Source organism: Micromonospora echinofusca (assembly GCF_900091445.1).
Lineage (GTDB): Bacteria > Actinomycetota > Actinomycetes > Mycobacteriales > Micromonosporaceae > Micromonospora > Micromonospora echinofusca.
On the sequence record NZ_LT607733.1, the window covers coordinates 2,100,933 to 2,216,275 of the forward strand.

A 115,343-nucleotide genomic window follows, 5' to 3' on the forward strand; every position below is an offset into this window, starting at 1 on the left:
CCGGGACGCCTGGCTGCCGAGCACCGCGACGGCGGCGGCCACCTGCGCGTACGGATGAAAGCCGCACGGCAACGCGGACAGCGGCCATCGCAGGGCCTGGCCGGCTTCCTTCCACAGCGGCCGGTAGTTGCGGCGGTTCACCAGGAGCCGCCGGCCGGTGCGTCGGTGCACCTCGTGGGCCTGGGCCTGTAGGTCCGCGTGGGCCTCGTCGGCGACCTGGCTCACGATCCGGGCCGCCACCACCAGGCCGTCGTCGTCGCCCAGCATCGCGGTGACCGCCTGGGCCTGCTCGCGGAACGGAATTCGCGTGTGGGCGCCGTACCGGTGCTGGACGTCCCGCAGCAGCGCCTGCTGCCGGCCCGCGTCGAGTTGGACCCGCCCGCCACCGCCCAGTAACCCCCGGAGCCACCGCATTTCGCCTCGTTTCAGCAGAGCCGTCCCGGACCGCGGCAATGCTAGTGCGTCAGACCTTTCCCGTACGGATCGGGTGGCTTGATCGCCACGGCGCCCATGCAGCAGCACACGTGCGGGAATGCCGCCGTCGCAGTGGTGTTTCGGGTGCCGTGGCGCGTCACCGGCTGGCGGCCTGGCGACGTTACGGCTTGACGAACGGCATGTTATCGCTCACAGTCGATGGCTAGGGGCGGCGGCGGTGTGGTTCACCGGGCGGCCACGCTCGTCCGCCTCGGGCCAGGCTTCCACCAGGGTGTGCACGGAACGTGTTAGCGCTAACTCCTGTGCGCCCGGCGCGCCGCCACGCGTCGCGGTGCGCCCGTCCTCGTACGCCATTTCCCTGTGTTTGAGGAGGATCATGTCTGCCTTTCGTCAGACTCCATCGATCGCGCCGCCGTCGCGGCGGCGCGGGTGGCTGCTGCGGTTCGTCGCCGCTGGCGTGGCCCTGTTGGTCGGCGGTGCCGCCGCGGCGGTGGTGTCGTCGACGCCCGCCGCCGCGGCGACGGTCGACACGAGCGCGTGGTACGTGTTGATCAACCGCAACAGCGGCAAGGCCCTGGACGTCTACAACCTGTCCACGAATGACGGCGCGCGCATCGTGCAGTGGGCGCGCAACGACGGCAACCAGCAGCAGTGGCAGTTCGTGGACTCCGGCGGTGGCTACTACCGGTTGCGGTCGCGGTTGTCCGGCAAGGTGCTGGACGTCTACAACTTCTCGACCGCCAACGGCGGCAGCATCGTGCAGTGGGCCGACAACAACACGGTCAACCAGCAGTTCCGGTTGGCCGACTCCGCCGGGGGCTACGTCCGCCTGGTCAACCGGAACAGCAACAAGGTGGTAGAGGTGCAGGGCGCCTCGACCGCCGACGGTGGCAGCGTCGTGCAGTACGACGACTGGAACGGCAACAACCAGCAGTGGCAGCTCGTCCGCGTCGACGGCGGAGGAAACCCCACCACGCCGCCGCCTGGTACGTGTGCTCTGCCGTCGTCGTACCGGTGGTCGTCGTCGGGTGCGTTGGCGCAGCCGCGGGCGGGATGGGTGTCGCTGAAGGACTTCACCCACGCCCCCTACAACGGCCGGCACCTCGTCTACGCCACCACTCACGACACCGGCACCAGGTGGGGCTCGATGAACTTCGGCCTCTTCACGAACTGGTCCGACATGGGCTCGGCCAGCCAGAACCCGATGCCGTTCGCCGCCGTCGCGCCGTCACTGTTCTACTTCGCCCCGAGAAACATCTGGGTCCTGGCCTACCAGTGGGGTGGACCCGCCTTCTCCTACCGCACGTCGAGCGACCCCACCAACGTCAACAGCTGGTCGTCGCCGCAGACGCTGTTCTCCGGCAGCATCTCCGACTCCGGCACCGGTCCCATCGACCAGGCGGTCATCGGTGACAGCACGAACATGTACCTGTTCTTCGCCGGCGACAACGGCAGGATCTACCGCGCCAGCATGCCCATCGGCAACTTCCCCGGCAGTTTCGGCTCCACCTCGACGGTGATCATGAGCGACACCACGAACAACCTGTTCGAAGGCGTCCAGGTCTACAAGCTCCAGGGCCAGAACCGGTACCTCATGCTCGTCGAGGCGATCGGCGCGCAGGGCCGCTACTTCCGCTCCTTCACCGCCACCAGCCTGAGCGGTACGTGGACACCGCAGGCGGCCACCGAGAGCAACCCCTTCGCCGGCAAGACCAACAGCGGCGCCACCTGGACCAACGACATCAGCCACGGCGAGTTGATCCGCAGCAACGCCGACCAGACCATGACCATCGACCCCTGCAACCTCCAACTGCTCTACCAAGGCCGATCCCCCAACTCCGGCGGCGACTACGGCCTGCTGCCCTACCGGCCGGGCATCCTGACCCACCAACGCTGACGACGTGACACCGGTTCCGCTCGGCTGTTCCTGACGTTCGCGGGCGCCGGCGAGTGCCGACGGTCAGCGTCAGGGTGCGGGACCAGGATCGGAAAGTCGCCCGGGGCGGGCTCGGCGTGACGCCGAGCCCGCCCCGGGCCACGCGGAGGGTACGTGGTGCAGGAACCGATCGGTTCGTTGTCGGACGCCCGGGAGAGGGCTGTGCGGTGACGATCGAGCGTCACCGCACAGCCCTCTCCCGAGGTCGACTCAGGCGCGGGACCACTGCATGCTCGCGGCGGAGCTGCACGTCCGCTGTTCCAGGACGGCGCCGGGAGCGGTGGATCCGGCGACCACGCCCAGGCACTTGTTGCTGTTGGCGTTGACCAGGTGGTGGTAGCCATCACCGGTGGATCGCCAGCTGAACACCTGGTTGAGGCCGTCGTGGCAGGTGTACTGGACGATCCGGGCCCCGTCGGCCGTGGAGAAGTTCAGCACGTCGACGCACTTGCCGCTGTGGACGCTCTGCAGGCGTACGTTGCCGCTGCCGGCATCGAGGAACCGCCACTGTTGCCAGCTCTGTCCGTTGCTCGTCCACTGACCGATCACGGCCAGGTCGTCGAGGTTCGGCTGCTGGACGTCGACGACCTGGCCACTGTTGCGGTTGGTGACCCGGTACGACGGGGCGGCCGTCCCGCTGCCGAACTGCCACCAGTTGACGTTGAACAGGTTTCCGGTGCCTCCGGCGAATCGCAGATACAGGTCGCGGGTGCCGGTGGCCCCGCTGACCGCGCAGGTGGAGGTGGTCCACGTCTGCCAGCCGCCGGTACCGCCGACGGCACACGTGCCGGCGAGCGGACCGGTGACGCTGTCGAGTCGTACCTCGATCCGACCGCCGGCCGCCGCGGAGGCCACCCGGGCGCTGAAGGAGCTCGTGCCGGTGCCGAAGGCGACGCCCTTGACCTTGATGTAGTCGCCGTTGGCGAGGTAACCCACGTTCATGCCACCCTCGCTGGACGGCTCGGTCTCGATGCCGGAACCCCAGGCGATCGTCTCGGCCTCCTGCCGTGTGTACGGGTTCAGCGTGCCGACCTGTGGGACGCCGGCGGTGGTCATGTTCATCGTGGGGATGGTGCCGTCGGGGTTGTAGGCGAACTTCTCCACCGCCACGGAGCGGGTGAATCCGCCGCCGCCGGGCAGCGCCCCGTTGTGGTAGAAGAAGTACGACCCCCCGTTGAAGTCGACGAAGCCGGGGTGATTGGTGAAGCTGGCACCCTGCCGCGGCATGATCGTGCCCCGGTACGTCCACGGTCCGGTCGGGCCGGGTGCCGTCGAGTAGCCGATGAACTCGGAGCAGCACTCCGCCGCGAACACGTTGTAGTAGAGCCCGTTGCGCTTGAAGACCCACGGGCCTTCCTCGTAGAGCGTCGGGCGGCTCGGGTTGCCGGTCCGGGTGCCGAACCCGGCGGTGGTGAGCGGGATCCGGGTCGGGCTGCCGGAGAACGAGATCATGTCGGGATTGAGCCGCACGAACCACAGGTTCGGGTTACCCCAGTACAGATACGCCTGCCCGTCGTCGTCGACGAAGGCGTGCGGGTCGATCTCACCGTTGCCGACGAGCGGGCGGCCGAGCGCATCCCGGAACGGCCCGGTGGGGCTGTCGGCGACCCCGACCCCGATCACCATTCCTCCACCGCGCTGCCGCACCGGGACGTACCAGTAGAACTTCCCGTTTCGCGGGACGACGTGGCCTGCCCAGGCGTCCGCGTCCGCCCAGGCGAAGGTGCCGAGGTTCATCGGGACGCCGTGGTCGGTCCAGTTGACCATGTCGGCCGACGAGAAGACCCGCCACTCGCGCATGGTGAAGTACGTCGAGCCGTCCTCGTCGTGCCCGGTGTAGACGTAGACGCGTCCGTCGTGCACCATCGGTGCCGGGTCGGCGGTGTAGATGTGCTGGACGATCGGGTTGTCGGCCTGCGCCGTGGCAGGCGGTAGGGCGATGGCGCAGATCAGGCCGGCGAGTACGGCGATGGCGTGCCGAGTTCTCGTCCTGATCCGGCGTGCACGTGTCAGCTTCATGGTTCACTCCCAAGGGTGTCGGGCGGTCCAGCGTCGGCGCAACCGCTGACCGGTACGGCCCGCGTCCGCGGGCGGCGGCCGGGTGGGGGGAGGGCGCGTCCACCCGGCCGCGGACCATGGTCGGCGCCACCGGTCACACCCGGCTCCATCGCTGGTTGGGGTTGCCGTGGCAGGACCAGAGGATGACCGTGGTGCCGTTCGCGGTGCCACCGTTGTTGACGTCCAGGCACAGCGACGGGAAGCGGACGTTGCTCACCGTGCCGTTGCTGTGGAAGGCCCACTGCTGGTTCGTACCGCCGTTGCAGTCCCAGATATGCACCCGGGTGCCGTTGGCGGCGGTCGTCGGGACGTCCAGGCACTTGCCGAGGATCCGCAGCGTCTGGCCGTTCTGGGTGATCTGCTGGTTGGGACCGGCGTGGCAGTCCCAGATCAGCGTCCCGGTGCCGTTGGCGGTGTTCGAGTTGTCGACGTCGAGGCATCGCCCGGCGGAATCGCTGCGTAGCCGGAACGTGGCGGGGGGAGGCGGGTTGGTGGTGCCGCCGCCGCTGACCCGGTACACCACCGTGCCGTGGGCGGGGACGCTCGCGGAGATGGCGCCGGTGGTCGTGGAGGTGGCGTTGGTCCACGCGTCCCGCAGGGTGAACGAGGTGCCGGTCTTGCCGATCGCCGCCGCCGTGGTGGAGATCGTCGTGGCGGAGCCGCCCTGGTTGAACAGGGCGACCGCGACGTCACCGTTGGCCAGCCGCTTGGCCAGGACCCGCCGGGTGCCGTCGTGGGACACCTGGACCGCCTGCAGGCCGAGACCGTCCTGGTTGATGGCGACCAGGTTCTGGTTCTTGAGAATGGTCAGCGTCGCCGCGCTGGCCGAGCGCAGGTCGTTGCCCATCATGAGCGGCGCCGCCATGATCGACCACAGTGCGAAGTGGCTGCGCATCTCGGTGTCGGTCATGCCGCCGTTGCCGATCTCCAGCATGTCCGGGTCGTTGAACCCGCCCGGTGCGGCGTACCCGGCGAGCGGCACGTTGACGTCGACGATGTTCTGGATGCCCATCGGGTAGCCGTTGGTCTGGCCGGTGTTCCACGCGTTGGTGATGTCCTCGGTGGTGCGCCAGAGGTTCGCCACGTCGCTCCAGTTGCGCTGCGGCCCGGTCTTCTCGTGGATGCTGTTCGGGTTGATGCTGTAGACGATCGGTCGGCCGGTGGCGGCCAGGGCGTCCCGCATGATGCCGAACCTGGCGACCTGGTCGTTGATGGTCCCGGTGGGGGAGCACCAGTCGTACTTCAGGTAGTCCACGCCCCAGGCGGCGAACTGTCGGGCGTCCTGGTATTCGTGCCCGAGGCTGCCGGTCGAGCCGGGGAAGGCGTCGAAGTACTGCGCACAGGTCTGGTCCAGTGGTGCCTGGTAGATGCCGAACAGCAGGCCGCGCGAGTGCAGGTAGTCGCCGAGCGCCTTCATGCCGCTCGGGAATCGCTGCGGATGCGCCTGGAGGTTGCCCTGCGCGTCCCGGTCCGGGTTGAACCAGCAGTCGTCGACGACGACGTACCTGTACCCGAGGTCCCGCAGCCCGTTGGCGACGATCGAGTCGGCCATCTGGCGGATGAGTGTCTCGTCGATGTTGCAGCCGAACGTGTTCCAGGTGTTCCAACCCATCGGCGGCGTCCGGGCGACGCCGTTGTTCAGCGCCTGTGCGGGAGGGGGCGCGACGACCCCGTCCGCGACGGTCGTCGCGAGGGCCACCGCCAGGACGCCCAGGGCGGCGGTCAGCCATTGTCTCGGTCTGCGCACGTGTTCCTCCTCGGTCTGAGCGGTAAGTGGCGTCGGTGTCGGGCGCCGACGCCGGGTGACGGCGAACGAGGGCGTCACCGGGCGTGGTCGGGGGATGCTCGCCCGGCCCTGTCGGCGGGCATCGATGGCGCACCTCGGGTCGGTTCGTTCAGCCGCGGCCGACCGCGTGCGGATCACGTCGTCGCCGTCCGTCGTCGCGACCCCGGTCGGCTCCAGCCCCGTGGCTGCCCGGATGTGTCGCGATGATGCGCGAAATGTTATCGCTGACATCCACCGATGTAAATTGCTGTGTCGGTGTCGATCGGTCCGCGCGGAGGCTGGCGCCAGTCCGGATCCGCCGCGATGGACCAGACGTGCTGCTCAATGCATGTGCGAAGGTGGTCGTCCCCGGAGTGGAGGCTGTCTCCCGGCCGCTGTCGCTGCGAGCGGGCGAATGCAAAGGGGGCCGAGAGTTGTCGCTAACAATGCGCTGCCGGCGAGTCGGAGGCGGATGGTGGGCGATCCGCCCTCCGGTGCACCCGCCCGACGGGCGTCGGCACCCTGTCCGGCCGCCGCGCGCAGGCGGACGGTGACTGTGCGTGAAGTTCCTGGTTCCGGGTGCGCGCTCCCGCCCGTCCTTCCGTTACGGAGCTGTTGCCGGATGGTGTCTTGACGATGTTCGATGTGAGCGTTAACACTAGGCCGGTCATTGATCGGAGGTGGGCATGAGCAGTGTGGACGGTAGGGGCGATCGGTACGTGGTCGGAGTCGACTACGGCACGCTCTCCGGGCGGGCCCTCGTGGTGCGGGTCCGCGATGGTGCCGAGGTCGGGACCGCGGTGCACGAGTACCGGCACGGCGTGATCGAAGCCGCGCTCCCCGACGGCGGCCCGGCACTGCCCCCCGACTGGGCCCTTCAGGACCCGCAGGACTACCGCGACGTCCTGCGGCACGCCGTCCCCGCGGCGATGGCCGACGCCGGGGTGGATCCGTCGCAGGTGATCGGCATCGGCACCGACTTCACCGCCTGCACGGTGCTGCCGACGCTCGCCGACGGCACGCCGCTGTGCGAGATACCGGCGCTGCGCCACCGCCCGCACGCCTGGGTGAAGCTGTGGAAGCACCACGCGGCCCAACCGCAGGCCGACCGCATCAACGCGCTGGCCCACGAGCGCGACGAGCCGTGGCTCGGTCGCTACGGCGGCAAGATCTCCGCCGAGTGGCAGTTCGCCAAGGGCCTGCAGATCCTCGCGGAGGACCCGGAGATCTACCACCGCGCCGAGCGCTTCGTCGAGGCCGCCGACTGGATCGTGTGGCAGTTGTGCGACGAGGAGACCCGCAACGTCTGCACCGCCGGATACAAGGGCATCCGACAGGACGGCCGATACCCGTCGACCGACTACCTGAGCGCGCTCGACCCGGACTTCGCCGACTTCGTGACCAAGCTGGACGGCCCGCTGCTGCCGCTCGGCGAGCGCGCCGGCACCCTCAGCGCCCGCGCCGCCGCCTGGACGGGACTGCCGGCGGGCATCGCGGTCGCCGCCGGCAACGTCGACGCGCACGTCACCGTGGCCGCCGCGCGGGCCCTGGCGCCCGGCCGACTGGTGGCCATCATGGGCACCTCCACCTGCCACGTGGTCAACGGCACCCGGCTCGCCGAGGTACCCGGGATGTGCGGTGTCGTCGACGGCGGCATCAGCGCGGGCGCGTGGGGCTACGAGGCCGGGCAGAGCGGGGTCGGGGACATCTTCGGCTGGTTCGTCAGGCACGCCGCGCCGGCCGGAGTCGCGTCGCACGAGCGTCTCACCGAGCTGGCCGCCGGCCAACCGGTCGGGGCCCACGGCCTCGTCGCGCTCGACTGGTGGAACGGCAACCGGTCGCTGCTGGTCAACCACGACCTCAGCGGGATGATCGTCGGGCTGACGCTGGCCACCCGGCCGCAGGACGTCTACCGGGCGCTGCTGGAGTCCACGGCGTTCGGCACCCGGCTGGTCATCGAGGCATTCGTCGAGGCCGGGATACCGGTGCACGACCTGGTCGTCGCCGGCGGTCTCACCTCGAACCGGCTGCTCATGCAGATCTACGCCGACGTCACCAACCGCCCGCTGGGCATCATCGGCTCCGCCCAGGGGCCGGCGCTCGGCTCGGCGATCCACGCGGCGGTCGCCGCCGGGGCGTACCCGGACGTCCACCGCGCCTCCGAGGCGATGGGCCGGGTCGACGAGGGCGTGTACCAGCCGGACCCGGACAACGTGCGGGCGTACGAAGCCCTGTACGCCGAGTACCGGGCCCTGCACGACCACTTCGGTCGCGGCGGCGACGACGTCATGCTCCGCCTGCGGGCGATGCGGAACGCCGCCGCGCACGCGCCGAGGGCGACGGCCCTGGAGGTGGCCGGGTGAACACCGACACGGCACGGCAGGTGCGGGCCCTGCGGGAGACGGTGGCCCGCCTGCACGGCGAGCTGACCCGGTACGCGCTCGTGGCCTGGACCGCCGGCAACGTCTCGGCTCGGGTCCCGGGCCAGGACCTCATGGTGATCAAGCCCAGCGGGGTGGACTACGACGCCCTGACGGCGGACACCATGGTCGTCTGCGACCTGCACGGCACCGTGGTCGACGGGGACGCGGCGCCGTCCAGCGACACGGCCGCGCACGCCTACGTCTACCGGGCCATGCCCGAGGTCGGCGGCGTCGTGCACACCCACAGCAGCTACGCCACCGCCTGGGCGGCCCGGGGTGAGGCCATCCCGTGCTGGTTGACCGCGCAGGCCGACGAGTTCGGCGGGGAGATCCCGGTGGGACCGTTCGCGCTGATCGGTGGGGACGACATCGGCAAGGGGATCGTCAGCACCCTGTCCGGGCACCGCTCGCCCGCGGTGCTCATGCGCAACCACGGGGTCTTCACCATCGGCAGGGACGCCCGCGCGGCGGTCAAGGCCGCGGTGATGTGCGAGGACGTCGCCCGCACCGCGCACCTGGCAAGGGCACTCGGGCAGCCGCTGCCGATGGCGCAGGCCGACATCAGCTCGCTTCACGACCGCTACCAGAACGTCTACGGCCAACGCTCCACCGGCGGGTCACCGGGAGTGCCTCGACGCTCCTGACCGGCCCATCCGTCGGGCACGGCCCCTCCCGCACCAACCCCGTCACGACCCGGGACACGCGCCCCAGGTCACGGGTCCGGATCACCCATCCCGAGGAGAACCGATGAGAACCAGGAGAACGGCACGCACCATCGTCGCCGTCGTCGCCGCCGTGCTGCTCACGGGCAGCGTGGCGGCCTGCGGCAACAGCGACACCGGCGACGGCTCCGCCGCCGACGGCACGATCACGCTGGGCTTCTCGCAGGTCGGCGCGGAGAGCGGCTGGCGGACGGCGAACACCACCTCGATCAAGGAAGCCGCTGCGGCGGCGGGCATCGAGCTCAAGTTCGACGACGCGCAGCAGAAGCAGGAGAACCAGATCAAGGCGATCCGCAACTTCATCCAGCAGAAGGTGGACGTCATCGCCTTCTCGCCGGTGGTGGAGTCCGGCTGGGACACCGTGCTCAAGGAGGCCAAGGACGCCGGCATCCCGGTGATCCTGACCGACCGCTCCGTCGACTCGGCCGACAAGTCCCTCTACAAGAGCTTCCTCGGGTCGGACTTCGTCAAGGAGGGCCGCCTCGCCGGCGAGTGGCTGGTGGAGCAGACCAAGGGCGCCAGTGGCCCGGTGAACATCGTCGAGCTTCAGGGAACGACCGGATCGGCGCCGGCCAACGACCGCAAGGAGGGCTTCGCCAAGGCGATCGCTGCCAACCCGAACCTGAAGATCGTCGCCTCGCAGTCGGGCGACTTCAAGCGGGCCGACGGCAAGCAGGTCATGGAGCAGTTCCTCAAGGCCAACCCGAAGATCGACGTGCTCTTCGCGCACAACGACGACATGGGCCTGGGCGCGCTGGAGGCGATCACCGCAGCCGGCAAGGTGCCCGGCAAGGACATCACCATCATCACCATCGACGCGGTGAAGGACGGCATGCAGGCCCTCGCGGACGGCAAGTTCAACTTCATCGCCGAGTGCAGCCCGCTGCTCGGCCCCCAGCTGATGGACCTGGCGAAGAAGGTCCACGCCGGCGAGGAGGTGCCCGCCCGGATCGAGACCGAGGAGACCACCTTCACCCAGGAGCAGGCCAAGGAGGCGCTGCCCAACCGCAAGTACTGACCGACGCCGGGGCCGCCGCCCGGCGGCGGCGACCCCGGCTCGTCGCTGGCCCTTCTCGTACCGCCACTCTCCAGAAGAGGTCCGATCAGATGACGGGTAGCCGTCCGGTCCTGACCATGACCGGGATCAGTAAGACCTTCCCCGGGGTACGCGCGCTCCACGACGTCGACTTCCGGCTGTTCCCGGGCGAGGTCCACGCCCTGATGGGCGAGAACGGTGCCGGCAAGTCGACCCTGATCAAGGTGTTGACCGGCGTGCACGCCATCGACGAGGGCACCGTCGTGCTCGACGGTGAGCGGGTCAGCTTCAGCGGCCCGATGCAGGCGTCGGCCTGCGGCGTGAGCACCGTCTACCAGGAGGTCAACCTCTGCGCCAACCTGTCCGTGGCGGAGAACATCTTCATCGGCCGCGAGCCTCGCCGGTTCGGCGCGATCCGCTGGGGCGAGATGCGCAGGCGGGCGCGGGAACTGCTGGCCCGGCTGGACCTCGACGTGGACGTCGGCTCGCCGCTCGGCACGTACTCGCTGGCGGTGCAGCAGATGGTCGCCATCGCCCGGGCGATCGACGTAAGGGCCCGGGTGCTGATCCTGGACGAGCCGACGTCCAGCCTGGACGCGGGCGAGGTTGCCCAACTGTTCCGGATCATGCGGCAACTGCGCGACGAGGGCATCGCCATCCTGTTCGTGACGCACTTCCTCGACCAGGTCTACGACATCGCCGACCGCATCACCGTGCTGCGCAACGGCGCTCTGGTGGGGGAGTACCGGACCGGGGAACTGCCCCAGCTGAGCCTCGTCGAGAAGATGATCGGCAAGGAGCTCGACGTCCTGGAACGCCTCGACGAGCAGCAGCAGCGGACCACCGCCGTCCGGCGCGACGCGGCTCCGCTGGTGGACGCGTCGGCGCTGGGTCGCACCGGCGCGGTCGCGCCCTTCAGCCTGCGGATCCACGCCGGTGAGGTGGTCGGGCTCGCCGGCCTGCTCGGCTCCGGCCGTACCGAGGTGGCGCGTCTGCTGTTCGGTGCCGACCGCGCCGACCACGGCACGGTCCTCATCGACGGCGGCGGGACGCAGGTGCGCCACCCCGGCCAGGCCATCGCCCGCGGCGTCGGGTTCTGCTCGGAGAACCGCCGCGCGGAGGGCGTCATCCCCGAGCTGTCGGTGCGGGAGAACATGATCCTCGCGATGCAGGCGGCCCGTGGTTGGCTGCGGCCGATTCCTCGCCGCCGGCAGGACGAGCTGGTCGACAGGTACGTCCGGGCGCTCAGCATCCGGCCGGCGAACCCGGACCTGCCGGTGCGCAACCTCTCCGGCGGCAACCAGCAGAAGGTGCTCCTGGCCCGCTGGCTCATCACCGAGCCACGTCTGCTGATCCTCGACGAGCCCACCCGTGGCATCGACATCGGCGCGAAGACCGAGATCCAGAGACTGGTGGTCCAGCTCTCCGACGACGGCATGGCGGTGCTGTTCATCTCCGCCGAGCTGGAGGAGGTGCTGCGGCTGAGCCACCGGGTGGCCGTGATGCGTGACCGGACGATGGTCGCCCAGCTCGACAACGACGACACCCTCGACGCCGACCGCGTCATGCGGACCATCGCCCGTGCCACCAGCGGCGGGGAGGCGGTCCGGTGAACGCCGTCGCCGACCGCCTCCGTCCGCTGACCGGCCACCGCCTGTTCTGGCCGGTGCTCGTGCTGGTGGTGATGCTCCTGGCCAACGCGGTCAACCGGCCCGGCTTCCTCGCCATCGAGGTCAAGAACGGGCACCTGTACGGCTCCCTCGTCGACATTCTCCGGCTGAGCGCACCGCTGATGCTGGTCGCGCTGGGCATGACCCTCGTCATCGCCACCGGCGGCATCGACCTGTCCGTCGGTTCGCTCTGTGCCATCGCAGGCGCCATCGCCTGCCTTCACATCAGCACGGCGCCCGATCAGAACAGCCCGTCGACCGTCCTCACGGCGGTCGCGCTGGCCTTCGGCGCCGCGCTCGTGCTCGGCGCCTGGAACGGGGTGCTGGTCGCCGTCATCGGCATCCAGCCCATCATCGCCACGCTGATCCTCATGGTGGCCGGGCGAGGCCTGGCACAGCTGATCACCGAGGGCCAGATCATCACGATCAACTCCGGCCCGTACCGGGCGATCGGGCTCGGCCACTTCCTGACCCTGCCGCTGGCCATCTTCACCGCACTCGCGGCGGCCCTGCTCATCGCCGCCCTCACCCGCCGCACCGCGCTCGGCCTGATCATCGAGTCCGTCGGTGGCAACGCCGAGGCGAGCCGGCTGGCCGGCATCCGCTCCGGGCGCGTCACCTTTCTCGTGTACGTGGTCAGCGCCGCCTGCGCCGCGATCGCCGGTTTCATGATGACGGCGAACGTGTCCAGCGCCGACGGCAACGCCGCCGGTCTCTGGGTGGAACTCGACGCGATCCTCGCGGTGGTCATCGGGGGCACCTCACTGGCCGGCGGCCGGTTCTCCCTCGGCGGCACCGTCCTCGGCGCGTTGATCATCCAGACCCTCACCACCTCGGTCTACGCCCTGAACATCTCGCCGCAGACGGCCCTGCTGTTCAAGGCGGTCGTCGTCATCGCCGTCTGCCTCATCCAGTCGCCGGCGTTCCGGGCCAGGTTCCGCCGCCGACGGGGCGCACCCACACCCGGGCCCGCGGCGGCGCGGCGGGAGAAGGAGCAGGTGCCGGCATGAGCAGTACGTCGCTGACCACCGGCCGCACCTGGCGGCCCGGGGTGCCCCGGCGGCACGTACCGGTCCTGGCCACGCTCGCCCTGCTGCTGGTCATGTACGGCGTCGGCGTGTCCCAGTACCGCGCGTTCTCCAACGTCCAGGTCGTCTTCAACGTCTTCATCGACAACGGGTTCCTGCTGGTCGTCGCGGTCGGCATGACCTTCGTGATCCTCACCGGCGGCATCGACCTGTCGGTCGGCTCCGTGGTCGCGATGACCGCGATGGTGTCGGCGTCGCTGCTGCGGGTCGGGCTGCCCGCGGGCCTGGTGCTGGTCATCGCGCTGCTGATCGGCCCGACCCTCGGGTTCCTGATGGGCTGCGCCATCCACTTCTTCGAGATCCAACCGTTCATCGCCACCCTCGCCGGGATGTTCTTCGCCCGGGGCATGTGCACGTTCATCAGCGACGCGTCGATCCCCATCACCGACGGCTTCTGGACGGCCGTGTCACAGGAGCGCATCGGGGATCCCAGGGGGAACTTCGTGTCGATCAGCGTGCTGATCGCGTTCGCGGTGGTGCTCGTGGCCGCCTACGTGCTCACGTACACCCGCTTCGGCCGCAACGTGTACGCGATCGGCGGCAACCCGCAGTCGGCGTTGCTGATGGGCCTGCCGGTGGGGCGTACCCGCATCGCCGTCTACACGGTGAGCGGGTTGTGCTCGGCCGTGGGCGGCATCCTGCTGTCGTTCTACACGCTCTCCGGGGCACCGCTGATCGCCGTCGGTATGGAACTGGACGTGATCGCGGCCGTCGTCATCGGCGGCACCGTCCTCACCGGCGGGTCCGGCTACGTGTTCGGCACGGTGCTCGGCGTGCTGGTGCTCGGCGTGATCCAGACTCTGATCACCTTCGACGGGAGCCTCAACTCCTGGTGGACGAGGATCGTGATCGGTGGCCTGCTCTTCGCCTTCATCCTCCTCCAGCGCCTCATCGGCATCCGCCTCAAGTGACCGCCCCTCTCGGAAGGCAATTGCATGGCATCGCACCCCGAACCCGAGGTCTGGTTCCTCACCGGCAGTCAGGGCCTGTACGGCGAGGACACCCTCCGGCAGGTCGCCGACCAGTCCCGGCAGATTGCCGCGCAGCTCGACGACGCACCGGGGATCCCCGTACGGGTGGTCTGGAAGCCGATCCTGACCTCCAGCACCGACATCCTCGACGCGTGTCGGGACGCCGCCGTGCAGGGCGCGGTCGGGGTGATCGCCTGGATGCACACCTTCTCGCCGGCCAAGATGTGGATCGCCGGTCTGGACGCCCTGCGCACGCCGCTGCTGCACCTGCACACCCAGGCCAACGTCATGCTGCCCTGGGACGAGATCGACATGGACTTCATGAACCTGAACCAGGCCGCGCACGGCGACCGTGAGTTCGGCTTCATCCAGACCCGTCTCGGCGTCGCTCGCAAGACCGTCGCCGGGCACGTCAGCGACCCCCGGGTGACCGCCCGGATCGGGGCCTGGGCGCGGGCCGCGCTCGGGTACTCGGCGATGCGTTCGCTGCGGCTGGCGCGCTTCGGGGACAACATGCGCGACGTGGCGGTTACCGAGGGCGACAAGGTCGAGGCGGAGCTGCGCTTCGGCGTCTCGGTCAACACCTACGGGGTGAACGACCTCGTCGCGGTCGTCGACCAGGTGGCCGACGCGCGCATCGACGACCTGGTCAAGGAGTACGACGACACCTTCCGCGTCGATCCGCAGCTACGGCCGGGCGGGGCGCGACACGACTCCCTGCGCTACGCCGCGCGGCTGGAACTGGGCCTGCGCGCGTTCCTGGACGAGGGCGGTTTCCGGGCGTTCACCACGAACTTCGAGGACCTGGGCGGCCTGCGCCAGCTCCCGGGCATCGCCGTGCAGCGACTCATGGCCGACGGCTACGGCTTCGGCGGGGAGGGCGACTGGAAGACCTCGGTGCTGGTGCACTCGCTCAAGTCGATGGCGGTCGGGGTGCGGGGCGGGACGTCCTTCATGGAGGACTACACCTACGACCTGACGCCCGGCGACGAGCTGGTGCTCGGCGCCCACATGCTCGAGGTGTGCCCGTCGATCGCCGGTGACACCCCGAAGGTCGAGATCCATCCGTTGAGCATCGGCGGACGCGAGGATCCCGTCCGGTTGGTGTTCGACGCCGCGCCCGGTCCGGCGGTGGTGCTCGGCCTCGCGGACATGGGGGAGCGCTTCCGTCTGGTGGCCAACGAGGTCGACGTGGTGGCGCCGCCGCGTCCGCTACGCCGGCTGCCGGTCGCGCGGGCCGTGTGGCGGCCCCGCCCGCACCTGGCCGGCTCGGCGGAGGCCTGGATCACCGCCGGCGCCCCGCACCACACCGTGCTGTCCCAGGCGGTGGGCGTGGAGGAGCTGTACGACCTGGCCGAGATGACACGCACCGAGCTGGTCGTCATCGACGGGCACACCGACCCACGCCGCTTCGCCGACGAGATCCGGTGGAACCAGGCCTACTACCGGCTCGCCCGGGGGTTCTGACCCGCGCGCCCCGACGGATCCGTTCCCTGTCAACGCTCTCGAAGGAGGATCATGGTGGCCATCGATGGACCCCCGCGGGCTGTGCCCCGACGACGTGGTTGGCTGACGCGTGTCTCCGCCGCGGTGGTGGCGGTGCTCGTGGCGGGCGGGCTCGTCGCGGTGTCCCCGGCCCCGGCGTCGGCGGCGACGGTCGACACGAACGCGTGGTACGTGTTGGTGAACCGCAACAGCGGCAAGGCCCTCGACGTGTACGACCGGGCGACGACCGACGGGGCGCGCATCGCGCAGTGGTCGCGTAACGACGGCAACTGGCAGCAGTGGCAGTTCGTGGATTCCGGTGGCGGTTTCTACCGGCTGAGGTCGCGGCATTCGGGCAAGGTGCTCGACGTGTACAACTTCTCCACGGCCAACGGTGCGGCCGTGGTGCAGTGGGCGGACCACAACGGCACGAACCAGCAGTTCCGGCTGGCGGATTCGGCCGGCGGCTTCGTGCGGTTGGTGAACCGCAACTCGAACCGGGCCGTGGAGGTGCAGAACGCCTCCACGGCCGACGGCGGCAACGTCGTGCAGTACGACGACTTCAACGGCACCCACCAGCAGTGGCAGTTGATCCGCGTGGGCGACGCCGGCACCCCCGGCGGCACCTTCACCAACCCGGTCGTCTGGCAGGACTTCGCCGACGTCGACATCATCCGGGTCGGCGACGTCTACTACATGTCCGCGTCCACCATGCACTACTCCCCGGGCGCACCGGTGCTGCGCTCGTGGGACCTGGTGAACTGGGAGTTCGCCGGGCACTCGGTGCCCCGGTTGGACTTCGGCACGAAGTACGACATGGCAGGCGGCACCCACGGCTACGTCGACGGCATCTGGGCCTCCACGCTGAACTACCGGCCGAGCAACCGGACCTTCTACTGGGCCGGCTGCATCGACTTCGCCCAGACGCACATCTACACCGCGTCCGCGGTCGACGCCACGTGGAACCGCCATGCCACCATCCCCCACTGCTACTACGACGCGGGGATGCTGATCGACGACAACGACACCATGTACGTCGCGTACGGCAACGGCACGATCAGCGTCGCCCAGCTGTCCGCCGACGGGCGTACCCAGGTGCGGGCCCAGCAGGTCTACCAGACGCCGTCGAGCATCGGCACGTTGGAGGGGGCACGCTTCTACAAGCGCAACGGCGCCTACTACATCTGGCTCACCCGCCCGGCCAACGGTCAGTACGTGCTCAAGTCGACCAACGGTCCGTTCGGCCCGTACGAGCAGCGACAGGTGCTGCTCGACATGCCCGGTCCGATCGCCGGCGGCGGGGTGCCCCACCAGGGCGGGCTGGTGCAGACCCAGACCGGCGCCTGGTACTACATGGCGTTCACCGACGCGTACCCGGGTGGGCGGATGCCGACGTTGGCGCCCATCACCTGGACCAGCGACGGCTGGCCCCGGGTGCAGGCGGTCAACGGCGCCTGGGGGAGCACCTATCCCCATCCGCTGCCACCGCGCCCGGTCAAGCCGCTCACCGGCACCGACACCTTCCCGGGCACCAGCCTCGGCGTCCAGTACGAGTGGAACCACAACCCGGACGACAACCGGTGGTCGGTGAATGACGGGCTGCGCCTACAGACCGCGTCGGTGACCAACGACCTCTACCGGGCCCGCAACACGCTGACCCACCGGATCCAGGGGCCGACCTCGACCGGAACCATCGAGCTGGACTACTCCACCATGCGCGACGGCGACCGGGCCGGGCTGGCGATGCTGCGCGACACGTCGGCGTGGATCGGGATCAAGCGGGACAATGGCGCCACCCGCGTGGTCATGACCAATGGCCTGACCATGGGCAGCGACAACTGGAACACGACGGGTACCGGCACCGAGATCGCCAGCGCGCCGGTCTCCGGCGGGCGGATCTGGTTGCGCGCCAACGCCGACATCCGACCCGGCTCGGGGCGGCAGGCGAGGTTCTCGTACAGCACCGACGGGGTCACCTTCGTCGCGCTGGGCAACGCGCTGACCCTCAACAACGCCTGGCAGTTCTTCATGGGATACCGGTTCGGCATCTTCAACCACGCCACCCAGTCCCTGGGCGGCGCGGTGACGGTGCGTCGGTTCACCCTCAGCACACCGTGATGCCGGTCGCCTTCCCTGGACGTGCGGCAGCCTGAGGACGGTGCGGCGGACGGGCCGGGGCGGGACGCGGAGCATGGTCGCGAACCGCTCCGGCCCCGGGCCGCGCGCCGCCAGGAATCCCTGCTCCGAGGGGGCCACGCGATCCCTCGGGCAGCGGGCACGGATGTTGTCGCAGGACCCGTAGGGGCGATGGACGCAGACGCACCCCACCGATTCGTCGGGGTCCGGCGACGCCGTGCCGGACCGGACGGCTCAGCCGCACTCTGGGCGACGGGACGGCTGGCGTAGACTGTCGACGTTCCAACCTCGGTCACCCGGCACACGTCGCCGTGGCGGATGGGAGGGCGGATTCAGCACCACGAAGGCCGCTCCCGTCGACGTCGGCGTGCGCGATCGCCGACGGGCGGGCGGGGGAGGTGAGGTGGCCGTGCGGAGTCCCGCGATGACGGATGTGGCTCGCCTCGCCGGCGTCTCCCACCAGACGGTGTCCCGGGTCCTCAACGGGCACCCCAACGTGCGCGAGCAGACCCGGCTTCGCGTCCAGGCGGCCATCGCCGAGCTGGGCTACCGACCCAACCGGGCCGCGCGGGCGCTGGTGACCGGCCGGTCCCAGGTCATCGGCGTGGTCGCGCAGAACACCACCCTCTACGGTCCGGCCTCGCTGCTGGCCGCCCTGGAGCAGGCGGCCGCCGAGGCGGGGTTCGCGGTCAGCGTCGGCAGCGTGAGCGACCTGGACCACCAGTCCATCTCCGCGGCGGTGGAGCGGCACCTCGCGCACCGGGTCGCCGGCATCGTCGTGATCGCGCCGGTGGAATCGGCCGGGGAGGCCCTCGAACGGCTTCCTCAGGACGTGCCCCTGGTCACCGTCGACGGTGACCCGCGCCGACCGATCCCGCTGGTGACCGTCGACCAGGTCGCCGGCGCCCGGGCCGCCACGCAGCACCTCCTCGACGCGGGGCACCGGACGGTCTGGCACGTCTCCGGCCCACCGGACTGGTTCGACAGCGCGGGGCGCATCGAAGGATGGCGGGAGGCCCTGCAACTGGCCGGCGCCGAGGTGCCGCCGCTGGTCCCGGCGGACTGGTCCGCGGCGGCCGGCTACCGGTGCGGTCAGATGCTCGCCCGGATGCCGGAGGTCACGGCGGTCTTCACCGCCAACGACCACCTGGCGCTGGGTGTGCTGCGGGCGTTGCACGAACACGGCCGGCGGGTGCCCGACGACATCAGCGTGGTCGGCTTCGACGACGTGCCGGAGGCGGCGTACTTCATCCCGCCGCTGACCACCGTGCGGCCCGACTTCGCCGCCGTCGCCCGGGCGAGCCTGGACATGTTGCTCGCCCAGATCGCGTCCCCGGACCTCGCCGGCCCGTTGCGGCAGACGGTCGCACCGAGCCTGGTCGCCCGCGCCAGCGTCGCGGCCCCGCCGCGCCGGTAGCCACCCCACCGCGCGCGGGCGTGGTGCGACGGGCCGAGGCGTACGCCTTCGCGGCCCGCGGGCACGCCAACCACCGGTCGCGGCAGGCCGCGTCCTGGCCGCCGGAGCGCCTCTCGGCGGCGTCGACTTTTCGGCGCGCGGCTGTGTCCCGGCATGCGGTCGTGGTGGGCGAGCGGGCTCGTTTGATGGGTCGCCGGCCGGGCCGACTGACCTGCTGATTCTCGGCCGAATACTCCCTAATCGCCGCAGGCGCCACTGGTCGGGCTGTCCGGACCCAAGGTATGAGAAGGGGCCGAGTCCGACCAACCATCACTCTTGCAATGAATATGAGATCTATGAATACTTCGACGCCTCCGGTCGGTGAGCCTCACCAGCCGATCGGGTGCCCGGGGCTACCTGAAAGGCAGCCCGTGCTCAGCTCCATGGAGGTACCACATGCGACTCTCCGGGTCTCCGCTGCGCCGCGCCACCGCACTGTCGGTGGCCGGTGCGCTGGTCGTCGGCGTGTTGACCAGCAGCCCCGCTCAGGCAGCACCCGCCGCGCCCGCCTCGCCCGATCGAGCGACCGCGCTCGCCGCCGCCCTCGGCGACCGTTCCGGCGGGGCGTACGCCGGGGCCGACGGCGCCATGGTCGTCACCGTGACCGACGACGCCGCTGCCCGTAAGGTCCGCGCGGCCGGCGCCACCCCGAAGCTCGTCACCCGCGGAGCCGACGACCTCGCCCGGGCCACCGCCGCGCTGGACAGCGCCGCGCGGGTGCCGGGCACCGCATGGTGGACCGACCCGGCGACCAACCAGGTCGTGGTCTCCGTCGACAGCACGGTGACCGGCGCGAAGCTCGAACGCGTCGAGGCCGTCGCCGAGCGGCTCGACGGCACCGTCCGTATCCAGCGGGAGTCCGGCACGCTCAGCACCCGGGCCGCCGGCGGTGCGGCCATCTACGCCGAGGGCGGGGGCCGGTGCTCGCTGGGCTTCAACGTCCGCAGCGGCGACACCCACTACTTCCTCACCGCCGGGCACTGCACCGACATCACCGCCAACTGGTACGCCGACTCCGGGCAGAGCAGCCTGCTCGGCACCGGCGGCACCGGCAGCTTCCCCGGTGACGACTACGGCATCGTGCGGCACACCGACCCGGCCGCCGCCGACGGCAGCGTCACCCTGTACGACGGCACCACCCGCGACATCACCGGCGCGGCCGACGCCTTCGTCGGGCAGTCGGTGCAGCGCTCCGGCAGCACCACCGGCCTGCACGGCGGCGCCGTCGAGGCGACCGACGCCACGGTGAACTACGCCGAGGGCAGCGTCAGCGGCCTGATCCGCACCACGGTCTGCGCCGAGCCGGGCGACAGCGGCGGCGCGCTCTTCAGCGGAAGTACCGCCCTGGGCCTGACCTCGGGTGGCAGCGGCAACTGTTCCTCCGGCGGGACCACCTACTTCCAGCCGGTCACCGAGGCGCTGAGCGTCTACGGGGTGGAGATCGTCTGAGGGACGGCACACCAGCGGGGCCGCCGGACACCGGCGGCCCCGCCCCTGTGTCCGCGCCCCGAGCCCCCGACCCGGCCCGGGACGCCGGTAAAGGTCATCGATATTGACGTTCGACGACGGCACGGACAGAATCACGGCACCCACCATGATCCCCTCTGGGAGATGCCATGACCCGTCCCCGCCTGCCGTTGCTCCGGGCGGCCAGCCGGCTCGCCGCGTTCGCCGCGGCCACCGTCGGTGTGCTGCTCGCCTTCGCCGTGCCGGCCAACGCCGCCGCACCCACCGGGCGCTACGTCGCGCTCGGTGACTCGTACACCTCCGCCCCGCTGGTCCCCACCCAGGTGGACCTGAACTGCCTGCGCTCCAACCGCAACTACCCGTCGCTGGTCGCAACCTCCGCCGGCTCGTCGTCGTTCGCCGACGTGAGCTGCTCCGGCGCCACCACCGAGGACATCCTCGTCGGCGGCAGCGGCGCGCTGGGCATCTCGCTGCCGCCGCAGCTCAGCGCCGTCACCTCGAACACGAGCCTGGTCACCGTGCAGATCGGCGGCAACGACATCGGCTTCTCCGGCATCATCAGCGACTGCGCGGAGGCGAGCCTCAAGAGCCCGCTCGGGTCCCCGTGCAAGAACCGGTACACCGCCGGAGGCGTCGACCAGTTGCAGGCCAGGATCGCCGCCACCGCGCCGAAGGTGACCGCCGTGCTGCAGGCGGTCCGCCGGGCCGCCCCGAGCGCGCGGGTCGTGGTGCTCGGGTACCCGGCGATCCTGCCCGACAGCGGCTACGGCTGCTGGCCGGTGGTGCCGATCGCCTACCAGGACGTGCCGTACCTGCGCAGCGTCCAGAAGTCGCTGAACACGATGCTCGCCGCCACCGCGGCCGCGAACGACGCCAGCTACGCCGACGTCTACGCCCCGTCGGTCGGCCACGACACGTGCAAGAGCAGCGGCACCCGGTGGGTCGAGGGGCTGGTCCCGCAGAACGCCGCCGCCCCGTTCCACCCCAACGCCAGGGGCGAGCAGGGCATGGCCAACGCGCTGCTGGCCAAGCTGAACAGCTGACCGACCCGTCGGCCCACGGGGCCGCGCCGCGCTCTGCCCGGTCTCCGGACCGGACAGAGCGCGGCCGCCGCCTCACGCGCAGGGCCCCGCGGACCCGACCGGTTCCGGGCCGGGGTCACGCGACGATGTGATGGCCCGCCTTGACGACCTGGTCGTACTCGCTACGCCGGGCGTCGTAGGCGGCCTCCAGGAAGGTCTCCGAGTCCGGTCCCACCGGCAGCCGTAGCGGCGGCGACTCCATCTGACCGAGCCGCCAGACCACGTCCGCGAAGAGCGCGGGGGAGTTCACCTCGACCTTGGTGTTCATGCCGCGCAGCGCGCCGAGCAGGCCGTCGCTGACGGGCGTGTAGTCCGCGATCCGGTGCTCCGGCATGACCAGGTTGGCGCTGTAGCCGGTGGCGAAGCCGCCCGGCTGAAGGATGGTGACCTTCACCCCGAGGTGCCCGGCCTCGGCGGCCAGCGACTCGGCCGCTCCCTCCATCGCGAACTTGCTCGCCGTGTACGCGGCCAGCCCGGGGAAGGGGACCACACCGGCGACCGAGCTGACGAAGACCGCGTGCCCGCGGCGCTGCGCCCGCCACAGCGGCAGTACGGCCCGGGTGAGCCGCCACGGCCCGAAGACGTTGGTGTCGAACTGCGCGGCGAGTTCCGCGTCGGAGACCTCCTCGAAGGTGCCGAACTGCCCGTAGGCGGCGTTGTTCACCAGGACGTCGACGCCACCGAAGGCGCCCACCGCCCGCTCGACCGCCTCCGCGCACTGCGCCGGATCCCGTACGTCCAGGGCGGCGGCCACCAGGTTGCCCGGATGCCGGGCCACCAGTTCGTCGAGGGTCTCCGGCCGCCGGGCCGTCGCCACCACCTGTTCCCCCTCGGCGGCGAGCCGGGCTGCGAGGGCCCGACCGAGTCCGCTCGAACACCCCGTGATCAACCATCGCTTCGCCATCACTGCCGACCTTCCCCAACCCGAAGGGTCACCCATCGGAAGCAGAGTGTCAGGGGCGTCGACGCGGGTGAAGGGGTACCGACTGTCACCAACCGGATTCGTCGGGTACCCGGCGTACCTCCTGATCCCTGTGTTTGGATCGATCAGCTGCGCCCGTCAGGCGGCGAAGTCGCACGGGACGCAGCCGTCGTAGGGTTCAGCGTCCGTTCGCCCGCGACCAAGGCGGAAAGCCAGCGCTCCTCGGCAAGGAGCTCCGCCGGCGGGCCGTGCGCGACGACCCGGCCGTCCCGAACCACCGCCAACGCGTCCGCATCCAGTGCCCCCGACAGGTCGTGGGTCACGACGATCGTGGTGCGTTCCAGGCGCAGCAGGCGGGTGGCCTGCTGCACGGCTCGGTCGGTCTCGACGTCCAGGCTGCTGGTCGCCTCGTCCCAGATCAGCACCGCCGGGTCTGCCATCCACGCCCGTAGGATCGCGACCACCTGACGCTGACTCGCCGACAGCGCCGCTCCGCGCACGCCCACCTGAGTGCCGAGACCACCGGACGTGGCGGACAGGACCGGCCAGACCCCCAGCTTACGGGCGGCCGCCTCGATGTCGGCGTCGGTGGCCGTGGGATCGCCCCACCGGATGTTGTCCCCGATGGAACCGGTGAAGAGGAACCCCTCCTGCGGCACGTATGCGACCGCCCGGCGCAGGTCTGCGTGGGTCAGCCGGCGCAGGTCCACCCCGTCGAGGGTGATCCGGCCTCGCCGCGGGTCGTAGAAGCGCAGCACCAGCTTCGCCAGCGTCGACTTGCCGGCCCCGCTCGGGCCGACGACGGCCAGGGTGCTGCCGGCCGGCACGGTGAGGCTCACCTCGTGCAGCACATCGGGTCCGGTGACGCCGTCGGCGTCGGGGTAGGCGAAGGTGATGCCGGACAGGACGACCCCTCCGCGCGGCTTCACCAGCCGTACCGGAGACGTCGGGTCGGCCACGGTCGCCGGTGTCGCCATGATGCCGTTGACCCGCTCTGCGCCCGCGGCAGCGGCCTGCACCGTGTCGTACACGGTGGACAACTCGTAGATCGGGCTGAAGAAGCCGCGCAGGTAGAGCAGGAAGGCGGTGAGGGTGCCGATCTCCAGGCCGTCGGTGACGACGGAACGGGCGCCCATGGCCAGGACGGCGACGGTGGCGAGCGTCGAGCAGAGGTCGATGGTGGGGAAGTAGACGCCAGCGCTGCGGACCGTCGCGGCCTTGGCCAGCCGCTCCTCGGCATCCACCGCGGCGAGCCGGGCCAGTGTGGCCCGTTCGTGGCGGAACGCCTGGATGACCGGCACGGCGGTGAGCATCTGCTGCACTTGAACGGTCACCGCCGTCGCGGTCTCCCGCACCTGTCGCCAGGCCACCGCGGACCGGCGGCGGAACCATCTGGTGGCCAACGCCAGCACGGGCACCACGACCAGGCAGGCGAGGGCCAGCCCCGGATCAAGCAGTACGAGGACGACGGCCGTGCCGGCGAAGGTGAGCGTACTGACGAAGAGGGTGACGAATCCCTGGGTCAGCAACCCCGTCATCGCCTCGATGTCGGCGGTGAGGCTAGCCACCAGCCGGCCCGGGCGATTGTGTTCGTGGTACTGCATGGGCAGCCGCTGGAGGTGCGAGAATAGCGCCACCCGGGCGGTGCACAGCATGCCGTGTCCCGCCCGCGCGACCGCGCGGACCTGGGTGCGGGCCGCAAGCACCTCGATGCCAGCCAGCGCGATGCCGGCCATTGCCGCCAAGGACAGCACCCCGGCGTTCCCGGTCAGGATCCCGTCGTCGATGGCGACCTTCACCAGGTACGGGATGGCGAGCGCGGCGGCGGTCTGGACGACGGCCGCCGCGACACCGAGCAGTACCGGCCCTCGGTGCGCCCGCGCCAACGGTCGCAGCAACGCGACCGTGCCCCCTCGCCGAGCGGTCACCGATGACCACCGCCCGCCTCGGTGGCGTCGCGCAGAACGCCAGCATCGGTCAGCGTCACCACGCGGCCGGCTCTGTGTCGCGCGGTGCCGGGTCGTGTCAGGTGCAGCACCGTCACCGTGCCGACCAACTCGCCCAGGCGGTCGTGCACGCGTCGTCCGGTCTCCATGTCGACCTGGGTCAGCGCGTCGTCGAGGACGAGGATCCCAGGTTCCATCAGGAGCGCCCGGGCGAGGGCCAGGCGTTGGCGTTGCCCGCCGGAGAGGAGGTGTCCCTGATCGCCGACCACGGTGTCCAGACCCTCGGGCAGCGAGTGGATCACCTCGTCGGCAGCGGCAAGGCGCAGGGCCCGGTCGAGTTGCGCGTCGGTGGCCATGGACCGGCCGATGAGCAGGTTGTCCCGGACGGTGCCGTGCAACAGGGTGACTTCCTGCGGGACGTAGCCCACCGTGCCGCGCAGGGAGGCGAGCGTGACGTCGGAGACGTCGACGCCGTTGACCAGCAGGCGGCCGGAGTCCGGCGGCCAGAGCCGTACCAGGAGCCCGGCCAGGGCCGACTTGCCGCAACCACCGGGGCCCTCGATCGTCACGTGCTCACCGGCCATTACGTGCAACCGGATCCGGCGCAGGCCCGGCCATGTCCCGCCGGGATGCCGGAAGCAGAGGTCGTCGAGGGTGACGGAAGCCCCGCCGGAAGGTCGGGGGAGGTGGACCGCGTCAGGACGGTCGGTCATCGTCGCGCGTCGGTCCAGCACCTCGAAGACGCGTACGGCGCTAGCGGCGGCCCGCCGGGCGGAGCCGAACAACCCGACCATCGAGGCGACCGGCCAGACCAGCAGCGCCATGTAGGTGCTCAGCGCCACGAGGGTGCCCACAGTCAGCGATCCCCGGATCGTCAGGTAGCCGCCGAACCAGACGATGAGCACCAGCCCGATCTCGGGCAGCCCGATCGTCCAGGGCAGGTAACGGGCCTGGAGAGCGGAGGCGGCCACGTTCTGCTCGCGAACCTCGATCGACCTGCGGGTGAACGCCCGGATTTCCTCGTTCTCCCGGCCGAGCCCCTTGACGACCCGGATGCCCGCCGCGTTCTCCTCGGCGTGCGTGGCCAGCGCGGCCACCCTCTCCTGGAGGGTGGCCGAGACGGCGAACGTCCTGCGGCCGTAGCCCACGGTGACTAGACCGAACAGCGGCAGGACGCAGGTGGCGGCGAGTCCCACCGGCCAGGACAGCAACCAGATCTGGGTCAGGGCGGCGGCAGCGGTCAGCGAGTTGAGGATGATGAACAGAGCGGAGTAGGAAACGAAGGCGCGGATGATCCGCACGTCGGATCCGACGAGGGAGAGCACCCGGCCGCTCTCGACGCGGCTGTGCCAGCCAACGTCGAGCGAGAGCAGGTGGCGGAACAGCCGGGCCCGCAGGTCGGCCTCCAGTCGCAGTCCGACGCCACCGCTGGCCTCCCGACGAACGATGTCGCAGAGCCAACGCAGGGCGGCCAGCCCGAGCAGGAGCCACAGGCCGTCGGTGGTGGCGTCGCTGTCGCGGGGCACCAGTCCGTGATCGATGATGTGCCGGATCACCAGGGGCAGTGCGTTGGTGAGGAGGATGACCAGGACGCCCAACCCGACTGCCGCCGCGGCCGCCCGCCACTGGGGCCGCAGCAGTGCCACTACGCGGAGCAGGCCATCCCGCTCGTTGACGGCGTCGGTCGGCATAGGACTCCTGGTCAGCCGCGTAGGGAGAGGGCCGGGCGGCGGGCCTGCTCCGTCATGAAGTCGAGCATGGTGAACCCGTCGGGCAGCACGCCCCGGTATCGGGTGAAGATCTCCCGGTACAGGTTGAACACCAGCAGGTCGGACTTCTGGTCGAAGTAGGCGCCGTACTCGTCGTCGCGCAGGTAGTCCACCGGCAGCACCTGCTCGCAGAGGCGGATGAACCGCTCCCGGTGCCCGAGTACCGAGGTGGGTGCCCCGATCTTGCGGCGCAGCACGCTGCCCACCAGGTTGACCTCGTCACCCCAGGTGGTGAGGACGGCATGCTTCAACAGGCGCTTGGTGATGCCCAACTCCCAGTCGACCCGGTGCGCAAGCGGCTGGCGGAAGGCGAACTCGACCACCCGGTGGTCGAGGAAGGGCACCCGCATCTCCAGGCTCGCCGCCATCGAGGAGGCGTCGAGGAGCTCCAGGTGGTCCCGGGTGAGCTGTTCCCGCATGTTCTCGGCGAACAGCGTCCGCAGGTACTCGGGGAATGGCTGGTCGGCCGTGAGGGAGTCCAGGAACTCCCGGCCCCGAGCGCTGACGCTGCGTCCCGACGTTTCGAGGACGGCGAGTCGGTCGAGCATCCGACGGGTGCGGAACCGCCGGTCGACGTACTCGCCGTAACCACCGAACACCTCGTCCGCGCCCTCGCCGTTGAGACACACCTTCACATCGCGGCCGATGCGTCGGCAGAGGACGTTGAGTGCGATCCCGCCGAGACCGGCGGGCTGTTCAGCGGCCGTGAGGTAGCGGGGGATGGCGGCGACAAAGTCCTGGAAGCTCAGGATCGACACATGGTGGTCCAGTCCGAACTGCCGGGCCAGCCGTCGGGCCTGCACCACGTCGGGATGGTCCGGACGGTCCCCGATCGTGTACGCGCGGATCGGGCCGTCGTGCAGGTCGCGCATGAGCCGTGCCAGGAGCGTCGAGTCGAGCCCGCCGGAGAGCGTGACGCCGACCTCGACCTCGGCCATCAGGTGCGATTGGACGGTGTTCCGCAGCAGGTCCATGAGTTCGGCGGCGGCCTCGGGTAACGGGACCGGCTCGGGGTCGACGTCCGGCAGCGTGTGGTAGCGGGTGAGCGCGGTGACCAGCCGGCCCTCTGCCACGACCGCGCTGAGCACGTGGCCGGGCGGCAGGCTCACCACCCCGCGCAGCAGGGTGCCCGGGCCGGCGGGATGGCCGAGCACGACGGTGTCGACCAGCGCCTCGCCGTCGATCTCGGGCGTCAGCGAGGAGTTCTGTAGCAGGGCCTTGACCTCGGATCCGAACAGCAGGGCGCCGTCGACCTCGGCGTAGTGCAGCGGTTTGATGCCGAATCGGTCGCGGGCCAGCAGCAACCGTCCACCGTCAACGATCGCGAAGGCGAACATGCCCTGGAGATGATCGACGCAGCGGTCGCCGTACTCCTCGTACAGGTGCACGATGACCTCGGCGTCCGAGTCGGTACGGAAGTCGTGTCCCCGCCGCCGCAACTCGTCCCGGAGCTGTCGATAGTTGTAGATCTCGCAGTTGGCCACCACGTACACCTCGCGGCGGTCGCCGCGGATCGGTTGGGCGCCGTTGTCGATTCCGATGATGCTCAGGCGTCGATGACCGACGCCCACGACGCCCGCGTCGTACCGGCCCTCGTCGTCGGGGCCGCGGTGGCGCAGTACGTCCGTCATCGCCGTCAGAGCCGACCGGTCCTGACTGCCGAAGATTCCGGTGATACCGCACATCCTCAGCACGTCCTTCCGGTCGTCAGCGCGATCGCCCCGAACCGGTGCAGGGCGCGGAGCGCCTCGACGACCGGGCGCGGGTCGGGGTAGGCAGAAGCGATCTCGTCCACGGTGCGGACGCCGTCGCACCGCCGCCACACCGACTCCATCGCGACGTTGAGCCGACAGGTCTGCACGAGGGCCTTCAGCGGCCGCTTGACGAACAGGATCCGTACCGGCTCGGCCAACGGCGACACGTGCTCGGGCACATCACCGGACTGCAACCTTGGCAGAAGGGCGGTCAGGTCGTGTCGGAAATGGTCGACGAGCACATGGGGGCCGGTGATCGGCACGTGGTCGCCGAACGACCCTTGCGGGGTGGTCCGGTGCGCGAACTCGGCGGCACTGGCACAGGACGCGACGCCGAACCCCTGCACCAGCAGGTGTTTCTCGTACCGGAGCAGATCCCACGCGTACGCGGGCTGCAACTCGCCCTCGGCGAACAGCTTCTCCGCGAACTCGCACAGCCGGGTGGTGGCCAGGATGACGGCGCTCTCCGCGACCGGGATCGGGGGATACTCCCGACAGAAGCGGACCAGGTGGCGGTCCAGTTGGGTGTGCAGGACCAGCGCCGACAACGGCGTCGACTTGAGCGCCAGGCCCAGCCGGGCGTGCGCGAGGTTGCCGGCGTGCAGCCGCAGTCGCTTCCGGTCCATCCGCCGCAGGCTGTCCAGCTCCCGTTCGGTGAGGTCGTATCCCGGCGGCCGGTCCGCGCCCTCGGCGAAGAACTCCCGCTGGAAGTACGGATCGGTGAGTAGCCGGCTGAACACCCGCTGCATGTCGAGCAGGCTCATGAGCCGGCTTCCACCCGGTCGGGCAGCAGGTCCCGGGCGCGGTCCAGGTGGTCGAGCAGCTCTGCGAACTCCGGCCAGTCAGAGTCCCACTCGAGCAGGATCGCCTTTACCGGGGCGCGTTGCACCACATGGGCCGCCAGCTGCCAGACATGCTCGTTGACGGGGCTGCTGTGGGTGTCGACGATCATCCCGGCCATCTCGACCCCGCCGGCGATGTGCATCTGCACCGCCCGCTCCAGCGGTATGGAGTCGAGGAACTCGTACGGGTCGAAGCCCAGGTTCACCGAGTTGATCCACACGTTGTTCACGTCGATCAGTAGGCCGGTGTCGGTTTCCTCCAGTACCCGGGTGAGAAACGCGCCCTCGCTGAGGTCGTTGCCGGGGACGGGGAAGTAGTAGGTGACGTTTTCCAGCAGGAAGGGCGGATCCGGGATTCGTGTCTTCAATTGCCGGACATTTCGGCACACGGCGTCGAGGCTCTCTTCGGTGAACCATACCGGAGTGAGTTGCTCAACATCGACCTCGGGCACCTTTGTGAAGCTGAGGTGGTCGCTGAACCAGTAGCCCTTCGTGGCCTCCACGAACTGCGCGAGCCTATCCAGGTAATCGTCGTCGAGAGGCGCGGCCGTGCCTACGGAGAGGCCAACGCCGTGGGGAACCAACGGAAAGGTGTCGCTGAGTTCCAGAAGCCGCAGGAGCTTCTCCGGCGGGGCGTGGAGATACTGGTCGGAAATTACCTCGAGAAAGTCGATTCGGTCCGCGTTGGCGACGATGTCGTGGTGCAGCGCCGTGCGGTACCCCAGGCCGGCGCCGAGCCGTGGTAGAGCCTTGCTCATTGCATCCTCCTGTGGAAAATTGTGAGGAGTGCGGGCTGCGGTGCCGGCCTAGGGCATCAGCGGCTTGGGTCAGAAGGCGGTCAGGCCTCCATACCGCAGCCCGTGCACCCACCGCAGCTCGAGCAACTCGCGCAGCCGGGGGCGTCGGTGTCGGGGACGTTGCTGAGCGAGAGTTCCTCCATCTCGAACACGATGTCCTCCTTGGTTTCCATGTGGTTCACCTCCCTTCGTGGACGAGTGGCCGACCGACGGTGCGGACGCACTGCCGGGGTCTCAGGGGGCGCGGTCCGGGACGGCGTTCTCCAGCACCACCGCGCCCTCGCCGCGCAGGCGCACGAGGGCGCCGACGACGTCGATCTCCGGGGCTGGGGCCAGCGCGGCGACGATGTCGCCCACGGTGCGGGTACCGTCGCAGAGGCCGAGTAGGCGACGGGTGCCGTCGTTGAGGCGCAACTCGCGGTGCTCCAGGTTGGGGTACCGGACGAAACAGACGACGCAGCCTTTGCCCGCCTCGCCGACAGCGGCGCGGACCGGGTCGGACGGCTGGCAGAACAACTCGGTCACGTCGTGGTCGAACGACTCCACCAGGGTCGTGCGGGTGCGGCGCGGCACCATCCGCCGCAGGACCGGCGTCGAGAATCGGGTGCCGGCGTGCACGTCCCGGTCGTACGGGCCGTCCTGACTGGCCCAGAGCCGGCCCCGCTGGTAGCGCAGCACGTCGGCGAGGTAAGCCGGGGGAACGGCGGCAGCCGCCGCGGCCTGGTCCAGATGCCGGTTCAGGTGGTCACAGAACGCCTCGGCGATGGCGAACTCGTCGGCCGGCGGTGTGGCGTCCCGCGTCGCCGCGAACCCGGCGACGACGTCGGACCAGGCTGCGCCGAACAACGCGGCCAACTTCGGTGTCAGCTCGGCCAGCAGGTCGGGCAGGTGTGGGGGTGCGGGCATCCCCCGGGCCGACGAAGTGATGTCGACCAGCGACTCCCAGGCGTCGGCGAAGACGTCGAAGGTGTCGAACTCGGTGCCGAGCAGACCTCCCGCCGCGCCGATGCGGGCGGCCTCGTCGGGGTCGCGGACGACCAGTTCGAGTTGCGCAGCCAGCTTCTCGTGCTCCTTGGGGTCAGCGACGGTCAGGACGTTCTCCTGGTCGATCAGGCGGTGGGCGTACGACTGCTTCTCGAGGATCTCCCCGGACAGCACCAGGCAGGTGCCGCAGGAAAGCACCTCCCGCGGTACGACCGGACCATGTATGCCGATCGGAAAGTCCCGCTCCAGGAAGCACACGGCCGTGCAGGTACGGATGAACCGGGCCACCCGCCACGGCGGGACGAACCCGAGGATGGTGCTCCGGTCGGCCAGGCCGGCAACGCGGATCTCCGAGCGCATCCGGTCGAGCTGGGATTCACCACTGAGGAATAGCGCGTTGAAGCGAAGTCCTCGGCCGGCGAGGATGGCCATGGCCGCGATCAGGTCGAACGTGCCCTTCCGGTCGCCGGGCTTGCCGTACATGCCGATGGTCGGTAGCGCCGGGTCGAGCTGGACGCCGGAGCCGTCGATGGACGCGGCGGCGATCTCGGCGGGGCTCATCGGCTCGGCTTCGGGTGAGAACGCCGATCGTGGCAGCGGGTAGGGCGGACCGGCCCGCAGCGCGTTGCGCTCGACACCCATGCCGAGGAACCGGCGTACCAGGGAGGGTTTGGTCGCGACGGCGGCGGCCGAGCGCAGGATCTCCTTGTAGACCGCCGCCAGCTCGGGCAGGCGCATGAGCCGGTCGAGGTCGCTACCGGCATGCTCGACCAGCATCGGCGTGCCGGTGAACGTCGACGCGAGGTGCCCGGCCACCACGTACGGCTCGAAGTAGTAGGCGACGATCAGTTCGCAGTCGTGTTCGCGAATCGTCGCGGTGGCCAGGCCGGTGAGCTTCGAGACGAATGGGTTGCTCAACGGGATGTGTGTCATCCGGCGCGGCGTCATAGGCTCCGGGTTCAGCACCCTGACCGCGCCGCCCGAATCGGGGAATTGCGGTTCGTAGTGCTCCGCGTCCCCGTCCTCGAGACGCTGCCGGAAACGCGCCTCGACCTCGTTCGCGTTCGTTACCACGAATACTTGGTGACCGCGGGACGCCAAAGCTCTCGCGGCCCAGTAGTTCTGGGCACTGACGCCGCCCTCGATCGGAGGATACTTGCCGATAAAACATATCCTCAAGGATCCGCTCCTCTGGGTGAGGGGAGTTGCGAAGCGAGCGTAGGGGGAGCTCGAGTTTTCCGTCAACGGATCCGAGGGTCCGGGGCAGGGCTGAAGGCGCGTCAAATTGCGGGTAGACCCCGGAGGGTTGTCACGCTCGGTCATGTCCGGCCGAATGGATCAACAGTCTGAGTGCCGGGACAGGAAAAGCTCCGGAAACCCCCGGTCAACCGGAATCGCACAACCTGTCGGGCATTCGCGTCCAGGCCGCCGGCCAGGGTTGTCTGTCCGACATGCGTGACATCGGCCAGTGACGTCCGGGCCACGGATCGTTACGGTTGTGGCGGGAGAATGCAAAGCATTGGTAAGCCGCTGGCCAAACAGGTCATCGGGAACAGGAGGAGCCATTCCCTGCTAGCCCGAGCCCACTTCTAGCCTGTTCGGCGCTAGTTGCGCACTGCGGGATACCGGACAAGACGCCCGCCGGATCGTGCGCCCGGAGGGCTTCCCGCGGGTGCACGCCGATCGGACGGACCGCCGGGAGGCCCCGCCAGGACGCCGCCACCACGTCGGTCTCCCGTCGATCCCGCCAGGGCGGCGTGCGTTCGGTGCCGACGAGAGGGTCAGGTGGCGACGGTACGGTGCAGCCGGAGGAAGGACTCCGTGAACCCGAGTGCCGGCCAGGTGCGCGACGCGAGCAGGTTCGTCACCCGCCAGTCGGTCACCACGCTGTCGAATCCACTGTCGACGGCCCAGTCGATGACGGCCTCGCCGAGTGCCCGGCCCGCGCCCCTGCCCCGGGCGTGGGGGAAGACGGCAGCGAAGCCGAGGAACCCGGCGTTGTCCGGGCGGGCCAGACCCAGATGCGTACCCGACTTCTCCAGAGCGCATCCGATGGCCGAACCGACCACGCGGCCTTCCGACTCGGCCACGAACGTGGCGAGTCCGGCGTCGGCGATGCCCTCCTCCCACTCGGCCAGGTTCTCCTCGACGGTGGACAGCACGCCGGGGGAGAACGTCGGGGACGATCCGTGCTGCCGGGGGAGTTCGAGGTCGAGTTCGGCGAGTGCCGGGATGTCCGCACGAACAGCCAGACGCACCGTCAGTCCCGCGACCTCGGCGGTCCGCGTCCTGACCGCAGGCATGACGGCGTGCGCCTGCTGCTGCCCGAAACCGAGTCGGAACCAGGCCCGGACGAGGTCGGCGTCGTGCGCCGGCACCAGCACGTAGTGGGCCGTCCGGCCTTCTGCGACCCATCGGGTCGCCGCCGCGGCGTACAGGTCCCGTATCACCTCTGCGTCGGTCACCGCCTGCCCCGCCGCTTCCACCCAGACGTTCGGCCCCCACACCGGGGACGATTTCGGGGCTCCGAGGACGAAGCCGACCGGAACGGCGTCGCGCAGTGCCACCGCGCCCGACGCGCCGGTCGTCTCGAACGTGGCGGTCAGCTCGCGCAGCGCGGCGTCGACCGCACAGAACCGCGCGGACAGCAGCGGTTCGGCCATCCGGTGCCGGCGGTGCCGTTCGGCCAGCAGCGCGCCGCAGGCGGCCAGATCAGCGGACTCCATCGGCCGTACTCTGACTCGGGACATGTCCCGTGACGGTAGCCACCGGCCCGTCCGTCGGCATCGGATTTTCGGGACGGGCAGCGGCAGGCAGCACGTCACGAGCCACGCCCCGGTGCCCTGTGTCGGATCCCGCCTACGCCGGTACCGCCTGCGGATCCTCGGCGGCGTCGTGCGCGGCCATGGTCTCCTGCCGCAGGGGTTCCTCGCGCAGGATGGCGCAGTGCAGCCACGCGTCCGGGATGCCGAAACCGTCCACGAGGGTCCGCATGTGCGGGCGCAGCTCCTTGAGCAGATCGTTCACCACGCCGGTGATCGCCTTGGAACGGGCCGGCGTGAGACGGCCGTGCTCCAGGAACCATCCCTTGTCGGCCTCGATGACGCTGAGCGCGTACAGGTCGCAGACCCGGGAGAGCAGCGCCCGGACGGACGGGTCGGTGGCGTCCTCGATGCCGGCGACGAACGCCTCCAGGGTGACCCGGTCGACGTGCGCGGCGGCGACGGCGAGGACGTGGTCCTGGACGTCGTTGAAGATGTCGAACGGGCGGTCCTGCTTCGTGGCCGCGCCGTTGCGCAGGCGCCGGACGGCGCCGTCGAGGAGATGCCTCTCGCGGTCCTCGAACATCTTGAGCTGCCAGCCGCGGTCGGTGACGGCGACCTCGTCGTCGCGGCCGGGCACGGCGCTGATCATCCGCTCGATGAGCGAGCGCGCGGCGGTGCGCTCGAGCACCATCTCGCGGACCTGTTCGGCGACGAACGAGGCGCGCCCCCAGCCGTCCAACGAGCCGAACTCGTCCCGGTAGCCGGTGAGCAGCCCCTTGGCCACCAGTTGCAGCAGCACCGTGTTGTCGCCCTCGAAGGTGGTGAAGACGTCGGTGTCGGCCTTGAGGCTGGGTAGCCGGTTCTCGGACAGGTAGCCGGCGCCGCCGCACGCCTCGCGGCACATCTGGATGGTGCGGGTCGCGTGCCAGGTCTGCGCGGCCTTGAGACCGGCGGCCCGGGACTCCAGCTCCCGTTGCCGGTGCTCGTCGACCGGCTCGTCGCCGCCCTGCGCCTCGCTCAGCGCGGCCACCAGCTCGGCCTGGGCGAAGTGCAACGCGTACGTGGTGGCCAGGGCGGGCAGCAGCTTGCGTTGGTGGGCCAGGTAGTCGTTGAGCAGCACCTCCCGCTCCGCGTCGGGCGTGCCGAACTGGCGGCGGATGTCGCCGTAGCGCACCGCGATGGCCAGCGCCGACCTGGTGGCCGCCGACGCGGCCCCGCCCACGCTCACCCGGCCCCGGACCAGCGTGCCGAGCATCGTGAAGAAGCGCCGGGAGTCGTTCTCGATCGGGCTGGAGTACGTCCCGTCCTCCGCGACCTGACCGTAGCGGTCCAGCAGCATGTCCCGGGGCACCCGCACGTGGTCGAAGCTGAGCCGTCCGTTGTCGACGCCGAGCAGGCCGGCCTTGGCGCCGGCGTCACCGATGGTCACGCCGGGCAGCGTCTTGCCCTGCGCGTCGCGGATCGGGACCAGCCACGCGTGTACGCCGTGCCGCCGTCCACCGGTGATCAGTTGCGCGAAGACGACCGCCATCCGCCCGTCCCGGGCCGCGTTGCCGATGTAGTCCTTGCGGGCCGCCTCGTGCGGGGTGTGGAGGTCGAAGGTCTGCGTCTGCGGATCGTACGTGCAGGTGGTGCGCAGTTGCTGGACGTCGGAGCCGTGGCCGGTCTCGGTCATCGCGAAGCAGCCGAAGATCTCGCCCGAGACGATGTCCCGCAGGTAGGCGTCGTGGTGCCGACGGGTGCCGAGGGCCGCGACCGCGCCACCGAACAGGCCCCACTGCACGCCCGCCTTGACCATCAGCGACAGGTCGACCTGCGCCAGCATCTCGCAGGCCACGATCGAGCCGCCGATGTCGCCCCTGCCGCCGTACTCGGTGGGGAAGGCCGACGCGATGCCCAGTTCGACGGGGAGTTCGGAGAGCAGCCGGGTGATCCGCTCACGTGCCTGGTCGCCGGTCTCGCCGTACACCGGGAGGAAGCGCGCGTCGAGGTGGTCCCGGTGCGCGTTGCGGACGTCGGCCCACGGCCCGTCGAGCGTTTCCCGTAGGTGGGCGAGGTCGATGCGGTCGGACGCGTGGTCGGGCATGGTCACCCCTCGAAATGGCGGACATATCGGTAGATCTCTGCCCAATCAACACTACCCGCCACCTGCCGTGGCCCGGCCAGCGAGATCGGTGAGACGGGACACCATCGCCCTGTCGTGCCGCCGGCGCCCCCGCACGGTCGCGCTCGTCGCCGACCGCTCCCGTCGTCCCCGACAAGGCACCTACCCGCACGGTGGCAGGCGCACACGTCCGATCCTTCCCGCCGTGGCTCGTCACCGTCCCGGGCGCGAATCGTCACGAGGCTGTCGTATTGCGGCGGAGTTCGCGGGGTAGGGCTCTCCGGGAGACGCCAAGACGTGAGGAGCGAGTCGTGACGTACCCCTGGTTGTTCCCCGACGGCCTGCCGTCGCAGTTCCGCGCCGAGCCCACCTCGGCGGACGCCCGGTTGGCCTGCCGGCTGCTCGACCGGATGCAGCGCGATCCGCTGCTGCGGCACGAGCGCATCTGCATCGAGGTGCAGAACCGCGTGGCGATCCTGGAAGGAACGGTCGGCGAGCCCGACCTGAAGGCTCGTGCCCACGCCCTCGCGTGGAGCACCCCTGGCGTGCACGACGTGAACAACCGGCTGTGCCCACCCTCCGACGCGTGACCGCTCCGATCTGAGAAGAATCTCCACGGCGATGTCGAGAATCCGGGACCGGCTCCGTCCCTGCCATGAACGCGGCCACAATGGTCGGCGCCAGCACCGAGGAGAGACATCATGGCCAAGTACCTGCTGCTCAAGCACTACCGTGGCGCACCGGCCGCGGTCAACGACGTGCCGATGGACCAGTGGACGCCGGAGGAGATCTCGGCGCACTTGCAGTACATGCAAGACTTCGCCACCCGGCTGGAGGGCACCGGCGAGTTCGTCGACGGGCAGGCCCTCGCCCCCGAGGGGACGTTCGTCCGGTACGACGGTGAGGGGCGCCCGCCGGTCACCGACGGCCCGTTCGCCGAGACCAAGGACCTCATCGCCGGCTGGATGGTGATCGACGTCGACAGCTACGAGCGCGCCGTCGAACTGGCCGGGGAACTGTCGGCGGCCCCGGGGGCGGGCGGGAAGCCGATCCACGAGTGGCTGGAGCTGCGCCCGTTCCTGACCGCGCCGCCCACCATCACCGAGTGACCTGATGGACGAGGCACTGCTCCGGAGCCTCACACCGGCGGTGCTCGGCGTCCTCGTCCGCCGCGGAGCCGACTTCGCGGCGGCCGAGGACGCCGTTCAGGACGCGCTGCTCGACGCGGTCCGGACATGGCCGGCCGACCCGCCGCGCGACGCGAAGGGCTGGCTGGTCGCCGTGGCCTGGCGCCGGTTCCTCGACGCGACCCGCTCCGACGTGGCCCGCCGCCGGCGTGAGGACCTCCTCGACGAGGAGCCGACGCCCGGGCCCGTGCCCGCGGCCGACGACACGCTCCAGCTCTACTTCCTGTGCGCCCACCCGTCGCTGACGCCGTCGTCCGCGGTCGCGCTCACGCTGCGCGCCGTCGGCGGACTGACCACCCGCCAGATCGCCCAGGCGTACCTGGTGCCCGAGGCGACCATGGCGCAGCGCATCAGCCGCGCCAAGCGCACCGTGGCCGGCGTACGGTTCGACCAGCCGGGCGACGTCGCCACCGTGCTGCGCGTGCTCTACCTGGTCTTCAACGAGGGCTACTCCGGCGACGTCGACCTCGCCGCCGAGGCCGTCCGGCTCACCCGGCAACTCGCGGCCGCGATCGACCACCCCGAGGTGGCGGGGCTGCTCGCCCTCATGCTGCTGCACCACGCCCGGCGCCGCGCCCGGACCGCGCCCGACGGCAGCCTGGTGCCGCTCGCCGCGCAGGACCGCGGCCGGTGGGACACCACATCGATCGCCGAGGGCGTCGCCATCCTCCAGGCGGCCCTCGCCCGCGACCGGCTGGGCGAGTTCCAGGCCCAGGCCGCCATCGCCGCGCTGCACGCCGACGCGCCCACCGCCGAGGAGACCGACTGGGTGCAGATCGTCGAGTGGTACGACGAACTCGTGCGCCTGACCGACAGCCCGGTCGTACGGCTCAACCGCGCCGTGGCGGTCGGCGAGGCCGACGGGCCGCGCGCCGGACTGGCGGCGCTCGCGGCGCTGGACGACTCGCTGCCCCGCCACACGGCGGTGGCGGCCTACCTCCACGAGCGCGACGGCGACCTGGCGACGGCGGCCCGGCTGTATGCGGAGGCGGCCCGGAAGGCACCCAACCTCGCCGAACGCGACCACCTGACCCGCCAGGCCGCCCGGCTCAACACCCGCCGGCGCCCCTGACAAGCGGACTGGTGGTGACACCGGGAACGGTCCACCGGTGCCGCGCGGACAGCAGCGCCGGCCCGCCCCCTGGGGGATGGGCCGGCGTACGCGCTGCGCGGTCAGCGAATCCGACGGCGACCGTAGGCGCCCGCGACGACGGCCACACCGATCGCGGCGAAGATGACCTGGATGGCCAGCTCGATCCAGTCGATGCCGGCGGTGTCGTCGACACCGAGGGCGCCGGCGACGAGCGTGCCGAGGATCGCGGCGACAACGCCGATGAGCAGGGTCAGCCAGATCGGGATGTTCTGCTTGCCCGGTACGACCAGCCGACCCAGGGCGCCGATGATCAGACCGATGATGATCGCGGTGAAGAAGCCGGTAACTTCCACGAGAGTCGTCCCTCCAGGGGGTTGTCGTCGGTCCTGATCTTGCCCAGCCCCGTCGGCGTCGAAACCCTCGCCGTGTCGGCCGTCAGGCGCCTCACCAGGGACGGAGGACGCCCCGTACCGGCGGCCGGCAACGCATGATCACGGAGAGTGAGTCCATGCCTGCCTCACCGTAACCCCGAACCGGACCCGGCGGGCGAGAACGCGCGCGACACGCCACACCGCACCGGCCGCCGTCGGCGGGAACCCGGCCGGGTGCCGCGGTGCGTACGGCACCCGGCCGGGTTCCGCGTCAGGCCGCCTTGACCCAGTCGAGGGTGAAGCGGGCGAAGTGGATGCCTCCGGTGTTGCCGACCTCGTACAGGTTGCCGACCTTTCCGTCGGCCAGCACGGCCATGGTCGAGTAGCCCGCCCCGCCCGGCTTGATCAGCGCCCGGGCCGGCCAGCTGGCGCCGTCGTCGGTGGACAGCCGGACGGTGAGGTCGTTGCGCGCGGTGGGGTGGGCGTTGTTGCTGAACAGCGCCGTACGGGTGCGCACCGGCGCCCCGTTCGCGCCCACGTCCGACGGGCGCAGGTAGGACAGCTCGTCGGCGTCGCACAGCGGATCGGTCAGCGCGGCGCTGGCCGTCGCCGGGCCGAACGTCGCGCCGCCGTCGCTGGACGTGGCGTAGAAGCGGCTGCGGGTCGAGTTGTGGCGCATGTTCTGCACGACGGCTCCGGTGCCGCGCTCGATCGCCTTGCTCTCGTTGATGTTCCCGCCGGCCGAGCCGCCCCGCCGCCACGTGACGCCGTGGTCGTCGCTGTAGATGTTGCCGGCGTGGCTGGTGCCGGCCGCGTCCCGGTAGGCGATCGGCTGGATCAGGCGCCCGGTGCTGGTCTGGATGCCGTGGCCGGAGGAGAAGAACACCTGCCGCCACGCCGGGTCCTTGATCGCCGGGTTCAGCTCCACCGGCGCGCTCCAGGTGGCGCCGTCGTCCCGGCTCGTGATGTACCGCAGGTGCATGCTGTTCGGGTCGTCGGCCGTGTTGAGTCCGGAGCTGCCCGACCAGAAGCTGATGCCCGGCCTGGGGGAGTACGTGAAGAAGCAGTAGACGGTGCCGGTGGCGCGGTCGACCAGCAGGCTGGGATCGCCCGCCCCCTCACCGGTGGTGGCGGGGGCGTGGATGACGCGCGGCTGCTCGAAGGTGCGGCCGCCGTCGGTGCTGCGGATCATGGCGATCTGGATGTTGTTGGTGCCGCCGCCGAGGTCGTACGAGCCGTCGACGCGCGCGTCGGCCACGGCGATGACGGTGCCGTTGTTCGTGACGGCCATGCCCGGGATGCGGACCGAGGCGACGGTGCCGTCGTAGCGGCCGCCCGCGCCGTTGAGGTTGCGGATGACGGTCTGCGTGGTCAGCAGCGTCGTCGTGGTCAGCTGCGGGTTCCCGGCGGCCATGTCGCACGCGGTGGTGCCCCGCAGCGTGGTGTCGAAGCCCGGGGCGGTGACCCGCAGGGTGTACGGGGTGCCGCTGCCGACCGTCCAGTAGTGCAGGAAGTTGCCGCCCGCGGCGACCGTGCGGGTCCACGGTGAGCCGGTGCGCCCGGGCCACGTGACGGTGAAGTCGCGGGCGGTGGTGGTGCGGTTCTCCAGGATGAGCTGCAGACGGCCGGCGGTGCAGTCGAAGCCGGTCAGCGCGGACATGCCGGTGCCGCAGTGGAACACGCCGGCGGAGGTGTCGTCCAGACCCGTCGGGGTGGTCGTGCGCAGCGTGTAGGCCGTGCCGGCCGCCAAAGTCCAGTAGAGCTGTGTGCTGCTGCCGGCGGTGACCGTCCGGGTCCACGGGGAGTTGGCGCGCCCGGGCCAGGTGACGGTGAACGTCTGTGTGGTGGTGCTGCGGTTGTCCAGCAGCAGGAGCAGCCGGCTGGTCGTGCAGTCGGCGCTGACCGTCGCGCCCACTCCGGCAGGAGCGGCGTTGGCCGGCGTGGCGGGCAGGAGCGCGGCCAGGCCGAGGAGGGCGGCCACCACGGCTGTCACTCGGCGCGGTATGGCGCGGGCAGGAGGCACGGGGATTCCTTCCGGGGGCGGGTGGGGGAACCGGAGAGCCGAATCAGCCATAAGACGTCGGATGTCCGATGTCCTGACGCTAAGGGGCGCCGCGCCGGCCGTCAAGAGATCGATCGATGGGCAGGCGTCGGCACCGGCGCGGGCCGGGTCCACGTGCCACCGCCCCGGATCTGTCCGGTCGACGGCGGGTCATGGCGGGCCTGGCCGCCGGGCGCAGGCCGGGCGGGTGCGAGAGCCAGCCGGACGGCACGCTCCGCCACGGCGGGCATCCTCGTGCCCGCCGGCGCGCCGGGGTCGTCGGCCGGCGCGGCGACGATGCGGCGTACGCCTCCGGTCGGGTCGCCCGCGAGCGGGTGCCGGCCGCGAACCTGGTGCTGCGGGCGCGGTCGCTCGCATGGGCGTGCGGGGTCAGGCGCTGTCGCGGGCGTGCGGGGTCGGGGGGAAGTGGGCCGCCGTCTGCCGGCTCAGGGCTGGACGGCGCGCGCGATGCTCGCCCGGATGGGCGCGTAGTGCTCGGCGATGGCGGAGCGCAGGCCGGCGGGGTCGCCGGCCGCGACCGCGTCCACGATCGCCCGGTGCCGCTGCGCGGTGATCACCCGGTCCTCCGGCTCGGTGCGCAGCGTGGGGGCCACGATGGCCTGTACCTGCCAGAACGCCTCGGTGAGCTGGAGGATCAGGTCGTTGCCGAGGGGCTCCATCAACTTGAGGTGGAACGCCCGGTCGACCTCGAGGAAGTCCTTGCCCTGGGCGGCCAGGTTCTCCATCTCGTCGGCGAGCGCGGAGAGTTCCGCGCGGTGCTCCTCGTCGAGGACGTCGATGGCCTGGGCCGCCAGCCCCTGCTCGAGGGTCTGTCGGACGTCCACGACCTGCCCCAGCACGTGGTGGTCCTCCTCGCCGCTCAGCAGGCCACGGAAGGCGAGGCTCTCCACGAGGGCGTTGAGGGACATGCGTCCGACGAAGGTGCCGTGGCCGTGCCGTACCTCGACGATGTCGAGGGCGGAGAGGATCTTGACCGCCTCGCGGACGCTGGAACGGCTGGCTCCCACCGCCTCGCACAGCTCGATCTCGGTGGGCAGGAGGTTGCCCGGCTTGAGGCGGTTGCGCAGGATGTACTCCTTGATCCTGGTCGCGACCTCCTGCCGGCGGGGACCCGGGCGCTCCGTGCCGCGTAGCGGAGTCGCGTCAATGGTCGTCATCTGCCCCTTGCCCTTCGTTCATGAATCTGACACGCTCAGCCTATCGGCATCAGACGTCAGACGTCATACCCATAACTTCGAATCCCCCAAGCGCGAGCGGTGACGCGAGCGCATGAAGAGCCTATGGAGGCATCTCCGTGAGCACCACTGGTAAGCCGCCGAGGAGCCGGCGCGTCCCCCCGCGCCGAGTCCGCTCACTGGCCATCGCGACCGTCGCAGCGACCCTGGCGATCGGGCTGGCGGCGTGCAGCGGCGGCCCTGCATCGACCAACGCCGTCGGCGACGGTAAGGGGGGATCGTCGATCGAGACCACGTTGGCGTTCACCCTCTCCAGCGGGTTCGATCCCGCCAACGCCTCCTCGGCGGTGGCGACGGCGGTCAACCAGCACATCTTCGAAGGCCTCGTAGATCTTGACCCGGTTACCCGGGAACCCTACCGGGCGCTGGCCAAGGACGACCCGACGGCCAGCGCCGACGGGCGCACCTACACCGTGTCGCTGCGTGACGGCGTGAAGTTCTCCGACGGCACCCCCGTCACGGCCGAGGACGTGGCCTGGTCCTTCACCCGGGTGCTCAAGCCGGCGGACCCCAAGACGCCGCCGCTGATGCAGGGGTTCGTCTCGTTCATCGACTCGGTCGAGGCCAAGGACGCCACGACGGTCGAGTTCACGCTGAAGTACCCGTTCGCCCTGTTCGCCGAGCGCATCTCGGTCATCAAGATCGTCCCCAAGGCGAAGACGGCGGACGCCGCCGCCGCGAAGGCCTTCGACACGGCACCGATCGGCTCCGGCCCGTTCAAGATGGACAGCGCGTCCAAGGAGTCGGGCATCAAGCTGAGCAGGAACCCGAACTACGCCGGCCCCCGGCCCGCCAAGGTGGACACGATGACGTGGAACACCACCACCGAGGCCTCGGCCCGGGTGTCGGACCTGCAGGGCGGCCGCGTCCAGGCCATCGAGTCGGTGCCCTACCTCAACGTCGACGCGCTCAAGGGCAAGTACACCGTCGACGTGAAGCAGGCCTTCAACCAGGTCTTCCTCATGTTCAACTCGGCGGCGGCGCCGTTCAGCGACAAGCGGGTGCGCCAGGCCCTGCACCACGCGATCGACAAGGACGCGGTCATCAAGACCGCGCTCAACGGCTACGGCAGCCCGGCGACGAGCTACCTCGACGAGGGCAACAAGGACTACCAGAAGGCCGCCACGGTCTACGACTACAACCCCGAGAAGGCCAAGGCCCTGCTCGCCGAGGCCGGCGTCCCGAACCTGTCCTTCCGGCTCGACACGACGGACAACTCCGTGGTGAAGGACGTCGCCCCGCTGGTCATCGAGCAGTGGAAGAAGATCGGCGTCAACGCCAGCCTCAACACGGTGCCCTCGTCGGCCATCTACGGCGACATCGTGCCGAAGGACACCTTCCGGGTGCTGATGGCCACCGGGGACCCCAGCGTCTTCGGCGTCGACACCGACCTGCTGATGCGCTGGTTCTACTACGGCGAGACGTGGCCGGGACAGCGCTACCGCTGGAGCGACGCGAACCGTAAGGCCATGGCCAACCTGCTCGACAAGGCGGCCCAGACCTCCGACGAGGCGGCCCGCAAGGCGCTGTGGAAGCAGGCCCTCGACCTGGCGGCCGAGGAGGCCGCGCTGTACCCCGTCCTGCACACCAAGGTCGTCACCGCGTACGACCCCGCCAAGCTCACCGGCTTCTCGGGCGCCGCGACCACCGGCCTGTACTTCCTGGGCGCCAGCCGGAGCGGCTGAGCCCGCCCCGGGGCCCGGCCCCGGCCCTAAGCGTCCCGCCCGGCCCACGCCACCTGCGGACCGGGCGGGACGCCTCGGCGGCCCTCGACGAGAGAAAGACACCATGCTGAGCGTTCTGAGCCTGGTCGCGCGACGACTCCTGACCCTGATTCCCCTGGTGCTGGGCATCACGCTGTTCGTCTTCGTGATCATGCAGTTCTCCCCGATCGATCCCGCGCTGTCCGTGCTCGGTGACCAGGCGACCCCCGCGCAGGTCGCGGCGTTCAAGACCGCCAACGGCCTCGACGACCCGCTACCCCTGCGCTACCTGCACTTCCTGGGCGACCTGGTCCGGGGTGACCTGGGCATGACCTTCCCGCCGTCGGTGCCGGTCGCCGACAAGATCGCCACCGCGCTGCCGCTGACCATCCAGCTGACCGCCCTGGGCGTCGTCGGCGCGCTGGTCATCGCGTTGGCCCTCGGCATCCCCGCCGCGTTGTACCGGGACCGCTGGCCCGACCAGGTGATCAGGTTCGTCTCCATGGCGGGCATCGCCACGCCGTCGTTCTGGCTGGCGCTGCTGCTCATCCAGGAGTTCTCGGTGCGGCGCCCGGTCTTTCCGACGGGCGGCTACGTCAACCCCGCCGATTCGGTCAGCCTCTGGTTGCAGTCCCTCGCCATGCCCGCGCTGGCCCTCGCCGTGCCGGTCGGCTGCTCGCTCGCCAGGATCGTGCGCACGTCGATGGTGGAGGAACTCGACAAGGACTACGTCCGTACGGCCGTCGGCGCCGGACTGCCGCCCCGGGTGGTGATCGGCCGCAACGTGCTGCGCAACGCGCTGGTCAACCCGCTCACCGTGCTGGGCCTGCGGATCGGCTACCTCATCGGCGGCACCGTCGTCATCGAGGCCATCTTCTCGCTGCCCGGCATGGGCACCCAGATCATGAGCGCGGTGCAGCAGAACGACACCGCCCTCGCGCAGGGAACCGTCCTGACGATCGCCGTCGGGTTCGTCGTCGTGAACCTGGTTGTCGACATCCTCTACCTCTTCGCCAACCCTCGACTGCGCGGAGCCCACTGATGCGTCGCACCCTCACCGCCCGGCTGTCGCGTCCCGGCATCGCCTTCAGAAGGCTCACCGTCACCTCCCGGATCGCGCTCGGCTTCGTCCTGCTCATCGTCCTGGTCGGCATCTTCGCGCCCCTGCTTCTCCGGCACGATCCCGCCCAGGCCGGGCTCGGCCCGGCCCTGACCGGCCCGAACGGCGAGCACTGGTTCGGCCTCGACAAGCTCGGGCGCGACGTCTTCTCGCGGCTGGTGGCCGGCACCCGGCGTTCGCTGATCGTCGGCTTCGGCGCCGCCGGCATCGCCCTGTTCGTCGGCGCGATCCTCGGCGCGCTGGCGGGAACCAGCCGGACCGCGGTCGACGAGGCGGTCATGCGCTGCCTCGACGTCGTCATGGCCTTCCCTGCCATCGTGCTGTCCGCCCTGCTGATCATCTCCTTCGGGAAGAACAGCCTGCTGGTCCTCGTGATCGCGATCGGCTTCGTCTTCACCCCGTCCGTCGCGCGGATCGTGCGCGCCAACGTGCTCTCGCAGTACCGGGAGGACTACGTGGCGGCCGAGCGGATCATCGGCGCGCGCCGACTGCACATCCTCTGGCGACACGTCCTGCGCAACTGTGCCGCGCCGATCCTCGTCTTCGTCACCGTCATGGTGGCCGACGCCATCGTCTTCGAGGCGTCCCTCTCCTTCATCGGTGGCGGGCTGGCCCCCCAGGAGGCGGAGTCCTCGTGGGGATCGGTCATCGCCTTCGGCAAGGAGATGGTGCAGATCGGCGGCTGGTGGGCCACGTTCTTCCCCGGCCTGCTGATCCTGCTCACCGTGCTCGCCCTGAACGTGCTCTCCGAGGGGATGTCCGACGCCTGGGCCGCCCCGGCTGCCCGGCGCGCCACCAGCTCGCCGGCCGCCGATCCGCTGGTACGGGCACAGCCCGGCGCCGGCGAGGTCGTGCAGCTGCCCGGCCTGCCGGAGGCGGCGCGGCGGCTGCGCGAGCGTGCCCGCCCCCTCCCGCAGGGCGAGCCCGTGCTCGAGGTCAGGGACCTGTCGATCGGGTTCGATGGACGCCACCGGGGCGTCGACATCGTCGACGGCCTGAGCTTCGACGTGCGTCCCGGCGAGGTCGTCGGCCTGGTGGGGGAGTCGGGCTCGGGCAAGTCGCTGACGTCCCTCGCGGTCATGGGGCTGCTGCCCCAGGGGGCCAGGGTGCGCGGTGCGGTCCACTTCGCGGGTACGGACCTGCTCACCGTGAGCGCGAAACGGCGGCGCGCCCTGATGGGCCGCGAGATCGCGATGATCTACCAGGACGCCCTCTCGGCGCTGAACCCCTCGCTGCGCATCGGCCCACAGCTGGCGCAGATGATCCGCCGCGGCGGCACCCGGTCGGCCGAGGAGCTGATGGGACTGGTGGGCCTGGACCCCGGGCGCACCCTGGCGGCGTACCCGCACGAGCTCTCCGGCGGGCAGCGGCAGCGCGTGGTGATCGCCATGGCCCTCTCCCGCGACCCGCGCCTGATCATCGCCGACGAGCCGACCACCGCGCTCGACGTGACGGTCCAGGCGCAGGTGATAGAACTGCTGCTGCGGCTACAGGACCGGCTGGGCTTCGCCCTGATCCTGGTCAGCCACGACCTCGCGCTGGTCAGCGACGTCGCCGACCGGGTCGTCGTCATGTACGGCGGTCAGATCGTCGAGAGCGGGGTCACCGCCGACGTGGTCGGGGCCCCGGCGCACCACTACGCCCGGGGGCTGCTCGGCTCGGTGCTCTCGCTGGAGGCCGGCGCGCAGCGGCTCACCCAGATCCGTGGCGTGGTGCCGTCCCCGGCCGATTTCCCACCGGGATGCCGATTCGCGGACCGCTGCCCCATGGCGACCGACGTCTGCCGCGACACGGCGCCCCGACTGACGGGCACCGCCGCCCACGGGTACGCCTGCCACCACCCGGCCGTCACCGTCAGCGAAGAGGAGCCGGCCCGATGAGCGCGACAGCCACGCGACAGCCGATCGTCGAGCTGCGCGACGTGCACGTGGTCCACCGCACCCGTGGCGGCGGCATGTTCAACCGGGAGCGGGTGTACGCCCTCACCGGCGCGGACCTGACCGTCCGCGCCGGCGAGACCATCGGCGTCGTTGGTGAGTCCGGGTGCGGCAAGTCCACCCTGGCCAAGGTGCTGGTGGGGCTCCAGCGGCCGACGAGCGGCACGGTCACCTTCGCCGGCTCCGACGTGTGGTCTATGGCCGCGTCGCAACGGCGCCACCTCATCGGCACGGGCATCGGCATGGTCTTCCAGGACCCGGCCACGTCGCTGAACCGCCGGATGCCGGTACGCGACATCCTGCGCGACCCGCTCGACGTGCACCGCCGGGGCAGCAGGAGCCAGCGGGAGGAGCGCGTCGCCGAGCTGATGGCCCTGGTGGGTCTGCCCAACTCGGTCGCCGACGTCCTGCCGAGCCAGCTCTCCGGCGGGCAACGCCAGCGGGTTTCCATCGCGCGCGCCCTGGCCCTGGAGCCGGGCCTGGTGATCGCCGACGAGCCCACCAGCGCCCTCGACGTCTCGGTACGCGCGCAGATCCTCAACCTGCTCCTGGACCTCAAGGAGCGCCTCGGCCTGGCCATGGTCTTCGTCTCGCACGACATCCAGACCGTCAAGCGGATCAGCGACCGCGTGGTCACCATGTACCTCGGCCGGATCGTGGAGCAGGCGCCCGCCGCCGGGCTCCCCGAGGGCGCCCAGCACCCGTACACGCGCGCGCTCTTCTCCGCCACGCCGGGTCTGCTCTCGCCCATCGACCCCATCCCGCTCGTGGGTCCCGTCCCCCTGGCCACCCGGCCACCCAGCGGATGCCCGTTCCGCACCCGCTGCTGGAAGGCCACCGACGTGTGCGCCTCCGACATGCCACCGGTCGAGCCGGGCGCCGACGGCGGCGGCCACGAGTTCCGCTGCCACCACCCCGTGCCCGCCGGGTCCGGCAACGCCGAGCTGGTGGAACTCGCCAGAGCAGCGACGGGCCGCACCACCCCCCTACACGTCGAGGAGACAGCGTGACCACCCCAGCCCCGCGGATCGCCGGAGTCGTACCGCCGGTCGTCACCCCCCTGACCGAGGAGGGCACGGTCGACGTCCGCTCCCTGGAGCGGCTCGTCGAGCGGCTGCTCGCGGCCGGCGTCGACGGCATCTTCGCGCTCGGCAGCTCGGGCGAGACGGTCTTCCTCACCGACAACCAGCGGGACCAGGTCCTCGAAACCGTCGTGAAGACCGTCGGCGGCGCCGTACCCGTCATCGCCGGCTGCATCGAACCGACCACCCGGCGGGTCCTCGACCGCGCGGAGGCGTCGGCGCGGCTGGGCGCCGACGGTCTGGTGGCGACCGCGCCCTTCTACGCCATCGTCGGCCCCCACGAGATCGAGCGGCACTTCCGGTCGCTCGCCTCGTCGGTCGAGCTGCCCCTGTTCGCGTACGACATTCCCGTCTGCGTGCACACCAAGCTCTCCACGGACCTGCTGACCCGGCTCGCGGCAGACGGGGTCGTGGCCGGGGTCAAGGACTCCAGCGGGGACGACGTCGCGTTCCGCCAACTGGTGCTGCGGATCGCCGAGCAGGCGCCGGACACCGGCTTCAGCCTGCTGACCGGCCACGAGGTGGTCGTCGACGCGATGATGCTCGCCGGCGCCTCCGGCTCCGTTCCCGGGCTGGGCAACGTGGACCCGGCGGGCTACGTGCGACTGCACCGGGCCTGCGTCGGCGGCGACTGGGACACCGCCCGGCGCGAGCAGGACCGCCTGACCCGGCTGTTCCGGATCGTCGACGCGGCCGACCCCGCGACGACGGCGGGGGCGACGAGGGGCGTGGGCGCGTTCAAGACCGCGCTGGCCCTGCTCGGTGTCATCGACGGCAACGCCGTGTCGCTTCCCCTGCGGCCGCTCGACGCCGACGAGACGGCCCGCGTGCGTACGCAGCTGGAACTGGCGGGGCTGCTCTGAGCATGTCCGAGGCACGCGATCGCGCAGCCGGCGCCGACGAGGCGGTCGCCGCGCTCGACATCGGGGGTACGAAGACGGCAGCCGCCCTCGTGACGGGGCAGGGGGTCGTCCTCGACCGGGTCACCGCCGCCACCCCGGGCAGGGCGGGCGCCAGCGCCGTCCTCGCCACCGCCGCCGACCTCGTCCACCGGCTGGGGGCGAGGGCGCCGGGGACACGCGTACGTGCCGTCGGGGTCGGCAGCGCCGGGGTGGTCGACAGCCGGACGGGCCGGGTGCTCTCGGCCACCGACGTGCTGACCGGCTGGGCCGGCACCGACCTGGCCGGGCGGCTGCGGGAGCTGACGGGCCTGCCCGTGGCCGTCATCAACGACGTGCACGCGCACGCCCTCGGCGAGGCGCGTCACGGCCCGGCGGCCGGGCACGAGACGATGCTCTTCGTCGCCGTCGGAACCGGCATCGGTGCCTCGTTCGTCGTCGGCGGCGGCGTGCTCGCCGGCGCCCACAGCGCGGCCGGCCACGCCGGTCACCAGCCCTCCCCGTACGCGGGGTCGCTGCCCTGCACCTGCGGCGGGCGCGGGCACCTCGAAGCGATCGCCGCCGGGCCCGGCCTCGCCGCGGAGTACGCGCGGCGCACCGGCCGGCCGGTCGACGACCTGCGGTCCGTGGCCGCCCGCGCCGAGGGCGGTGACGACACGGCGCGGGAGGTCGTCCGGCTGGGCGGGGCGGCGGTCGGCTCGGCCGTCGGCGGGCTGGTCAACGTGCTCGACCCGCACGCCGTGGTGGTCGGCGGCGGCGTCACCGGGCTCGGCGCGCCCTGGTGGCGGGCACTTCGCGACGCCGTACGGCGGGAGACGCTGCCCGGCCTGGTGGACGTGCCCGTGCTGGCCTCGGCCCTCGGCGCCGACGCACCCCTGCTCGGCGCCGCCTCGCTCGCCTGGGAGGCCGTCGCATGAACGCGCTCGTCGCACAGCTGCGCCACCGCCTGGTGGTCTCCTGCCAGGCCTACCCCGGCGAGCCGATGCGCGACCCGGACACGATGCGCCGGGTCGCCCTCGCCGCCGCCGACGGCGGCGCCGCCGGCATCCGCGCCCAGGGGCTGGCGGACATCGCGGCCATCCGGGACGCCGTCGACCTCCCGCTGATCGGGCTCTGGAAGGACGGCGACGACGACGTCTTCATCACCCCGACGCTCGACCACGCGCTGGCCGTGGCCCGGGCCGGCGCGCACGTCGTCGCGCTCGACGGCACGTCCCGGCCCCGGCCCGACGGCCGTACCCTCGCCGAGACCGTCGCCGCCGTCCACGAGCGGACCGGGGCCCTGGTGATGGCCGACTGCGCCACCCTCGACGAGGGGATCGCCGCCGCCGAGGCGGGCGCCGACGTGGTCGGCACCACCCTGGCCGGCTACACGTCGTACACCCGCAAGGGGCCCGGCCCGGACCTGGACCTGGTGGCCCGGCTCGCCCGCGAGATCGACGTGCCGGTGGTCGCGGAGGGCCGCATCCACACCCCCGCGCAGGCGGCGCAGGCGCTGCGGGCCGGCGCGTGGGCGGTGGTGGTCGGCACGGCGATCACCCACCCCACCACCATCACCGGCTGGTTCGCGTCCGCCATGGCCGACGCCCGGTAGCGACCGGGGCGTACGGCGGCCCGACCCTCGGCCGTCGTCGCCGGTCGCACCCGCACGACGACACCCGACGATCCTGTCTGCACGGAGGTCACACTGTGGCGCTGAGCGATCTCACCCTCGCCGACTGCCGGGCGTACCAGCCCGAACTGGCCGTTCCGGAGGACCTGGACGCCTTCTGGGCGCGGACGCTGGGTGACGACGGGGCGGGACCGGCGGCGTACGAGCCCGTCGACACCGGCCTCACCCAGGTCCGTACCTTCTCGGTCACCGTCCCCGGCTACGGCGGCGAGCCCGTGCACGGTTGGTTGCACCTGCCCACGAACGTCGCGGGGCCGCTGCCGTGCGTGGTCGAGTACCTCGGTTACGGCCGTGGCCGCGGCCTGCCGCACGAGAAGCTGTTCTGGGCGGCGGCCGGCTTCGCGCATCTGATCATGGACACCCGGGGCCAGGGCTGGAGCGCCGCCGCCGGCAGCACCGCCGACCCGCACCCTCATCCGGGCGGCACCGTGCCCGGCTTCCTCACCCGCGGCGTCACCGATCCCGACGACTTCTACTACCGCAGGCTGATCACCGACGCCGTGCGGTTCGCCCGCGCCGCGCGGGACCATCCCGCCGTCGACGCCGACCGTGTCGCCGTCACGGGTGTCAGCCAGGGCGGTGGCCTGGCGCTGGAGGTGGCGGCGCTGTTCCCGGGCGTGGCGGCGGCCATGCCCGACGTGCCGTTCCTGTGCGACTTCCGCCGTGGCGTGCAGGTCGCCCTCCGCGGCCCCTACGGTGAGATCGCCGAATACCTGAAGCTGCACCGCGACCGGGTCGGCCAGGTGTTCCGCACGTTGTCCTACTTCGACGCCGCCGTGCTCGCGCCACGCGCGACCGCGCCCGCGCTGTTCTCCATCGCGCTGCTGGACCAGGTCTGCCCGCCCTCGACCTGTTTCGCCGCCTACCACCGCTACGGCGGCGAGAAGGAGCTGCGCGTGTACGAGTTCAACGACCACGAAGGCGGCGAGGCGGCGCATCAGCTCGAACAGCTCACCTGGCTGCACAAGGTCTTCGGCCGGCGGTGACGGGGGCGGTCCGCCGATCCGGTCGGCGCCGCGAGCACGGCTGCCCGCGCCGCGGCGCCCACCCCCGTCCCGGCCGGTCGTCGCGGCGGTCAGCCGGTGCGGCGGGAGCGGGCCATCGCCAGCCCGCCGAGGACCGTGGCGGCCAGCCCCATCACCAGGGCCAGATAGGCTCCGCCCCGCCCGTTGCCGGTGCCGATGCCGCTGTCGGCGGTGAGCACCACCACGGCGCCGAGGGCCATGCCGGTCAGCGCCGCCGCCAGGGCCAGGGTGGCGCCGAGCCGCCCGGCGCCGGTGCCGATCCGACTGGTGGGGCGGGCCAGGGCCAGCCCACCGACGATCACGCCGGCCAGCGCCAGCACGCCGGCGGCGGCCGCCGTGAGCCGTCCGGCGCTCATGGCGTACGCCTCGGCGGCCGCCGGTCGGGTCGCCACGTGTGCGGCCGCCGGTGCGGCGAGCCCCAGCCCGCCGATCGGGGCGGCCACGGCGGCGGCCAGCATCAGTCGGACCGACTTCAGGGTTCCTGACGAGCTCATGTCGTCTCCTCCTGCGTGCGTCTCGTTGCCGAGGTTCGGATGTCGCCCGATCATGTCGCCGGGCACGCCGCCGGTCGTCGTGCCTACGGATGCGCTTCGCGCTGCCGTGGACGCCGCAGCCGGCTACCGCGGACGCGGTAGGCGACGGCGCGCGTACCACGGGCGCGGCAGGCGGCCGCTCGCCTGCCAGGAGGAGTCGCGGGCGGCGGGATCTGGCTAAGGTGCGCCCATGGGCACAGGACGGTCCGGCGTTCCGGCCGGTGTCAGGGACTGGGTGGTCGCCGTCGGCGTGGCGGCGACGCTGCTGGTCGCCGGGCTGTCCGGGGACCGACCCGACGCCGGCCCGCTCGGCTACGCGCTGTTGGTGGCCGGCGGCCTGGCGCTGGCCGCCGCACGCCGGGCTCCCGTCGCGGTCCTGGCCGTCACCGGGCTGTGCGCGGTGGGCCACCAGGCGGTGGGTCTCGACGTGCCCGCGGTCGCGTTCCTGTTCGCGGTGTACGCCGCCGTACGGGCCGGGCACCGCGTCGTCACGATCGTGGCGGCGGTGGCGATGCTGGCGGCTCTGCCGCTCGCGGCCCTCGCCCGGCCGTCGGACCTGTCCGTGGGCGAGGCGCTCGTCCGGTCCCGGGGCGCCCTGGAGCTGGCCTGGCTGGTTGCCGCCGGGGCGGCGGGCGAGGCGCTGCGGCAGGCCGAGCGGCGCGCGGACGAAGCCGAACGCACCCGGGAGGAGGCGGCGCTGCGCCGCGCCGACGAGGAACGGCTGCACATGGCGCGGGAGCTGCACGACACGCTCACCCACCAGATCTCGGTCATCAAGGTGCAGGCCGAGGTGGCCGTCCACCTGGCCCGCAGGCGCGGCGAACCGGTGCCGGAGGCCCTGCTGGTGATCCAGGAGGCCGGCCGGGAGGCGGCCCGGGAGCTGCGAGCGACCCTGGAGGCGCTGCGCGACGACGGCAGGACCCCGCCGCACGGGCTCGCCCACCTTCCGGAGCTGGTGCGACGGGCCCGGATGTCCGGTCTGGACGCGACGTTGACCGTCGCGGGACGGCGGCAGGACGTGCCCGTCGCGGTCGACCGGACCGCCTACCGGATCGTCCAGGAGTCCCTCACCAACGTCGCCCGTCACGCCGCTGCCGCCACGGCGTCGGTCCGCGTCGACTACCGGCCGGACGCCCTCGCGATCCGCGTCGACGACGACGGCAGGGCCACGCCGGACGCGCCCCCGGTGCCGGGCATCGGACTGCTCGGGATGCGCGAACGCGTCACCGCCCTCGGGGGCCGGCTGCGCGCGGAGCCCCGCAGCGAGGGCGGCTTCACCGTCCACGCCGAACTCCCCGTGGGCGGAACGGCATGATCCGCGTCCTGCTGGTCGACGACCAGCCGCTCCTGCGCAGTGGCTTCCGCGCGTTGCTCGACGCCGAAGACGACATCGAGGTGGTGGCCGAGGCAGCCGACGGCGAGGAGGGCCTGGCGCTCGCCAGGGAACGCCTGCCCGACATCGCGCTCGTCGACATCCAGATGCCGGTGATGGACGGCATCGAGACGACCCGCCGCATCGCCGCCGACCCGGCCCTGGCCCGGGTGCACGTCGTCATCCTGACCAACTACGGCCTCGACGAACACGTCTTCCACGCGCTGCGCGCCGGCGCGGCCGGCTTCCTCGTCAAGGACATCCAACCGGAGGACCTCCTGCACGCCGTACGGGTGGCCGCGCGCGGCGACGCGCTGCTGGCGCCGTCGATCACGCGCAGGCTGATCGACCGGTACGTCAGCGAACCGCTGCACGGCGGTGCCGAGGCGGGGCTGCGGGGGCTGACGAATCGCGAACGCGAGACCGTCGCCCTGGTGGCGAGGGGCCTGTCCAACGAGGAGATCGCCGAGCGTCTGGTGATCAGCCCGTTGACCGCGAAGACCCACGTCAACCGGGCGATGGCCAAGCTCCACGCCCGGGACCGCGCCCAACTCGTCGTCCTCGCCTACGAATCCGGTCTGGTCGCCCCTCGCAACCGCTGACGTCACCGGCCCGGACGCCCTCGGAGCTGCGTCGCGCCTCAGGCTTCCGTTCGACCCCTGGTGTCGCGCCGGTTCAGTCGACGACCGCGGTGGCTTCGATCTCCACGAGGAGATCGGGGCCGGCGAGCGCGCTGATGCCGAGCCCCGTGAACGGCGGGGCCGAGGTGACGCCGAGCCTCGAGGCGGCCCGGGCGATCCCCTCCATCAGCGCGGGCATCTTGTCGGGCGTCCAGTCGACGACGTAGGCGGTCAGCTTCGCCACGTCGGCGAAGGTGGCGCCGGCCGCGGCCAGGGCGGTGGCCACGTTGAGGTAGCACTGTTCCGCCTGGGCGGCGTAGTCGCCCGCGCCGACCGTGTTGCCGTCGGCGTCGACGGCGACCTGGCCGGCGGTGAAGACCAGCTTGGTGCCGGTGGCGACGGACACCTGCCGGTAGAGGTCGACCGTCGGCAGTCCTTCGGGGTTCACCAGGGTGATGGCCACGTTTCTTCCTTGTCCTCGGAACCGGGGTGTCCGTCGAAACATAGCACAGCTATGTTATGTATCGTCATGGCATGGCGAGGACGAAGGATCCGGCGGTACGCACTCTGCTGATCGAGCGCGCCGCCCACATGCTCCGCACCCGCGAGCCCGTCACCCTCCGTTCGCTGGTCGCCGGCACGTGCGTGTCGACGATGGCCGTCTACACCCATTTCGGCGGGATGGACGGCATGTGGAAGGCCGTACGGCAGGAGGGCTTCACCCGCCTCGGGGCCCAACTCGCCACGGTGCCGACGTCCCAGGACCCGGTCCGGGACCTGACCGCCCTGGTCGCCGCCTACGTCCACAACGCGTTGGAGCACCCCGACCTGTACCGGGTCATGTTCGACGCCGACTTCGACCTCGAGGACGCCCAGGCGGCGGACGACACGCTGGAGTACCTGGTCCGGGCCGCCGCCCGGGGCGGGGCGGCCGGTCGGTTCCGCGCCGACGTCGAGCCGCTGGAGTTGGCCACCCAGAGCTGGGTCGTCGGCCACGGCCTGGTCTCCCTGGTCGCCACCGGCCCGCTGCCGCGACAGACCCTCGACCACGGCACCAACCTGCTGGCCGCCCTGTTCGTCAGCTCGGGGGACCGGCCCGAGGCCTGTCGCCGGTCCGTCGAGGACGGCTGGCGGCAGGCGCGCCCCGCCGGCGGCTGACCCGGCCGTCCGACCAGGCGCCGACGACGGTCGGCGCGCAGGATCTCGTCCAGCTCGGGAGGGCTCATGCCCCGTCAGCCGCTCGTCGTCGCCGTCGCCCAGCCGCACATCAGGGCGTACGACGTGATCGCGAACGCGGTCGAGCACGCCGCCGTGGTCCGGGCCGCGCACGCGCGGGTGGTGGCCTTCCCCGAGCTCTCGCTGACCGGGTACGAGCTGGACGCGCCCGCGATCACCGCCGAGGACCCCGGGCTCGCGCCGATCGTCGGGGCGTGTGCCGAGGCGGGTTCCCTCGCGCTGGTGGGCGCCCCCGTTCGTGGCGAGGGGGGCCGCGAGCACATCGCGATGCTGGCCGTCGACGGGGCCGGGGTGCGCGTGGCGTACCGCAAGGTGCACGTGCACCGGTCCGAGGAGCGGTTCAGCCCCGGCGACGGGCCCGCGGTGCTCTACGTGGACGGCTGGCGGCTGGGCCTCGCGATCTGCCGCGACACCCGTTTCGCCGGGCACGACGCGGCCACGGCGGCGCTCGGCATGGACGTCTACGTCGCCGCCGTCCTCGAGCACGCCCGCGACGCCCAGGTGCCCGCCGAGCGGGCCCGGCGCGTCGTCGCCGACCGTCGGGTGTGGGTCGCCGCGGCGAGCTTCGCCGGGTCCACCGGCGGGGGTTTCGACCGGGCGGCGGGCGGCTCGGCGGTGTGGGCGCCCGACGGCGGACTGCTCGCGCAGGCGGGTCCCGACGCGGGGCGGTACGTCTCGGCCACGCTTCGCGACCCGGGCCCCTGACCCATCCGGCGCGGGGCGGTGCCCGCGCTGGCTCGGGGGACGGGGCCGGTCGGCGGGCCGGCAGCCGATCCAGATAGAGGCACGCCGATTGACAAAGTTTGGAATCTAAACTTAATCTGCGATTCGCGATCGGGTGCCGGCGGCACCGCCCGCCGTCCCGTCCCAGCGGTACCACGCGAGGAGCGTCATGGTCGAGAAACGAGGCACGACGAGGGCAACCCGATGGCGCCTGAGCCTGGTCACCGGCGTCCTCACGATGCTGGTGGTGAGCCTCGGCCTGACGTTCGCGGCGAGCGCGCACGCGGCGGCCGGCTGTCGGGTGGCGTACTCGGCCAACCAGTGGCCCGGTGGCTTCACCGCGAACGTGGCCGTGACCAACCTCGGTGACCCGATCGACGGCTGGCGCCTGACCTGGACGTTTCCGGCCGGGCAGCAGGTGACCTCGGCGTGGAACGCCACCGTGAGCTCCGTCGGCGCCGACGTCACCGCGGTCAACCTCGGCTACAACGCCGCCATCGGCACCAACGCCACGGTGTCGTTCGGCTTCAACGGCACGTGGTCGGGCACCAACACCGCCCCCACGACGTTCGCCCTCAACGGCGTCACCTGCACCGGCGGCGTGGGTCCCACCACGGCCCCACCGACCACGGCCCCGCCCACCACCCCGCCGCCGACCGGCGACCCGCTGGCCTACGTGGCCGCGATGCAACCGGGCTGGAACCTCGGCAACACCTTCGACGCGGTCGGCAGCGACGAGACCGCCTGGGGCAACCCGCGCGTCACCCAGGCGCAGTTGGACGCCGTCCGGGCGCAGGGCTTCAACAGCATCCGGATCCCGGTCACCTGGAGCAACCACCACGGCCCCGCGCCGGCGTACACCATCGACCCGGCGTGGCTGAACCGGATCAAGGAGGTCGTCGGCTGGGCCCTGGACGACGGCTTCTACGTGATGATCAACATTCACCACGACTCGTGGCAGTGGATCAACGCGATGCCGTCCGACCGGAGCACCGTCCTCAACCGCTACAACGCGCTCTGGACCCAGCTCGCGGCCGCGTTCCGGGACGCCTCGCCGAAGCTGCACTTCGAGAGCGTCAACGAGCCGCAGTTCGCGAACAGCTCCGGCGACGCCCAGAACGCGCAGCTGCTGCACGAGCTGAACGCGTCCTTCCACCGGATCGTGCGGGCCTCCGGCGGCAACAACGCCACCCGCATGCTCGTCCTGCCTACCCTGCACACCTCGGCGGACCAGGCCCGCGTCGACGAGCTGGCGAACACCTTCACCCAACTGGGCGACCGCAACCTCATCGCCACCGTGCACTTCTACGGCTACTGGCCGTTCAGCGTGAACGTCGCCGGGGGCACCCGGTTCGACGCGACCGCCCAGAAGGACCTGGCCGACGCCTTCGACCGGGTGCACAACGCCTTCGTGGCCAGGGGCATCCCGGTGGTGATCGGCGAGTACGGCCTGCTCGGCTTCGACCGGCACACCGGCACCATCCAGCAGGGCGAGAAGCTGAAGTTCTTCGAGTTCCTCGGCTGGTACGCCAGGACGAAGAAGATCACCACGCAGCTCTGGGACAACGGGCAGCACTTCGACCGCACCGCCCTGCGGTGGAAGGACCCCGAGCTGTTCGCCCAGATCAGGTCGAGCTGGACCACCCGCTCCGGGACGGCCTCGTCCGACCAGGTGTACGTGCCGCGTACCGGCTCCGTCGCCGCCCGGTCGCTGACGCTGAACCCGAACGACACCACCTTCCAGGGGCTGTACCAGGGCGGCACCGCCCTCGTACGGGGCAACGACTACACCGTGTCGGGCAACCAGCTCACGCTGACCGCCAGCGCGCTGACCCGGCTGGTCGGCAACCGGGCGTACGGGGTGAACGCCACCCTCCAGGCGCGGTTCTCCGCCGGGGTGCCGTGGCGGATCGACGTCGTCACGTACGACCCTCCGGTGCTGTCGAACGCGACGGGGAACACGACCTCGTTCGTCGTCCCGACCCAGTTCCGGGGGGACCAGCTCGCCACCATGGAGGCGAGGTACGCCGACGGCCGCAACGCCGGCCCGCACGACTGGACGCCGTTCAAGGAGTTCGACGTCGCCTTCGCCCCCGACTACCCGGGCAACCGGATCACCCTGACCGAGGCGTTCTTCGCGGCGGTCGACGACGGTGCCCGGGTGACGCTCACCTTCCACTTCTGGAGCGGCAGGACCGTCACCTACCACGTCACCAGGTCGGGCGGGAGCGTCACCGGCGTCACCGCCGCCGCCGTCCGGGCGGGCTGACCCGGCACCGGGTGTCTCCCCGTCGGAACGGGCCGTGGCCGCGAGCCGGTCACGGCCCGTCTCCGCGTACCCGACGGATCATCCGCCGTGGTCGTTGCCACCCGGCGCTTCGCCGCGGCGCGCGCGGGCGGGGTCGCTGAAGGTGCTGACGCCGGGGACCAGCAGCGTGACGGCGCTGGCCGCGGCGGTCAGGACGGCCGCCGCGACGAGCGTGGGCCGGATCCCGAACGCCGCGACGGCGGGCCCGGTGAGGGCGTACCCGACCGGCAGCAGGGCGAAGGCGCTGAGCTGATCCAGGGCGAGGGTCTTGCCGAGCACCTCGGCGGGGATCTCGCGTTGCAGGGCGGAGAGCCAGTAGATGAAGTAGATCTCCACGACGAATCCGCCGACGGCGAAGCAGACGGCCGTGACCGGCAGCGGCAGGGCGAAGGCGAGGCTGCCGGGCAGGGCGGCGTACGTGGTGAGGGCGAGCATGCTGACCGTGCCGGGCCGGCGGGGCCGCCACCGGCCGGCCAGGGCGATGGCGGGCAGCGCACCGGCGGCGGCAGCGGCGAGGACGAACCCGTAGGCGAGCTCGCCGCCGAGGCGGTCCGCCGCGATCAGCGGGAGCAGCGTCAGGCTCGGCGCGGTGCCGGCGAAGAGCTGGACCGCCACGGCGGCCATGACGGCGGCGACCCAGGGGCGGCGCCGGACGGTGGCGATGCCGGCCCGGGCGTCGGCCAGGACGCTGCTGCCGGGTCGGTTGCCGGCGGCGATGTCGCGTACGCCCAGCACCGCGAGGGCGCCGGTCGCGAAGAGGAGGGCGGCCAGGCCCAGCGCGGCGTGGATGCCGATGGCGGTGACGATGGCGGCGCCGGCGAGCGCCCCGAGCAGGGTCGCGGAGCGCTGTACGGCGGAGACCAGGGCGTTGCCGCGCTCCAGCAGGGCGGCGGGCAGCAGCGCCGGGATCAGCGAGCGCATCGCCGGCCGGGACAGCGACTCGGCCACGCCGGACAGCGCGGTGACGATGCCGAGCGCCGCCAGAGGCAGATCGTCGAGGGCGAAGAGCGTGCCGAGGACGATGGCGGTGCGCAGCGCGTCGGCGGTGAACAGGATCCGGGGCCGCGAGACGCGGTCGGCGAGGATGCCGCCGGCGAGCAGGCAGACCACCAGGGCGATCGCCCGGCCGGCGAGGATGACGGCGATGGTGCCGGCGCCGGCCCCGAGCTGCACGGCGTGCAGCGCGAACGCCACCGGCAGGATCTGGTCGGCGACCGCTCCGGCGGACTGGCTGGCCCACACCCGCAGGAACCGCGGATGCTGGCTCAGCTTCTCCGCCGGTACGGTGGCCGGGCTGGTGGCGGCGCTCATGGCGTACGACGGGGGACGCCGGTGCGGTCGGTCGCGCTCATCCGAGCTGGTCCTCACCGGCCGCCAGGTCGGCGGGTGACCGGTGCGTGCTGGCGGCGAGGCGGGCCGGTGGCGGGTACTCCGGCCCCACGGGGTGGGTGCCGTCGGCGGGAGCGGGATTGCCGGCGGAGAGCAGGTAGGTTGCGAACTCGTGGTCGCCGTCCACCCCGAGCATCGCCTCGACGCCGCTGTCGTGGAACGCCACCGTCTGGAACGGCGCCAGGCCCAGTGCGGTGCAGGTCAGCGCGAAGGTCTGACCGTAGTGGCCGGCGTCGAACATCCACAGCCGGTAGGCCCGCGGGTGCCGGTACTTCCAGGACAGGCGGGCGGCGACGGTGGTGGTGAGGCAGGTGAAGGCCCCCTGGTAGGAGGGCTCCTGCTCGTAGGCCAGGGCGGCGATGCGCTGCCGGTCGACGCTGGCGTCGAGGAGTTCGAGGCGGTGCACCTCGGGAGCGTAGTGGTAGAGGCCGGGCGGCACCCCGGTGACGTCGTAGACGGCCACGTAGCACTCGACCTCGTGCCGGCCGCCGGCGGAGGCGCTGATGCGCCCCTGCTGCGGGCCGAAGGCGCCGCCGTCGAGGAAACGCTGGGGCGCGAAGGTGCAGGCCAGCACGGTGGCGAGCGCGTCGATCCCGACCGGGGTCCCGGCGAACGCGCGGTGGGTGCGCCGGGCGGCGAACACCTCCTCGACGGGCGTACGCAGCGGCAGGGCGCGCCGGGGGAGGTGCACGGCCGGGGCGTGCGGGTATCGCTTGAACGGTGCCGGGGGCTCGCCGTCGGCGGCGATCTGCGCGGCGGTGGCGTCGCGGCGCGGCGAATCCACGAGGTAGTTGGCGTCGCGGGCCTCGGTGTGCATGCGCGACGCGACCGGACCCCAGTGCTGCCAGACGGGTGGGGTGGCGTCGTCGTCGGTGTCGGCCACGAGGATGCCGGCGTCGCGGAGCTGGTGGAGCGCCCGGGTGGCGGCCCCGGCGGCCTCTTCCCCGAAGTGGGCGGCGACCTCGTCGACGTCGGTGTAGTCGTCCAGGCGCTGCAACAGGGTGAACAGGTCGGGGGTGACGCGCAACCATCGGCGCTGGCCGGGCAGGGCGACCATCAGCGCATCGCTGTCCCAGCGGCAGACGAGCTGGTCGCGGCGGCGTACACGCATTCCGATGCCTTCCCACGCACGATGAACGGAAATGGTGCCGGACCCGCGTGCGGGTCCGGCACCGGGCTCGTCAGGCGGCCCCGTGGTTCAGGACTTCCTCGTTCGTCTCGACGATCACGATGTCGAAGGCCATGGCTCGTACCTCCTCTCCGGCGCGGTGGGCTCGTGCACCCCTGGACGGGACCGTCTCCGCCGGCTTTCGAGACGGGCGTACGGGGGAACCTCAGTGCCGCGGAAACGCGTTCGGGATGGCAGCCGGTCGGCTGGCGCCTGCGGCAGGGGAGTCGTCTTCGGCGGCTTTCGCAGAGCCCGTCGAGAATGCGGAACAGGTCTGCGGTCGGCGCACCGTCATGACAACTCCTCTCATCCGTTCTCGCTTGCGACATAAAGAAGATAGCGAATGCGTTGACCCCTTGCCAAGAGGTCGACCGCCGTTCATTCGCCGACGTGCAGCGGAAGTCGATGAGAATGCAAGGTGGCCGTGAGGAATCCTCCAGGCAGTGGCGTGGTATGGGCACAATGGCGGCAGAAGACCGCCTCCGACCAGGCGATTTCCGACCGATGGGCGAGGAGTGGGCCATTGGTGGGCGCAATGGTTTATGGCGCGGGCGGACGCCGCGACTATTCCATTTCGTGAAGCCCCGTCGCCATTCGGGGACGCGCTGCGCACCGACACGTTCGGCCCGAAATGCGGCCGCTCGACGCGATCGCCGGCCGCGTCGACCTGGCGACGCTTCCCAGGGCGGGCGACCGGGCCGGCGGCGCAGGCCAGCCGGTCGCTTCCGCGCAGTGGAAGGCAGCCGGCCGCTGCCCACCCGGAGGGGGAAGCGGCCGGCTGCCGGGAGAGGTGGGGCGTCAGAGGGCCCCGACGGCCACCGGCTCGGGGGCGGGAACCGGAGCGGGGACGCCCGCGCCGACGGCGACGGGAGCCGGCGTGTTCTCGGGCAGGTACCTGCCGAGCTTGCGGATCCGCCTGGCGTTGTTCTCCATGACGTCGATCGACGGCAGGTCGGCGTCGATCCGCACCGTCGTCGGGTTCGACGCGGCGGTGTGGATGTTGTTCAGCAGGGTGTGGAACGACCGCGGGAACAGGGAGCTGACGAACTTCGACTGCTGCCGGCCGCGCCGGATGCTGGCCACCGGCTTCGACCAGTCGATCTGGCCGGGCCGGAAACGGTGCTGGCGGACCAGCTCGCGGCGGAACGTCGCCCACGGCACCAGCTTCAGCTTGAACCGCTCGGCGATCTCCTCGGTCGTCACGGGGGTCACCGGGTAGCTGATCACCCTCGGCGCGCTCGACAGGGCGTTGGCCACCACGGACCGGGCCAGCACGTCGCCCGCCACGACCGGGCTGGTGACCTCCGAGTCCCAGACCATGCCGAGCTGGAGGATGTGGGAGATCATGTTCCAGAACGAGTACTCCATCCCGGGGTCCTTGAACCCGGTGCCCGGACCGCCCAACGCGAACGGCGCCTGGTAGATGTGGATCGGCACGCCGTCGCGGTTGGCCCGCAGGCTGATGTGCTTGACGACCCACTTCATCCGGCTGTAGCCGGTGTAGAAGAAGCTGTTGCGGTAGAAGTCGCGCCACTGCTGGTAGACCTCGCTGCCGACCGAGCCGATGACGTGCAGCGTCTTGAACCGCTTCTGCAGGCAGAACTCCGCGAGCCGCAGCGTCGGCAGGACCTTCTCCTCGCGGTACCGGGAGTAGGGGTAGTCGTGGGTCGTCGCCCCCGCGGCGTCGATGACCACGTCGACCTCGGTGAGCAGCTCCTCGTACGCGGCGGAGTCGAGGCCCATCGCCGGGTCCAGGTAGCTGCCCTCCAGGACGGACAGCTTCCCGGTGTCGGGCAGCTCCAGCTTGTACTTGCGCAGCTGCCGGGCGATGCGGTCCTCGCCGGACTTGTCGCCCTTGCGGCGTACCAGGGCGTAGACCGTCGCGACGCGGGCGTCGCCGAGGAGCTCGCGCAGCATGTGCATGCCGACGAAGCCGTTCGCACCCAGCAGGAGCACGTTCTTCGGCTCGTCGTCACCGCGACGCGGAAGTCTCTTCGCGACCGTCCGCGGGTCCTCCGAGTAGCCGAGCGAGATCCGGTTGGGATTGCCCATCGAGAGCGCGATGCGGTCGCTGTTGTGTCGCAGGAAGATGTGCATGGGTCCGCCTTTGCAGGAAGGGTGAGGGTCGTGGAGCCAGAACGGGACCGGCGGGCCGTCAGGCCACGCGCCGCTCCAGGTGCTGCCAGAACCTTTCACGCAGCTCCCGGCGGAGGAGCTTTCCGCTGGGGTTGCGGGGCAGCTGGTCGACGAACTCGAAGCTCGCCGGGATCTTGAAGTCGGCGATGCGCCCCCGCAGGAACGGGGTGAGGTCGCGTGCGGTCACGGGTTGGTCGGGGTGGGTCACCACGAAGCAGTGCACGACCTCGCCCCAGTGTTCGTGCGGCACGGCGACGGCGGCGGCCTCGACCACGCCCGGGTACGCGCTGACCGCGTTCTCGACCTCCGCCGGATAGACGTTCTCGCCGGCCACGATGATCGTGTCCTTGATCCGGTCGCGGACGAACAGGAAGCCCTCGTCGTCCAGGTAGCCGGCGTCGCCGGTGTGCAGCCAGCCGTTGACCAGGGTCGCGGCGGTGGCCTCGGGCAGGCCCCGGTACTCGATCATCCGCGCCGGGGTGGACAGGCAGATCTCGCCGACCTCGTACGGCGGCAGGACCCGGCCCGTACCGTCGATGATCTTCACGCCGAAGCCCGGGTAGGGCAGACCGGCCGCCTGCATGCGCGGCCCGCCGACGACGTGCGCCGACGGCGGCAGGCAGACCGCGGTGTTGCCGCTCTCCGACAGGCCGTAGATCTGCGCGAAGTCGCAGTCGAACATCTCGATGCTGCGGGCGAGCAGCGCCTCGGAGATCGGCGACCCGCCGTAGACGATCTTGCGCAGCGAGACGAAGTCCTCCCGCTTGGGCCGGGGCGGCGCGAGCATCATCTGCAACTGGGCCGGTACGACGCACGCCGTGGTGACGCCGTGTCGGCGGATGAGACGGACCGCCTCGTGCCCGGCGAACACCCGGACCGACACGTTGGTGATGCCGGCGCTGAAGCCCTGGATCGACCACCAGAGCCCACCGATGTGGAAGCCGGGGATGCCGATCAGGCTCACGTCGTCGGGGCGCCAGTCGATCCAGTCCAGGCCCTCGGAGACGAGCGCGTCACGCACCGCGAAGAAGCTGCGGTGGGCCAGCACGACGCCCTTGGGATTGCCCGTCGTGCCGCTGGTGTAGACCTGCGCCAGCGGCTGCTCCTCGTTCCAGGACGGCCCCAGGTCGCCGTCCTCGTCGCCCTGCCAGCCGGTGAAGTCGGCCAGCGACACCACCTCGCGCAGCTCTGGCAGATCCGGCCGCAGCGCCTCGGCGGTGTCCAGCAGGTCCTCGTCGCAGAAGAGGACCGTGCTGCCGGAGTCGCGCATGATGTGGCGGATCTCGCCGGCGCGCAGCCGCCAGTTGATGGGCACCAGCACGGTGCCGGTCTTGGCGCAGGCGAACAGGACGTCGTAGTAGTGCTCGGACTCCTTGCCCAGGTAGGCGACGCGGTTCCCGGCCGTCGCCCCCGCGCGCCGCAGGGCGTGCGCCGTCCGGTTGCTCGACCGGTGCAGCTCGGCGTAGCTGACCGTACGGTCCTCGCAGTGCACCGCCGGGTGCTCCGGCCGCTGCGCGGCGTGGAAGGCGACGACGTCGTGCACCGTGCGCAACTGCGGGTGGTACGCCCTCATCGGCTCGTCCCGTCCGGGACCGCCAGCGTCTCCTCGAGGTAACGCACGATCGCCGGACCCGACGCCAGGGCCGGCAGCAGGTTCGGGTCGATCTCGATGCCGAACGCCTTCTCCAGCGCCATCATGAGCTGGATCTGGCGCAGCGAGGTCCAGCCCGGCACGGTGTCCGGGTCCAGCCGCTCGGGCAACTCGTCCGGCACGACACCGAACACCGAGGCCACCACCTCGCGGACACGGGTCTCCAACATTGCTACTCCTTGGGTGTCGCGCCGGGGCCCTGCCCCGGGGTGAAGAAACGTCGCGTGATCCGCGAGATCGTGCGGAAGTCGTCCGTGCTCACCTCGTCGAGGGAGATCTCCGTGCCCAGCTCCGCCTCGATCAGGTAGAGCAGCTCGACGAAGTGCATCGAGTTCAGGACGCCGGTGTCCACGAGGTCCTCGTCGACCCCGACCGAGTCGATGTCGGGACATCTGGCGCGCAGGAACGTGGTGAGGAACTCGGGAACCGTCTCGGTCGTACTCATGACCCCTCCTGGGGGCGCGTCGGTGCGGGGAGGATCTTCGTGGTGACCCGGGCCGCCGTCGGCCCGCCGGCGCACCGGTGCGCGGCGACGGTCCCTCCGGTGGACAGGCCGGTCGGGATGAGGCGGTTGGTGCGCAGCGCGACGGCCGGGTCGCGCAGCAGCGGATTGGCGTCGCGCACGGTGGCGGAGAACAGCGCGAAGACCGGGTCGATGACCTTGGTCGCCCCGTCGTCGTCCTCGACCTCCACCCACGCGTGGACCAGGTCGAGCATGCCGACCACCCAGCCGATCCGGGTGACCGCCGCGAAGCCGGCCCGCTCGCAGAGCCCGGCCAGGTACCGGCTCGCCGAGTCGCAGCTCGCCACGCCGCGCGTGGTCACCAGTTCGACGTCGTCGCTCAGGGCCTCGGGCAGCTTGACCCAGCGCAGGTCCATGGCGGCGAACTCGGCGGCGATCGCGCGCAGCTCCGGCGAGCGCAGCTCGGCCCGCTCGCCGCGGGTGTGGACGGTGGCGGTGACGGCGAGCTGCGACGCCGTACGGGTGACGGTGTCGTCGTCCGGCCCGACCGTGCCGCCGGCGGGCTCGACCGTCAGGTCGTGCACCGCGCCGCCGCAGCGCTCGGGGCGCGGCAGGGCGAGCACGCTGGTCGGCTGCGGACCGCACGCGTCGGCGGCGCACGCGACGCTCAGCGCGAACCGGGAGGCGCGGGGCGCGAGCAGCTCGTCGGTCGACGCGCGCATCCACCGCAGCGAGTAGGCGAAGGCCTGCTCCGGCACCGTCGTGCCGGTACCCGAGTACAGCGCCAAGTTGAACAGGTCGCGCGAGTCGAAGCGTTCCTCGCCCGCGTCGCCGCTGGCCGGGAGGCCACGGCCCAGCAACTCGGACAGCGTGTGGTCGTCGCAGCCGAGCACCTGCCGGGCCGTGACGCGGTCGACGTCGTCGAGCCGGTGCTCCGGCGGGACCGCGAAGAGCGTGTCGAGCCCGCGACACAATCCGGCCGCGGTCACGACTGGGCCGTCCTGTCGCGCCACATCGTCTTGATGACGCTCCCGGTGCTCAGCACGTACTCGTCGACCGAGGTCCAGCCGAGCATCTCGTTGATCTGCACCTGTTCCGGGCCGGCCGAGGTCTCCAGGTAGCCGGGCAGGCCGAGGGCGTCCGCCCGCGCCTGGCCGGCGCGGATGAGGACGTAGCCGACCCCGACCGAGTCGACCCGCCGGCCGAGCACCGCGAACCACACGTGCGGGCGGCTGGGGCGCATCCGGTCCAGCGCGTTGGAGATCCGCACGGCGTGCACCACGGCCCGCGGCCCGGCAAGCAGGCACGCCACCGAGCGCAGCGCCCAACCCCACCACGGCGTGGTGCGCTCGTCGCCGTAGAGGACGAGGATCCCGTCGAGCCGGTCGGCACGGTACGCGGCGAGGGTGATGCCCGAGCTCATCAGCTGGGCGATCACCAGTTCCGCCAGGTAGAGGGCGGTCAGCGCCGACCGGCGCTGCCACCGGGGGAGCGAGCCGGCGGCGGCCCAGATGGCGCCGTCCTCGTACGCCTGGGCGAGCAGCCGCGCGCCCGCCCACAGCTGTCGCCACCGGAGATCCCGGACCTCGAGCCGGGGCTCCGGCCGGGCGATCGTCTGACTGTTCACATTGCACCCCACGTCCCGCACGCGAGCCCGCTGACCTGGGTGAATTTAATGGTCTTGGGTAATCCGCCAGTAACAAACGGGGTCTCTGCGACGGGTCGCGCGCACCCGGCCGCCCGCCCCGCGCGGGGCCCGGGGCAGTCGTCCCGGCACCCGCCGCGCGGGGCTGCCCGCCGGGCCGCTCCCTTCCCCGGGTCCGGTCCGGATGGGACACTGAGCCGTGCCGCGTGACGACGTCGGGAGCCCGCCCGAGCACCACCGCGTCGAGTCGGTGCCGGCGTGATCGCCGGCCACTGGGAGGTCGTCGTGGTCGGCGGCCGGATCGCCGGGGCGTCCACCGCCTGGGCCCTCGCGCCGTACGCCGGGCGTGTCCTCGTCGTCGACGCCTCGCGGCCCACCGCGTTCTGGCCGCAACAGTCCACCTGGGACCGCTCCGGCAACCTCGCGTGGGCCGAGCTGGGCCTGCTGGAGACGGTCCTGGCCTGCGGGGCCCCGCCCACCTACGGCGACACCCAGCGCATCGGCGAGGACGTCATCGAGCGGGTCTACCCGCGCGAGGACGCCCACTCGTTCCGGATGAGCGTGCCCCGCGAGGTGCTGGACCCGGCGCTGCTGGCCGCGGCGCAGAGCCGGGGCAACGTCACCGTGCTGCGCCCGGCCCGGGTGCGGGACCTCACGATCGAGGCGGGCCGGGTGCGCGGGGCGACCGTGCGGCACGGCGCCGTCGACAGCGAGGTCACCTGCGACCTGCTGGTGCTGGCCGACGGGCGGCTGTCGCGCAACGCCGAGCGCGTGGGCGCGGGGGCCTACCGGGTCGTCGAGTCACCATGGTTCGCGCTGCTGGCCTACTACGAGAACCTGCCGCTGCCCACCGACCGCTCGTACTTCTCGTTGCAGGACCGCAGCGTCCTCATCTCGACGCCCTGCGGCGACAAGCAGTGGTGCGTCGCGGTGGACCTGCACCAGAGCCTGATCGACGAGACCGGCCGGCACCCGGCCCACTCGTACGAGCGGATGGTGCGCGACGACCCGTACCTCGGCCCGGCCGTCGCCGCCGGGCGCCGCGCCACCTCGATCGGCGGCGCCGGGCGGATGCGCATGCTGCGGCGGCCGATGAGCGGGCCGGGCTGGTGCCTGGTCGGCGACGCCGGCTACCACCTGGACCCGGTCACGGCCCAGGGCACCCGGGCCGCCGTGGTCACCGCCCGGATCCTGCGGGACCGGATCGCGGGCGTCGGCCGCGTCGCGGGCACGGACCTGACGGGCCTGACCGACGAGCGCGACGCCGCCCTGGACGCCGACTGGGCCTACACGGAGCAGATCGTGCGCGGCTGACCCCACCGCCCTGACCACCCCACGCCGGCGCTACCCGGTCGGCCGGCCGCCGTTGATGGTCACCCGCTGGCCGTAGCGGGAGTGCGGGTAGTAGTCCCACACGGCATGGTGCTGGGTGCAGCGGTTGTCCCAGAACACCAGCGTGTTCGGCGTCCAGCGCACCCGGCAGCTCAGGATCGGCTGCTGGGCGACCCAGTCGAAGAGCATGTCCAGCAGGGCCCGGCTCTCCACCCGGGACAGCTGCACGATGTGCGAGGTGAAGCCGGCGTTGACGAAGAGCAGCCGGCGGCCGGTCTCCGGATGGCGTACGACGACCGGATGCTCGCTCTTCGGCACCACGTACTCCGGCGGCGGGGTGTGACCCTGCCAGGGGATGAGGCCGTCGTGGATCGCGGTCAGGCCGTCGAGGAAGGCCCGCATCGGCGGGGAGAGCATCTCGTACGCCAGGTGCATGTTCGCCCAGAGGGTGTCGCCACCGACGCCGATCTCCGGTGTCCTGGTGACGTAGAGCATCGAGCCCAGCGACGGCTCGGCCTCGGCGGTGCCGTCGGTGTGCCAGTCCTCGCCAGCCACGAACCGCGAGTCCCGGCCGGCGCTGATCTCGAGGATGGCGGGGTCGCCGCCGTCGAGGTCGGCGAGGGGCTGGCGGCGCAGCTCGCCGAAGTGCCCGGCGAAGCGCTTGTGGTCCTCGGCGGAGAGCACCTGGTCGCGGAAGACCAGCACGTGGTGGGCGAGGAAGGCGCGCCGGACCTCGGCCAACTGCGCGTCCGACAGTTCGGTGGCGAGGTCGAGGCCGGAGACCTCCGCGCCGATGACCGGCGAGATCGGCCGGACGGTGATGGTGTCGTAGCGCTCCGGCGGGCGGGTCGTCGCCCGCTCGACGGCGGCAAGGACGTGCTCTTCCACTCGTTCCCTCCTGGATTCGGTGTCACAGTCCCCGCGCCAGCAGGTCGGCCACGATCAGCCGGCCGAAGGCGAGGTTGCCGTGGATCGGGTCGTCCGGCTCGCAGAACGCGGCCCGCTGCCGGCCCGTGCCGTCGGTCACCCGGACCCGCAGATCCACGATCTCCACGCCGAGCGCGACGAGCGCGCGGCGGATCGTCTCCTGGGCCGCCATGAAGACCTGCGGGTCGGACATCCCCGGCACCCGCTGCGGCGGCAGCACCGCGAGCACGCGCAGCCCGAGGTCGAGGGCGTGACGGTAGAAGGCCAGCGCGTCGCGGGCCATGGCCCGCACGATGCCGTCGAAGAGGCCCCCGGCGAGGAAACCCGCCGGGAAGGCGCCGTCGCCCGCCCGGTAGATGGCCCAGTTCTGCGTGGTGGCGAAGAAGTGGGCGCTGAGACCGAACGTCGAGACCAACGGAACGGTGAGCTGGCCGAGGTCGGCCACGCCCAGCTCGCCCAGGAAACCCCGGTGGCGTTCCTGCGCGGCGGCGTCGCGGAACACCAGGCCCTCGTCGCGTACGTCGAAGAAGCCGACGTTGAAGTCGCGCCCGGAGCCGATCGGGCCGCCGACGAAGGGCACCCCGGCGGCGGTCGCCGCGCGGGCGACGGGCCCGGCGTGCGAGTCGCCCAGCAGCAGGAACCTAGCCGGCGCGGTAGCGGTCGAGGACGGCGTCGTCACAGTAGAGGTCACCTCCGTCGGCGGCGTCGGCGCGCGCGTCGGACGCCGTGGCGGTCGGACCCGCCGACCGGTCGGGGTCGAGGGCGTCGAAGAAGTGGCGCATGACGAAGGCGACCCCGGCCGGCGTCACGTCGCGCAGGTTCGGCGCGAAGAAGGCCCCCCGGAACGGGAAGCCGGTGATCAGCTCGTACGAGGGGAAGTAGTCGACGTGGTCGTGTTCCTGGGCGAGCTGGCCCGCCGCCGCGCGCAGCACGGACTTGGAGTAGGTCGTGGCGGTCAGCGCGTGCGCCCCGGTCGCCGTCGCGGTGAGCGGCACCGGCGACACCGTCAGCAGGACGTGCAGCCGGGGGTTGGCGGCGCGCAGCAGCGCGACGGCCGCGTCGAGGTCCCGGTGCACCTCGGCCACGGTGAAGTTGTGGAAGGCGTGCCGCCCGGCGTCGAAGGTGCCCCGCACGGTGCCCGGGCAGACCGGGTAGACGGTGCCGGTGACCGCGTCGTGCCAGGCCTCGGTCAGGCCGAGGGTGAAGATGAGACAGCCCGCCCCGGCGACCGCCCCGCGGATCGCGGCCAGGGTGGACCGGCGGGCGGCCAGGACCGCCTCCGTCGAGTCGTAGCCGTCGGGTTCGACCGACGGGCGGTACGGGTCGAAGAACCGCCCGCCGTCGCGCCACACCTCGTCGGGCCCGGTGTCGTCCGTCAGCGCCCAGCTCAGCCACTGCCGCAGCGTGGCGGCGGTGTAGATGGTGCCGGTACGGAAGGAGAAGGCGCCGTAGTGGCGGGCGCGGCGCTCCGCCTCGGTCAGCCCCGGCGGGGGCAGTTCGGCCTCACGCCAGTTCATTCCCTCGTCGAGCAGGGCGGGGCCCAGGTGGCGGGCGAAGCAGGAACCGGCGGTGAGGATCGGTTCGTCGGGGTCGATGCCGAACTTCGGCGTCCACACCTGCCCGATGGCCAGCATCTCCGGCTCGGCGACCGCCGTGCGCCAGAACGACCGCGGCGGCAGCGACCGGTACGGGTTCATGGCGTCACCGTCCGGCCGGTGGTCGGCTCCGCCGCGTTGATCGCCTCGGCCACCGCTTGGACGTGCGGCACCCCGACGATGCCGTAGTGGGTGGTGTCCACCAGGTGCCAGGCGAGCCCGGCGAGGTGGGCCCGCCACTGTCGGGCCTGCTCCTGCGGGTCGGCGAGCGCGGGCAGGCCGGCCGTCGGGCGCCCGGCGAGCCAGAGCCGGCCGGGGGTCGCGGCCAGCCGGGGCAGGGTGTGCTGCGCCATGCTCGCCAGGTTGGCCCGGCAGCAGCGGGCCAACGCGTCCGCGTACGCCGTCGCCGGGGTCCGCGTGCCGGCGGCCGCCCCCAGCTCGTGGGCGAAGAGCGCCGCGAGCCGCTGCTCGTCGTACGCCCGGAAGGTCGGCGCGGCGTCCGGCGGCGGCGGGTCGAGCAGGTAGAGCGCCTCCGCCGGCTGGCCCGCCGCCTCGGCCTGCGCCGCCATCCCGAGCGCCACCCAGGCGCCGAACGACCACCCGCCGAGCCGCCAGCGCCACTCGTCGCGGGGGAAGCGCTCCCGCAGGGCGGCGTGGTAGCGCGCGGCCCGCTCCGCGACCGACCAGGCCGGCTCGCCGGGCCGGGCCAGCGCGGGGTCGGCGATGACGCAGACCGTCAGCTCCGGGTCGAGCGCCGACACCAGCGACCGGTACGCCTGCACGTCGCCGCCGACGGGATGGACCAGGCAGAGCACCGTACGCCCCCGGCCCGCCTGCCACACCTGCACCGCCACGGTGGGCCCGGCGGGGTGGGGCGTCTCGCCGAGGAGCCCCAGCACCTCGGTCAGGCTCACCCGGTGGCTGAGCTGGGACAGGCTGATGCCGACGCCGAAGTGCTCCTTGACGTGGTCGATCAGGTCCAGCAGCAGCAGCGAGTCGGCTCCCTGCTCGTAGAGGGAGGCGGCCGGGTCGAGCCGGTCGGTGCCCAGCCAGTCGCGCAGCCATCCGCCGATCTCCTCGGCGGCCGAGCGGGGCGGCGCGGCGGGTGGCGGGGCCGGCGGGCCTGCCGGGGGCGCGTAGAACTCCGGCGCCCGCTCGAGCGCGGTGGTGCAGACGAGCAGCTGCGGCAGTCGCAGCCGCAGGGCCTGCGCGAAGATCCGGCGTCCCTCGTCGACGGAGAGGCCGACCGCCAGGTGTGCGCGGTGCCGGGCGTCGGTGGGCAGGGCGTCGCGGGCCAGGCCCACCTCGCTCCAGACGTCCCAGTCGATACAGACGCGCGGCGTGGTGTCGGCGGCGTCCGCCCGGTGCCGGGCGAAGCCGTCCAGCATTCCGTTGGTGGCGGCGTAGTCGAGCTGGCCGACGCCGCCGAACTGCGCCGACATCGACGAGCAGTAGACGACGAACGCCGGCCGGTGGTGCGCCACCAGCCGCTCCACGAGCAGCGCCCCGTGGGCCCTGGCGGCCGTGGCGCGTCGCATCGCGGCCGCGTCCCGCCGGCCGATCAGCCCGCCGGCCGCGATCCCCGCCGCGTGGACCACCCCGTCGACCCGTCGGGCGCCGAGCCGCGCCACCAGCTCGTCGGGGTCGGCCTCGGCCAGGTCCACCTCGACGAGGTCGACGCGGTCGGCCCAGGGCACCAGTTGGGCCGGCGACGGCCCGCGCCGGGCCAGCAGGACCACCCGGCAGTCGTCGTCCTGCTCCAGCAGCCAGCCGGCGATGCTCCGCCCGATGCCGCCGGTGCCGCCGAGGACCACGTACCGGGCCGGCCCGGCCGGCAGCGGACGCGCTGCCGGCCCGGCCGGTTGACGCACCGGCAGCAGCGCCTGCTCCCACCAGTAGCCCCCGCGCAGCGCGAGGCGTCGGGGTGGTGGCGTCCGCTGCGCCAGCAGCGCCGCGAGCGCCGGCGCCCAGTCGGCGGCGTCGGGGCCCGGCAGGTCCAGCCAGTGGCTGTCGACGTCGCCCTCCTGGGGCACGACCTCGCACGCCCCCGCCAGCAGGCCCAGCTCCGGCCGGCGGACGTCGCCGTCGACCGGTTGCGCCTGCTGCGACAGCCACCAGGCGCGCAGGCGGGGCCGGCGCGGCAGCCCGGCGACGGCCGCGAGCAGCGCCGCCGGGGCGTCGACGCAGGCCCGGTACGACTGGGCGAGCGTGTCCGCGCCGACCGCCCCGTCGACGGCCAGCGGCAGCGCGTGCAACCACTCGATGCCGCCCAGCGCGTGGTCGTTCTGCGCGTTGCCGTGCTGCCCGGCGGCGTCCGGCGGTGTCCCGGCCGGCGCGTCGGTGCCGGTCAGCGCGGCGAGCAGCCGGCCCAGCGAGTCGGGGTCGGCCGGGTCCACGCGGTAGCTGTCGGGCCCGAGCCGGGCGAAGCCGTCGGCGGCGGTGACGACCACCACCCGGGCGTGGGATGCCGCGAAGGCGTGCAGCGCGCCCGGCGACGGTGGCTCCGCGGCCATGATCACGAGCATCCCCGGCCGGCGGGCGGCGGGGTCGGCGCCCGCGTGCCGCCAGCGCACCCAGTGCGGCTGGTGCAACCACTCGGCCTCGGGCAGCCGCGCCGGCCACCCCTGGTCGACCGTCTCCGCCCCGCTCGGCAGTGGGGTCCCGACCGGTGACGTCGCCCCGGCTGGCAGCGGCTCCCCGCCAGGTGATGTCGTCCCGGCCGGCGGGGCGGCGCGGGCGAACTCGTGGTCCTCGAGCGCGAACGCCGGCGGGGGGAAGTCCCAGGGCGGCTGCGCCGGCCCGGCCGGCCACCGGATCGGCCGGCCGGCCAGCCAGGCGGCGACGAGGTCGGCCGCCGGTGGCGTACCGCCCGGGCCGGTGGCCTCGACGGGTGCCGCCTCGACGGGGGCGACCTCGACGGCGGTCGCGGTGCGCAGCCAGGCCACGGCGGCGGTCGCGTCGGCGCAGACGGCCGCCGCCCGCCAGCGGCCCGGCGTGCGGCCGGCCTGGAGGTGGCGCAGCACCCGGCCGTACGTCCCGGGCCGGGCCGTCAGGTAGTCGGCGACGCGGTCGGCGTCGGCGCGCAGGGCGGCGGCACTGCCGCTGGCGAGCACCACCACCGGTACGCCGGGGTCCGGCGGCGGGTCGGCGCCGGCCGGCTCGGCCGCCTCGCAGACCAGGTGGGCGTTGGTGCCGCCGATGCCGAAGCTGCTCACCGCCGCCACGCGTGGCCGGTCGACCGGCCAGGGCCCGGCCTTCGTGGGGATGTGGAACGGGGTCGGATCGGGGCCAAGCCGGGGGTTGAGGCGCCGGAAGTCGACGTTCGGCGGGATTCGCCCGTGGTGCACGGCCAGCACGGCGCGCACCAGGCCGACCACCCCCGCCGCCGCGCCGAGGTGACCGATCTGGCTCTTCACCGACGCCAGCGCGGTACGGCCGGACTCGGCCAGGTCGAACGCCTGGCGTAGCGCCGCCACCTCCACCGGGTCGCCCAGCTCCGTGCCGGTGCCGTGCGCCTCCACGTAGCCCAGGTCGCCGCCGACGCGCCCGCTGCGGCGCAGCGCGGCCCGGATCACCTCGCGCTGACCGGCCACCGAGGGGGCGGCGAAGCCGAGCTTCTCCGCGCCGTCGTTGTTGACGGCCGACCCGGTGATCGTCGCGTAGACGGTGTCGCCGTCGCGCCGGGCCAGCCGCAGGGGCTTGAGCACCACGACGCCCACCCCGCTGGCGCCGACGGTGCCAGCGGCGTCGTCGCTGAACGGCCGGCAGTGCCCGTCGGGGGAGAAGATGTGCTGCGGCTGGTAGCGGTAGCCGGCGGTGAGCAGCGGGTCCACCAGCACGCCGCCGACCAGCATCACGTCGCTGTCGCCCTGACGCAGCAGCCCGGCCGCGACGTGGACCGCCACCAGCGAGCTGGCGCAGGCCGCCTGCACGGTGAACGCCGGCCCCGTCAGGCGCAGGTGGTAGGCGACCTTCGTGGCGAGGAAGTCCTTCTCGTGGTGCAGCGCCAGCTGGAAGGAGTCCGGCAGCCGCGCCGGGTCGGCCTCGCGCAGCATCGCCTGGAAGTAGGTGTTCTCGCCGCAGCTGGCGAGCAGACCGACGCGCCGTCCGGCGGGATCGGCGATGCCGGCGTGCGCCAGCGCCTGGACGCAGCTCATCAGCAGGTGCCGCTGCTGCGGATCCATCAGCCGCGCCTCCTGCCGGCTGATGCCGAAGTGCCCCGGGTCGAAGCCGAGCGGCCCGGCGAGTTGGCTGCGTGCGCCGACCAGGCCGTCGGCGGCGGCGAAGTGCTCGATGCCCCGGTCGCCGGCCTCCACCATGGCCCAGAAGGCGGCCAGGTCGTCGGCGCCGGGCAGCCGGACGGCCATCCCCACCACGGCCACCGGCTCGTCCGCCGGGCCCGCGGCGGTCTCGTCCCGCCCGGTCGCCACCACGCCGACCGTACGGCGGGCCGGCTCGTCCGCCGCCGGGTGACACGACTCCGGCACGCCGGGGACGGCCCGCTCGTCGCCGAGGAACCGGGCGAGGCGGCGGATGGTGACGTGCTCGAACAGGTCGGGGATGCCCAGCGGCAGCCCCTCGGCGACGCAGCGTAGGTGGAAGCGCATCAGGTCGAGGCTGCCCGCGCCCTGGTCGAAGAAGCGTCGATCGGGATCGGCCGGTGCCCCGACGACCTCCGCGAAGAGCGCGGCCAGTCGCGCCTCCAGGGCCGACATCACCGGTGCGGGCGCGGCGCCTGCCGGTTGCAGGTCCTCGCCCGGGGCGCTCGCGGCGCGGCGGCGGTCCAGCTTCCCGCTGGCCGTACGCGGCAGCTGCGCCAGCCGCCGGAACCGGTCCACCCGCACGTACGCGGGCAGGAGCTCCGCGAGGTGGGCGTGCAGCTCCTGCGGGGTCGGCGCCTCGGCCCGGAATTCCAGGCAGGCGACCAGGTGCGGGTCGTCACGGACCACCACGGCGTTGACGACCGCCGGGTGGGTCAGCAGCGCCGCCTCGACCTGCCCCAGCTCCAGCCGGTGCCCGCTCACCTTCACCTGCTGGTCGTCGCGGCCCAGGTAGTGCAGCAGACCGTCGCGGTCGAAGCGGGCCTGGTCGCCGCTGCGGAAGAACCAGCCGAGACCGGGCACCTCGACGAAGCGGGCCCGGTCGAGCGCCGGATCGTCCAGGTAGCAGGGCGACACCAGCTCCCCGCCGATCAGCAGCTGCCCGGGGCAGTCCGGCGGTACCACCTCGTCGGCCGAGTCCACCACCCGCAGCCAGGTGTTCGCCACGGGCCGGCCGATGGCGGGCCGGGTCGGCCAGGTGGCCGGGTCGCCGTCGAGGCAGAGGCTGCTGACCACGTGCGTCTCGGTCGGGCCGTAGTGGTTGAACAGGCGCGCGCCGGGCAGCCCGGCGAACCAGCGGCGGATGCTGTCGGTGCAGACGAGCTGTTCGCCGGCGGTGACGACCTCCCGCAGCCGCGACGGGTACCGGCCGAGGCGTACCCCGTGCTCGGCCAGCAGTTGCAGGGCGACGTACGGCAGGAAGATCCGTTCGACGCCGGCGGCGTCGAGGTGCTCCAGCAGGGCCGGCATGTCCTGCCTGAGCCCGGGGCGGGGAAGGTGCAGGGTGCCGCCGCCGCAGAGCGTGCCGAAGATCTCCTGGAAGGAGACGTCGAAGGAGAGCATGGAGAACTGCAGGGTCGCCGCCCCGCCCGCCAGGCCGCCGGCCTCGCCCTGCCAGCGCAGGAGGTTGACCAGCAGGGCGTCGCCGACCTGGACGCCCTTGGGCGTGCCGGTCGAGCCCGAGGTGAACAGCGTGTAGAGCGGACGGCCGGCGTACGTCGGCGCGACGGGCGCGGCCGAGCGGGACAGGACCACCGGCAGGCGGGGGTGGCCGCCCTCGTCGATGGCGTCGAGGGCGGGCTCGTCGCCGGGCGCCAGCAGCACGCAGAGCGGATCGACCTGGCCCAGGACCTGGCGCAGCAGCGCCGGCGGGTAGGCCCGGTCGAGCGGCACGACGGTGAGGTTGAGCCGGGCCGCCGCCAGCAGCGCCACCACGTGCTCCACCGACGGCTCGAAGAACAGGGCGACGCGGTGCGGGCCGTCGGGCGACGCCGGCTGGTGCCGCACCAGTTCGGCGGCGAGCCCCGAGGCGTACGCGTCGAGGTCGGCGTAGCTGAGGCGAACCTCGCCGGCGACCAGCGCCGTCTCGGCCGGCTGCGCCCGCACCCGCCGCGCGAAGTCCTCGGCCACCGTGGGGCAGGCCAAGGGCGCACGCGGGCCCCGGCCGGGCTCGGGCAGGCCACGGCGGTACGGCCGCACCAGCTCGGCCAGCGTGTGCGTGCCGGTGCCGGTCAACGCCTCCAGGCCGCGCCGGAACAACTCGGCCGCCGCGGCCACGTCGGCGGCGTCGAAGTGCTCGTCGGCGTACTCCCAGAGGCAGTCGAGGCCGGCCTCGTGCTCGACGACGGAGAGGGTGAGCGGGCACTTGGCGTCGGTCGGGGCCAGCCAGACCGGGCGGGACGCGCAGCCGGGCAGCGCCAGCGTGGAGAAGTCGGTGTTGTCGAGCACGAAGAGGAAGTCGAACAGCGGCGCGTCGGCGCCGAAGTCGTGGTCGGCGACGGCGTGCGCGAGCGCCACGTCCTGGGCGTCGAGCACCGCGCGTACGGCGTCGGCCTGCCGCCGCAGCTGCGCGCGCAACTCCTCGGCGGGCGCGAGCGTGAGGGGCAGCAGCACCGTGTTGGCGAACATCCCGACGCTGGCCTCGAAGGCGCGTACGGGTCGGTTCGCCACCGGGCTGGCGACGCGCGGACGGGTGCGGCCGGTCACCCCGTGCACGGCCCAGCCGAAGAGCGTCAGCAGCAGCGGGAAGCGGGTCAGTCCCAGCTCGGCGCCGAGCCGGTCGAGCGCGTCCCGGCGCGCCGGGACGATCGTGGTCCGGAGCAGGTGGTCCCCGCCGTCGCCGCGTCGCCGGATCGGCCGCAGCGGCGCGGCTGTCTCGTCCACGGCGGCGTAGTGGCCACGCAGGGCCTCGCGCTGCGCCCGGTAGGCCGGGTGGGCGAACCAGTCGGCCTGCCACCGGGCGTAGTCCAGTGGGGTCGCGGCGGGCTCCTCCTCGTCCGCGTCCGCCCCGTGCAGCGCGGCCGCGTACCCGGCCGACAGGTCGCGGAACAGCACGTCGAGCGACCAGCCGTCGACCGCGACGTGGTGCAGGTGCAGCAGCAGCACCCCGCCGCCGGCGCGGGGCAGCCAGTACGCCCGCAGCATGCGCGGCTGCCCGAGGTCGAAGGGTGCGGCGAAGAGGGTGCGGGCGCGCTCGCGCCACCCGGCCGCGTCGCCGCCGTCGCCCGGCTCGCGCCATGCGGCCGCGTCGCCGTCGTCGTGCGCGGTGGGCTCGCGCCACGGGTCGTAGGGCTCGCCCACCTCCTGGCGCAGCCCCTCGGCGGTGGCCCGGAAGGCGGTCCGCAGCGCCGCGTGCCGTGCCACCACCCGGCGCAGCGCCTGCCGCAGCGCGGGCACGTCGACCTGCCCGCGCAGCTCGAAGGCGAGCCCGACGTGGTAGGCGGTGGACGCCGGTGAGCGTTGCTGCAACAGCCAGAGCCGCTGCTGCTCGGAGGTGGCCGGGGCGGAGCGGGCACCGGCCGGGGCAGCCGGCACCGGGTACGGCGAGCCGGTCGTGGCGCGGGCCTGCTCGATCGCCGTGGCCAGCGCGGCGAGGTCGCCGCCGAGCACCACCGCCTGCGGCACCTCGACGCCCCAGCGCCGCTGGATCGCGAAGCGCAGCCGCAGCGCCTTGAGCGAGTCCCCGCCGCTGGCGATCCACCCGTCCTCCGGGCGCAGGTCGGGCACGCCCAGCACCTCGCTGGCCAGCCCCAGCACCGTGCGCTGCCACTCCGCGCGGCCCGCGTCGTGTGGGTGCGGGGCGTCGTGGCCGTCGCGCCCGTCGCGTGGGTGCGGGTCGTCGCGCCCGTCGCGCCAGGGCGGGTCGTCGCGGCGCAGCAGCGCGTCGGCGTCCACCTTGCCGTTCGCGGTCAGGGGCAGCGCCGCGACGCGGTGGACCCGGTGCGGGCGCAGGTACGGCGGCAGGGTCTCGCCCAGGTGCCGGTCGAACTCCGCGTACGACAGGCCGGCGGTCGTCACCACGTACGCCAGCAGCTCGTTCGTCCCGTGCGCCGGGTCCCGCCGGGTGCACACGTACGCCTGCCGGACCCCCGGGTGGGCGAGGAGCTGCCGCTCCACCTCGCCGGGCTCGACCCGGAAGCCCCGGACCTTGACCTGCCGGTCGACCCGACCGACGTACTCGACGCGGCCGGCGGCGTCGGCGCGCACGAGGTCGCCGGTGCGGTAGTGGCGCCCGGCGGTGTCGTCCAGCCACGGCAGCCGGACGAAGCGGGCGGCGGTCTCGCCGGGCAGGTTGCGGTAGCCGGCCGCCAGCGCCGCGCCGCCGAGGTACAGCTCGGCGACCTCGCCCGGCGCGGCGAGGCGCTCGCCGTCGACCACCAGGTGCGCGTCGGTGCCCGGCAGCACCCGGCCGATCGGCACCACGTCCGCGTCGAAGTCGCGGGGGATCGGGTGGCACAGGGCGAACGTGGTCGCCTCGGTGGGCCCGTAGACGTTGTGCAGCCGGGTGCGGCTGGCCGGGTTGTCGCGGTACCAGCGGCGGATCAGCCGGGCGTTGAGCTGCTCGCCGCCGATGAGCACCTGACCGACGTCGGCGAAGCAGTGCGGCAGCTCGTCGACGACCGCGTTGAACAGCGCCACCGTGATGAAGAGCGTGTCGATCCGTTCCCGGCGCAGCGCGGCGTCGAGCAGGTGCGGCGTCGCCACCGTCTCGTCGTCGAGCACGACGCAGCAGCCGCCGGTCAGCAGCGGCACCCACACCTCGAAGCTGATCGCGTCGAACGCCGGGTTGGCGAGGCTCGCGTAGCGGGCCGCCGGGGCCAGCGCGAGGTAGCCGGGCCGGGCCAGCCGCAGGACGCCCGCGTCGCGTACCTCCACACCCTTGGGTCGGCCCGTGGTGCCGGAGGTGTAGAAGACGAACGCGACCGGCGCGGGCGCGGCCCGCGGCGCCGGCTGCCCGTCCGTCCCGGTCGGTGCGTCGGCCGCCAGCAGCGCCGCCGCCGGCAGCGGCCGGATCCCGTCGGGCAGGTCGCCGGGCGCGTCCGGGCCGTGGACGACCGCCACGGCGGCCGAGTCGCGCAGCATGTGGTCCCGGCGACCGGGCGGGCTCTGCCGGTCCAGCGGCACCACGGTCGCGCCGAGCCGCAGGACGCCGAGCATGACGCAGACCAGCCGCCAGCCGCGCGGCAGCTGCACCGCGACCGCCTGACCCGGGTGGACCCCGGCCCGGCGCAGGGACCGGGCGACCGTGGCGCTGGCGCCGTCCAGTTCGGCGTAGCTCAGGCGCCGGTCGCCGTCGACGACCGCGACCGCGTCCGGGGTCCGCCGGGCCTGGGCGAGCACCGAGGCGGCGAGGCCGGGGGCGGACGCCATCACGCCTCCCGTACGGCCGGCGCGGCCGGTCGGGCGTCGCGGAGCCGGTCCATCTCGCGGTGCAGCAGCGCGGCGACCCGCAGCACGACCGCGCTCTCCAGGATGTCCCAGTGGTCGCAGTGCACCTGCTCCAGCAGGAAGTCGGCGTCGCCGCGCCGGCGCCAGAAGGCGCGTACCTCCCGCAGGAAGCCCTCGTCCCGCCCGGCGGTGGCCTGCAACAGCACCAGCCGGGCCGGCGACGCGGGGGTCCGGTAGTCGCGCATGGTGGACCGGTTGTGGTTGTAGACGCGGTGGTACTGGTCGATCTGCTCGTCGTCGATGCCCGGGTACATCCCGTTGAACTTGACGAGCTTGTCGCGGAACTCGGCCATGTCCACCGGTTCGATCGCGCCGCGGTGGGCCGGGTCGTCGGTGCCGAGGGTGTCGAGCAGGACGACGCTCAGCCCGGGGTGCCCGGCGCGGGCCAGCCGGCGTCCCATCTCGTACGCGACCAGGCCGCCGTAGGAGAGGCCGGTGAGCACCACCGGCCCGTCCAGCAGGTGCGCGACCTGCCCCAGGTACGCCTCGGCCATCGCCTCGACCGTGGGCAGGAACTCCTCGCCCGGGTTCACCCCCGGCGACTGGACGCCGTACACGCCGAGTGACTCCGGCAGCGCCTTGGCCAGCGAAAGGTAGCAGAACGCGGTGCCGCCGGCCGGGTGCACGCAGATGACCCGGCCGGCGCCGTCGCCCGCCCGGAACTCGATGAGGTTGCTCGGCGGGCGGCCCGACGCGCCCCGCCGCAGCCGGCCGCCGAGCGCCTCGATCGTCGGGTGCAGCATGATCTCGTGGACCGGCAGCGTCTCGCCGAACGCCTCGCCGATGGCGTGGGCCAGCTTGATCGCCGAGATCGAGGTGCCGCCCACGTCGAAGAAGCGGTCGCCGATGCCGATGTCCGGGTGCAGCAGCAGGCGCTTCCAGATCTGGTAGAGGGTCAGCTCGATCTGGTCGCGCGGGCTGTCCAGGTTGACCTGCCAGGGCGCGCCGGCCCGGGCCAGCCGCAGCACCTCGGCGCGGTCGAGCTTGCCGTTGGCCGTCTGCGGCAGCCGCGGCAGCTCCACGAAGAGCGACGGGATCATGTAGCCGGGCAGCCGTCGCGACAGCGCCTCGCGCCACTCGCTGACCAGCAGCGGCGTCGCACCGCCCCGGACGACGCCGGCGACCAGCCTCGGCTCGCCGGCGGCGTCGGAGTCGACCAGGACCGCCGCCTCGCGTACGTCGGGACGGTCCAGCAGCGCGGCCTCGATCTCGCCCAGTTCGATGCGGAAGCCCCGGACCTTGACCTGGCCGTCGCGGCGGCCCAGGTACTCGATGTTCCCGTCGGGCAGCAGGCGGGCCAGGTCGCCGGTGCGGTAGACCCGTTCCCCGGGCACGAACGGGTCGGGGACGAACCGCTCGGCGGTCGCCGCCGGCCGGCCCAGGTAGCCGCGGGCGACACCGGCGCCACCGATGTGGATCTCGCCGGTCACCCCGACCGGCACCGGCTCCCGCCGCTCGTCGAGCAGGTAGACGCGGGTGTTGGCCAGCGGCCGGCCGATCGGGCACTGCCGGGCCGTCGGCTGCGGGTCGGGGTACGCGGTGCTGTAGACGGTGGTCTCGGTCGGCCCGTACCCGTTGCGGACGCGCAGCCCGGGCAGGGCCTGCCGGATGCGGTGCAGGCCCTGCTCCGGCAGGGGTTCCACCCCGACGAGCAGTTGGCGCAGCGCCAGCCCGGCCAGCCGCTCGGCCGGGTCCTCGTCGAGCCAGCGGACGAAGGCCGGCGGCAGGTAGGCCTGCACGACGCGGTGCTCGCGCAGCCAGCCCATCAGGGCCGCCGGGTCGACGCGCACCTGCTCCGGTACGAGGTGCAGGACCCCGCCCGTGGTCAGCGGCAGGAAGATCTCCTGCACCGAGACGTCGAAGCCGACGCTCGACCAGAGCGCCGCCGCCTCCCCCTCGGCGGCGCCGAGGCGCGACACCCAGTCGTCGAGCAGGTTCGCCACCGCGCCGTGCGTGACCGCGACGCCCTTGGGCCGGCCGGTCGAACCCGACGTGTAGATCACGTAGGCCAGGTTGGCGGGGTGCACGACGACGTCGGGCGGGCCGTCGTGACGCCCCTCGGCCTCGACGGCGGCCAGGTCACCCTCGCCGAGCACCAGCGCCGGCGCGGCGTCGGCGACCATGCCGGCGAGCCGCTCCGGCGGCAGGGCCGGGTCCAGCGGCAGGTAGGCGGCCCCGGCCTTGAGCACGCCCAGGATGGCGACGATCAGCCCCGCCGAGCGCGACGCGTGCAGGCCGACCACCTGGTCGGGGCGTACGCCCCGGGCGATCAACGCGTGCGCCAGGCGGTTGGCCCGCTGCTGGAGCGTGGCGTGGTCCAGCCGCTCGTCCCCGTCGACCACGGCGAGTGAGCCGGGGCGCCGCCGCGCCTGCGCCGCGACGCGCGCCACCAGGTCCGCCGGGCCGGCGAGCGGCCGCGCCGTGCGGTTGTACTCGACCAGCAGGCGGTGCCGCTCGTCCGCACCGAGCAGCCGCAACGCGCCGACCGGCGTCGACGGGTCGGCCGCCACCTGGGCGAGCAGGCGGACGAAGTGCCCGGCCAGCCGGGCGACGGTCGCGGCGTCGAAGAGGTCGGTGTTGTACTCGAAGATGACGTGCAGCTCGTCGGCGTGCTCCATCACCTCGACCGACAGGTCGAACTTCGCCGCGCCGGTGCTGCTCGACAGGGGCCGCAGCGTCAGGCCCGGCAGCTCCAGCCGGCCGCGCGGGATGTTCTGCAGCACCAGCATCACCTGGAACAGCGGCGAGTAGCTGGTGTGCCGTTCCGGGTTGAGCGCGTCCACGAGCTGCTCGAACGGCAGGTCGGGATGGGCGTACGCGTCGAGCAGGTGCCGGCGGACGTCGGCCAGCAGCGCCGCGAAGGGCTGCTCCGGGTCCAGCCGGTTGCGGATGACCACCGTGTTCACGAAGTGGCCGATCAGGCCCTCCACGTCGCGGTGGTTGCGGTTGGCGAACGGGGTGCCGACGCAGACGTCGTCCTGCCCGCTGTGGCGCCACAGCAGCACCGACAGGGTCGCCATGAGCGTCATGAACAGCGTCGCGTCGCCGGCCCGCCCCACCTCCCGCAGCCCGTGCAGCACCGCCGCGTCCACCGTCGTGCCGTGGGTCTCGCCCCGGTAGCGCTGCACCACCGGCCGGGGCCGGTCGGTCGGCAGGGACAGCAGTGCGGGCGCCCCGGCCAGCGTCCGCGTCCAGTAGCCGAGCTGGCGCTCCAGTTCGCCACCGCCGAGCTGCCGGCGCTGCCACAGCGCGTAGTCCGCGTACTGCACGGGCAGCTCGGCCAGGGCGGCGGCGGCCCCACCGCGCGCGTACGCGCCGTAGAGCGCGGTGACCTCGCCGATGAGGATGCCGACGGACCAGCCGTCGGCCACCATGTGGTGCACGGTGAGCAGCCAGCGGTGCTCGTCGGGGGCCAACCGGAGCAGGGCGCTACGCAGCAGCGGACCGGTGGCCAGGTCGAAGGGTGCGCGCGCCTCGGCCTCGGCGGCGGCGTCGGCGCGGTGGGACCGCTGCGGAGCCGGCAGCGCGCTGAGGTCCGTGACCGGCAGGGCGACCGGCCCGGCCGGCCGCACCACCTGGCAGGGCTCCTCGTCGACCAGGGTGAAGACGGTACGCAGCGCCTCGTGCCGGCGGACCACCTCGGTCAGGGCACGGGCCAGCGCCGGCACGTCCAGCGCGCCCACGACGTCGAAGGCGACCGGGTTGTTGTAGAACGGGTTGCCGGGGGAGAGCTGGTCGAGGAACCAGAGCTGCCGTTGGGCGAACGCGACCGGCACCGGCGCGTCCGGTCGTGGCCGGCGGGGGATCGTGTCCGCGTCGGCGCCGGTCAGGATCGCGACCAGCTCCTCCTTGTGCAGCTTGAGGTCGGCCAGCAGGTCGGGCGTGAGGACCTCGCGGGAGCCCGTGAGGCGCAGGCGGTCGCCGTCGACGCGCAGCCCGACCGCGTGCCGGTTGAGCGTGTCGAGCAGCTCGTAGGCGTTCACAGTTCCACCGTGATGGTGTCGGTGGCCGGGGCGTCGGGCGCCGGCGTGTCCACCCGGCCGCCCCCGACCAGCGCGTAGACCAGCCGGTGTGAGGGTTCGAGGTCGAACAGGGCGGCCAGCTGCGTCGTGTCCAGTGCGCCGATCCCGCACAGGCCGAGGCCGTTGCCGGGGGCGGCCATCGTCAGCAGCTGGGCCATCTCGCCCGCCTCGATCGCGGTGAACGTCGCACTCTGCTCCTGGTAGAGGGGCTCGATGGCCGCGCGCTGCGCCACCAGGAACAGCGCGAACGCGGCGGCCTCGAAGACCGGACGGTTGACGAAGTAGTCGAAGGCTTCGGGGCTCAGCTCGCGGTCGCGACCGAGCGCCAGCAGCCGGTGCGCCGCCGGGTCGTGGTAGTACGCCCCGCCCGGCACCCCGTCGATGCGTCCCGCCTTGACCAGGACGTACGTCTGCACGGCGTAGGTGCCGCCGGCGGAGCCGTACTGGAACCTGGCCCGGCCGTCGTCCTCCCGCGCGGCGAGGACGGCCAGCAGGTGGCCGAGCGCCCCGGCCGGCAGCGGGTCCGCGGCGAAGCGGCGCACCGAGCGGTGGTCGGTGTAGCGGCGGTCGTACGCCGGGCCGGCCGGCGCGGTCAGCGCGACCGCCGGGGTGTCGGACGCGAAGTCGCGCCGGCCCCGCCCGTCGGCCGTGAACGCGGCCCGGGCCGCCGGGTCCTCGACCAGCGTGGCGGCCCGCTGCGCGGTCGCGACGACGGCCCGTTCGGCGGCGTGTTCCCGGAACATCCGCAGCAGGTCGCCGAGGGTCGGCTGACGCATCAGCCGGGCCAGCTTCGGCCGGAAGCCCAACTCGCCGGAGAGGGCGTTCGCGATCCGCACGATGTCGATCGAGGTGGCGCCGAGCAGCAGCAGGTTGGCGTCGGGCGCGACGACGGGCAGGTCGAGGATCTCGGCCACGATCTCCACCAGCCGTTTCTCGGCCGGATCGGTGAGCACCAGCGCCTCGGCGGCGGCCTCCGCCGACGGCTTCGGGTCGGGCAGCAGGGCGCGGTCGACCTTGCCGTTGGCCGACAGCGGCAGGGCGTCGAGGACGGTGAACGACGTCGGCACCATGTACGCCGGCAGCCGCCGCTCCAGGTACGCCACCAGGGCGGCCGGCTCGGGCACGGCTGCGTCGGGCACCACGTACGCGGCGAGCCGCTTCTCGCCCTGCGCCTGACCGAGCAGCCGCAGCGCGGCGGCCCGTACGCCCGGGTGGCCCTCCAACGCCGCCTCGATCTCGCCCAGCTCGATGCGGTAGCCGTTCACCTTGACCTGACCGTCCTCACGGCCGAGGAACTCGATCGTGCCGTCCGGGCGCAGCCGGCCCAGGTCGCCGGTGCGGTAGAGCCGCTCGCCGGTGACCGGATGCACGACGAAGCTGGCGGCCGTCGCCGCCTCGTCGCGCCAGTAGCACCGCGCCAGCCCCACGCCGCTGATGTAGAGGTCGCCGGTGGCCCAGGTCGGCCGGGGGCGCAGGGCCTCGTCCAGCACGTGGACCCCCTGGTGGGCCAACGCCCGGCCGTAGGGGATGCTGCGCCACGCCGGATCGACCTCGTCGACCGGGTGGTGGATGGACCAGATGGACGCCTCGGTGGCGCCGCCGAGGCTCTCGACCCGGATCCCGGGCAGCGCCTTGCGCAGCCGGTCGGGCAGGGCGAGCGGGATCCAGTCCCCGGAGAGCATGGCCACCCGCAGCGACGCCGGCAGCGGGTGACCGGCGTCGGCGTGGTCGAGCAGCATGCCGGCCAGCGCCGGCACCGAGTTCCAGACGCTGACCCGGTGCGCGTGCGCCACGGCCGACCAGTGGGCCGGATCGCGGGCCAGCTCCGGGTCCAGCGTCACGACCGCCGCGCCGGCCGCGAGGGCGCCGAAGATGTCGAAGACGGAGAGATCGAAACTGAGCGCGCTGACGGCCAGGACCCGGTCGGCCGGACCGACACCGAAGCGCGCGGTGACGTCGAGGAGCGTGTTCACCGCGCCGCGGTGGTCGATCGCCACCCCCTTCGGCGTGCCGGTGGACCCGGACGTGTAGATCACGTACGCGAGGTCGGTCTCCGCCCGCTCGACCGGTCGCAGCGCCGGGGCGCCCGGGCCGACGGTGGTCTCGTCCACCACCAGGCGCTCGACGCCATCCGGCAGGGCCACCCGGTCCGACCCGGTCAGGACCAGCCCCGCCCCGGCCCGCTCAAGCACCCGGGCCACCCGCTCGGCCGGCCAGTCCGGGTCGAGCGGCAGGTACGCGCCCCCGGCGTGCAGCACCGCGAGGGTGGCGACGACCTGCTTCCAGCCCCGGTCGAGCAGCACCCCGACGAGCTGGCCGGGCCGTACGCCCCGCTCCTGGAGCCGCCCGGCCAGCCGGCGTGCCTCGACGCGCACCGTGGCGTGGTCCAACCGCCGGTCGGTGGCGAGCACCGCGGGCGCGGTGGGCGTCGCCAGCGCCTGCCGGTCGACCAGCTCGTGCAGGAGCCCACGGTTGGCCGGCGGGGCCGCCGGCACCGGCGGGGCGAGCGGACCGTCGAGGGTGGTGTGCCAGGCGTCGGGCTCCTCCAGCCGCCCGAGCAGCTCCCGGTACGCCGCGAACATCTCGGCGACCAGGCCCGCCGGGAAGAGTTCGTCGATGCTGTCCCAGTTGACGTGCAGCCGCCCGCCGGCCTCCAGGACCGTGTGGTCGATCCACACCTGCGGGGTCTGGGTGATGCCGTGCACCACCTCACCGCCGAGCGCCGCCGCGAGGCCGCTGTCGCCGACGTCGGGCGCGGCCTCGGTCAGCGTGCTGTTGAAGACGACCGGCAGGGCCGCGTGGCGGGTGCCCCGGACGCGGGCGAGTTCGCGGTTGACCCGTACGCCGCTGACGGCCGAGTGGTCGATGTCCTGCCAGAGCTGCTCCTGCACGGCACGGGCCCGGGTCGCGAAGTCGACCCCGGCGGCCACGTCGACCTCCAGCAGCACCAGCGAGGTGAAGTCGCCGATCACCGCGTTGATGCCGGGGTGCAGCGGCAGCCGGTTGAACAGCGGCAGGCTCAGCGTGAACCGCGACTGGCGGCTCCACCGGGCCAGCACCTGCGCGAACGCGGTGACCAGCAGCACCGACGGGGTCACGTGGTGCCGGCCGGCGGCCGCCTTCAGCCGGCTCCAGCGTTGCGCCGGCAGCACCTCGTCGTAGCGGGTGAAGCGCGGTCGTTCGACGCTCTCCGGCTGCCGTTCCAGCGGCAGCTGCGGTGCGGGGGCCAGCGTGGCGACCCGCTCCCGCCAGTAGTCGAGCGCCCGCTCGTAGCGCGGCGTGCCCCGCAGGGCCCGCTCGGCCAGCACGTAGTCGCGGAAGGTCACCGCGAGCGGCGGCAGGTCGGCGTCCGGGTCCGCGTAGAGCACCGCCAGCTCGTGTTCGAGGATCTGCCCGCTGGCCGCGTCGAGGATCAGCGCGTCGGTGCTGACGTGCAGGCGCGCCTCGCCGTCGAGCAGCGTCACCGCGAACTCGAACAGGGGCCAGCGGCGGGCGTCGAGCACCTGGTGGGACATCCGCTCGCGGATCTCGCCCAGCCGGCGGGCAGTGGTGTCCGGGTCGAGCCCGCGCAGGTCCTGCCGGGCCATCGCGTAGCGCGGCACGCTCGGCAGGACGCGCTGCACGCCGTCGTGGAAGACCGCGCGGAGCATGTCGTGGCGGTCGATCAGCCGGTGCAGCGCGCGGGTGAAGCGCTCCTCGTCGAAGTCGCGCAGCCGCAGCTCGCTGTAGCCGTGCGCGCCGACCCCGCCGAGTTCGATGGTCGACCCGCGCCCCACCCAGTAGGCCTCCTGGATGTCGGTGAGCGGGAACGGCTGGTGTCGGGCGTCGGGGTCGGCGACGAGGGGCGGGAGGGCGTCGACGGCGGGAGCGCCGGGGCCCGCCAGTTCGGCCGCCAGGTCGGCCAGGACGGGCCGGCGGAAGAGGGTACGCAGCGACAGTCGCGCCGACATCCGCTCGTTGATGGCGTGCACGAGCCGGGTCGCCAGGAGCGAGTGGCCGCCCAGCGCGAAGAAGTCGTCGAGGGCGCCGACCCGGTCGCGGCGCAGCACCTCGGCCCAGATGGCGGCCATCCGGGCCTCCCGCTCGTCGCGGGGCGCGACGTAGGCGGTGGCGACGTCGGCCTGATCGGGCGCGCGCAGGGCCCGCCGGTCGAGCTTGCCGTTGGGGGTCAGCGGCAGGCGGTCGAGCACCACCCAGCGGGTTGGCACCAGGTGCTCGGGCAGCCGGCGCCGCAGCTGCTCGCGGGCCACCTCGGCGGTGACGTCGCCGGCCAGGTAGCCGACCAGGTGCGGGTCGCCGGGGACGTCCTCGCGCAGCAGCACGGCGGCCTCGCGGACGCCCGGGACGTGCCGCAGGGCGTTCTCCACCTCGCCCGGCTCGACCCGGAAGCCGCGTACCTTGACCTGGTCGTCGGCGCGCCCGACGAACTCGATGGTGCCGTCGGCCCGGCGGCGGACCAGGTCCCCGCTGCGGTACATCCGCTCGCCGGGCCCGGCGAACGGGTCGGGCACGAACCGCTCGGCGGTCGCCGCCGGGCGATTGAGGTAGCCCCGCGCCAGGCCGGACCCGCCGATGTAGAGCTCGCCGAGCACGCCCGCCGGTACCGGTTCGCACCGCTCGTCGAGCACGTAGAGCCGGGCGTTGGCGATCGGCCGGCCGATCGGCGGCAGCGCCGGCCAGTCGTCCGCCGTCGCGGTGGCCAGCGCGAACTGGCTGACCACGTGCGTCTCCGTCGGGCCGTACTGGTTGTAGAGGTACCGGCCGCCCAGCCCCGTGACCAGGGCGCGCAGGTCGTCGTCGACCCGCAGCGCCTCGCCGGCGGTGACGATCTCGCAGCCGGGCCCGAGCGGGGCGACGGCTCCCGTGAGGCCCGCCATCTGGTGCAGCACGGCGGCCGGCAGGAACGCCCGCCGTACGCCCTGCTCGGCGAGGACGTGGCGCAGCTGGCCGAGGTCGCGGGTGCGCTCCTCGCCGATCAGCACCAGCGTGCCGCCCTGGCAGAGGGTGCTCCAGATCTCCTGGGCGGAGACGTCGAAGCCGATCGAGGCGAACTGGAGCACCCGGTGCGGCGTCGGGCTGCCCGGCGCTGCGTAGCGCAGCTGCCAGTCGATCAGGTTGTCCAGGCACCGCCAGGTCTGCGCCACGCCCTTGGGCCGGCCGGTGGAGCCGGAGGTGTGGATGACGTAGGCGAGGTGCCCGGGTCGGGTACCGGGGTCGGGGCTGGTGGTGGGGTGCTCGGCCACGTCGGTGGTGTCGAGGTCGATCACGGGTGCGGTGGTCAGGCCGTCGAGGCCGTCGAGGGTGGCGGCGTGGGTGAGCACGGCGACCGGGGCGCCGTCGGCCAGCAGGTGACCGAGGCGCTCGGCGGGATGCGCCGGGTCCAGAGGCAGGTACGCGCCGCCAGCCCGGGCGACGGCCACCAGCGCGACGATCAGCTCCGGCGACCTGCGCAGGCAGACCGCGACGAGCGCGTCGGGGCCGACGCCGTACGCGCGCAGGTGGTGGGCGAGCCGGTTGGCGCGCGCGTCGAGGTCGCGGTAGGTGAGTGAGGTGCCGTCGAAGGTGAGCGCCACCGCGTCGGGGGCCGCCGCGACTCGCTCGGCCAGGCGGGCGAGGACGCCCCTGTCCACCGGGGACTGCGCGGCCTGCCGCAGCGCCTGCTCGCGGTCCCGCTCGTCGAGCAGGGACAGCCGGTCGATCGGTTGGTCGGGGTGGGCGACGAGTTGGGTGAGGACGTGGTGCAGGTAGTGGATGTGGCGCTGGGCGGTGGCGGTGTCGAACAGTGCGGTGGCGTACTCGAGGCTGCCGGTGATGCGCCCGTCGTGCTCGGCCAGCGCGAGCGTGAGGTCGAACTTGGCGGTGGTGTGCGGCGGCGGCAGGGCGGTGACCCGCAGGCCCGGCAGGGTCAACTCGCCGTCGTCGGTGTTCTGCCAGGCGAACATGACCTGGAACAGGGGGGTGTGGGCGAGGTTGCGGGTGGGGTTGACGGCTTCGACGACGTGTTCGAAGGGGAGGTCCTGGTGGTCGAGGGTGGTGAGGGTGAGGTCGCGGACGCGGTGCAGCAACTCGGTGGTGGTGGGTCGTCCGGTGAGGTCGATGCGCAGGGCGAGGGTGTTGACGAAGAAGCCGATGAGGTTTTCGAGTTCGGCGCGGCGGCGGTTGGCGGTGGGGGTGCCGATGATGAGGTCGTGGTGGCCGGTGAGGCGGGACAGGACGATGGCCCAGGCGGTGAGCAGGGTCATGTAGAGGGTGCCGCCGTGGTGGGTGGTGAGGGTCTTGAGGGCGGTGGTGAGGTCGGTGTCGATGGTGATGGGCAGGTGGGCGCCGTGGTGGTCCTGTTCGGCGGGTCGGGGTCGGTCGGTGGGTAGGTCGAGCAGGGTGGGTGCGTCGGTGAGGGTGTTGCGCCAGTGGGTTTCCTGGCGTTGCAGGGTGCCGTCGGTGAGCCATTGGTGTTGCCAGGCGGCGTAGTCGGCGTACTGCACGGGCAGGGGCGGCAGCGGGTCGGGCCGGCCCTCGTGCGACGCCGCGTACAACACCCCCAACTCGCGGGTCAGGACGCCGATCGACCAGCCGTCGGAGACGACGTGGTGCATCGTGACGAGCAGGACGTGCCGGTCCGGGGCGAGGGTGACCAGGCGGCCCCGGATCAGGGGACCGGTGGTCAGGTCGAACGGGGCCGTGAACTCCTCGTCCTGGAGCCCGGCCAGCCGGGCGGCGGCGTCGGGCGCGCCGGTCAGGTCGTGCGTGTGCAGGGTGAAGCCGGCCCCGGGCGGGTCGACGTGCTGGTGCACGTCGGAGCCGGCGGGGACGATGCGGCTGCGCAGGGCCTCGTGCCGGTCGACGAGGGAGTCCAGGGCCGACCGCAGCGCGTCGTGGTCGAGCCAGCCGGCCAGCTCCAGGGCCAGCGGCATGTGGTAGGTGTGGCCGAGGCCGCCGAGCCGCTCCAGGAACCACAGCCGCCGCTGCGCGAAGGAGAGCTCCAGCGCGCCGTCCCGGTCGACCGGGCGGATCGGGGGCAGCACGTCGCGGCCGTCCGGCGTCAGCCGGGCGACGAAGGCGCTCAGGACCGGCGCCGCGAAGAGCGCCGCCGGCGAGACCTCCCGCCCCAGCACCTGCCGGAGCCGGGAGACCAGCCGCATGGCCAGCAGCGAATGGCCGCCCAGGGCGAAGAAGTCGTCGTGCCGGCCGACCCGTTCGACGCCCAGCACCTCGGCCCAGACGCCCGCCACCATGGTCTCCAGCAGGCCGACCGGCTCGACGTGCCCGCGCCGGCCGAAGGCCTCCCCGTCCGGCGCCGGCAGCGCCGCCCGGTCGAGCTTGCCGTTGGGCGTCAGCGGCCATGCGGCCAGCCGGACGTACGCCGACGGCACCATGTGCTCCGGCAGTTGGGCGGCGAGCCGGTCCCGCAGCCGCGCGGCGTCCGGCGCCTCGCCCGCCCCGCCCAGCACGTACGCGACGAGCCGCTGGTGGCCGACGGCGTCCGGGCGCGCCACGACGACCGCCTCCCGTACGCCCTCGACGGCGGCGAGCCGGGACTCGATCTCGCCCAGCTCGACGCGGAAGCCCCGGATCTTCACCTGGAAGTCGTCGCGGCCCAGGAACTCCAGTTCCCCGCCCGGCAGGCGACGACCCAGGTCCCCGGTGCGGTAGAGCCGCTCGCCCGGCACGAACGGGCTGGGGCGGAAGCGCTGCGCGGTCAGGCCGGGCCGGTTCAGGTAGCCGCGCGCCACGCCCGCGCCACCGATGTGGATCTCGCCGACCACCCCGTCCGGCACCGGCTCGCCCTCGCCGTCCAGCAGGTAGACCCGCACGTTGGGCAGCGGCCGGCCGATCGGCAGGCAGGTCGCCTCGGCGAGATCGTCGGTCGGCAGCAGGTGGCAGGTGCTGTCGACGGCCGCCTCGGTCACGCCGTACGCGTTGACGATCCGCACCCGCTGCCCGCACCGGGCGCGCAGCCGGGCGGCGTCGGCGGCGCTCCAGGCGTCCGAGCCGCAGACCACCGTCTCCAGCCCGGCGAGGCTCCCGCCGGTGGACTCCAGGTGCTCCAGCAGCGGGTTGAGCACGGCCGGTACGAAGTCGGCGAAGTCCACGTCGTGGCGGCCCAGCAGCTCGTACAGACCGGCGCTGTCCAGCAGCAGCGGACGCGGGCAGATCACCAGCCGCCCGCCGAAGCCGAGCGCCCGCACCACGTCGGCGGTGAAGACGTCGAACGAGAAGCTCGCCATCTGCAGGTGCACCAGCCCGGGGCGCAGGTCGAGCAGGCGTTCCCAGGCGGCGGCGACGGCCACGAGCTGCCGGTGCTCGACCAGCACCCCGTTGGCGGTGCCGGAGGTGCCGGACGTGTAGATGACGTACGCCAGATGGTGCGCGCCCAACCCGTCGATGACGGGGTCGGTCGCCGGCAGCGGCGCCCACGCCGCCGCGTCGAGGTCCAGGTCGAGCACCGGGGTGTCGAGCCCGGCCAGCGCGGCGTGCAACCGCTCGCGGGCCGGGCCGTGGGTCAGCGCCGCCACCGGCGCGCTGTCGCGCAGCATGGCGGCGAGCCGCTCGGGCGGGTACGCCGGGTCGAGCGGCAGGTAGGCGCCACCGGCCTTGAGGACCGCCAGCAGCGCCACCACGGCGTCCGGTGACCGCTCGACGCAGATCGCCACGATCCGGTCCGGCCCGACGCCCCGGGTGCGCAGGTGGTGGGCCAACCGGTTGGCCCGCGCGTTCAGCTCGCCGTAGGTGAGCCGTACGTCGTCGCCGACGAGGGCCACCGCCTGCGGGTCGCGGGCCGCCTGGGCCTCGACGAGGTGGTGCACCAGGCGGCCCGGCGGGTACGCCACCGTGGCGTCGTTGCCGTCCTCGACCAGCCGGCGCCGCTCGGCGGCGGGCAGCACGTCGAGCCCGCCCACCGCCGCGTCGGGCGTGCGCTCCAGGGCGTCGGCGAGCGTCTCCAGCGCCCGTTCGACCATCGCGCAGACCTTCTCGGGCGCCACCCCGGCCGCGGCGGCGACGGTCAGCACGACGTCGTCGCCCAGGTCGTCGACGTCCAGCGCGAGCGGGTAGTTGCCGCGTTCCTGCGCGGCCAGGTAGGTCAGGTCGTCCGCGTCGGGCGTCGGCGCGGGCGTCTCCGACTCGGCGAGCACCTCGGCGTGCCGGTAGTTGAGCAGGGCGGTGAAGAGGGGGGCCGGCGGCGCCACCGCGCTGCACGACTGGGCCAGCGCCAGCGACGCGTGCTCGTGGCGGATCAGCCCGGTCAGCGCCTCGTGGGTGCGCAGCACGCACTCCGTGGCGCCGGTGGCGTCGACGGTGACCCGCAGCGGGAGGGTGTTCAGGAAGGGCCCGAGGACGCGGTCGCTGCCCGCGCCGGCGTCCATCCGCCCGGAGAGCACGGTGCCGAAGACCACGTCCCGGCGGCCGGCGGCCCGGGCCAGCACCTGCCCCCAGGCGACGTGGAAGAGACTGGTCACCCCGACCTGGAGGGACTGGGCCCGCTGCCGCAGCCGCCGCGCCAGCTCCGGACCGAGCCAGACCCGGGCGTCGCGCATGGTGTGCCCGTCGCCGTGGATGTCCCGCAGGCCGAAGGGCACGGTCGGGCTGTCGACGTCGGAGAGCATCCGGCGGAAGAAGCTCTCCTGCTCGGCCCGGTCGACGCCGCGCCGGATGCGCGCCACGAAGTCGCGGAAGGGCAGCGGCGGCGGCAGCCGGTCGCCCTCGCCGGCCAGGTACGCGCGGACCTCGGCCCGCAGCTGCTTGAGCGAGGTGTTGTCGTCGACGATGTGGTGGATCAGCTCCACGACCAGCCACCCGCCGTCGCGCGGGTCCCGCCCGACCAGCAGCCGCAGCAGGGGAGCCCGGTCGAGGGGCAGGCGGCCGTACCGCCGGTCGACGTGCTCGCGGAGCTGCCGCAGCGGGTCGTCGCCCGCCGCGTCGAGCGGGACCTCCTCCACCGGCAGGGGCGCCCGGCGCCACACCACCTGCACCGGCTCGTTGATCCCGTGCCACACCACCGCGGTACGCAGCACGTCGTGCCGGGCGATCACCGCCTCCAGCGCGGCGCGGTAGCGGTCCAACCGGTCCCGGTCGGCGAAGCGCAGGACCGTGGTGACCAGGTAGGGGTCGCGGTCGCGGGCCATCAGGTGGTGGAAGAGCATCCCCTCCTGCACCGGCGCCAGGGGGTAGATGTCCTGCACGTTCGGCGTCCCGCCGGGGACCGTGGCGATGACCGCGTCGATCTCCGGCTGGCTCAGCTGCACCAGCGGCAGCAGCTCCGGGGTGATCCGCTCGCAGTCGGCCGGGATCGGCTCCGGGGGCGCGTCGGCCCGGTCCGCGTCGGCACCCACGGCGGCGGCCAGGTCGGCCAGGACCGGGGAGGCGAAGAGCGCGCGTACGTCGGCGGACAGGCCCTGGCGGCGCATCCGTTCCAGCACCCGCAGGGCCAGCAGCGAGTGCCCGCCCAGCGCGAAGAAGTTGTCGTGCCGACCGACCCGCTCGACGCCGAGCACCTCGGCCCAGATGGCGGCGAGGGTGGTCTCCGTCGCACCGACCGGCTCGGCGTAGTGCCGGGTGGCGAAGGCCGACCCGTCCGGCGCGGGCAGCGCCCGGTGGTCGAGCTTGCCGTTGGGCGTCAGCGGCCACTCGGCGACCCGCACGTACGCGGCCGGGACCATGTGCTCCGGCAGGACGGCGGCCAGCCGGGTGCGCAGCGACTCGGCCGTCAGCCGGCGTACGGACGCGGTGTAGTAGCCGACGAGGCGCGGCTCGCCGGCGGCGTCGGTGGTGACCGTCACCACCGCGTCGCGTACGCCGGGACAGGCGGCGAGCTGGACCTCGACCTCGCCCAGCTCGACGCGGTAGCCGCGCAGCTGCACCTGGGAGTCGTTGCGGCCCAGGTAGTCGAGGCCCCCGTCGGCGCGGTGGCGGACGAGGTCACCGGTGGCGTAGAGCCGGTCGCCCGCCACGAACGGGCTGGGCCGGAAGCGTTGCGCGGTCAGCCCGGGACGGTTGAGGTAGCCGCGGGCGACCCCCGCGCCGCCGACGTGCAGCTCACCGACGACGCCGGGCGGCACCGGCTCCCCCCGCCCGTCGAGCACGTAGAGACGCAGGTCGGCGAGGGGCCGCCCGATCGGGGACACGCCCGGCCGTTCGGCGTCGGCCGGGCTCAACGGCCGGTGGGTCACGTGCACCGTGGTCTCGGTGATGCCGTACATGTTGACCAGCTCGGTGCGGCCGTTGCGCGCGTCCGCGTACCACGGCCGCAGCATCGTCGGGTCCAGCGCCTCGCCGCCGAAGACCACCGTGCGCAGCCGGTGCGCCCGCGCGCTGTCGGCCTGCGCGGCGATCAGGCTGCGGAACGCGCTGGGGGTCTGGTTGAGGACGGTCACGCCCTCGTCGCACAGCAGCCGGTGGAACTCGGCGGGGGAGCGGCTGGTCAGCCGGGGGACGATCACCAGCCGGCCGCCGTGCAGCAGCGCGCCCCACATCTCCCAGACGGAGAAGTCGAACGCGAAGGAGTGGAAGAGGCACCACACGTCGTCCGGACCGAAGCCGAACCACCCCGCCGTGGCGGAGAAGAGCCGCACCACGTTGGCGTGCTCGACCATGACGCCCTTGGGCCGGCCGGTGGAGCCGGAGGTGTGGATGACGTAGGCGAGGTGCCCGGGTCGGGTACCGGGGTCGGGGCTGGTGGTGGGGTGCTCGGCCACGTCGGCGGTGTCGAGGTCGATCACGGGTGCGGTGGTCAGGCCGTCGAGGGTGGCGCGGGTGGCGGCGTGGGTGAGGACGGCGACCGGGGCGCCGTCGGCCAGCAGCTCGCCGAGGCGTTCGGCGGGATGGGTCGGGTCGAGCGGGACGTACGCGCCGCCGGCCTTGAGGACCGCCAGCAGCGCCACGACCAGCTCGGGCGAGCGTTCCAGGCAGACCGCGACGAGGACGTCGGGACCGACGCCGTACGCAAGAAGGTGGTGGGCGAGCCGGTTGGCGCGCGCGTCGAGGTCGCGGTAGGTGAGTGAGGTGCCCTCGAAGGTGACCGCCACCGCGTCCGGGGCCGCCGCGACCCGCTGCGCGAACAACGCGGGGATCGTCCCCTCGACGGGGTACGGGGTCGCGTCGCCCCACGCCGCGAGGAGTTCGCGGCGGTCCCGCTCGTCGAGCAGGCTCAGCCGGTCGATCGGCTGGTCGGGGTGGGCGACGAGTTGGGTGAGGACGTGGTGCAGGTAGTGGACGTGGCGCTGGGCGGTGGCGGTGTCGAACAGTGCGGTGGCGTACTCGAGGCTGCCGGTGATGCGCCCGTCGTGCTCGGCCAGCGAGAGGGTGAGGTCGAACTTGGCGCTCGTCCACGGGCTGCGCAGCGCGGTCACCTCGACACCGGGCAGGTCCAGGTCCACGTCCTCGTTGTTCTGCCAGGCGAACATGACCTGGAACAGGGGGGTGTGGGCGAGGTTGCGGGTGGGGTTGACGGCTTCGACGACGTGTTCGAAGGGGAGGTCCTGGTGGTCGAGGGTGGTGAGGGTGAGGTCGCGGACGCGGTGCAGCAACTCGGTGGTGGTGGGTCGTCCGGTGAGGTCGATGCGCAGGGCGAGGGTGTTGACGAAGAAGCCGATGAGGTTTTCGAGTTCGGCGCGGCGGCGGTTGGCGGTGGGGGTGCCGATGATGAGGTCGTGGTGGCCGGTGAGGCGGGACAGGACGATGGCCCAGGCGGTGAGCAGGGTCATGTAGAGGGTGCCGCCGTGGTGGGTGGTGAGGGTCTTGAGGGCGGTGGTGAGGTCGGTGTCGATGGTGATGGGCAGGTGGGCGCCGTGGTGGTCCTGTTCGGCGGGTCGGGGTCGGTCGGTGGGTAGGTCGAGCAGGGTGGGTGCGTCGGTGAGGGTGTTGCGCCAGTGGGTTTCCTGGCGTTGCAGGGTGCCGTCGGTGAGCCATTGGTGTTGCCAGGCGGCGTAGTCGGCGTACTGCACGGGCAGGGGCGGCAGCGGGTCGGGCCGGCCCTCGTGCGACGCCGCGTACAACACCCCCAACTCGCGGGTCAGGATCCCCAGCGACCAGCCGTCGCTGACGATGTGGTGCATCGTCAGCAGCAGCACGTGCCGGTCGGGGGCGAGCGCGACGAGGCGGCCCCGGAACAGCGGGCCGGCCGCCAGGTCGAACGGGGCGGTGCTCTCCTCCTGCTGGAGGCCGGCCAGGGCGACGTCGGGATCGGCGTGCCCGGTCAGGTCCTCGAACCGCAGCGGGAACCCGCCCCCGGGCGGGTCGACGCGTTGGGCGGCCTCCGCGCCGTCGGCCACGATGCGGGTACGCAGGACCTCGTGCCGGTCCACCAGGGCGTCCAGGGCCGCCCGCAGCGCGTCCCGGTCGAGCCGGCCGTCGAGCTGGAGGGCGAGGGGCATGTGGTAGGCGTGGCCGACCCGGCCGAGCCGCTCCAGGAACCACAGCCGCCGCTGCGCGAAGGAGAGCGGCAGGGGGCCGGACCGGTCCGGCAGGCGCTCGACCTCGGCGGATGGTGGTGCCGGTGGGACGCGACGAGGGGCCGGGAAACGGATCGGGTTGTCGTCCGGCAAGTGTTCCCCCTCAAGTCCCCGCTGGTCCGCCGCGCCGCCCGACATCGGCCGAAGTGGATCCACAGTAGATGAGTCACCGGGCCGAGACCAGGGGCCGACGGACGGGTCCGGGGGCCTCAATCCGACACGTCGCGCAGACTTTCGGCCAGCGCCCCGCCCAGCCGTCCGTACGCCGCCCGGAGCACGCGCGTCGCGCCCGCCCCGCCGGCCCGGTTCGCTGCCGCCAGGGCGTACGCGCGCGCCAGGGCGGCCGGGTACGCCTCGGCGTACGCCGCGGCGTCGGCCCGCGCCAGGGCCTGCGCCAGCGCGTCGGCGACGGCGAGGGCGTTGGCGTCGGCGAACGCCGCCGCGTTGGCCCCGGTGCTGAGGTCGGCGTAGTGCGCGGCGAACCCGGCGACCTCGTCCGGGCCGTAGCCGTTGGCGGTCGCGTAGGCGTGGGCGTTGGCGTGCGCGACCGCCCGGGCCTCGGCGTACGGGTAGGCGGCCCGGTACAGCTCGCGCAGGGCGGGCCGGAGGGCGTCGCGCCACTCGTGCGCCCCGGCCCGGTCGCCGGTGAGCGCCCGTCGGTGCAGGTCGTGCACCAGCCGGCCGGCGTCGCCGCCGGGCGCCGGGGCGAGGACGCGCGCGTGCCAGTCGTACACCACCCGGAACGGCACCCGGCCGGCGAGCCGGTCGAGTTCGACGTCCACCCGCCGCCGCCAGTGCGGCGCGGTGGCCGGGTCGTGGCTCTCGGCAAGCGCGGCGAGCATCGCCGCCAGCCAGGCCGGCGGCTCCGCAGGCCCGCTCATCCGTCCCACCCCGAGGGCCGGTCCATGCTGGCGAGGAGGTCGTCGACGTCGTCGTCGGTCAACGTGTCGAGGTATCCCGCGCCGCCGGTGCCCGCCGCGCCGGCACCCTTGGCGGTCGCCGCCCCGGCGGCGCTGACCGCCGCGGCCAGCCCGGCCACGGTCGGGTCGTCGAAGAGCGTCCGGACCGGCAGGTCGATCCCGTACGCCGTCCAGATCCGGGCCATCAGCTGGGTGGCCTTCACGGAGTGCCCGCCCAGGACGAAGAAGTTGTCGGCGACCCCGACCGGGCCGGGCAGGCCCAGCAGGTCGGCCACCAGCGCCGCCAACTCCCGCTCCAGCGGGGTACGCGGAGCCACCGGCGCCCCGCCGAGGCCGGCACCCCTCGCCGGCACCGGCAGGGCGCGCAGGTCCAGCTTGCCGCGCGAGGTCCGGGGCACCTCGGGCAGCGCCACGAGGACCGCAGGCACCATGTGCGCGGGCAGGAACCGGCGCGCGTACTCGGCCAGCCCGGCCGGCGGGTCGGTCGCGGGCGGGTCGGTGACCACGTACCCGACCAGCCGCACCCCGTCGTGGTCCACGTCGGACGTGGCCGTCACGACGGCGTCGCGGACCTGCGGGTGGCCGCGCAGCACCGCCTCCACCTCCGCCGTCTCGACCCGGAAACCGCGCACCTTCACCTGCCGGTCGGCCCGCCCCAGCGGCTCGATGCGCCCGCTGGGCAGCCACCGCCCCAGGTCCCCGCTGCGGTAGAGCCGGCCGCCCGGGGTGAACGGGTCGGGCACGAACCGCCCGGCGGTCCAGCCCGGCGCGCCGACGTAGCCCCGGCCGACCCCCGCCCCGCCGATGCAGACCTCACCGACCACGCCCGGCGGCACCGGCCGCAGCCACCGGTCCAGCACGTACACCCGACTGCCGGCGACGGCCGGGCCGAGGTCCGGCGGCGCGGAGGACCCCGCCTCGACCTCGGCCCCCGTCGAGTAGACGGTGGTCTCGGTCGGGCCGTAGAGGTTCCACAGGCGTGTGCCCGGCTCCGTCAGGGCGTCGGCCAGGGCCCGGGGCAGCGCCTCCCCGCCACTGAGGCGCAGCCGCACCCCGGGCGGCACCCCGCCGGCCGCCACCAGCATCCGCCACGTCGTCGGCGTCGCCTGGAGCATCGTCGTCCCGGTCGTGGCGAGCAGCCGCCGCAGCCGGTTGCCGTCGATCACGTCGTCCTCGCCGGCGACCACCACCGGCGCGCCGCACAGCAGCGGCAGGAGCAGGTCGAGCAGGGCGATGTCGAACGCGAACGGGCTCACCGAGAGGACCCGGTCGGCCGGCCCCAGCGGGACCATCTCCCGGAACGCGTGCAGCAGGTGCGCCACCGCGCCCTGGGTGACGGTGACCGCCTTGGGCCGGCCGGTGGACCCCGAGGTGAACAGCACGTACGCCGCCGCCGTCGCCGGCACCGCACACGGCGGCGGCAGAACCGGCTGCGTCTCCGCGTCGGCCGGTCCCGCCCCGGAGTCGGCCGGCGCCTGCGCGGCCAGGTCGAGCAGGGTCGTCGACGCGGTCAGTTCGGCCAGCAGGGGCGCGGGGACGGCGCCACTGTCGGTGACGACCACGCGCACCCCGGCGTCGGCGAGCATCGCCCGCAGCCGCCCCGGCGGGTGGGTCGGGTCGAGCGGCAGGTACGCCGCCCCGAGCCGCCAGACGCCCAGCAGCGCCGGGAGCGGCCGCGCTCCCCGGGGCAGGACGATGCCCACGGTCTCCTGGGCCCGTACGCCGAGCCCGCGCAGCCCGGCGGCGATGCCGGCGGCCAGCCGGCGCACCGCGCTGCCGGTCAGGGTCGCGTCGTCGCCCGCGATCACCACCCGGTCGCCGGCGTCGACGTCGGCCACGAGCGCCGCCGCGGTGCACCCGGGAGGCGGAAGGGACCCGGACCGGACCGCCGGCCACACCCGGGTGACGAGGTCCGCCGTCGCGGGGGAGAGCAGGTCCACGTCGCACACCCGGGTCTGCGGGGCGGTCGCCAGCGCCGCCAGGATCGCGGCCAGGGCGTCGGCGAAGCGACCCGCGCTGGCCGGGTCGAAGAGGTCGGTGAGGTAGCGCAGCCGCACCGACAACTCGTCCGGGCCGGCGACGGCGGCCAGCTCCAGCTCGAACTTGCCGGTGCCGGTGGGCACCAGCTCCGGCCGCCAGCGCAGCGCCCCCCGCTCCACCGGCGCCAGGGCCTCCTCGACCGTGCACATCACCTGCACCAGCGGCGCCCGCGACGGCTGCCGCTGCGGCCGGCACAGCTCGACCACCCGCGCGAACGGCAGGTCCTGGTGGGCCTGGGCGCGCGCGGTGGTGGCGTGCACCCGGTCGAGGAGTTCGGCGAGCGTCGGGTCCCCGTGCAGCGCCGCCCGGATCGCGACGGTGTTGGCGAAGAGGCCCAGCATCGGCTCGGTCTCGATCCGGGTACGCCCCGCCACGGGCACGCCGACGAGCACCTCGTCCGCGCCGCTGAGCCGCGACAGCAGGGCCGCGTACGCGGTCAGCAGCACGGCGAAGAGGGTGCTGCCCCGCGCCCCGGCCAGGCGGCGCAGCGCCCCGGCCAGCTCCCCGTCGACCGGCACCGCCACCTCGGCGGCGGCCGGCGACAGCCGGTCGGGGTGCGGGCGGTCGACCGGGAGCGGCACCTCCGGCGGGGCATCGGCCAGCTCGGCCGGCCAGAAGCGTTCCGCCTCGGCGTGGCCGCCCGCGTCGATGTGCTCCCGCTCCCAGAGGGCGAAGTCGGCGTACTGGAGGGGCGGCTCGACCGACACGGGCGGCCGGCCGGCGCGCAGCGCCTCGTAGTCGGCGGAGAGCTCGTCGCAGAGCAGCCGCAACGACCAGCCGTCGACGATCGCGTGGTGCGCCACCAGCGCCAGGACGTGCCGCTGCGCGGCCAGACGCAGCAGCTTGACCCGGGCCAGCGGCCCCCGCTCCAACGGCATCGGGGTGCGGGCGTGCTCGCGCAGCGCGGCCCGGGCCGCCGCCTCCCGGTCCGCCTCCGGCAGCCGGTCCAGGGCCACGACCTCGATGGCGCCCGCCCGGGCGTCGTCGTCGATCACCTGGATCGGCCGTCCGCCGTTGGCCCGGAACGTGGTGCGCAGGATCTCGTGCCGCGCGACCGCCGCCGCCCAGGCCCCGTCGAGCGCGGCAGGGTCCAGCGGGCCGTCCAGCCACACCGCCCAGCCGACGTGGTAGGTGGGCTGACCCGGGTCGAGCTGGTCGAGCAGCCACATCCGCCGCTGCGCGGCCGACGCCGGGAACTCGAAGACGTCCATCTCAGCGCCCCCGCCCGTCGACCGCCACGACCCGCAGCTCGGCGGTGTACCGGCCGTCGGGCCCGGTGAGCCAGAGCTGGTCCGGCGCCGGCAGCATCTCCACCACGGAGACGGTGGCGTCGTCGCCGGCGTGCCGGCGGGCCCGGCGCACCGAGCGGGACACCAGGTCGACCGAGGCGAGACTGGTCAGGTCGGCGTGCACGGGTTTCCGCTCGCCCGCGCAGCGCAGGAACACGTGCCGCGGCAGGCCGTGGGCGCCGGCCCAGGCCCGCGCCTGCCGGAACCGCAGCGCCTCGTCGCGGGTTTCGGCGAAGGCGAGGTCGGCGGCGGCGAACGTCCACGCCTCGCGGCTGACCACCAGGGAGTCGATGGTGATCCGGGGCTGGTGGGCCGCCGGGGGCAGGATGCGGAAGAGCTGGGACAGCCCCGCGCCGACGACGTCGCCGAGGACGTGCGTCAGGTCCGCGTCGAAGCGCCCGTCGCGCGAGCGTACGCGCAGCCCGCCGGCCACCTCGACCAGGTCGCACTCGCCGACGCGCAGGCTGCGGCGCGGGTCGTGCCCGAACGAGTCGTGCGCGAACACCAGCCGGACGTCGTCCGGTCCGGTCAACGCGTTGCTCTGCCTGGTCGGCACGCCGCCCTCCTGGCCGGTCTCGGCGGGATAGACCGCCCCGGCGCCCACGTCCCGGGCCAGCGCGGCGCGCAGCGCGTCCGCCTCCGGGTGGTAGGCGATCCAGGTGGCGTACCGCAGGGTGTTGACGCCCGGGTGCAGCTCACCCAGGACCCACTCGTCGCCGGCGCGCATCAGGTCCGGGCTGTGCTGGCGCGCGGTCGGCCAGCCGGGCCGCCCCGGCGGGAAGGCGGCGGCGACCGCCGGGGCCAGCTGCGCCGCCGTGAGCCGGACGCGTCGCCCGTCCGCCGGCAGCGGCAGCACGTCGGCCCAGCGCCGGTGCAGCGCGGCGGTCAGCAGCGCGGTCAGCCGTTGCGGTGGATGGAACAGCGCCTCGCCGGCCAGCAGCCAGAAGTCGGCCAGCGGGACCACGTCGGTGCCCAGCTCGGCGGCCCGACGCCGGTAGATGTCGACGCAGAGGCGGCGGTAGAGCGTCGCGCCGGCGGCGGTGAACCAGCGCGCGCTCTCCAGCACCAGGCCGAGCGCGTCGCGGATCCCGTCGAGGCTCGCCTCGCCCACGCCGACCGTGCCGGCGCGCAGGCACTCCTCGTAGACGGGGGTGCGCCCGGCGTACATCGTGCCCGCGCGCCGGGTGGCGGGGACGCCGGCCAGCCGGGTGAACGTGGCCTCCAGCGCGGCCATCGCGGCGGTCAACCCGTCCGGGTCGCCGGCACACGCGGCGAGCGCGTCGCGGGCGGCGCAGAGCTCGTCCAGGGCGGCGAGCGCGGGCGCGCGCACGGCCTCGTCGGTGACCCGGGCCAGCCGGGCCCGCGCGGTCACCTCCGGCCGGGTGTCGTGCGGCGCCACCTCCGGCTGCCAGGCGATCCGGTGGGCCGCGGCCAACGTCTCCAGCACCTCGTGCACCTCCCGCGTCGACCGTGCTCCCGACCCGGGCTCGGCCAGCACCGCCGCCGCGACCTCGGTCGCGTCGCGGACCCCGTCGCAGGCGCGCAGCACCGCCGCCTCGGCGTCGCCGAGCCGCACCGGCGCGGCGAGCGGCACCCGCAGCGTCGTCCCGGCCAGCTCCAGGAAGGGCATGAGCCGGGGTACGAGCCACGGGCGCAGCCGGGACGCGTACGGCGCCAGCACCGCCGCGACCGCCCAGCCCTCCAGGTAGACCGTCCGCTCGGCCAGCAGCGCCGGCGGGTCGGCGGGGTCGACCCGTATGTGCGCGCCCGGCTCGATCCGCGCCCAGCCGACCGGCCCGAAGAAGCCGATGGTGTCGTTCTTGACGCAGTAGCGCTGGAGATAGCTGGTGACCAGCGCCTCGTGCTGGCGGTGCTTGGTGTTGCGGGTCGGGTTGTCGGCACCCCGGCGCAGCAGCGCGTCGACGCCGGTGCGCAGCGCGTGCGGGTTCTGCCAGGCCACCGCCTCACGGAAGCGGGGGTGGGCCGCCACCGCGTGCAGCGCGCCGGTGAGCCGGTCGACCGCCGCCGGGTACGCGGCCGCGTACGCCGCCTCGGCGTGGGCGACGCCGGCCGGGTCCCCGTCGGCCCGGGCCGCCACCACCCGGTCGGCGGCGGCGGCGAGTTCCGCGTCGCCGATCGGGGCCAGCAGGTCCACGGGCAGGCCGGCGCCCCGCAGGCAGACCGTGCGCCACAGCGCCCACCCGTCGGTCAGCCGGGCCAGGTGCGCGGGGCGCTCGCGCCCGTCGCGGTGCGCGACGCGGTCGCGGCGACGCATCGCCGGCCCGGCCTGCCCCCGGCCGGCCTGTGCCGGTCCGCTCGCCGCGTCGATCGCCGCCGCCGTCGCCGCCAGGGTCGGCGCCTGGTAGAACGGGCCCACGCCCAGCTGCACGCCGAACGCCTCGCGGATGCGGAACATCAGCCGGGTGACGGTGAGCGAGTTGCCGCCGAGGGCGAAGAAGCCGCTCTCCCGCCCGATGCTCGCGGGCGGGCGCCCGCCGGGCAGCAGCCGGGACCAGAGTTCGGCCAGCCGGTGCTCGGTCGGCGAGGCGGGCCCGGCGACGTCGGGATCATCCCCGGCGGGTTCGGGCGCCGGCAACGCGGCCCGGTCGACCTTGCCGTACGCGGTCGTCGGCAGCCGGTCGAGGACGACGTACGCGGCCGGCACGAGGTGGGCCGGCAGTCGGGCGGCGACGTGCTCACGCAGGCCCGCCGGAGTCGGCGCCGTCGGGCCGGCCGGCGTGACGTAGCCGACCAGGTGGCGCTCCGGGCCGTCGCCCCGTACGCCCACCGCCGCTGCCGTGACCCGCGGGTGTGCCCGCAGCACCGCCTCCACCTCGCCCGGCTCGACCCGGAACCCCCGGATCTTCACCTGCTCGTCGCGGCGGCCGAGGAACTCCAGCACGCCGTCCGCGCGCCAGCGCACGACGTCACCGGTGCGGTAGAGGCGCCCACCGGGCGTCTGCGGGTCCGGCACGAACGCCCGGGCGGTCGCCGCCGGGTCGCCGAGGTAGCCGCGAGCCAGCCCGTCGCCGCCGGTGTACAGCTCGCCCGCCACGCCGACCGGCACCGGCCGACCGTTTGCGTCGAGCACGTGGACGGTGGTCCACGGCACGGGCCGGCCGATCGGCACCCGGTCGCCCACCGGCCCGGCCCCGCTCATCAGGTGGCAACTGGTCAGCGTGGTGTTCTCGGTCGGCCCGTACGCGTTGACCAGCGGCAGCCCGGCGCGCGCGGTGAGTACGGCGCGCACCGCGCGCGGGTCGGCCACGTCCCCGCCGGTGAGCAGCTGCCGTACGCCCGCCAGCGCGGTGACGTCCTCCTCGGCGAGCTGCCGGAAGAGCCCGGCGGTGAGGAAGGCGACCGTGACCCCGCCGTCGCGGATCAGCGCGGTCAGCCGGTCGAGGTCCACCGGGTCCGGCGGCGCGACCACCGCCGTGGCGCCGGTCAGCAGCGCGCCCCAGATCTCCCAGGTGGACGCGTCGAACGCGATCGGGGCGAACTGGAGCAGCCGCTCGCCGGGCCCGAGAGTGGCGAAGTCCGGGTCGGACACCAGCCGCGCCACACCCCGGTGGGTGATCCCGACCCGCTTGGGCGTCCCGGTGGAGCCGGAGGTGTGCAGGACGCAGGCGAGCTGCGAGGGGTGGATCCGCCCCGGCGGCGGTCCGGCCGGCGCGGGTTCCCCGGGCGGCGCGTCGACGTCCAGCACCCGGACCGGGCCCAGGTCGGGCAGCGCGGCGGCGGCCCCGGCGGTGGTCAGCAGCAGGCGGGTGCCGCTGGCGGCCAGGAGGCCCGCGATCCGGGCGGGTGGGGCGGCCGGGTCCACGGGAAGGTACGCCCCGCCTGCCTTGAGTACGCCCAGCAGGGCCCGGATCAGCGGCTCGCCCCGGGGGAGCAGCACGGCGACGGGGGCCTCCCCGGTCACCCCGTACCCGCGCAGCGTCCCGGCCAGCCGGTCGGCCGCCCGGTCCAGCTCGGCGTACGAGACCGTGCGGTCGGCGAGGACCAGGGCGGTGGCGTCGGGGTCGTCGGCGACCCGGGCCGCGAAGACCTCCGGGATGGACGCGTCGCGGGGGCGGGGCCGGCGGGTGACGTTCCAGGCGGCGCGCAGCGGCGCCTCCCCGGCGGCGCCGAGATCCAGGTCGGCGAGGCGGGCGTCCGGCCGTTCGGCCAGCTCGCGCACGGTGTGGTGCAGTTGCGCGAGGATCCGCCGCGCCGAGGCGGCCAGCAGCCGGTTGTCGTCCCACGTCACGCCCAGGCACAGCGCCGGTTCGTCGAAGGCGTGCACCGTCAGCGGGTAGCCGGGCATGCGGTGGACGCGCGCCGAGCGTCGGGCCGCCTCCGGCCCGCCCTCGGCCAGGGCGGTGGCCAGTCGCTGCCGTTCGAAGACCACGAGGCTGTCCAGCAGCGGCGTGTCGGGTGCCAGGCCCGCCTGGTCGAGGATGGTGTGCAGCGGGGTGAGCTGATGCTCGCGCAGCCGCCGGATCCGGTCCGCCACGTCGGCGAGGAACCGCCGCACCGTCCACCGTGGATCGGGGCGGATCCGCAGCGGCACCGTGTTGAGCAGCAGCCCGAGGATCTCCTCGGCGCCCGGGACGCTGCCGTACCGGCAGGATCTGGTGACCGCGAACGTCACGTCGTCGACCCCGCCGTAGCCGCCGCGCAGCAGCGCCCAGGCCGCGTGGACCACGGCGGCGACGCCGACGCCGATCCCGGCGGCCGAGGCGCGCAGCCGGTCGGAGTCCGCCCGGGTCAGGACGATCTCGTCCGAGGCGGGCACGCCGCGGGCGTCGGGGTCCGCGTCGAGGCGGCCCGGCAGCGCCCGGGGCAGCGGGGCGCCGGCGAGGTGTTCCTTCCAGAACGCGTCGCCGGCGCTCGGGTCGCGCGTGCCCCACCACCGCACGAAGTCCGCGTACGGCGGCCGGGGCGGCGGATCGGACGCGCGGCCGGCCCGGCGCGCGGCGTAGTCGGCGAGGACCTCGTCGAGCAGCATCCGGGTGGAGCGGCCGTCGAGGATCGCGTGGTGGAAGGTGACGACGACGTGGTGGTCGGCCAGCGTGGTGACCCGCAGCAGGGGCGCCCGGCCGACGTCGAGGGGCTCGTGGCGGTCGGCGTCGAGGAAGTCGGCGAGCGCCGCGTCCCGCCACCGCAGGTCCGGCGCCACGGTGGGCAGCACGACTTGCGCCACGCCGTGCTCGCCGTCGACCTCGAAGGCCGTACGCAGCACCGCGTGCCGCCGCGTCGCGGCCTGCCAGGCGGCGCTGAACGCGTCGCGATCCGGCGGGCCGTCCCACCTGATCGTGACCTGCTGGACGTCCACGCCCCCGGCGGGCTGCCGCAGGGTCTGCAGCACCATGCCGCGTTGCACGGCGAGGGCCGGATACCGCTGGAGGCTGTCGTTCATGCGCCCTCGTCCGGTGCGGCGTCAGCCGGTCGCGGCGTGCTCGTCCATCCAGCGCCGCAACGACAGCGGCCGCATGTCCGTCCACACCTCGTCGATGTGGGCGAGGCACTCGGCGCGTGTCCCGGTGGTGCCCTCGCGCCGCCAGCCGGCGGGCAGTTCCCGGTCGTCCCACCAGATCGAGAACTGTTCCTCGTCGTTCACGACCACCGCGTACGTCCGGGTGTCGTCGTCGTCAGCGCTCATCGGACCCCCTTCGCCGGGAAGGATTTCAGCCACGTCGATCGCGTGTCAAGGAATCGGGCGATCTTCCGACGTCAGGCGGAGGTGGGTCGTACGACCGGCTCCGGATCCGGTGTGGACGGCCCTGGCGGCGCGGCGGCGTCGCCGATCCGGGGCGTCCGGGCGACCCAGCGGACGGCCGGCCCGGCGGCGAGCGCGCAGCCCACGAAGATCGCCGCGACGACCCACCAGCCCCAGCCGCCGGTCTGGATCGCCAGGAGCGTCAGGCCCACCGGCGCGAAGACGTCCGCCGTCGAGCTGACGGTCTGCGCCGTGCCGAGGTACACCCCGCGCGACGCGGCGGGCGGCACGTTGGTCTGGAAGAACCAGAGCGCGGCCGAGAACCACAGCTCGGTGGTCGTCACCAGCACCACGACGCCGAGGAGCACCACGACGGTCCACCAGCCGCCGGTCCGGCCCGCGAGCGCGGCCACCGGGCAGGCGATCGCGGTGACCAGGGCGCCCCGGCGGATCAGGCGGGCCGCACCGGGAAGCGAGTCGGCGCCGCGCGCCGCCGGTACCTGCAACGTGATCACCAGCACCGTGTTGAGGGCCAGCATCGCGCCGAGCAACGGCTTGGGGGCGTCGGTGTGGGTGATCGCCCAGAGCGGCAGGATCTCGACCAGGATCACCGCGTGGAACATCATGACGGCGAGGAGCACGGCGGTCGTGACGTACGGCAGGTCCTTCAGCACCGCCCACCGCGACGTGGTGGTCGTCCGGTCGTGCCGCACCACGGGCGCGGCCGGGAGCCGGGTCACGAGGGCGGCGTTGAGCAGCGACAACGCCGAGTTGAGCAGCACCATGGCGACGAGCGCGGCGGGGGAGTCGAACGCCAGCGCGACGGCGCCGAGCCCGGTGCCGAGGGTGAACCCGGCGTTGAGGTACGAGCGCGCGTACGCCATCGTGCGCACCCGGTCCTCGGCCGGCATGGCGTCGGCGGTGTAGATGGTGCGCCCGGCGTTGGCGAAGGAGTCGGTGGCGGCGGCCACCACCATCAGCACCACGAAGCCCACGAAGGACCTCACCAGCGGATAGGCGGCGAACGTCAGCGCCGACCCGAGCGCGCCGAGGGCCCAGGACCGCTGCCCGCCGATCCGGTCGGCCAGCGCGCCCAGGGGCAGGGAGGTGAGCACCCCCGCGAGCCCCGCGATCGAGAAGCCGACCCCGATCTGCCAGGCGCTGAGCCCGAGGACCTCGGTGAAGAACACGATGCTGCCGGTGAGGAAGGTGCCGCTGCCGACGGCCACCATGGCGGACTGGTACGCGATCGCCCGGGGCAGCCCGGGCGGCGGCAGGAGCCGGGACGCGGCGAATCGGTGACCGTCCATGGTGCCGGTCAGGCTACCCGGGCGACCGTCACGCCGCGCCCGCCCGCAGCACGAGCCGGTCGGTGGTCCTCTCCTCGACGTACGCCAGGTCGGCTTCCCAGCCGAGCCCGGGCGAGGCGGGCACCGCGACGAGGCCGTCGGTGCTCACGATCGGACGGGTGGTGACGTCGCGGGCGTAGTACTTGTCGGAGCCGGAGACGTCGGAGGGCAGCGTGAAGCCGGCGAGTGCGCTCAGCGCGACGTTGGCGGCCCGCCCGATGCCGAACTCGTGCATGCCGCCGCACCAGACCGGGACACCATGCTCGCGCGCGAGGTCGTGCGCCCGTACGGCGTGGGTCAGCCCGCCCATCCGCGAGACCTTGACGTTGAGGACGCGTACGGCGCCCAGCCGCAGCGCGGTGACGAGGTCGTCCACCTCCTCGACGGACTCGTCGAGGCAGACGGGGGTGTCGATCCGCTCCTGGAGGGCGGCGTGCGCGACGAGGTCCCGTGGCGCGAACGGCTGCTCGATCATCATCAGGCCCAGGCCGTCGAGCGCCTCCAGGACGGCCCGGTGCCCGGGGACGTCCCGGTAGGCGCCGTTGGCGTCGACGTGCAGCGGCACGTCCGGGTGCGCCGCGCGGACGGCCCGTACGGGCTCGACGTCCCAGCCGGGCGCGATCTTGAGCTTGATCCGGCGGTAGCCCTCGTCGACCCGCAGCCGCACCTGCGCGAGGAGGTCGTCGACGGTGGGTTCGATGCCCAGGGAGACGCCCGCCTCGACGGTGCCGCGCGAGCCACCCAGCGCGTGCGCGAGGGAGACGCCGTTCGCGGTCGACCACAGTGCCCAGGCGGCGATGTCGAAACCGGCGCGGGCGAAGTGGTTGCCGCGTACCTTGCCGAGCGCCGTGGCCAGCTCCGCCGGGTGCGCCCAGTCGGTGCGCAGCACCATCGGCGCGAGGTGGTCCCGGGCGACCGCCCAGCAGCTCTCGACGGTCTCGGCGCAGTAGAACGGCCCGCTCGGCGACGCGATCTCGCCCCACCCGACGGCGCCGTCGGTGTCGGTGAGCGTGACCAGGACGTGCTCCAGCTCGCGCTTGGCGTGGGAGCTGGTCTGGAACCGGCGCACGAGCGGCAGCCGGACCCGGCGCAGCTCCACCACCTCGATCCGCCTCACGACGTCCCCTTCCCGTGCTCGGCGTGGCCCCGGGCCGGCCCGGGGGCGGTCCCCGCGCCGCGCCGCCGGCCGGTCACGGCCGCTCCGCGTAGAGACCGAGCTCGGCGGCGAGGGCGTCGCGCTCGCGCAGGCGGCGACCGGCGCCCTTCGAGCTGGCGATGGTCAGGGTCGCGAGCAGGTGCAGCGCGAGCACCACCGAGGTGGGGGAGTTGGCGTACGAGGCGCTGTCGGCGCCGATGACGATGCGCGCGGCGGCGCTCCCGGCCAACGGCGCGTCCTCGGCGTCGGTGACGAGCACCAGCCGACCGCCGTGGCGGACGTACGCGGCGGCGACGTCGATGGTCTCGCGCCGGTAGCGCGCCATGCAGACGGCCACTAGCAGGTCGCCCTGGCGGATGTCGCCGAGCACGTCGAGGGAACGCAGCGCCGCGCCGTCGACGAGGTGCACGCCGGAGAGCCCGGCGCTGAGGTCGGCGGCGAGCAGGGACGCGAAGCCGAGCGACTTGCCGTGGCCGATCAGGTACCGGCGTCGGGCCGACACGATGAGCGCCGCGGCCCGTTCGATCGCGTCCTGCTCGGCGGCCCACGCCAGGGCCCCGGCGAACTCGGTGCGTTGCTGCTCCAGGACCCGTTGCTTGAGCACCTGCGCCGACCTGCGCTGCACGTTGCGGTCGAAGCGCTCCGCGGGCGTCGATCTCGTCGTGGTCATGCCTCGTCCCGTTCGAACAGGTAGCTGACGCGGCCGGGGGTCCGGTCGCGCCGCACGACGCCGACCAGCCGCCCGCCCGTGGCGAACCGGTCGGCCAGCTCCCGGCGCAGCTGCGTCCGCTCGTCGGGCGCCCGCGCGGCCGTACGGTCGTCGGCGGGCGAGTCCACGGCCGTGTGCCCGGGGGCGGGCGTCGGCGTGCTGCCCCCGGCACGGTCGAGGTCCCAGCGGACCAGGACGCGGTCGCTGCCGCCGTCGTCGTAGAAGTCGGGCAGGAAGCGGATCCCGACGGCGCCCAGCACGTTCAGGTTGAAGTGGGCGTTGCGTAGCGCGTACGGGTCGAAGGTCCACCGCATCGTGTGCGTGCCCACGCGCCGGGCGGCGTCGGCCTGGGCGTGCTTGAGCAGCCGGCCGACGCCGCGCCCCTGGACCCGCGCGTCGACGACGGCGGCCTGCGAGTAGTGGTAGAGCTCGCCGTGCTCCACGCCCGTGAAGCCGTAGCAGAAGCCGACGAGGCAGCCGTCCTCGTCGAAGGCGCCGATCGCGCTTCCGGCGTTCTCGCCCAGCGCGGCCAGGAGGCGGGGGCTGACGGCGTGCTCGGGACCCTCGTAGCCGAAGACGCTCCGGTAGAGCGCCGACGCCGCCGTCCGCTCGGCCAGCCCGGCGAGGTCGCGCGCCACGATCCCGCGGGTGTCACCGGCCATCGCGCCTGCCCCTCCACAAGATAGCGATCGTATATCTGCCAGGCTGCCGTAACATCCGCTCGTTGACAAGGTCTCGGGTCGATCATAGTGTCCGTATGTGTCGTCATCGTCGCATCTCGACCCCGCGCTCGCCGCGCTGCGCCGCTACACGCTGCACGAGTCGCCGACCGGCGACCGGCGGGCGCTGGCCGCGCTGGCCGACGTGCTCGACGCGGACGCCGCTGACGCCGGCTTCCACACCGCCCGGGAGCCGCACCCCGACGGCGACCATCTGGTCTGGACCCTGCCGGCGCGCGGGGTCGCGGGCGATCCGCTGCTGCTGCTGACCCACTACGACACCGTCTGGCCGGTCGGCACGCTGGCGGGCATGCCGTGGTCCGTCGATGGCGACACCGTCCGCGGCCCGGGCGTCTACGACACCAAGGCCGGGCTCGTCGCACTGCTCGCGGCGGCGGCGCGCGTCGTACGGGAGGGCGCCCCGCACCCCGAGATCAGGGTCCTCGTCGTAGCCGACGAGGAGATCGGCTCGCCCACCGCCACCGGGCTGGTCCGGGCCGAGGCGGGCCGGGCCCGCGCGGTGCTCGGCCTGGAGCCGCCGCATCCCGGGGGCGACCTCAAGACCGGCCGGCGTGGCAGCACCCGGGTCCGCATCGAGGTCACCGGCGCCGAGGCGCACGCCGCGCTCGACCCCGACGCCGGGGTCAACGCCATCGACGAACTGGTCGACCAGCTCGTGCGGGTCCGCGCGCTCGTCGCGGGCCGGCCGGTCCTGCTCAACACCGGCACGGTCGCCGGTGGGGGCCGGACCAACGTGGTGGCCGGCGCGGCCCACGCCGACCTCGGCCTGCGCTTCACCGACCCCGGGAACGAGGACGCCGTCCTCGCCGGCCTGGCGGCGCTGCGTCCGGTACGCGAGCGCGCCCTGCTCGCCACCCGGCTGCTGTCGCACCGGCCCACCTGGCAGCCGGACGAGGCGGGGGCGCACCTGCTGGACCGGATCGTGGCCGTCGCCGCCGGCCTCGGTCAGCGCCTCGCCGGTCGCCCGGCCGACGGCGCCGCCGACACCAACACCACGGGCGCGCTGGGCCGTCCCACCGTCGACGGGCTCGCCCCGCCCGGCGGGGGCGCGCACGCCCGGCACGAGTGGGTCTCGGCCGCCGGCCTCGGTGCGCGCGCCGACCTGCTGGCCGCCCTGTTCACCGGCCTGCACACGGCGGGCCCGTCCCACGGGGACGGTGCCTGACCCGGCGCGCTCCCGGGAGCCGGGACGGCGGGCCCGACCCCGGAGCCCGGGGACCGGGACGACGGGCCCGACCCCGGGGTCCGCGCGCGGATCGGCGCGACGTGGCTCGCCGCGTCCTCGGTCAGCGCGACCGGGAACGCCGCGCGCGGGCCAGCGCGACCAGCCCCACGGCGATCAGCGCCAGCCCGAGCGCGCCGGCCGTTACGAGGTAGGTCCCCACGGCGTCGGAGCGGCCGGTCCGGTCGCCGGCGGCGCGGGTCGTCGGTTCGGGCGCGGTGGGCGACGTGGGGGACACGACGGGCGCCGGCAGCGGGTAGCGCAGGACCGTGGGCAGCGTCCCGGGTGGCTGGTCGGCCGTCTCGGACACGGTCAGCAGGGACTGCCCGTCGCGGCTGTAGGTGACCGACTCGCCCTGCGGCTCGTTCGGCAGCGCGATGACCCGTGGCGTTCCGCCGGTCAACGCCGGGACCACGTCGCCGTCGCTGACGTCGAACTCGTACGCGTCGGCGTACGTGCGCAGGACCACCCGGCGTCCGTCCGGCGCGGTGGCGGCACCGGTGACCGCCGTACGGCCGAGCGCCCCGTACGGGTTGCTCGTCGTGGAGGCCGGCAGCCGGGCCTGCCCCACCTTCTCCAGCCTCGCCGTCGTGCCCGGGCGCAGGGGGGCGCTCGGGGCGTACAGCGTGGCCGAGTACTTGGTCACGACCAGCGGCCGGTCGTCGGCGGTCACCAGCAGGGCCTCGGCGTCGTGCGGGCCGTCCGGGTACGCCATGCGGTACAGCACCGGTCGGTCGGCACCCGGCGGCAGCTTCCACACCGCGATCGTCTGCCGGGAGCGGTCGTTGTCGCCGGTGTCCGCCACCCAGACCGTGCCGTCCGCGCCGATGGCCAGGTCCTCCGTGTCGCGCGGGCGCGACGGATAGGACACGGTCCGTACGACGGAGCACCGCTCGTCCAGGAAGAAGATCCGGCGGCGGGCCTCGTCGTCCGCGCCGTCGTTGACCATGACGAACCCGCCGTCCGTGGCGACCATCCCGGAGATCTCGCTCAGCCGGCCGCCGCGCACCTCGCACACCGGCGTCGCGGGTGCCGGCGTCGGCGTCGGATCGGCCACGGCCGGGCCGTGGGCCGTCGTGACGGCCAGGACGACGACCGCCCCCGCCGCGACCCGCAGCCTCCGGGTCCCGTTGCCTCGTCGCCTCACCAGTAGTCCCCTCGGTGCGGTCCCCGCCCGGCAGCGGCGGTTACGCGAACCGGTGTCCCGCTCGTGCCGGACCGGGCGCCGCGTCGTGTGTCGTGACCGGCTGCCGTCCGCGCGGCACCGGTGCGTCGCCGACCCCGGACGCGAGCGACGTCCGGGCGCCTGACCAGGGGGTGAGTGTATGACCCGGGGACAGCACGCACGGCACGGCCCGCCGTCGCGACGCGACCCGGGCCGCCGCCGCGACCGCGCGGGCCGCGACGGGCGCGCCCTCACCGCCCGGCACCGGCCGACCGCCGGCGGCGTACGCTGCCGCGATGACCGCACCGGCCCGCATCCTCGTCTACGGGGTGTACGGCGCCGGCAAGTCCACGCTGGCGGTGCGGCTGGCCGAGCGGCTCGGGCTGCCGTGGCACCCGGTCGACGACCTGCTGTGGCAGCCCGGCTGGGTCGAGGTGCCGGTCGCCGAGCAGCGCAGCCGGATCGAGGCGGTCTGCCGACGCGACCGCTGGATCCTCGACGGCGCGTACCACGGGTGGCGGGACGTGGTGCTGGCGCGCGCCGACCTCGTCGTCGGCCTGGACTATCCGCGCTGGTTCTCCTTCTGGCGGCTGCTGCGGCGCACCGCCCGACGGCTGGTCAGCGGCGAGGAGATCTGCAACGGCAACCGCGAGTCGCTGCGCAGCGTGTTGTCCCGGGACTCCATCCTGCTGTGGCACGCGACCGCCTTCCGCCGGGCCCGGCGGCGGATGCGCGCCTGGCAGACCGATCCCGCCGGCCCGCCGGTGCTGCTGTTCCGCTCCCCGGCGGAGCTGGACCGCTGGTTGGCGGGCCTGACCCGCCGCTGAGGACGCTGCGAGGCCCGCGACCCTGGCCCGCGTAGCCCCGGACGGGCGCCCGGGCGCGGCGGGCGCGATCGCCATCGCACGTCCGGTGCCGCCGATCCGGGCCGACACCGGCTGCCGGAGCCACGCCGGGGGCTGGAGGTGCCCATCGGGCCGACGGTCCCTCCGGCCGGCCCGCGCGGCCACCTGTTGCAGCGGGGTTACGGGTGCTTCTGTCGTTCGATCACGTTCACGCTGCGTGAGGCCGGACTGGCGTGCCACCGGTGTCCATGTTCGGACATTCCTGGGTGGGCATGATTTATGTACCCGCCGATTGCTACGGAAAGTGACAGGATGAAACACGGGGTAGCGCTTCGAGGGGTGTTGGTGTACGTTGATGAAGTCCTATCCGGGAGCCGAACGTAACCACTTTTTTGCAATCACGGGTTGTTGTTCTGTTGACGTCGGGGGGCGTGGCTCCGCAGTATGATGGGTGACGGGGGAAATTGCGTGTATGTTCCTTTTGAGGCCGTGCACTGTCCGGCTTCGTCGACGGCTGGCGCCGCAAAGTCGATCCTGCTGCCCGCTGACCGTGTCACCATTCGAGTGGAATCCGTGAAATAGCCCGATTCGGGCCGCTCGTGGGACGTTCGCGGGCCGGTCCCGGCTCGGGCCGCGCCCCTGGCGATTGTCCCCGGCGTCGTCGGATCCATTCCTGATGCCTTCAATTCACGACACCGACGCCAGTTCCTGCCCTTGTCGCAGGGACGCAGGCGGAACTGTCCGTGTCCATCCGCTGCTCGTAGACTGATGGGGTATGGCTCGTGATCCAGCACAGCAATCCACTCACCGAGGAAGAGGTCGAAGGCTACCGGGAGCGGGGCTTTCTGGTTCAGGAGGCCGTTTTCTCGCCGGCCGAGGTCGAGGTGCTGAAGCGGCACGCTCAGGCCGAGTTCGATCTGGACTCGCCGCGCCGCACCTTCGAGGAGGGCACCGACGTGGTCCGCGGCGTCCACGGCTCCCACCTCTGCGACGAGTTCTTCGCCGACTTCGTACGGGTGCCGCAGTTACTGCTGGTGGCGCGCCAGTTGCTGGCGGCGGACGTCTACGTCCACCAGTTCAAGATAAATGCGAAGC

73 protein-coding genes (2 of these 73 cut by a window edge) are annotated in these 115,343 nt (G+C 73.2%); 32 read left to right on the forward strand and 41 right to left on the reverse strand.

The window, feature by feature from the left end; translation table 11 throughout:
• A protein-coding gene (locus GA0070610_RS09550; RefSeq protein ID WP_088999687.1) for a hypothetical protein crosses the window boundary here: on the reverse strand, positions 1 to 414 show its 5' portion. Its footprint begins 303 nt before the window's first position; 414 of the gene's 717 nt are visible here — the first part of the coding sequence; the start codon lies at positions 412 to 414; the stop codon falls past the left edge of the window.
• Between the two features lie 397 nt (positions 415 to 811).
• Between GA0070610_RS09550 and GA0070610_RS09560 the strand changes: the two genes are divergently transcribed.
• Positions 812 to 2,332, forward strand: a complete 1,521-nt coding sequence (locus GA0070610_RS09560; protein WP_088999689.1) for a non-reducing end alpha-L-arabinofuranosidase family hydrolase — start codon at positions 812 to 814, stop codon at positions 2,330 to 2,332.
• Positions 2,333 to 2,581: 249 nt separating this feature from the next.
• On the opposite strand, the gene GA0070610_RS09565 is transcribed toward GA0070610_RS09560, so the two are convergent.
• Together GA0070610_RS09565 and GA0070610_RS09570 are read right to left on the reverse strand one after the other, a co-directional pair.
• Complete coding sequence (locus GA0070610_RS09565; protein ID WP_088999690.1) at positions 2,582 to 4,390, reverse strand: family 43 glycosylhydrolase; 1,809 nt, start codon at positions 4,388 to 4,390, stop codon at positions 2,582 to 2,584.
• Between the two features lie 133 nt (positions 4,391 to 4,523).
• Positions 4,524 to 6,041 (reverse strand): glycoside hydrolase family 27 protein, encoded by a 1,518-nt coding sequence (locus GA0070610_RS09570; protein WP_231926173.1) that lies wholly within the window; start codon positions 6,039 to 6,041, stop codon positions 4,524 to 4,526.
• 839 nt (positions 6,042 to 6,880) lie between these two features.
• On the opposite strand from GA0070610_RS09570, the gene araB reads away from it, so the two are divergent.
• From araB to GA0070610_RS09625, 11 genes are all read left to right on the forward strand, one after another.
• Positions 6,881 to 8,557, forward strand: coding sequence for a ribulokinase (gene araB, locus GA0070610_RS09575; protein ID WP_088999692.1), 1,677 nt, complete (start codon positions 6,881 to 6,883; stop codon positions 8,555 to 8,557).
• Complete coding sequence (locus GA0070610_RS09580; protein WP_088999693.1) at positions 8,554 to 9,261, forward strand: L-ribulose-5-phosphate 4-epimerase; 708 nt, start codon at positions 8,554 to 8,556, stop codon at positions 9,259 to 9,261. Before araB ends, GA0070610_RS09580 begins: the two co-directional genes overlap by 4 nt.
• Positions 9,262 to 9,364: 103 nt before the next feature.
• Positions 9,365 to 10,357 carry an ABC transporter substrate-binding protein gene (locus GA0070610_RS09585; protein ID WP_088999694.1) on the forward strand — a complete coding sequence of 331 codons (993 nt, stop codon included), beginning with the start codon at positions 9,365 to 9,367 and terminating at the stop codon, positions 10,355 to 10,357.
• Positions 10,358 to 10,446: 89 nt separating this feature from the next.
• Positions 10,447 to 11,988, forward strand: coding sequence for a sugar ABC transporter ATP-binding protein (locus GA0070610_RS09590; RefSeq protein ID WP_088999695.1), 1,542 nt, complete (start codon positions 10,447 to 10,449; stop codon positions 11,986 to 11,988).
• Complete coding sequence (locus GA0070610_RS09595; protein ID WP_088999696.1) at positions 11,985 to 13,055, forward strand: ABC transporter permease; 1,071 nt, start codon at positions 11,985 to 11,987, stop codon at positions 13,053 to 13,055. Before GA0070610_RS09590 ends, GA0070610_RS09595 begins: the two co-directional genes overlap by 4 nt.
• Complete coding sequence (gene yjfF / locus GA0070610_RS09600; RefSeq protein ID WP_088999697.1) at positions 13,052 to 14,044, forward strand: galactofuranose ABC transporter, permease protein YjfF; 993 nt, start codon at positions 13,052 to 13,054, stop codon at positions 14,042 to 14,044. The genes GA0070610_RS09595 and yjfF overlap by 4 nt, the downstream gene beginning before the upstream one ends.
• Before the next feature lie 24 nt (positions 14,045 to 14,068).
• Positions 14,069 to 15,571 carry an L-arabinose isomerase gene (araA, locus tag GA0070610_RS09605; RefSeq protein ID WP_088999698.1) on the forward strand — a complete coding sequence of 501 codons (1,503 nt, stop codon included), beginning with the start codon at positions 14,069 to 14,071 and terminating at the stop codon, positions 15,569 to 15,571.
• 54 nt (positions 15,572 to 15,625) lie between these two features.
• Positions 15,626 to 17,707, forward strand: a complete 2,082-nt coding sequence (locus GA0070610_RS09610) for an RICIN domain-containing protein (RefSeq protein WP_392567297.1) — start codon at positions 15,626 to 15,628, stop codon at positions 17,705 to 17,707.
• A 442-nt stretch (positions 17,708 to 18,149) separates the two neighbouring features.
• On the forward strand, positions 18,150 to 19,142 hold the full coding sequence (locus GA0070610_RS09615; RefSeq protein WP_172896491.1) for a LacI family DNA-binding transcriptional regulator: 993 nt from the start codon (positions 18,150 to 18,152) through the stop codon (positions 19,140 to 19,142).
• Positions 19,143 to 19,577: 435 nt separating this feature from the next.
• A complete protein-coding gene (locus tag GA0070610_RS09620) occupies positions 19,578 to 20,630 on the forward strand; it encodes a S1 family peptidase (protein WP_088999700.1) in 1,053 nt (350 codons plus the stop codon).
• A gap of 167 nt (positions 20,631 to 20,797) precedes the next feature.
• On the forward strand, positions 20,798 to 21,691 hold the full coding sequence (locus GA0070610_RS09625) for an SGNH/GDSL hydrolase family protein (protein WP_088999701.1): 894 nt from the start codon (positions 20,798 to 20,800) through the stop codon (positions 21,689 to 21,691).
• Between the two features lie 115 nt (positions 21,692 to 21,806).
• On the opposite strand, the gene GA0070610_RS09630 is transcribed toward GA0070610_RS09625, so the two are convergent.
• The 10 genes from GA0070610_RS09630 to GA0070610_RS09670 all read right to left on the reverse strand — a co-directional run bounded on the left by GA0070610_RS09630 (position 21,807) and on the right by GA0070610_RS09670 (position 35,595).
• On the reverse strand, positions 21,807 to 22,634 hold the full coding sequence (locus tag GA0070610_RS09630) for an SDR family oxidoreductase (protein WP_088999702.1): 828 nt from the start codon (positions 22,632 to 22,634) through the stop codon (positions 21,807 to 21,809).
• A gap of 143 nt (positions 22,635 to 22,777) precedes the next feature.
• On the reverse strand, positions 22,778 to 24,580 hold the full coding sequence (locus GA0070610_RS09635) for an ABC transporter ATP-binding protein (protein ID WP_088999703.1): 1,803 nt from the start codon (positions 24,578 to 24,580) through the stop codon (positions 22,778 to 22,780).
• Entirely contained in the window at positions 24,577 to 26,289 is a 1,713-nt protein-coding gene (locus GA0070610_RS09640) for an ABC transporter ATP-binding protein (RefSeq protein ID WP_088999704.1), read from the reverse strand. Before GA0070610_RS09640 ends, GA0070610_RS09635 begins: the two co-directional genes overlap by 4 nt.
• 11 nt (positions 26,290 to 26,300) lie before the next feature.
• Entirely contained in the window at positions 26,301 to 28,052 is a 1,752-nt protein-coding gene (gene asnB, locus GA0070610_RS09645) for an asparagine synthase (glutamine-hydrolyzing) (RefSeq protein ID WP_088999705.1), read from the reverse strand.
• A 2-nt stretch (positions 28,053 to 28,054) separates the two neighbouring features.
• A complete protein-coding gene (locus GA0070610_RS09650; protein ID WP_088999706.1) occupies positions 28,055 to 28,885 on the reverse strand; it encodes a hypothetical protein in 831 nt (276 codons plus the stop codon).
• Entirely contained in the window at positions 28,882 to 29,721 is an 840-nt protein-coding gene (locus tag GA0070610_RS09655; protein ID WP_088999707.1) for a DUF692 domain-containing protein, read from the reverse strand. Before GA0070610_RS09655 ends, GA0070610_RS09650 begins: the two co-directional genes overlap by 4 nt.
• An 80-nt stretch (positions 29,722 to 29,801) precedes the next feature.
• Entirely contained in the window at positions 29,802 to 29,933 is a 132-nt protein-coding gene (locus GA0070610_RS31675; protein WP_269458869.1) for a hypothetical protein, read from the reverse strand.
• Positions 29,934 to 29,994: 61 nt separating this feature from the next.
• Complete coding sequence (locus GA0070610_RS09660; RefSeq protein ID WP_088999708.1) at positions 29,995 to 32,067, reverse strand: glycosyltransferase; 2,073 nt, start codon at positions 32,065 to 32,067, stop codon at positions 29,995 to 29,997.
• Between the two features lie 458 nt (positions 32,068 to 32,525).
• Entirely contained in the window at positions 32,526 to 33,470 is a 945-nt protein-coding gene (locus GA0070610_RS09665; RefSeq protein ID WP_231926018.1) for a GNAT family N-acetyltransferase, read from the reverse strand.
• Between the two features lie 133 nt (positions 33,471 to 33,603).
• The gene (locus GA0070610_RS09670; protein ID WP_089003387.1) at positions 33,604 to 35,595 is read right to left on the reverse strand and encodes an acyl-CoA dehydrogenase family protein; all 1,992 of its coding nucleotides are present in this window, start codon (positions 35,593 to 35,595) and stop codon (positions 33,604 to 33,606) included.
• 329 nt (positions 35,596 to 35,924) lie between these two features.
• On the opposite strand from GA0070610_RS09670, the gene GA0070610_RS09675 reads away from it, so the two are divergent.
• The 3 genes from GA0070610_RS09675 to GA0070610_RS09685 all read left to right on the forward strand — a co-directional run bounded on the left by GA0070610_RS09675 (position 35,925) and on the right by GA0070610_RS09685 (position 37,872).
• On the forward strand, positions 35,925 to 36,203 hold the full coding sequence (locus GA0070610_RS09675; protein ID WP_088999710.1) for a BON domain-containing protein: 279 nt from the start codon (positions 35,925 to 35,927) through the stop codon (positions 36,201 to 36,203).
• A 111-nt stretch (positions 36,204 to 36,314) separates the two neighbouring features.
• Positions 36,315 to 36,722 (forward strand): YciI family protein, encoded by a 408-nt coding sequence (locus tag GA0070610_RS09680; RefSeq protein ID WP_088999711.1) that lies wholly within the window; start codon positions 36,315 to 36,317, stop codon positions 36,720 to 36,722.
• 4 nt (positions 36,723 to 36,726) lie between these two features.
• Complete coding sequence (locus GA0070610_RS09685) at positions 36,727 to 37,872, forward strand: RNA polymerase sigma factor (protein WP_088999712.1); 1,146 nt, start codon at positions 36,727 to 36,729, stop codon at positions 37,870 to 37,872.
• Between the two features lie 101 nt (positions 37,873 to 37,973).
• Here GA0070610_RS09685 and GA0070610_RS09690 read toward each other — a convergent pair whose 3' ends face one another.
• From GA0070610_RS09690 to GA0070610_RS09700, 3 genes are all read right to left on the reverse strand, one after another.
• On the reverse strand, positions 37,974 to 38,246 hold the full coding sequence (locus tag GA0070610_RS09690; RefSeq protein WP_088999713.1) for a GlsB/YeaQ/YmgE family stress response membrane protein: 273 nt from the start codon (positions 38,244 to 38,246) through the stop codon (positions 37,974 to 37,976).
• A gap of 289 nt (positions 38,247 to 38,535) precedes the next feature.
• Entirely contained in the window at positions 38,536 to 40,257 is a 1,722-nt protein-coding gene (locus tag GA0070610_RS09695) for an exo-alpha-sialidase (RefSeq protein WP_172896493.1), read from the reverse strand.
• Positions 40,258 to 40,751: 494 nt separating this feature from the next.
• Positions 40,752 to 41,483: a FadR/GntR family transcriptional regulator gene (locus tag GA0070610_RS09700; RefSeq protein ID WP_088999715.1), complete on the reverse strand. Its 732-nt coding sequence runs from the start codon at positions 41,481 to 41,483 to the stop codon at positions 40,752 to 40,754.
• A gap of 137 nt (positions 41,484 to 41,620) precedes the next feature.
• Here GA0070610_RS09700 and GA0070610_RS09705 point away from each other — a divergent pair, with 137 nt between their 5' ends.
• The 8 genes from GA0070610_RS09705 to GA0070610_RS09740 all read left to right on the forward strand — a co-directional run bounded on the left by GA0070610_RS09705 (position 41,621) and on the right by GA0070610_RS09740 (position 50,960).
• Positions 41,621 to 43,246, forward strand: a complete 1,626-nt coding sequence (locus GA0070610_RS09705) for an ABC transporter substrate-binding protein (RefSeq protein WP_088999716.1) — start codon at positions 41,621 to 41,623, stop codon at positions 43,244 to 43,246.
• 103 nt (positions 43,247 to 43,349) lie between these two features.
• Positions 43,350 to 44,306, forward strand: coding sequence for an ABC transporter permease (locus tag GA0070610_RS09710; protein WP_088999717.1), 957 nt, complete (start codon positions 43,350 to 43,352; stop codon positions 44,304 to 44,306).
• On the forward strand, positions 44,306 to 46,264 hold the full coding sequence (locus tag GA0070610_RS09715) for a dipeptide/oligopeptide/nickel ABC transporter permease/ATP-binding protein (protein WP_088999718.1): 1,959 nt from the start codon (positions 44,306 to 44,308) through the stop codon (positions 46,262 to 46,264). The genes GA0070610_RS09710 and GA0070610_RS09715 overlap by 1 nt, the downstream gene beginning before the upstream one ends.
• Positions 46,261 to 47,331: an oligopeptide/dipeptide ABC transporter ATP-binding protein gene (locus GA0070610_RS09720; protein ID WP_088999719.1), complete on the forward strand. Its 1,071-nt coding sequence runs from the start codon at positions 46,261 to 46,263 to the stop codon at positions 47,329 to 47,331. Before GA0070610_RS09715 ends, GA0070610_RS09720 begins: the two co-directional genes overlap by 4 nt.
• On the forward strand, positions 47,328 to 48,266 hold the full coding sequence (locus tag GA0070610_RS09725) for a dihydrodipicolinate synthase family protein (protein WP_088999720.1): 939 nt from the start codon (positions 47,328 to 47,330) through the stop codon (positions 48,264 to 48,266). The genes GA0070610_RS09720 and GA0070610_RS09725 overlap by 4 nt, the downstream gene beginning before the upstream one ends.
• 2 nt (positions 48,267 to 48,268) lie before the next feature.
• Entirely contained in the window at positions 48,269 to 49,219 is a 951-nt protein-coding gene (locus tag GA0070610_RS09730) for an ROK family protein (RefSeq protein ID WP_088999721.1), read from the forward strand.
• Entirely contained in the window at positions 49,216 to 49,896 is a 681-nt protein-coding gene (locus GA0070610_RS09735) for an N-acetylmannosamine-6-phosphate 2-epimerase (RefSeq protein ID WP_088999722.1), read from the forward strand. The genes GA0070610_RS09730 and GA0070610_RS09735 overlap by 4 nt, the downstream gene beginning before the upstream one ends.
• A 95-nt stretch (positions 49,897 to 49,991) precedes the next feature.
• Positions 49,992 to 50,960, forward strand: coding sequence for an acetylxylan esterase (locus GA0070610_RS09740; RefSeq protein ID WP_088999723.1), 969 nt, complete (start codon positions 49,992 to 49,994; stop codon positions 50,958 to 50,960).
• A gap of 89 nt (positions 50,961 to 51,049) precedes the next feature.
• On the opposite strand, the gene GA0070610_RS09745 is transcribed toward GA0070610_RS09740, so the two are convergent.
• A complete protein-coding gene (locus GA0070610_RS09745; protein ID WP_088999724.1) occupies positions 51,050 to 51,493 on the reverse strand; it encodes a DUF6223 family protein in 444 nt (147 codons plus the stop codon).
• Between the two features lie 229 nt (positions 51,494 to 51,722).
• On the opposite strand from GA0070610_RS09745, the gene GA0070610_RS09750 reads away from it, so the two are divergent.
• Together GA0070610_RS09750 and GA0070610_RS09755 are read left to right on the forward strand one after the other, a co-directional pair.
• Positions 51,723 to 52,847 carry a sensor histidine kinase gene (locus GA0070610_RS09750; RefSeq protein WP_088999725.1) on the forward strand — a complete coding sequence of 375 codons (1,125 nt, stop codon included), beginning with the start codon at positions 51,723 to 51,725 and terminating at the stop codon, positions 52,845 to 52,847.
• Positions 52,844 to 53,506, forward strand: coding sequence for a response regulator (locus GA0070610_RS09755; protein WP_088999726.1), 663 nt, complete (start codon positions 52,844 to 52,846; stop codon positions 53,504 to 53,506). Before GA0070610_RS09750 ends, GA0070610_RS09755 begins: the two co-directional genes overlap by 4 nt.
• Before the next feature lie 73 nt (positions 53,507 to 53,579).
• Here GA0070610_RS09755 and GA0070610_RS09760 read toward each other — a convergent pair whose 3' ends face one another.
• A complete protein-coding gene (locus tag GA0070610_RS09760) occupies positions 53,580 to 53,987 on the reverse strand; it encodes a RidA family protein (protein ID WP_088999727.1) in 408 nt (135 codons plus the stop codon).
• Between the two features lie 71 nt (positions 53,988 to 54,058).
• Here GA0070610_RS09760 and GA0070610_RS09765 point away from each other — a divergent pair, with 71 nt between their 5' ends.
• From GA0070610_RS09765 to GA0070610_RS09775, 3 genes are all read left to right on the forward strand, one after another.
• Positions 54,059 to 54,682, forward strand: coding sequence for a TetR/AcrR family transcriptional regulator (locus GA0070610_RS09765; protein WP_088999728.1), 624 nt, complete (start codon positions 54,059 to 54,061; stop codon positions 54,680 to 54,682).
• Between the two features lie 66 nt (positions 54,683 to 54,748).
• Positions 54,749 to 55,465 carry a carbon-nitrogen hydrolase family protein gene (locus GA0070610_RS09770; RefSeq protein ID WP_088999729.1) on the forward strand — a complete coding sequence of 239 codons (717 nt, stop codon included), beginning with the start codon at positions 54,749 to 54,751 and terminating at the stop codon, positions 55,463 to 55,465.
• Between the two features lie 187 nt (positions 55,466 to 55,652).
• Positions 55,653 to 57,752 (forward strand): cellulase family glycosylhydrolase, encoded by a 2,100-nt coding sequence (locus GA0070610_RS09775; RefSeq protein ID WP_172896496.1) that lies wholly within the window; start codon positions 55,653 to 55,655, stop codon positions 57,750 to 57,752.
• Between the two features lie 78 nt (positions 57,753 to 57,830).
• Here GA0070610_RS09775 and GA0070610_RS09780 read toward each other — a convergent pair whose 3' ends face one another.
• The 8 genes from GA0070610_RS09780 to GA0070610_RS09815 form a co-directional block, all read right to left on the reverse strand.
• Positions 57,831 to 59,102 carry an MFS transporter gene (locus tag GA0070610_RS09780; RefSeq protein WP_088999730.1) on the reverse strand — a complete coding sequence of 424 codons (1,272 nt, stop codon included), beginning with the start codon at positions 59,100 to 59,102 and terminating at the stop codon, positions 57,831 to 57,833.
• A 37-nt stretch (positions 59,103 to 59,139) separates the two neighbouring features.
• Positions 59,140 to 60,291, reverse strand: coding sequence for a SagB/ThcOx family dehydrogenase (locus GA0070610_RS09785; protein WP_088999731.1), 1,152 nt, complete (start codon positions 60,289 to 60,291; stop codon positions 59,140 to 59,142).
• 855 nt (positions 60,292 to 61,146) lie between these two features.
• Complete coding sequence (locus GA0070610_RS09790) at positions 61,147 to 62,445, reverse strand: SDR family oxidoreductase (RefSeq protein WP_088999732.1); 1,299 nt, start codon at positions 62,443 to 62,445, stop codon at positions 61,147 to 61,149.
• A gap of 58 nt (positions 62,446 to 62,503) precedes the next feature.
• A complete protein-coding gene (locus GA0070610_RS09795) occupies positions 62,504 to 64,057 on the reverse strand; it encodes a long-chain-fatty-acid--CoA ligase (protein ID WP_088999733.1) in 1,554 nt (517 codons plus the stop codon).
• Positions 64,054 to 64,305 (reverse strand): acyl carrier protein, encoded by a 252-nt coding sequence (locus GA0070610_RS09800; RefSeq protein ID WP_088999734.1) that lies wholly within the window; start codon positions 64,303 to 64,305, stop codon positions 64,054 to 64,056. The genes GA0070610_RS09795 and GA0070610_RS09800 overlap by 4 nt, the downstream gene beginning before the upstream one ends.
• A 2-nt stretch (positions 64,306 to 64,307) precedes the next feature.
• Positions 64,308 to 64,580: an acyl carrier protein gene (locus GA0070610_RS09805; RefSeq protein ID WP_088999735.1), complete on the reverse strand. Its 273-nt coding sequence runs from the start codon at positions 64,578 to 64,580 to the stop codon at positions 64,308 to 64,310.
• Positions 64,577 to 65,587 (reverse strand): hypothetical protein, encoded by a 1,011-nt coding sequence (locus tag GA0070610_RS09810; RefSeq protein ID WP_088999736.1) that lies wholly within the window; start codon positions 65,585 to 65,587, stop codon positions 64,577 to 64,579. The genes GA0070610_RS09805 and GA0070610_RS09810 overlap by 4 nt, the downstream gene beginning before the upstream one ends.
• Positions 65,584 to 66,225: a hypothetical protein gene (locus GA0070610_RS09815; RefSeq protein WP_088999737.1), complete on the reverse strand. Its 642-nt coding sequence runs from the start codon at positions 66,223 to 66,225 to the stop codon at positions 65,584 to 65,586. The genes GA0070610_RS09810 and GA0070610_RS09815 overlap by 4 nt, the downstream gene beginning before the upstream one ends.
• A 276-nt stretch (positions 66,226 to 66,501) precedes the next feature.
• Between GA0070610_RS09815 and GA0070610_RS09820 the strand changes: the two genes are divergently transcribed.
• Positions 66,502 to 67,557 (forward strand): FAD-dependent oxidoreductase, encoded by a 1,056-nt coding sequence (locus GA0070610_RS09820; protein ID WP_088999738.1) that lies wholly within the window; start codon positions 66,502 to 66,504, stop codon positions 67,555 to 67,557.
• Positions 67,558 to 67,587: 30 nt separating this feature from the next.
• Here the strand turns inward: GA0070610_RS09820 and GA0070610_RS09825 are convergent, their stop codons facing one another.
• The 14 genes from GA0070610_RS09825 to GA0070610_RS09900 all read right to left on the reverse strand — a co-directional run bounded on the left by GA0070610_RS09825 (position 67,588) and on the right by GA0070610_RS09900 (position 110,938).
• Positions 67,588 to 68,463: a TauD/TfdA dioxygenase family protein gene (locus GA0070610_RS09825; RefSeq protein ID WP_088999739.1), complete on the reverse strand. Its 876-nt coding sequence runs from the start codon at positions 68,461 to 68,463 to the stop codon at positions 67,588 to 67,590.
• A 22-nt stretch (positions 68,464 to 68,485) separates the two neighbouring features.
• Positions 68,486 to 69,181, reverse strand: coding sequence for a hypothetical protein (locus GA0070610_RS09830; protein ID WP_172896499.1), 696 nt, complete (start codon positions 69,179 to 69,181; stop codon positions 68,486 to 68,488).
• A complete protein-coding gene (locus GA0070610_RS09835; protein WP_088999740.1) occupies positions 69,144 to 70,199 on the reverse strand; it encodes a GSCFA domain-containing protein in 1,056 nt (351 codons plus the stop codon). The genes GA0070610_RS09830 and GA0070610_RS09835 overlap by 38 nt, the downstream gene beginning before the upstream one ends.
• A complete protein-coding gene (locus GA0070610_RS09840) occupies positions 70,196 to 79,567 on the reverse strand; it encodes a non-ribosomal peptide synthetase (RefSeq protein ID WP_088999741.1) in 9,372 nt (3,123 codons plus the stop codon). Before GA0070610_RS09840 ends, GA0070610_RS09835 begins: the two co-directional genes overlap by 4 nt.
• Positions 79,567 to 83,628, reverse strand: a complete 4,062-nt coding sequence (locus GA0070610_RS09845; RefSeq protein ID WP_088999742.1) for a non-ribosomal peptide synthetase — start codon at positions 83,626 to 83,628, stop codon at positions 79,567 to 79,569. The genes GA0070610_RS09840 and GA0070610_RS09845 overlap by 1 nt, the downstream gene beginning before the upstream one ends.
• Positions 83,625 to 97,205 carry a non-ribosomal peptide synthetase gene (locus tag GA0070610_RS09850; protein WP_172896503.1) on the reverse strand — a complete coding sequence of 4,527 codons (13,581 nt, stop codon included), beginning with the start codon at positions 97,203 to 97,205 and terminating at the stop codon, positions 83,625 to 83,627. The genes GA0070610_RS09845 and GA0070610_RS09850 overlap by 4 nt, the downstream gene beginning before the upstream one ends.
• Positions 97,206 to 97,321: 116 nt before the next feature.
• A complete protein-coding gene (locus GA0070610_RS09855) occupies positions 97,322 to 97,993 on the reverse strand; it encodes a SpcZ (protein ID WP_088999744.1) in 672 nt (223 codons plus the stop codon).
• Positions 97,990 to 101,283 carry a non-ribosomal peptide synthetase gene (locus GA0070610_RS09860; protein WP_088999745.1) on the reverse strand — a complete coding sequence of 1,098 codons (3,294 nt, stop codon included), beginning with the start codon at positions 101,281 to 101,283 and terminating at the stop codon, positions 97,990 to 97,992. The genes GA0070610_RS09855 and GA0070610_RS09860 overlap by 4 nt, the downstream gene beginning before the upstream one ends.
• A gap of 1 nt (position 101,284) precedes the next feature.
• Positions 101,285 to 106,762 carry a non-ribosomal peptide synthetase gene (locus GA0070610_RS30455; protein ID WP_157747112.1) on the reverse strand — a complete coding sequence of 1,826 codons (5,478 nt, stop codon included), beginning with the start codon at positions 106,760 to 106,762 and terminating at the stop codon, positions 101,285 to 101,287.
• 21 nt (positions 106,763 to 106,783) lie between these two features.
• On the reverse strand, positions 106,784 to 107,005 hold the full coding sequence (locus tag GA0070610_RS09880; protein WP_088999746.1) for an MbtH family protein: 222 nt from the start codon (positions 107,003 to 107,005) through the stop codon (positions 106,784 to 106,786).
• Positions 107,006 to 107,076: 71 nt separating this feature from the next.
• Positions 107,077 to 108,372, reverse strand: a complete 1,296-nt coding sequence (locus tag GA0070610_RS09885) for an MFS transporter (RefSeq protein ID WP_088999747.1) — start codon at positions 108,370 to 108,372, stop codon at positions 107,077 to 107,079.
• 28 nt (positions 108,373 to 108,400) lie between these two features.
• Positions 108,401 to 109,528 carry an o-succinylbenzoate synthase gene (gene menC, locus GA0070610_RS09890; protein ID WP_088999748.1) on the reverse strand — a complete coding sequence of 376 codons (1,128 nt, stop codon included), beginning with the start codon at positions 109,526 to 109,528 and terminating at the stop codon, positions 108,401 to 108,403.
• 73 nt (positions 109,529 to 109,601) lie between these two features.
• A complete protein-coding gene (locus GA0070610_RS09895) occupies positions 109,602 to 110,237 on the reverse strand; it encodes a MurR/RpiR family transcriptional regulator (protein ID WP_088999749.1) in 636 nt (211 codons plus the stop codon).
• Positions 110,234 to 110,938, reverse strand: coding sequence for a GNAT family N-acetyltransferase (locus GA0070610_RS09900; protein ID WP_088999750.1), 705 nt, complete (start codon positions 110,936 to 110,938; stop codon positions 110,234 to 110,236). Before GA0070610_RS09900 ends, GA0070610_RS09895 begins: the two co-directional genes overlap by 4 nt.
• Positions 110,939 to 111,035: 97 nt before the next feature.
• On the opposite strand from GA0070610_RS09900, the gene GA0070610_RS09905 reads away from it, so the two are divergent.
• Positions 111,036 to 112,181 carry a M20/M25/M40 family metallo-hydrolase gene (locus GA0070610_RS09905; RefSeq protein ID WP_088999751.1) on the forward strand — a complete coding sequence of 382 codons (1,146 nt, stop codon included), beginning with the start codon at positions 111,036 to 111,038 and terminating at the stop codon, positions 112,179 to 112,181.
• 121 nt (positions 112,182 to 112,302) lie between these two features.
• Here the strand turns inward: GA0070610_RS09905 and GA0070610_RS09910 are convergent, their stop codons facing one another.
• Positions 112,303 to 113,385 carry an esterase-like activity of phytase family protein gene (locus GA0070610_RS09910; RefSeq protein WP_231926021.1) on the reverse strand — a complete coding sequence of 361 codons (1,083 nt, stop codon included), beginning with the start codon at positions 113,383 to 113,385 and terminating at the stop codon, positions 112,303 to 112,305.
• A 314-nt stretch (positions 113,386 to 113,699) separates the two neighbouring features.
• Here GA0070610_RS09910 and GA0070610_RS09915 point away from each other — a divergent pair, with 314 nt between their 5' ends.
• Positions 113,700 to 114,230 (forward strand): P-loop NTPase family protein, encoded by a 531-nt coding sequence (locus GA0070610_RS09915; protein ID WP_088999752.1) that lies wholly within the window; start codon positions 113,700 to 113,702, stop codon positions 114,228 to 114,230.
• An 800-nt stretch (positions 114,231 to 115,030) separates the two neighbouring features.
• On the forward strand, positions 115,031 to 115,343 hold the 5' end (the start) of the coding sequence (locus GA0070610_RS09920) for a phytanoyl-CoA dioxygenase family protein (RefSeq protein ID WP_088999753.1). Its footprint extends 518 nt past the window's final position; 313 of the gene's 831 nt are visible here — the first part of the coding sequence; it begins with the start codon at positions 115,031 to 115,033; its stop codon lies off the right edge, out of view.

Excerpts from the sequence above, each read along its gene's own strand:
- GA0070610_RS09560 (WP_088999689.1), top strand. The coding sequence starts at position 812 with ATGTCTGCCTTTCGTCAGACTCCATCGATCGCGCCGCCGTCGCGGCGG.
- GA0070610_RS09565 (WP_088999690.1), bottom strand. The coding sequence starts at position 4,390 with ATGAAGCTGACACGTGCACGCCGGATCAGGACGAGAACTCGGCACGCC.
- GA0070610_RS09570 (WP_231926173.1), bottom strand. The coding sequence starts at position 6,041 with ATGGGTTGGAACACCTGGAACACGTTCGGCTGCAACATCGACGAGACA.
- araB (WP_088999692.1), top strand. The coding sequence starts at position 6,881 with ATGAGCAGTGTGGACGGTAGGGGCGATCGGTACGTGGTCGGAGTCGAC.
- GA0070610_RS09585 (WP_088999694.1), top strand. The coding sequence starts at position 9,365 with ATGAGAACCAGGAGAACGGCACGCACCATCGTCGCCGTCGTCGCCGCC.
- GA0070610_RS09590 (WP_088999695.1), top strand. The coding sequence starts at position 10,447 with ATGACGGGTAGCCGTCCGGTCCTGACCATGACCGGGATCAGTAAGACC.
- yjfF (WP_088999697.1), top strand. The coding sequence starts at position 13,052 with ATGAGCAGTACGTCGCTGACCACCGGCCGCACCTGGCGGCCCGGGGTG.
- araA (WP_088999698.1), top strand. The coding sequence starts at position 14,069 with ATGGCATCGCACCCCGAACCCGAGGTCTGGTTCCTCACCGGCAGTCAG.
- GA0070610_RS09615 (WP_172896491.1), top strand. The coding sequence starts at position 18,150 with ATGACGGATGTGGCTCGCCTCGCCGGCGTCTCCCACCAGACGGTGTCC.
- GA0070610_RS09620 (WP_088999700.1), top strand. The coding sequence starts at position 19,578 with ATGCGACTCTCCGGGTCTCCGCTGCGCCGCGCCACCGCACTGTCGGTG.
- GA0070610_RS09625 (WP_088999701.1), top strand. The coding sequence starts at position 20,798 with ATGACCCGTCCCCGCCTGCCGTTGCTCCGGGCGGCCAGCCGGCTCGCC.
- GA0070610_RS09630 (WP_088999702.1), bottom strand. The coding sequence starts at position 22,634 with ATGGCGAAGCGATGGTTGATCACGGGGTGTTCGAGCGGACTCGGTCGG.
- GA0070610_RS09640 (WP_088999704.1), bottom strand. The coding sequence starts at position 26,289 with ATGCCGACCGACGCCGTCAACGAGCGGGATGGCCTGCTCCGCGTAGTG.
- asnB (WP_088999705.1), bottom strand. The coding sequence starts at position 28,052 with ATGTGCGGTATCACCGGAATCTTCGGCAGTCAGGACCGGTCGGCTCTG.
- GA0070610_RS09650 (WP_088999706.1), bottom strand. The coding sequence starts at position 28,885 with ATGAGCCTGCTCGACATGCAGCGGGTGTTCAGCCGGCTACTCACCGAT.
- GA0070610_RS09655 (WP_088999707.1), bottom strand. The coding sequence starts at position 29,721 with ATGAGCAAGGCTCTACCACGGCTCGGCGCCGGCCTGGGGTACCGCACG.
- GA0070610_RS31675 (WP_269458869.1), bottom strand. The coding sequence starts at position 29,933 with ATGGAAACCAAGGAGGACATCGTGTTCGAGATGGAGGAACTCTCGCTC.
- GA0070610_RS09660 (WP_088999708.1), bottom strand. The coding sequence starts at position 32,067 with ATGACCGAGCGTGACAACCCTCCGGGGTCTACCCGCAATTTGACGCGC.
- GA0070610_RS09665 (WP_231926018.1), bottom strand. The coding sequence starts at position 33,470 with ATGGAGTCCGCTGATCTGGCCGCCTGCGGCGCGCTGCTGGCCGAACGG.
- GA0070610_RS09670 (WP_089003387.1), bottom strand. The coding sequence starts at position 35,595 with ATGCCCGACCACGCGTCCGACCGCATCGACCTCGCCCACCTACGGGAA.
- GA0070610_RS09680 (WP_088999711.1), top strand. The coding sequence starts at position 36,315 with ATGGCCAAGTACCTGCTGCTCAAGCACTACCGTGGCGCACCGGCCGCG.
- GA0070610_RS09685 (WP_088999712.1), top strand. The coding sequence starts at position 36,727 with ATGGACGAGGCACTGCTCCGGAGCCTCACACCGGCGGTGCTCGGCGTC.
- GA0070610_RS09700 (WP_088999715.1), bottom strand. The coding sequence starts at position 41,483 with ATGACGACCATTGACGCGACTCCGCTACGCGGCACGGAGCGCCCGGGT.
- GA0070610_RS09710 (WP_088999717.1), top strand. The coding sequence starts at position 43,350 with ATGCTGAGCGTTCTGAGCCTGGTCGCGCGACGACTCCTGACCCTGATT.
- GA0070610_RS09715 (WP_088999718.1), top strand. The coding sequence starts at position 44,306 with ATGCGTCGCACCCTCACCGCCCGGCTGTCGCGTCCCGGCATCGCCTTC.
- GA0070610_RS09720 (WP_088999719.1), top strand. The coding sequence starts at position 46,261 with ATGAGCGCGACAGCCACGCGACAGCCGATCGTCGAGCTGCGCGACGTG.
- GA0070610_RS09730 (WP_088999721.1), top strand. The coding sequence starts at position 48,269 with ATGTCCGAGGCACGCGATCGCGCAGCCGGCGCCGACGAGGCGGTCGCC.
- GA0070610_RS09735 (WP_088999722.1), top strand. The coding sequence starts at position 49,216 with ATGAACGCGCTCGTCGCACAGCTGCGCCACCGCCTGGTGGTCTCCTGC.
- GA0070610_RS09745 (WP_088999724.1), bottom strand. The coding sequence starts at position 51,493 with ATGAGCTCGTCAGGAACCCTGAAGTCGGTCCGACTGATGCTGGCCGCC.
- GA0070610_RS09750 (WP_088999725.1), top strand. The coding sequence starts at position 51,723 with ATGGGCACAGGACGGTCCGGCGTTCCGGCCGGTGTCAGGGACTGGGTG.
- GA0070610_RS09755 (WP_088999726.1), top strand. The coding sequence starts at position 52,844 with ATGATCCGCGTCCTGCTGGTCGACGACCAGCCGCTCCTGCGCAGTGGC.
- GA0070610_RS09765 (WP_088999728.1), top strand. The coding sequence starts at position 54,059 with ATGGCGAGGACGAAGGATCCGGCGGTACGCACTCTGCTGATCGAGCGC.
- GA0070610_RS09770 (WP_088999729.1), top strand. The coding sequence starts at position 54,749 with ATGCCCCGTCAGCCGCTCGTCGTCGCCGTCGCCCAGCCGCACATCAGG.
- GA0070610_RS09775 (WP_172896496.1), top strand. The coding sequence starts at position 55,653 with ATGGTCGAGAAACGAGGCACGACGAGGGCAACCCGATGGCGCCTGAGC.
- GA0070610_RS09780 (WP_088999730.1), bottom strand. The coding sequence starts at position 59,102 with ATGAGCGCCGCCACCAGCCCGGCCACCGTACCGGCGGAGAAGCTGAGC.
- GA0070610_RS09785 (WP_088999731.1), bottom strand. The coding sequence starts at position 60,291 with ATGCGTGTACGCCGCCGCGACCAGCTCGTCTGCCGCTGGGACAGCGAT.
- GA0070610_RS09790 (WP_088999732.1), bottom strand. The coding sequence starts at position 62,445 with ATGCACATCTTCCTGCGACACAACAGCGACCGCATCGCGCTCTCGATG.
- GA0070610_RS09795 (WP_088999733.1), bottom strand. The coding sequence starts at position 64,057 with ATGAGGGCGTACCACCCGCAGTTGCGCACGGTGCACGACGTCGTCGCC.
- GA0070610_RS09800 (WP_088999734.1), bottom strand. The coding sequence starts at position 64,305 with ATGTTGGAGACCCGTGTCCGCGAGGTGGTGGCCTCGGTGTTCGGTGTC.
- GA0070610_RS09805 (WP_088999735.1), bottom strand. The coding sequence starts at position 64,580 with ATGAGTACGACCGAGACGGTTCCCGAGTTCCTCACCACGTTCCTGCGC.
- GA0070610_RS09835 (WP_088999740.1), bottom strand. The coding sequence starts at position 70,199 with ATGAACCCGTACCGGTCGCTGCCGCCGCGGTCGTTCTGGCGCACGGCG.
- GA0070610_RS09840 (WP_088999741.1), bottom strand. The coding sequence starts at position 79,567 with ATGGCGTCCGCCCCCGGCCTCGCCGCCTCGGTGCTCGCCCAGGCCCGG.
- GA0070610_RS09855 (WP_088999744.1), bottom strand. The coding sequence starts at position 97,993 with ATGAGCGGGCCTGCGGAGCCGCCGGCCTGGCTGGCGGCGATGCTCGCC.
- GA0070610_RS09860 (WP_088999745.1), bottom strand. The coding sequence starts at position 101,283 with ATGGACGTCTTCGAGTTCCCGGCGTCGGCCGCGCAGCGGCGGATGTGG.
- GA0070610_RS30455 (WP_157747112.1), bottom strand. The coding sequence starts at position 106,762 with ATGAACGACAGCCTCCAGCGGTATCCGGCCCTCGCCGTGCAACGCGGC.
- GA0070610_RS09880 (WP_088999746.1), bottom strand. The coding sequence starts at position 107,005 with ATGAGCGCTGACGACGACGACACCCGGACGTACGCGGTGGTCGTGAAC.
- GA0070610_RS09885 (WP_088999747.1), bottom strand. The coding sequence starts at position 108,372 with ATGGACGGTCACCGATTCGCCGCGTCCCGGCTCCTGCCGCCGCCCGGG.
- GA0070610_RS09895 (WP_088999749.1), bottom strand. The coding sequence starts at position 110,237 with ATGACCACGACGAGATCGACGCCCGCGGAGCGCTTCGACCGCAACGTG.
- GA0070610_RS09900 (WP_088999750.1), bottom strand. The coding sequence starts at position 110,938 with ATGGCCGGTGACACCCGCGGGATCGTGGCGCGCGACCTCGCCGGGCTG.
- GA0070610_RS09915 (WP_088999752.1), top strand. The coding sequence starts at position 113,700 with ATGACCGCACCGGCCCGCATCCTCGTCTACGGGGTGTACGGCGCCGGC.